Genomic DNA, 103166 nt, shown 5'->3' on the forward strand with positions numbered 1-103166 from the left:
GGCCCCGGTTGCGCTGCTCGCTATCCATGCTGTAGACCTTGCCGTACAACTGGCCGCTGGGCTTGGTCACCTGGAACACGGCCAGCGTCGCCAGCACGACGCCGAAATCGGCCTTCGTCCCCACTTCATATTGCTTGCTCTTGTAGGGCGCAAAGACCTGGCCCGCGTTATCGGCGATGTTCGGGGCGATATCGCCCTTGCTGAGGCCCTCGATATAGTTCGCATACAGCGACACGTGGGGCAGCGGCTTGACGACGATGCCGGCCAGCGGCGTCAAGGCGCCTTGCTTGTAGTGCGTGGTGAGCGCGCCGCTGATGGCGTGGTAGTTTTTCGATTCGACCAGCTGGCGGCGCACGCCCAGGGTCAGCTGCACGCGCTGGTCCAGCATGTCCAGCGTATCGGCCACGGCCAGGCTGGAGAGGGTCGACGCGGACAGTTTCGGCACGCGGGCCGGTGCGGCAATGCCGGGGTCGGGCACGGCCACGGGATGGTAGATGTTTGAGGTGATGAGCTTGCCTGAATTGCTCACGCTGCCAAACTCGTCGCGGTAGACATTGCCCATCACGACCAGCGCATGCTCGACGCCGCCCGTGCGAAAGCGCGTGCGCACGCCCGTGTCGCCGCTGGCGCGCCGCACGCGGAATTTCCAGTTCATGGGCGTGACCGTCATGTCGCCGGCCGCGCTGGTGATCGTCGGCGTCTGGTCCGAATAGCGCGACACGTCGGAGCGCGTGCCGCCCAGATCGGCGAACACGGTCACTTTATCGTTCACATCGTATTCGATCTTGCCCAAGGTGGCCAGGTCGTTGGACTTCCACCAGCCCCACGACTGGGCGATGTTGCGCCGGCCGTCCGGCGCCTCGGGCACGGGCAGGCGCGCGGCCACGAGGAAAGGGCGCGTGGGCGCGTCGATCCACTGGTATTGCTCGATCACGTCGAGCGAGGCGCGCAGCCGCTGGCCCTGGTAGTCGAGGGCGACGGCCGCCACTTCCGCGCGCGAAGTCTGGTGGTCGAGCGGCGTATGGCCCTGGCGGTGCAAGCCATTGAAGCGGATGCCGAAACGCCGCTCTTCACCGAAACGGCGGCTGACGTCGATGGCCGCGCCAGCCTGCGAGCCCGAGCCGTAATCGAGCGTCAAACGCGTCAAGTCGCGCGGCAGCGAGCGTTTCGGCACGGCATTGACGACGCCGCCCACGCCACCATTCGGCGACATCCCGTACAGCAAGGCGGCCGGCCCCTTGAGCACCTCGACGCTTTGCAGGTATTCCGTAAACAAATGGTAATTGGGCGACACGCCATACACGCCGTCGAACGCCACTTCACTCAGATTGCCCTCGTTGAGGGGAAAACCGCGGATGAAAAACGAATCCGTGACGCCGCCGATCTGGCCCGTGAAGCGGGTGGACGGATCGCCGCCCAGCACCTCGGCCAGAGTCAGCGCCTGCTGGTCCAGCATGCGCTGGCTCGTGTAACTGTTGACGCTGAACGGCGTATCGAGCAAGTCTTTTTCCCCCAGCAAGCCAGCCCGCGCGCTCTTGGCAATCTGCCCGCCGGCATCCGCTTCGGCTTGACCGCTGACGACCACGGTGGCGAGCGGGTTGGGCGCGCTGGACGTTGCTTGCGCGTAGACGGAGGGTGGCACGCTGGCAATGAGCAGGCCGGCGAGAATCAGACGGGCGGCGAGGGGATGATGGGCTGGGAATGGGGTAGGGCGTGAGGATGGCATCGATGGGATGGGCGCAAGGTTATAAGAAGAAAAACTGTGCGCACTATACTATAAATGAGAATCATTACGTTCTATATTTGCTGGCATGAGGTGCTCTGAATGCTGGTCGAGAAGCCGATTCGGCTTCGCTTTGCAAGGATCAGCAATTTCCGTTTGATCTGCCGGCGTCTCCCTTCATGGGGGCATAGGCAGTGTGCCTCGTCTCGGTGCCGCCATAATAGGTGTGGCGGATTGGGCTGGTTCATCGGAGAGCCGACCTGCAGACGCGCGACAAAGTCTGGAAGGCATTTTGTCGAAACATGAAACTGTCCATGCCCGGTTGGCGATATATATCCCGTTCAATACACCACGGATGGATTAGTTCAGCCACACCAGCTTAATGGCTGCAGCCATACATAAGAACACTATGCACCATAGGACAATCGGCCCTGATGCACCCTTAAATTTGAATCCTAAGCCTTCAAATTCGATCGGACCGGATGTGTTCTCAAGAACCATCACTAGACACAGTGCAGCCAACGGTAGCCCAATTGTCGCTGGAATTTGTTCCAGTGCCTTCGAGTAGAGTGCCTGATCAGTCAGCATTGTGACGGCCCCACCGAGTACGAAGGTACCGGCGAAGAATATGCCACCGAGAAGCGCAGCCCACTGAGCAACACGTTGTATTGTTGAGCCCATATTCTTGCCTCATCTTTATCTGTTGGTGTCACGCCTCTGTCAATGCAGCAGGCCAGTCCGTCTGTCCAAATTAGAATTTATCCACATAGCCTTGACCCGTGCTGATTTCCACCAAAAAAAAGCTGATGTGGCGGCCCCCGTCCCGACCATTTTTACAATGGTCATATTGGAGTCCAGCTTGCTGTTCTTCTAGGCCAAGTCACGTCCGCGCCCCCACACCGTTTCGGCTTTGGTGTGGCCGGGGCACACAAGATTGAGGTGATTTTAGCACGTGAGTGTATTTCGATACCTAGGTAGAAATTTCAATTTTCTTGACTGATTTTTGAAAGTTTGTTTGCTTTTCCGCAAGACTGAGCATACAGTGGTAACGCTGATATTTTTCGACTTCGCATTAAGCTATTTCCGTTTAACAACCTCTTGATCTATTAACTTTCTATATATTATGACCAATCAGTCTAATGAAATAAATTCAGAAAATGGGGCTGCAATACTGGGCGCCTTATCATTGACAGTTGTGAAAAAATGGAACGATAAAGACCAAGAAAAGGTTAATCGCTTCATTGAGGAGTGGGTTCGTATGCTGCATGACGAGCTTCGTGAAAAAGAAGCTACAATTTTGGAAATAATGGCAAGAATTGATTTGCACGACGAAAGAATTTCAAATCGAGTAGAAAGTCGAGAATATCAAAGCTTGGTCAGAAAAACTTTCCGGGAGTGGGCCGGTGCTGAAAGTGAGGCCAAGAGAGTTTGGATACGTAACATTTTATCAAATTCAGCAACATCAGCCCAGGCTAGTGACGACGTTGTTCGGTTATTTATCGATTGGATCGGATCTTATTCAGAATTACACTTTGAAGTTATTGCAAACATTTACCGTTCCGGAGGTCGAGGTACATCACGGGGGGCAATTTGGACTTCACTTGGCAGACCCAATGTGCGTGAAGACTCCGCAGATGCCGATCTCTATAAATTACTTTTCCGAGATTTGACGACTGGTGGAATTATGCGCCAGCATAGAGAAACGGATTACAACGGGAATTTCTTGGCAAAGCAACCAGTTAAACGTAGCCCCGCTGGAAGTACTAAAACATTAATGTCGGCATTCGATATGTCTGAACTGTACGAACTTACCGAGCTTGGCTCACAATTTGTCCACTATGCGATGTCTGAACTTCCTTTGAAGGTTGAGTATCGTTATAACCCAGATGATGATAATTAAAATGGAATGATATATGATTTTTGTCTCTCACAACTATAACGATAAAGCAATTGTTGAACGATTTGCCGTGGCGCTTAGTGAATCTTTCGGCCAAGAGAAAGTTTTTTATGATTCCTGGTCAATTCAACCAGGAGACGGAATTATTGACAGAATGAATTCCGGATTGTCGAGCTGTAAATTTTTCCTTTTCTTCGTTACTAAACATAGCCTAAACAGCAAGATGGTTCAATTAGAATGGCAGAATGCCCTTATGGCTAAGGCAAAGAACGGAATTAAATTCATACCTATCAGAGTTGACAATAGTGAAATGCCTATTCTGCTTATGCAGAGTTTATATATTGATTTGTATAGTGCTGGAATTGACGCCTCAATTCGTCAAGCAGTTGATGTGATATCGGGGAAGAGCACCTACTCTCCAATTGAATTATTTTCGAATTTGCATTCACATGCAACTCAATCTAATGGTTTGTGCATATTGAATATTGAGGCAAAAAGTTTTATGGAGCCAATATCCAGTTTTCTTCTTGTTTTCAATAATAATATTGATGAATTTGAATTCGATATTCCAGATGAGTGCGCCTATAATTCCAGTGAGTCGTACTCCATAAAGATTGACGAACAGACGTCTGGTCAGGCTAAAGCACTTGGGCTTGATCGTGCCATTGTTCCTGGGCATTCATTAAATATAACAATAAAAATTCCTATTGATGTAGTAATGGACTTACGTTCTATTTTGCATGAGAGAACAAAGGGGAGTTGGGCGCCTATTCCACTTACTTGGAATTAGTATCTTTGGTTGCAATATTTTTATAAATTAAATCTGTGCACGCAGCAACAATTAAACGGAACATCAGGAAATTAATTATGGCAAAAATTTTTGTTTCATACAGCCGAAAAGATAGGTCGTACGTTGAGCAGATTGTTGACCAGTTAAAACTCAATGGTCACGAAATTGTTGTTGATGTTGATTCTATTTCTGCTGGTCAAAATTGGCAACAGACGCTGGCAGAAGGGCTGAAAATTTCAGATGTGTTTATTGCTTTCATTTCATCAAATTCAGTTACATCGCAGAACGTATTAATTGAAATAGGTGCAGCAAGAGCTTATGCGAGCGAATCAGATAGAATGTTAGTTATTCCAATTGTAATTGATGAGGTTCAAGTTCCGCCCGCTATTCAAAGTTTGCTTTATATTGGCGCATTAGAATTTAATATTGCAGAGGTAGTGGGGAAAGTAGAAGAGGCAATTGCTAGGTTTGTGGGTAGGAAGGCGGCTGAGGAGGAGAAGAAAGTAGCTTTATCACAGCGCATGGAGAAAAATGCTGCTGAGTATATTAACGAAGCTATGATTTTGCTAGAACGATTAGAAAAGAGGAATAGATATATAGGTTTTGTTTGGTACGTAGCAGGTTTCTTATCTCTTATTGCTGGTATTTTTTTTGGAATAATAAGTGTGATTGGTGCCAACTCTACTAATGATAGGGCGTGGCCCGACCTTTTGTTCCTTGGATTAAAGGGGTTAGTGATCGTTGGTCTGCTTGGTGCTTGTTCAAAATACGCCTTCAGTCTTGGACGATCGTATGTCAGCGAGTCTCTTAAAAGTGCGGATCGGATACATGCGATTTCCTTTGGACGATTTTTCCTTAGAGTTTACGGAGAGAATGCAAGCTGGCCTGAGGTAAAAGAAGTTTTTCAACACTGGAACATTGATAGAGGGACAAACCTCAATAGTCCCTCTGTGGCTGATTTCGATCCAAAATTCCTTGAGGCTGTAGTGGAGGTGGCGAAGGCAGTGAGTATTCGTGGGCCTGAGAAGAGCTGAAGTTAGCAGAACACTTGAGAAGCAGACCATTGATTTTTCCGGTTTCTCAAGTACTAACTTAGGGTAGAACACAGCAACTATTAGTATCGTCCACTTCCGTCCATCATTTGACATAATATAAATTATGCGAAGTTATGGATGGTTTCGTCAAATCCCTCATTTTGCAACTTGTACAATCGCAAATGCGATTTCAGCCTTCTACGCACCGCTGTGGCGCTATGGCTTTTTGCACGGTTCCTTCGCGCCTCACTACACCGCCCAGCTCGAACACAGCGCGTACGTTCCCCGATCTTTGGTATTGGCTGTTCCAGTTCGCTTCCGGATGCTGCTTTGCGTCGCGCTTCGCAAATCGTCCAGCACGCCCGTCGGCCTGTCCACGCATGCCACTACGGCTGCGGCTCCCAAACAAACACGGTTGCGCGGCGTGCTCTGGCGTATTCGGCTGGCGATGTGGCCAGGCTGCCTGCGCCGGTAATTTCAATGCTCCAGCGTTTCGCCGGCGCATGCGTGGCCAGGCATAGCGCTGCCGATGCGGCGCGTTGCAGGCTGAGCGCGTTGTTGGCGGCCGGCGTGCCGCGCTCGTCGGCGGCGCCGGCAATCTGCACGCGTTGGGCGTTCGGGGACGCTTTTGTCACGTTCGCGGCGAGCCGTGCGCAGTCTTCTTGCCTGGGTGTCGAACTGCCCGTCGCGAAGCTGATTTCGGCTGCCAACGTCCATTTTCCGGTGCCGCCGGCGACGACGCGCGGGCCGCGCTCGTTCTGGCGTTTGATCTCCTGGGCAAGGTCGGCCACGGCGGCGGACAGGCGATTGACGGTCTGCGGGTCTGGCGGGATGAACACCGGGTCTGTCGGCGGCGTCGTGATGTGCCCGCATTTGATGGTCGCCGGACCCATGCAATCTTGCCGCAAGTCCCCTGCCGCCACCTTGGCGTCCATCACGTCGTCGCGCCGGGCGCCGTTGGCGACGGCGGCGTCGAGAACCGGTGCGGCGCTGCCCGGTTTGCCCACGGCCTTGAACATCGCGTTCAAGACGCTGGCTTTTTGTTCCAGCGCCGTTTGATAGGTGTCATAGTCGATCGAACCGCTCCAGAAGCCGACGCAAGCCGAATAGCCTTCCTGGACCTTCTCCCTGACCAGTGGCGCAAACGCAACGGGTTTGATGGAATAGGAACCGGCCAGATAGATGCCGGTCTTGCCTAGCGGTACCTCGAGCAGTGTCTTGCAGCCATCTTCAAACGCGGCGCGCAAGCCCTGGCACATGTTTTCTGCCAACGGATGCACGGCCGGTTCGATGCCGCAGCGGCCCTCGTGCTGGAAACCCGCATACAGCGCGAGGGCCGCCGGGATGATTACCTCCAGATAGGGACTCATTATTTGGTGACCGGGCCGGCGGCCACGGCGCTGTCGCCGCCGGACACCGTGCATGTGACGGCCGGCGCATTCTTGCTGGCGTCGCGGGCGTTGACCAGGCGCTGGCCGCCCGCCTCGTAAATCTGCTCGAGCATCAGGCGCAGCGCCTGGGCTTCGTCATACTTTCCCATGCCCAGACCGATGACAATCGCGCGCGTCTGGTCGAGCGCTGGCCGGATGGCGACGGAAAAATCGTCCCTGGTCAAACACACCTTGGCAGCCGAACTTACTGTTTTCGTTCCGCTTGCCGAGCTTCCTTTTTTCCACTCCACATCCACTTCCTTGATGTGCAGGAAATCATAGTAAGGAATCGCAGCAACAAGCACGACGGAATCAATCTCATGGCGCTTGTTTGAAAAGCTGGCGTTGACGGCCGCTTTGTGCGCCTTTTTTTGCTCGGACAAGCGCGCCAGCTGCTGCTCGTACTGCGCCGCATCGTAGGCGGGCCAGGCATTGATGCCTTTGGAAATCTCCTCCATATATCGCTCATGTACCTGCGTCATGGCCGCCTGGTCAGGCCGCGCGACAACTTCTTCCAGGATGCACAGACGCTGCGCGAACAGGGTTTTGACAAGGGCTTCGTCACCGACGCCCGTTGAACTCCACTTGGACGTGATGGGGTTCATTTCCTTGCCCTCGATGACAGGCTTGAGCTGGAACGCCAGCCGGCCGTCCTTTCCCGTGAGGCCAGGACAACTGCCTTGCGCGTCGCCGACCAGCTTTTTTTGCTGGGGAGTCAACTCGGGAGTCAAACTTGCACAACCGGCAAGCATGGCGCTTGCGGCGATGGCACAAAGCCACAAGATCAGCGGGCGCAGTGTTTTCATTCTTATCCCCTGTGTTGAGGCAATAACAATATGCGCTACGATACGCCGAAGATGAGCGTGGAAATACGTTTATTGTCACAATGAAAATCTACAACAATTGTCACCGTGCCCCGGGCAGACGCTGACCCAGCCGCTTTGCATGGCGTCCACCTCCCTTCCCCGCCCTGCTCCCGGCGCCATTCCTGGCACCATACCAGCGCGCCGGAAAACAGTCACTGGTATGGCCTGCATCGCCGGTCTACTGGGGAAAGGTGGCAACTGGTATTGTGATCTTGCGCAAAGAATAAAACCAGTTGACTACCACCTGCAATGCTTGCACTCTGAAAAATCGGACGGTGTCCAGCCGGCCGGCAAAAAAATACACAAGGAGACGCAATGAACCGGACAGTCATGAATACCCTCATCATTACCCTCTTCGGGGGAACGTTGGCAGCCTGCGGCGGAGGCAGCGAAGGATCCAGCGCAGGCGCCAGCCAGCTGCTGGCCGGCGCCACGCAAGCGGTCGCCTGCTACGCGCCGTGGAACAGCGGCACGGCCTACAACGGTGGCGGCCAGGCCAGCTACAACAACGTCAATTACACGGCCAACTGGTGGACGCAAGGCAATAACCCGTCGACCAGCAGCGGCGGCGCCGGCAGCGGCCAGCCCTGGACCGCAGTGGGAGACTGCGGTACGCCGACACCGACTCCTACGCCAACTCCGACACCAACGCCTACCCCAACACCTACGCCGACTCCCACCCCGACACCGACGCCAACTCCGACACCTACTCCAACACCGACGCCTACCCCCACGGGCCTGGCGAAACACGCGCTGATCGGCTACTGGCACAACTTCACCAACCCCAGCGGCGCCACCTACCCGATCAGCCAGGTCAGCGACGATTGGGACGTGATCGTCGTGTCGTTCGGCGACAACGCGGGCGGCGGCAATGTCAGCCTGACCATCGATCCGGGCGCCGGCACGGAAGCGCAATTCATCGCCGACGTGGCCGCCAAACGTGCCAAGGGCAAGAAAGTCATCCTGTCGCTGGGCGGGCAAAATGGTTCCGTTTCCGTCGGCAACACGGCCGAAGCGACGAATTTCACCAACAGCCTGTACGCCATCATCACCAAATATGGTTTCGACGGCATCGACCTGGACCTGGAAAACGGTGTGGCGCAAGGCGCGGCCATCCAGACCTATCTGCCGATCGCCGTGAAAAACCTGAAAGCCAAGGTCGGCAGCAGCTTTTACCTGTCGATGGCGCCGGAATGGGTGTATGTGGAAGGGGGCTACACGAGCTATGGCAGCATCTGGGGCGCCTATATTCCCATCATCAACGCCCTGCGCTCGGAGCTGACGGTGCTGCACCCGCAGTACTACAACAATGGCGATATCTATACGCCGTACGCCACGGGGCCCATCAAGGCCGGCTCGGCCGACCAGCTGGTGGCCACGGCGCGCATGCTGATCGAAGGTTTCAATTACGGCAGCAATACCTTTGCCGGCCTGCGTCCGGACCAGGTGGGCTTCGGCGTGCCGTCAGGGCGCAGCTCGGCCGGCTCGGGTTTCACGACGAATGCCGACGTCAGCAACGCCCTCAATTGCCTGACGCGCCTGCTCAACTGCGGCACCATCAAGCCGCTGCAGGCGTATCCGGACTTCCGTGGCGTGATGACGTGGTCGATCAACTGGGACCGCCACGATAACTATAATTTCTCCGTGCCGACGAAGACCGTGCTGAAGACCTTGCCGTAAGGGAGCAAACAGGCCGGACGAGCACTGCCCTCCTCCGGCCTGCATACTATATAGATAGGCGTGCTTACGCTACGGACGGGTACACGATACGGTCCGGGTCGGCAATCAGGCGGTCCAACACGCGGTCGCGCCAGCTTGGCTTGCCGTCATGCGCAAGCACATGGCGGGCATAGGCGCAAAAGCGGGCAGCGTCGAGATGCCCGGCGCGAGGAATACCGCCAAAACGACGGTCCAGCACAAAGAACCGCAGACGCCAGCTGATGTCCGTCGCGCCGGCCACATCGGTTCTTTGCCTGTCTTCACGCGTGACGGCCACGGAAATGAGCTGCGCATGGCGTTGCTGCAGCTGGCAGAACAGGCGCCAGGCCTGCATGTCCGGCTCATAGTGGCAGGTCGACACGCCGCGCACCAGCGGATAGCGCCCGGTGCGGCGCGCAATGCGGTCGCAGGCGAACTTCGCCAGCACCGTGCGGTGATTGCCGCCGCCGTCCGTGTACCAATCGTGGCCATCGATGGAACTGAGCACGATGCCATTGTCGAGTTCGCCGTTGAAATAGTAATCCGGGTTGCGTTCATACTGGGCAAAAACGGCGCGCATCTTGCCCGGTTTGTATTGCGGTGCCAGCGCGGCGTCGCGCCACGACTGGCCCGCATAGTGGTCCGACTGGCCGACGACGCTGCGCATGTCCATGAGAGCGTTGCTCCGCAGGCACTCGCGCACGACGAAATCATCGAGATTGGCGCCGTGTTGCGCAGGAAAAACGTCGCGCCACTCGGCAATCACTTGCTGCGACCAGGGCTGTGGCGTGGTCAGTACATCGTCAAAAAGGGTGGGCATGCTGTTCTCCAGAAACGCCAGCACATGCTGGTTTACCGTATAGGCAGCAAATGCGTGTTTTTGGACGGGATCAGGCAGATATCATTCAATTTCATATTTCGATAGTCTGTAGCTATTGATCCGTTTGAAATATTTTGCTTCCTTTTGTAAATGAGAATCGTTACTATCTAAATCAAGGATAAGCGAATTCAACAGAAAGGAGCCTCCCTTGTTCACAGCCATCAAAACATTCAGCCAGGTTTGCACGCATATGTCGATCGCCTTCGGCCTCGCCTATTTGCTCACGGGCTCCCTGGCGCTCGGTGGCTTGGCAGCAATCATCGAACCGGTCATCAACGTAGCACTGCTGCCGTGGCATGAAAAAGCCTGGCATGCGATCCGCCGCCGCTACGCCGCCAGCCGCCTGGGCTTTGCCGCACTGGCCGGTGAAAAGCTCAGCCAGACGGCCCTGCACATGAGCGTGGCTTTCGGCGTCATGTACTGGGCCACCGGTTCCCTGGCCTTCGGCGGCTTGCTGGCCGTGGTCGAGCCGATCTGCAACGTGATCGTCCTGCCCTTCCACGACCGGCTGTGGGAAAAAGCCCGCTTTCGCCTGGAAAGCCGCAGCGCGGCGCCATTGGCGACGCTGCCCACCTGATATTTTTCACCCAAGAACAAGGACTGGGGCCGGACCCGGCGGGTCCGCCCCCGGCTTCTTGCCGCAGGCCAAAGCCGATATGGCGGCCGGTTTCAGCCGCCTTCATGGCGTGCTGGCACCTTGCCCGCCCACACGGGAGGCCTTTTTTGCCCCCACGGCGCCGCCCGCTCCAGCTGTCCCGCCAGGCGCAGCAAGATTCCATCGTTCGCATAACCGGCCATGAACTGCATGCCGATCGGCAAACCGTCATTCGACATGCCGAGCGGCACGGACATGGCTGGCAAGCCCGCCACGTTCGCCAGCGGCGTGTACGGCGAATGCTCGAACAGGCGCGCTGTCCAGCCAACACCGTCAAGTTTTTCCTCCTTTTCGCCATAGCGGCCCAGCTGCCATGGCACATCCGGCATGGTGGGCGTCAGCAGCACGTCGTACTGGCCGAACAAGGCGCCGGCCTGGCGCGTGACCGTGTTGCGCACGTCGAGGGCGGCCACGAAGTCGACGGCCGACACCGTTTGGCCATGACGATAGCAGGCAAGGGTCGCCGCTTCCAAGGTGTCGAGCGACACGCCGCGTCCGCTCTCTTGCGCCAGGGCGTCTATCCATGGCACCAGGTTGGCGCACCAGATGCTGGCGTTCGCCTGCACGAACGCTTCCCACGACACGCCCAACGCGGGCGACACTTCTTCCACGTGGTGGCCCAGGCTTTCCAGCAGGCGCACGCTCGTGTCCAGCGCGGCATCGATGGCCGGCACGGGATGGGCGCCATTGCAGGCGGCGCGCTGCACGGCGATGCGCAGCTTGCCCGGCGACACGCTCACTTGCGACAGCCAGCTGTGGCCGGGCGCAGCCGTTACATATGGCTCGCCCGGCAGCACACCCTGCACGCAATCAAGCAAGGCGGCGCTGTCGCGCACGGTGCGGCTCACGCCCAGCTGCACGCCCAGGCCGCTGAAGATTTCGTCCATGGCGGGGCCGTTCGAGACTCTGCCCCGGCTCGGCTTCAAGCCGAACAGCCCCGTCGACGCGGCAGGCACGCGGATGGATCCGGCCGCATCCGTCGCATGGGCCAGCGGCACGATGCCGGCCGCGACGGCCGCCGCCGCGCCGCCGCTGGAACCGCCCGCACTCAATGCCACGTTCCAGGGATTGCGCGTGGCGCCGTAGAGCACGGGTTCGGTGGTGGTGGCAAAGGCCATTTCCGGCGTGCTCGTGCGGCCAAAGGTGATTAGCCCCGCCTGGCGGAACTGCGTCATCAGGTGGGAATCCAGCGCGGCGATGTGGCCGGCGCCCAGGCGGCTGCCCGCTTCGCTGCGCTTGCCTGCCATGGTGACGGCCACATCCTTGATCAAAAATGGCACGCCGGCGAACGGCGCCGTGTGGTCGATGTGTGTGAAATCGGCTGGCCACAACTCGACCACGGCGTTGATGTGCGGGTTGACGGCGGCGCAGGCGCGCACGGCCGCATCGTGCAATTCAGCCGCAGAGACGGCGCCATCGCGCACTAGCTGGGACAGCCCCAAACCATCAAAGCTCGTATATTCATGGATTTGCATCGGTTAGTTCCTGTAAAAGATGAAGAGTGAGAATCACAGGAACTACTGTAGGGCTTGCGCTATCATAGTGGAAATGAATAGTTAATATACAAGGTATAGCCATGAACAATCTGCATAAGTTGGATTTGCACAAGCTGGACTTGAACCTGCTGCTGACCCTGAATGCCTTGCTGATCGAGCGCAACGTGACGCGGGCAGCCGCGCGGCTGCACTTGAGCCAGCCATCCGTCAGCGTGCAGCTGGGCAAGTTGCGCGCCGCTTTCGACGATCCGCTGCTCTTGCCCGGTCCGCGCGGCATGCTGCCCACGGCGCGCGCGCTGACCCTGTTTGCACCATTGCAAGCCGTGCTGGCGCAGCTGGAGCAAGTCTTGCAGCCGGAACAGGCGTTCGACCCGGCCACGGCCGAGGTGCGCTGGAACCTGGCGGCGGCCGACGCCACCGAATATGCGATCCTGCTGCCCATGCTGCCCGCCTTGCGCGCGCAGGCGCCGTTGTCGCGCATGGCCGTGTTCGAGGCCGTGCCGGCGCGCATGGCGCAAGACCTGGAAAATGGCCAGGTCGACCTGGGCTTTCTGGCGCAGGAAGAAGCGCCACCCGGCTTGCGCCACCGCACCTTGTTTACCGAACACTACGTGCTGGCGGGCCGCCGCGACCATCCGTTGTTGCAGGCACAGCCCGACCTCGACCGGTTTTGCGCGCTCGAATTCATCGTCGTCTCGCCCAACGGCGGCGGTTTCCGCAGCAATGTGGATACGGCACTGGAATTGCTGGGCCGGACGCGCAAGGTGGTGCTGTCCGTGCCGCATTTCCTCATCGTCCCGCCCTTGCTGGCGGCGTCCGACATGGTGGCCCTGCTGCCGTCGCGCCTGCTGAAAAACGCGCTGGGCGGCCTGCGCACGTGGGAGCCGCCCGTCAGCCTGCCCGATTACGAGATGGCCATGGTCTGGCATGAGCGCATGCACCTGGACCCGGCGCACCGCTGGTTGCGCGAACGCATCATGGCCTTCTGAACCCTAGGCCGCCTTCGGTTTGAGCATGCCTTCCACGATGCCCAGCACGGTCTGGCGCGGCAGCAAGCGCGGCAGCCACGCCAGCAGCCGGTTCGGCCGACCCGCCACATGGCTGCTGCGGCCCTGGTCCAGCGCACGCAGCGCTTCATCGACGACGGCTTGCGGATCCATGCGCTTGCCCACGGCCGCTTCGGGCGCGGCCACGACGTCGAAGAAAGCCGTCTCCGTAGCGCCCGGGCACAGGGCCAGTACGCGCACGCCGCGGCTGCGGTTTTCCGCCCACAGCGCTTCCGAGAACGACAGCACGAAAGCCTTGCTGGCGCCATACACGGCCATGTAGGGATCGGGCTGCAGCGCAGCCGTGGAGGCCACGTTGATGATGGCGCCACGCCCTTTGGTCAGCATGTGCGGCAAGGCGGAGTGCGTCATTTCCATGAGCGCCGTGCAATTGACGGTCACTTCAGCCGCCTGGCGCGCCAGGTCGATGCTTTCGAAGCGGCCATGCGTGGCGAATCCCGCGTTATTGATCAGTACGTCGGGCGCCATGCCCAGCGACCAGGCTTGCGCATAAGCTTGTGCAGCGGCACCGGGCTGGCTCAGGTCGGCCACCAGCGCATGGGCGCGGATGCCGTGGCGCTGGGAAAGTTCCTTCGCCAAGTTATCGAGCACGGCGCCGGAACGGGCCAGCAACAGCAAATGGGCGCCGCGCGCGGCCAGGGTTTCCGCAAATACACGGCCGATGCCGGACGAGGCGCCCGTGATCAGCACGGTCTGGTTGGTATAGTTGAAAGCGGTCATGGCAGTGGTGTGGAGTAGATGAAGTTTTCAATGTAAACTGTAGACTTTAGTCCACGGTCAAGCGTGGAATGCAAAAAATGCACATGGCTGCGTTGCATAGGCTTGCCCTGCACATTTTTCGCGTCCCGCAAATTAGTAGAAAGTCAAAAAACCATGCGTATCGGAGAAATCACCCGCCTGACGGGCGTCAGCAAGGACACGGTGCGCTTTTACGAGCGCCAGGGGCTGCTGGATGAAGCCCCGCAGCCGGGCCTGACGAATAACTACAAGGAATATTCGGCCCAAGCCTTGCGGCGCATCGAGCTGATCGGCCACGCCAAGGCGCTGGGTTTCACCCTGAAGGAAATCGCCGACGTGATTGCCGTCTGGCAGGAAAACGCGCTCGATGCGCAGACCAAACGAGCTATGCTGGAAACGAAAATTGCCCAGATCGACGACAAGGCACGCTCGATGGCCGTGCTGCGCGCGGGCCTCGTCGATGCGCTGGCCAAGGTGGAGACGGGCTGCAACGATGTGGCGCCAGTGGAATACAAGAATAAATACAAGGACAATCAATGAGCAACTATTACACGCGCTACCGCCACCTGGCGATCGAGGACGCCAAGCCTGCCCCCACAGCGCGGCAGATCGCCACCATCGAGACCTTGCTGGAAGCGCCCTTGCCGTCGGCCTTCCTGGCGTTCTTGAAAGTGGCCAACGGCGCCTGTTTTGACTACACCTGTGATGTGCCGGACGGCAATGGCGGCGTGGAAAAAATGGGCTTCAATACCTTCTTCAGCGCCGATGAAGGCGATTTCTGCGATGAAACACTGGTCGGCGAAATCCGCGCCGCGCGCAAGCACACAGACATGCCCGTGCGCATCCTGCCGTTCGCCCGCGATGGCGGCAATTCCATGGTCTACCTGGACCTGACGGAGGAAGGCGGCGGCCGCGTGCTGGCCTATGTGCAGGAATTGCCGGACTGGACTGGCAAGCGCGCCCACGGCCTGATGGAACTGGCGCCCTCGTTCGACGCCTGGCTGGACAGCCTGTACATCGACCGCGACACGGTGCTCGATGAACTCGAACACAGCGTTTCGGAACCATCACACCTGGACGCGATGGCAGAATGGCTCGATATCGGCATGCCGGCCTGGCGCCGCGATGCGGGCATCACCGCTTTGTTTGCTCTGAAACAAGTCGAATTGTGCGCTAACGAACAGGACTAGTCCTACGGACATAATCGCGACTGTCCTATGGGTGTGCGCAGGCTGCTGGCTTAACATTGTCATCAGCTTGTAGAAAAAACCACACCAGAAAGGATTTGCCATGCCTATCCCTACCACCAGTTCCCGTACCCCCTCCCTGAAAAGCGTGGCCATCGGCGCCGCCGTGGCCTTATTGAGCGGCATCGCCATCAACAGCATCGCCGCTGCCGCACCGGGCGCGTACGACAAGCAATTCCTCAGCAAGGCCGCAGACGCGGGCAGCACGGAAATTGCCGCAAGCAAAGTAGCGCAAAGCAAGAGCTCCAATGCGGAAGTGAAGAAATTCGCCGATGCCATGGTCACGGACCACACGAAAGTCGCTGACGAGCTGAAACAACTGGCCAGCAGCAAGCAAATCGAGGTCAGCGACCAGCCCGGCAAGAAACACCAGGCGCAGATTGACAAGCTGAGCCGCCTGGAAGGTGCGCAGTTCGACAAGGAATATGCGGCCACCATCGGCGTGGCGGCGCACAAGGACGCGGTGAAACTGTTTACGGATGCCAGCCAAAAGGCCAGCGATCCCGAGATCAAGGCCTTTGCCGCGAAGACCTTGCCAGCGTTGCAACATCACCTGGAAATGGCGAATACATTGCATGCGGCCGTGGGCAAATAGCCAAGTTGACGGCAATTAGCGGGGACATGCTTGCTGTACGTGCCGTACGGCAAGCATGTCTGCTCTTGACATACAATGCGGCAACTTCGTTTTCGGCCATGCCATGACCTCATGCAGCTACTCAAGAAAACCGGCCTGATCGCCGCCACCTTCCTGCTCATCTTCCTGCTGGCAGGCTGGCTTTTCATCAAAGTCAGCGCGGCGCGCAATGCCACCGTGTATGCACAGCAGTGGAACAACCAGGGCACGTGCGTGATCAAGACCTATGTGCCGCACTATGGCAGCGGCGTACCGCAGAACATCGTGCGTGCGCTGAGCACATCCACCTTCTTCCGCGTCTACCACAAGGATGGCACCTTGTTGGAAAGCACGGAATGGGTGCTCGACATGCATGAAGACGGCATCCTCGACCATGCACGCTGGGGCGAGAACCAGACCCGCGCCATCTACCCGACCGACCTCGGTGACGAAGGCTGGACCTTGCCTGTATGCGCGTGAACGGTCGATGAGCACGCAAAGACCAAAGGGCCTGCGCAGCCCCTGGGTCGACGTGCCATATGAGCCCACGCTTTACCATTTCCTCGGTCCCTTCGACGTGTATGACCGTGAACACACCCTGGGCGCGGAGCTCGCCACCTGGAACATGAACGACCCGGTCCAGCGCGCGGCGCTGATACGGCGCGACATCACGTCCCAATACAAGGAACTCAGCTACCGCCACCGCCATGCGCTGGTGGCCGTGCTGGCGCAGGCGTTGCAAGACCCCGCTTTCGATTTCCAGGCCATCCTCGAGCACGACCCCGAGAGCACATACGCCCTGCCCGCCTTGTGGGATGAAATGGACGATCCGCGTGCCTTTTTCGCCGACATTTACCGGCTGGTGCAGCAGGGCTGGCACGACGACCTGGCGCGCGCTGCGGCGGAAGACCCGGCCAGCTGGTAGCGCGGCGCGGCCGCCACACTATCGATACGATAGCTTCCAGCCGTTTTTTCCCTCTGTGAACGCGATTGCGGCCATCTGCACGCGACGTTGCAAAAACGCCCCACTCAAAAAAATACTGTTGCACCAGCGCATGTCTGCTGGCATCGCGCTACTATGAAACGTCGGCACTTCGATAGGCGCCGCCTCACCGCACCGGTTCCCCGCCGGCTTCCCCCTGCCGCAATGTGAAGGAGATTCTCATGCCCAAGTTCACCCCTGCCATTTGCCTGTCGGCCATGCTTGCCGCCGCGATGCTGCCCGGTATCGCCAGCGCTGCCGAAGGCGGCGCCACGCGCGCCGATGCCGAAGCGATGGTCAAGAAAGGCGTGGCCTATATCAAGAGCGCCGGCGACGCCAAGGCGTATGGCGAGATCACGGCCAAGTCACCCCAATTCATCCTGCACGACCTGTACCTGGTCGTCTATAAACTCGACGGCACGGTCGCCGCGCATGGCGCCAACCCGAAAATGGTCGGCAAGAACTTGATCGAGCTGAAGGATATCGACGGCAAGGCCTTCGTCAAGGAACGAGTCGACCTGGCCAAGAGCAAGGGGACGTTCTGGCAGGAATACAAATTCACGAACCCGGAAACCAAGAAGATCGAGCCAAAGGTGATGTACTGCGAGAAACTGGCCGATTCCGTCGTCTGCGGCGGCATCTACCTGTAGCCGGCCGCCGCGCGGCCAGCGCCGGGATGGCATGCCGATCTCTCGACGAAGCTTTCAACGAATTTCTCAACGAACTTTTCAACGCTACGGGCCTCAATGAAAATCGCACAGAAGATGTTGATCGTCCCGGTGGTCGCGCTGGCTTGCCTGCTGGCCATGGGTGCCTTGTCCTACTTCGCCATGCAGCAGAATGAGCAGCGCATGCATGAACTGAAAGACGTCACTCTGACGGCCGAACGGCTTGCTAACCAGCAAGCTATTGCCTTGGGCCAGGTACATGCCGACGTGTACGCGAAGATCGCCATCGCGGCCAGCCTGTCCGAAGAGCAGTTCAAGCAATTCGGCGCGCAAACGGATGGCCAGCTGAACGCCATCGCGCAAGGCTTGAAGGAACTGCAGAAATTCTCGGGCGCCGCCACGGAAGCGGGCCAGGCCTTGCCCGGTGTCGAGCGCTACCGTGCCAGTGTGGCGCAGGCGCTGGACTTGGCGTCCATGGACCCGAATACGGGCGTGGCCGCGATGCAAAATGCCGCCGGACACTACCAGCAAGTGCGCGGGCAGCTGCGCCAGGTACTGCTCAACCTCGACCAGCGCACGGTTGTGGCCTTGCAGGAAACAAAAAATGCGGGCCAACGCGCCGGCTGGCTATCGCTGGGCACCATGGCTGTCGGCTTTGCCTTGCTGGCCCTGATCGCCACATGGGTGGCGCGCTCCGTGGTAGGGCCCATCGATGACGCCTGCCGCGCGGCCGAAAGTCTGGCCGCCGGCGACCTGACCACGCGCATCGAAGCCCGGGGCGACGACGAGGTGGGCAAGCTGACCCGGGCCCTGGCCACCGTACTGAAGAACTGGAACAATTTATTGGGCGATATACGCCAGGCGGGCTCTACCATCACGGTGGAAGCCAGTGAAATCGCGCTGGGCAATGCGGACTTGTCGGCCCGTACCGAGTCGCAAGCCCATTCCTTGCAAGAAACGGCGTCGTCCATGCATGCCTTGACGGATACCGTGCGCGAGAATGCCAGCCATGCGCATCAGGCCAACCAGATGGTGCTGTCGACGTCGAATGTGGCGCTCGAGGGCGGGCGCGTCGTGGGCCAGGTGGTCGAGACGATGGGTTCGATCAAGGCCAGTTCAGGGCGCATCGTCGACATCATCGCCGTCATCGACGGCATCGCGTTCCAGACAAATATCCTCGCGCTGAACGCGGCCGTGGAAGCGGCGCGCGCGGGCGAACAGGGGCGCGGCTTTGCCGTCGTCGCCACCGAGGTGCGGGGCCTGGCGCAGCGTTCGGCCACGGCGGCACGCGAAATCAAGCAGCTGATCGAGGATTCCGTGGCCAGGATAGAAACGGGCAGCGAGCTGGCCGACAGCGCCGGGCGCACCATGGGAGATATCGTCGCCTCCGTCCAGCAGGTGACGGAAATCATGAACGACATCACGGCGGCCAGCCAGCGCCAGAGCAAGGGCATCGAGGAAGTCAACAATGCCATCACGGAAATGGACGAATTGACCCAGCGCAATGCCGCCCTCGTCGAACAATCGGCCGCCGCCGCGCAAAGCATGCAAGACCAGGCGCATGACTTGCTGCGCGTGGTTGACGCCTTCCGCCTGGGCGATGGCGGCCCGCCGTTACTGCCCCGTCAGTAACGTTGCGGCATGGCAGCCTTGGCGCAGGCCAGCATTTTCCTGCCCGCCTCGGCCAGCGCGGGGTCCAGGTCCGTCTGCAAGGCGCTGCCCCGGCTGTTCTGATCCTCGTAACTGCCCAGCATGGCCGCATACAGCGAGGCCTGGTCCTGCTTGCGCCAGGTGGCGCTAGGCAAATTGCCGGGGGTGACAGGTATGCCAGCGCTGAAGTAGCCATACAGGCCGCCCACCTGTTTCTTGTGCAACCATTCCATCAATTGCACGATGCGGTACTGTTCCAGCAAGCTCAATTCGCTGACATTGACGCTCGACAAGGTGTAATACATTTCCAATCGGGCCATCCAGTTGCCTTTTTCGCCGGCCGCCACCAGCGCATCCCAGGCGGGGCCGGCGCGCACCTTGCGCACATCGCCCGGCAATGCCATCCACGCTTCAACAAAGGCCTGGTCCGGCACGGGGCCATAGTCAGCGGGCGCGCGGCAGACGAACTGGCGCGCATCGGCCCCGCCATCCTTGAGCGCGTTGCTAATCTGCCCGGCCACCTTGTCGCCGATGCCCAGCAGGCGCTTGCCATAGCTTTCCAGGGTCCAGTTCGAAGGCAAGCGTCCCAGCCAAGCCAGATCATCGTCGTTGGCGCGGGCCTGCACCGCATAAGCGGCGATCCTGGCCTGCATCTTGACTTCTTTCTGCTGCTCCGCCAGCTTGCGCGCCTCTTGCTCTTCGTCATAGCGGCTCGTGGTCTTGGCCAGTTGCATGCATTGCTGGAAGGCGTCCAGCACCCCCTGCCAGCATGCGGCGGGCACCTTCAACTGCCAGCGCATGCTGACGGTTTTCAGAATATACGTGTCTTCGCCCTCCTCCCCTTTGACATAGGCGCGGCCGTCGGCCTTCGTCACGCCTTTGGTCAGCTGCTTGCCGCCAGCCGTGCTCCACGTATACGGGTCATCGTCCTGCGGCACGCCGGGCGCGGCGTACAGGGTCAGGTAGTGGCCGGCTGCCGCAGGCGTATCGGCGGCATGGCTGAGCGGCGACAGCAGGGATAAAGCCAGTAAAGTTCTTCCAGGTGTCAGTTTCAGCATGCAGCAATCGTCAATGAAGTTCGGTATGGCAGGCGCAGTCGTGGCCGCTGGCTGCTTCGGACAGGTTTTGCAGGATTGCGCAGTCTTGCGACGGCTGCGGCTGGTCGCACTGGTGGCGCAGGGTCACCAGTTGCTGCTGCAATATCTGCAAATTCGCCATTTGCTCGGCAATGCGCAAGATATGGTGGTCGAGCAATTCATTGACGCTCTGGCACCCTTCTGCCGGATTATTCTTGAACTCCAGCAAGGCGCGGATATCGGTCAAGCCGATCTGCAGGGAGCGGCAATGGCGGATGAATTGCAGCCGTTCCTGGTGTTCTTCGCGGTATTCGCGGTAGCCGGCGCTGTTGCGGCCAGGTTCCTGCAGCAAGCCCGCCTTTTCATAATAACGCACGGTTTCCACGTCACAATCCGTCCGTTTGGCCAGTTCTCCGATACGCATGGCATCTCCTTTCATTCTTTCGCGCAAATTGCGCTTGACCCTGTAGCGGCTACAGGGTTTCTAATGGAAGCATACACGAAACCGGAAGGACGATGCGATGCCACACGATAGCCACGATCACGACCACACCCATGCGCACGAACATGAGCACAAGCACGACCATCAGCATGAGCACAAGCATGACCACAAGCATGACCATGCGCCCAAGGCGGTCAGCTGCTGTTCCAGCCAGCATGCGTGCTCGTCCACGCCTGCCGCCCCGTCTGGCCCGGCCCTGCCCAGCGCAGCCATCGCCGGCGCGAACACGGCCAAATACCGCATCGCCAATATGGATTGCCCCACGGAAGAACGGCTGATCCGCAACAAGCTGAGCAATATGGCCGGCGTCGTGGGCCTCGATTTCAACCTGATGAACCGCGTGCTCGACGTGCACCACACGCTGCCCTCGCTGGCCACGGTGGAAGCGGCCCTGCACGGCATCGGCATGCAGGCCATTCCGATGGAAGCGGACGCCACCGTCGCGCGGGATCCGAACGAAGGCAGCCTGAGCGGCCTGCAAAAAGGCTTGCTGGTCGTCTCCGGCCTGGCTGCCGCGGCCGCCGAAGCGCTGGCCTGGACCACGCATGAAGACAGTTCGCCCCTCGTCATCGCCCTGGCCCTGCTGTCGATCGCCACGGGCGGCTGGCCGACTCTGAAAAAGGGCTGGATTGCCCTGAAAACATTCACCCTGAACATCAATTTCCTGATGAGCCTGGCGGTTTTCGGCGCCGTCGCCATTGGCCAGTGGCCGGAAGCGGCCATGGTCATCTTCCTGTTCGCCATCGCCGAACTGATCGAAGGCCTGTCCCTGAACCGCGCGCGCAACGCCGTGCACAGCCTGATGCAGCTGGCGCCCGACACGGCGACAGTGGCCGACGCCAGCGGCGCCTGGCAGCAAGTATCCGTCGCCACGGTGGCCATCGGCGCCTTGATGCGCGTCAAGCCGGGCGAACGCATCGCGCTCGATGGCGTGGTGGCCAGCGGCGAATCGTCCGTCAACCAGGCGCCGATCACCGGTGAAAGCATGCCCGTGGACAAGGCCGTGGGCGACGTCGTGTATGCGGGCACCATCAATGAACGCGGCTTGCTCGACGTCACGGTGACAGCCAACAGCGGCAACAGCACGCTGGCGAAAATCGTCAAGGTGATCGAGGAAACCCAGGGCAAACAGGCGCCCACGCAGCGCTTCGTCGACAATTTCGCCCGTTACTACACGCCGGCCGTCGTCGTTTTTGCCATCCTCGTGGCCGTGCTGCCGCCACTGCTGCTGGGCCAGCCATTCATGGCCTGGGTCTACAAAGCGCTGGTGATGCTGGTGATCGCCTGCCCGTGCGCACTCGTCATCTCCACGCCAGTGACCGTCGTCAGCGGCCTGACGGCGGCCGCGCGGCGCGGCATCCTGGTCAAAGGCGGGCAATTCCTGGAAACGGGCTACCGGATCAAGGCCATCGCCGTCGACAAGACAGGTACCTTGACCATGGGCAAACCGGCTGTCACGGACGTGGTGGCGCTTGATGGCGGCAGCCGCGACACTATCCTGCTGCTGGCTGCCAGCCTCGATGCCAACTCGGCCCACCCCCTGGCCGCCGCCATCGTCAAGGCCGGTCCGCCCGCCGGCAGCCACTTGCCCGTGACCCAGTTTGCCGCCCTGCATGGACGCGGCGTGCAAGGCACGATCGCTGGCCAGACGTATTACCTGGGCAATGCGCGCCTGATGACGGAATTGAAGATCCTGACGCCGGCACTGCAAGCCATCCTGGCGGGGCTGGAACAGCAGGCGTACACGGCCATGGTGCTGGCCACCTACGCCGGCGCGCTGGGTGTGATCGCCGTGGCCGACGTGCTGCGCCCGACGGCGGCGTCCGCCATCGCCAGATTGAATGCGCTGGGCGTCACCACCGTCATGCTGACGGGAGACAATGCGCTGACGGCGCAGCGCATCGGCGCCGAAGTCGGTGTCAGCCTGGTCAAGGCGGAATTGCTGCCGGAAAACAAACTTGATGAGATCAAGGCCTTGCAGCAGCAGTTCGGCGTGGTCGCCATGCTCGGTGACGGCGTCAACGACGCCCCGGCCCTGGCGCAGGCCGACATCGGCTTTGCCATGGGCGCGGCCGGCAGCGACACGGCCATCGAAACGGCGGACGTGGCCCTGATGGATGATGAACTGGGTAAATTGCCTGAATTCATCAGCCTGAGCCAGCGCACACGCAGCATCCTCGTGCAAAACATCAGCTTTGCCATCGGCATCAAGGCTGTATTCTTCGGCCTGGCCCTGGCCAGCATGGCGACCCTCTGGATGGCCGTGTTCGCCGACGTGGGCGCCAGTCTGCTCGTGGTGGCGAACGGCCTGCGCTTGCTGCGCAAGAGCCAGCAAGCATAGTCCCTAGCAGAAATATTTCCATCTGGACAATTGCTGTAAAAAACGCTACTTTGGCGCTTGATCTCCACCGCCGCCAAAGTAGCCGATGACCTTCCTGCCCCGCCTGACCCTGCTGTCTACCTTGCTTGCCAGCACCTGCCTGCATGCCGAACCCCTGGTTTTCACGCCCTGCTCCGATACGGCCGCTCCCGGCAGCCTGTGCTCGGGCTTGAACGTGCCCGGCAGCTACGATGCCCAGGGTCGTGCCATCGGCGACGCGGATGCCATGCACGTCTTCGTGCGCAAATTTGCTGCCGATGTGCCTGCCGGCAAGCCGGCCAAAGGCACTCTGTGGCTGGTGGCGGGCGGTCCCGGCGAATCGGGCGCCGCGTTCTACAGCTTGCTGCCCACCTTGCGCCGCAGCTTTCCCGGCTTTGAATTCCTGATTCCCGACCACCGGGGCACGGGCCATTCTTCGCGCCTGTGCAAGGTGGAGGAATCCGAACAAAGTCCCGGCGGCCGCGCCTTGGCAGGCGCCGAATGGGGCAGCTGTTTTGCCGGCATCAACCTCGTGCCGGAATATGCGGGCCAGTTTTCCATCACGATGGCGGCGCGCGACTTGAAAGCCCTGATCGAAGGCGAACAGGGCAAGAAGAAGCCGCCCGTGTATGTATACAGTGTGTCGTATGGCACGCAGCTGGTCTTGCGCACCTTGCAGCTGGGGCCGCTGCCCGTCCAGGGCGTCATCCTCGACTCCTTGGTGCCGCCGCAAACGGATGCGCGCTGGGACTTGAGCCAGCGCTCGCACGTGGTCAACACGGTCGGCATGCAGGTACTGGCCCGCTGCGATGCGGATGCGGCTTGTCACGCGGCATTGGGCGAGCCGGCTGCCACCTTGTACCGCCGCGTGCTGGACAAGGCGCAAGCGGACCCGGCCCTGCTGGCGACCATTCCCGGCAAGAACCTGAAAAACTTCCTTGGCGGCATGCTTGACGTGCCTGCCGCGCGCGCTCGCATCCCGTATCTGCTGCAAGACCTGGACCGGGGCGGCGAAGCGGAACTGGCGTCCGTGCGCGCCACGTTGGCGGACGCGGCGGCCAGCCTGGGCAGCTATCCCCAGTCGCCGCTGTCGATTCCGCTGGTCAATATCATCAGCAATTCGGAAAACAATCTGCAGCCGTCGTTGCGGCCCGGCTGGACGGCCGCGGACATCGCCCGAGACGAGGCGGATTTGCTGTTTACCGGTCCCCTGCCCCGCATCCTGCTGGGCGGCGGCTTGCCCACCTACCCGCGCGACGCTTATTTCGGCGTCTTGCCGGAGAAAATGCCGCCAACTTTGGTACTGCAGGGATCGCTGGACCCTAAGACGCCATACGCGGGCGCGCAGGCGCAAGTGCGGGCTTTGACGCAGAGCAAGGCTGGCAAGGTGGCCCTGTCCACCGTGCACAACGCCCCGCATTTCATTTTATGGACGGCGCCCGCCTGCTTTAAACAGGCCAGCACCCGTTTTATTGCCGGCAAACCGGCGCACGATTGCACGCTGTAGTTCCACCAACTAGTTTGAAGAGGACGATATGCGCATCACAGGCCTGGCATTGCTGCTGTTATCTTGTTACGGCGTGGCGCAAGCGGCACCGCTCGCCTCCCCGTCCATCTGCGCCTCGCCCGCACAGCCGATCCGCGAACAAGGCTATGTGCCCATCAATGGCATCGAGCAATGGATCACGGTCACAGGCGCCGCCTGCGGCAATCCCGTGATCCTGTTCATCCATGGCGGTCCCGGCAATGCGCTCAGTCCGTATGCGGACGCCATCTACGCCGGCTGGGAGCGCCACTACACCCTGGTGCAATGGGACCAGCGCGGCGCCGGCATGACGTATGCGAAACAGCGGCCCGCGGAAGACGTGCCCTTGACGGTGGAACAGATGCGCGACGACGGCATCGCCGTGGCCCGCTATATTGAACAGCATCTGGGCCGGCAGAAGGTCATTTTGATGGGCAGTTCCTGGGGATCGATACTGGGTGTGCACATGGCCAAGGCGCGCCCCGACCTGTTCCACGCGTATATCGGCACGGCGCAGGTGGTCAATGCGCGGGACAATGAGACAGGCATGTATCGCGAAGTGATGGTGCTGGCGCAAGCGGCCGGCGATACCACCACGGTGGACAAGCTGACGGCGCTCGGTGCGCCGCCATGGCGCGATCCGCGCAACTTCGGCATCTTGCGCCGCTTCGACCGCAAATATGAAGGATTGGCAACTGATCCGCCGCCCAGGCACTGGTGGCAGCCGGCGCCGTTCTATGCCACGCCGCAAGCGCTGGCCGATGCCGAGGCGGCAGACGACTATTCGTACATCCAGTTCATCGGCCTGCGCGGCGACGGCATGTTCGCCAAGGTCGACCTGCCCGCGCTGGGCACGCGCTTTGACTTGCCCGTGTTTTTCATCATGGGCGAAGCGGACTTGCTGACCTCGCCCGCTATCGCGCGTACCTACTTCGACAGCATCACGGCGCCGGCCAAGGATTTTACCTTGGTGAAACGCGCCGGACACGACCCCAACCAGGCCGTGCTCAACGCCCAATGGACGGTCTTGCGCGACAAGGTGGCGCCGCTGCTGCAGTAAGCAAGCCTTCAGTGGCGTGCGCGGCGATGCAGTTCCGCCTGCTGCGCGGCGTGCAGCGCCTGGATGAATGCGGCATCCCCCCCGGCACAGGTGCTGGCCGTGCAGCCGCCCAGGTCCTCGGCAATGCGAAAACCTTCGCCCAGGCTGCTGGCATTGCCGCGGCCGCCATGCCCGCGCGCTGCGCTGCGCAGTACCTGGCGCGAGGACGAATAGCTGCCGCCCCGCGTGATGAAATAGTCACCTTCCGCCTCGCAACCGCTGCGCCAGGCCGCCCCGTCGACGGGCGCACCCCGGTAGTCGGGATGCTGGCAATCGGCCACCCATTCCGCCACGTTGCCCATCATGTCGTGCAAGCCGTAGCCGTTGGGCGCATACATGCCCACGACGGCCGTGTACTCGGTGCCGTCATCGCAATCGGTGACCAGCATATCGAGGCCGTGATCGCGCTGCGCAGCCGCCTTGAAACGCCGGTCCTTCATGTTGGCGTACTTGCATAATTGTTCAGGCGCATCTCCGGACGAGTATTTCGTGCGGGTGCCGGCGCGCGCCGCGTATTCCCATTCCGCCTCGCTGGGCAGGCGGAATGGGCGCCCCGTTTCCCGCGCCAGCCATTGCACATAGGCCGCGGCATCGTCCCAGCTCACGCACATGACGGGGTGATAGTCCGTTGGCGCATGCGCAGGGGCGTCCCAGCCCGACGCCTTGAGCGCGATGCCGTCAGTGCGGTCGAATTCCCAGCATTCGCCAGCCGCCCGATAGCCGCTGGCGGCAACGAATTGCCGGAACTGCGCCACCGTCGTCTCGTATTTTGCAAGTCGGAATGCGGCCACGCGCACCTCGTGGGGCGGCCCCTCGGCCGGATTATGGCTGCCGTCACCGATACGCGGCTCCGTGCTGCCCATGGTAAACACGCCGGCGGGAATACTGGCCATGGGCGGGAGGAAGGGGGCGGCAGCTGCCTGGGCGCTGCAAAAGATGGCGCAGGCAACGATAAGTATGCTGTGCTTCATGTGGCTCCTGTAATCGGTGGGTGAGAACACAGATTGACAGCCGGGCCAGCGGATGGCCGCACGCATGCGACGAATCGACAATGGGGCCGATGAATGGCAAGCCATGTTCTGGCCAATCAGGCAACGGGCCGCTACACTATGCCCATGATCAGAAAAACGACTTTGCTACAGGGCTGGCGTTCACTTTGGGAACTGCGCCCCCGGCACGATGTGTCCACCCTGACCCGCCTGCTGGTCGTTTCCCTGATCGGTGTCGCCCTGGCATTGGTCCTGATGACCATCGTCGCCATCTTCGGCCGGGTCGACCGGCCGCTCTGGTGGTGGGCATCACTGCTGCCGAACATCGGCATCTGCCTGTGCATCGTGCATACCCTGTTTGGCGTGCTGCGCCTGGCCGGGCGCTGCCTGCCGGCGCCGCTGGTCGAGCGCATGTCGAACGTGCGCGACCTGCGCGCCGGCATGGTGCTGGGCGCGCTGTCCCTGGCGGCCATCATCCTGGGCATGAGCATCGGCTTTACCATCGTGCCAATACTGGTCGGTTTCAAGCTGTGGGGCATGTTCGTCTCGCTGCCCGCCGCGCTGACCAAGTTTGCCGTGTTCATCCTGTTTGTGATGGCGGCTAACTGGGCCTGGTGGCATTCGCGCCTGCGCCAGCAGCAGCTGCAAAGCGAGGTGACGGATGCGCGCCTGCGCTTGCTGCAGGGACAGATCGAGTCGCACCTGTTGTTCAATACCTTGGCCAACATCCAGAGCCTGATGGACTACGACCCGCCGCGCGCGAAACGCATGCTGGAAACGTTTTCCGGCTACCTGCGCGCCAGCCTGTCGCAGCTGCGCCAGGGCGACAGCACGCTGGAAGCGGAACTCGACATGGCGAGCCAGTATCTGTGCTTGATGCAGATCCGCATGGAGGAGCGCCTGCGTTTCCGCATCGACGCCAGCGCGCAAGCGCGCCTGGCCAGCCTGCCCACGCTGATGCTGCAGCCGCTGGTCGAGAACGCCGTCCAGCACGGACTGGCGCCCAAGCTGGACGGCGGCAGCGTCGTCGTGCATGCCGAGGTACGCGCGGGCCGCCTGGAAATCCGCGTGCTTGACGATGGCGTGGGCTTGACGGCCCCAGGCAAGCCACCGCGTCCGGGCAGCGGCATGGCGCTGGCCAATCTGCGCTCGCGCCTGCAGGCTCAGTTCGGCGCCGCCGCCAGGCTGAGCCTGCGTGAGCGCGAGAGCGGGCCTGGCGTCGAAGCCGTGCTGGAGCTGCCGTACCTGGGTGCCGGCTCCACAGTGCCGGCGGTCGCATGACGCGCGCCCTGATCGCGGACGATGAACCGCACCTGGCGCTCTACCTGCGCGACCAGCTGCTGGCCCTGTGGCCGGACTTGCAGATCATCCACATGGCGCGCAACGGCGTCGAGGCCGCTACCTGCATCGCCGAGCTGGAACCCGATATCGCCTTTCTCGATATCCAGATGCCGGGACTGACCGGGCTGGAGGTAGCACAAGGTATCGAAGGCCCAACCCGCGTGGTATTCGTCACCGCCTACGACGAATTTGCCCTGCAAGCCTTCGACCACGCGGCGCTCGATTACGTATTGAAACCCGTCACCACCGAACGGCTGGCTCGCACCGTGGCGCGCCTGCGTGCGACGCCGGTCTTGCCCCACGCCGGTGCGGCCATGGCGCAGACGCTGCGGCAACTGACGGCCGCACCCGGCCAGGCCCGCCCCCGGCTGCGCTACATACTTGCGTCCCGTGGCGAGCGCACGCACCACCTCGACGTGGCAAAGGTGCGCTTTTTCCATGCCGACGACAAGTACACGGTTGTCGCCAGCGTGGATGGTGAATTCCTGATCCGCACGCCCATCACGGAACTGGCGGCCCAGCTTGATCCTGAGCTATTCTGGCAAGTCCACCGCTCCACCCTGGTCAACCTGGCCTGGCTGGAAGGCACGCGCCGCGACGACGCCAGCCGTCTGTTCCTGCGCATGCGCGACCACGCTGGCGAGCTGCCCGTGAGCCGCGCCTTCGTCCACCTGTTCCGGGCCATGTAGCTTCGGCCACCAAGTAGCGCTGACGTCGCCGGAGGTCGTCCTGGCGTCGATCCGGCAAGTCTTGCCATCAGGCAACTACGGGGCCGAGGAGCGAAAATGCAATTGGCCCACCGTTTGCGCGGCGAGCCAGTATCCAGTTCAATATTGTCGGGGCGAAGGCCCCGTCCATCAAACCGCCCGGCGCGCCCGCAGGTGCAGGTGGCGGATGGTGGCAGCAGCCGCCATCAGGATGGCCGAAGCCGTGGCCAGCACGACAATAAATGCCTTGTCGAAGGCCGAGCGGGCCAGGTCCGACACTTGCAAGCCCAGTTCGGCCGGCAATTGCTCGGCAGCGAGCAGCGCCGCATCGAGGGTGTCATGGGCATTCGGCAACAGGCCCGCGCTTTCCGGGATCACCAGGGTGGCGCTGTAGACGGCCGACATAATCGTGCCCAGCACGGTCACGCCGATCACGGCGCCCAACTCATACGACACTTCCTCGATCGACGCGGCCATGCCCGCTTGCTGCGGGGCCACGTTCAGCATCACGGCGCTGGACGCGGCCGTCATGACGGCGCCCAGGCCCAGGCCCAGGATCACCAGGCTGGCCACTTGTGCCGAGACGGCGGCGTCATGCAGCACCAGATACGATGCCATGCCGATACCGGACAGCAGCAGCGAACCCCACAACACCTTGGCCTTGTCGGCGCGCGGCAGCATGAAACCCGTCAGCGGGCCCGCAAACACGGACGCCAGCGGCAGCGGCAACAGCAGCAGACCCGCTTCCAGCGGCGACAATTCCCGCACCAGCTGCATGTGCTGGCTCAGCGCCAGTTCCATGCCGATCAGCGCGGCGGACGCCACCATGGCGGCGGCCACGGCGCTGGAAAACGGCAGTTCGCGGAACAGGGCGAAGTCGATCAGCGGCTTGGCTTGCCGTTTCTGGCGGCGCACGAATTTCAGCATGAAGAAGGCGCCCACGGCGAAAGCAAAGGCAGCCAGCGCATACGACGGCTGCGACTTGCCCAGCTCCTTGATCGCATACACGCCACCAAGCAGACCCATCATGATTTGCAGCGAGCCGGCCAGATCCCACGGTTTGTCGCGGTTACCGGCCCGTTTCGGCAGGACCACGGCAGCCAGCACCAGGGTCAGCAGCACGATGGGCACGTTGATCAGGAAGACGGAACCCCACCAGTAATGTTCCATCAGGAAACCGCCGAGCACGGGGCCGAACGCGGCGCCACCCGAGGCAATCGCCGCCCACACGCCGATGGCGAACGAGCGCTCGCGGTTATCCGTAAAGGTCAGGCGGATGATGGACAAGGTGGCCGGCATCATCAGCGCGGCGCCGATGGCCAGCAGCACGCGGGCAAAGATCAGCCATTCCGGCGCGGGCGAAAATGCGGCGCACAGCGAGGCGATGCCGAACACGGCCAGGCCGGCAAGGAAAACGGGTTTGTGGCTCAGACGGTCACCGAGGGTGCCGAGGCCGGGCAACAAACCGGAGACGACCAGCGCGTAGACGTTGATGATCCACAGTTTTTGCGAGGAAGAGGCCTGCAAGTCGCGCGTCAGCGCGGGCAAGGCGGTGTAGAGCACGGTCATGTCGACCACGATGAGGAACAAGGCGCTGGAGACGATGGCCAGCGTCAGCCATTTTTTCATTGGATGCATAAACAACTCATGGATTTTAGTGTAACTTTTAACAACTATCGGTATGGATAAAGCGGGTGCTGCGCAAATATTTACGTTCCAGGCTGCCACGGGCCTGGGCTGGTCGGGGGCGGCGGGCGTCAGCCACGGTCGCCATCCTTGTCATCCACGCCGGAGGTCACCGCGTCGAGTTCGCGCAGCATGACGACGGACACTTGCTTGAAGCCGCGGCCTTGGAAGAACTTTTGCGCCGTCAGGTTGTGCGCGCCGCATTCGAGGAACAGCCGGGCGATGCCGTGGCTGTGCAGCTCGTCGGCGACCCACTCCACCAGCTGGCTGCCGATGCCGCTGCCGCGCACGGAAGGCAGCAAGACCAGGTCATCGAGCGCGGCGAACGATTTCGAGGCGCGCTGGCGCGTGTCGATGGAAACGAGAGCCATGCCGACGATGGCCTCGCCCGACATGGCGACAGCCAGCAGGGTCGAATCGCCATGCGCCCAGTCATGCGACAGGGCGGCGCGGATTTCGCCACGGATCACCTCAGGCAAGTCCGCGCGCCAGTTGCCGGGCGCGTCGGCGCGTTCGCCCTGCAGCTCCGAATGGGAGATATAGTCGGCGCTGACGTTGTCGAGGTAGAGCTTGCACAAGGTATCTTCGGCGGTGGCGTCGTGGCACCAGCTGAAGCTGATGGCGGGTGAATTGGCTTGAGCGTTTTTCATGGCGGATCTCGTGTTGTTGAAAATGTAAAGACATTTTATGTCGCCCCTGAATGGCATTCAAGTTAAAATCCATCTGTAAAACAGATAGGTTGATGCCATGCAATGGACTTTGGAACAAATGCGCTACTTTGAAGCGGCCGTCGCGGCTGGCTCTTTCTCGGGCGCGGCGCGCCGGCTGGGCCGCGCCCAATCGGTGGTCAGCACCTCGATCGGGCTGCTGGAAGCGGAATTTGGCGTGGAACTGTTTGACCGCTCGCGCCGCAGCGCCGTGCTGACGGAAGCGGGCAAAGTCATGCACCTGGAAGCGTGCGAACTGCTGCGCCAGGCCGAGCGATTGCAGCTGCGCGCGCAACTGCTGAGCGCCGCTCCCGAAGCCCAGCTGACCCTGGCCCTGGACGAAGCCCTGCCCTACCTGGCCATCGGCACCCTGGTCAAGGAACTGGCGGCGCGCTACCCGGCCCTGGAACTCGTGATGCTCAACGCCACGGCGTCGGAAGTGGCGCAATACGTGGAACAGCAGCAAGCCGACGTGGCCTTCCACTTCGACCGGGGCCCGATCTCGCCCGTGCTGGAACAGCAGCACATCGGCAGCGTGGCGCAAGGCGTGTTCGTGGCAAAAGGCCATGCCATGGCCCACGGCCAGGAGGTGAGCCGCAACGAGCTGACCCGCTACCGCCAGCTGATCATGGATTCCGAGCTCAACCGCGAACACGCGTTCAGCCCCGCCGTCTGGTTTTCCGACAGCTTCTACAGTATTGCCGAGATGGTCGCGGACGGGCTGGGCTGGGCGATTCTCCCCTTGAACATCGCCAATTACGACAATTACAAGGGGTATCTACAGGAAGTGCCCTGCCCTGCGCTGGCCTTGTCGCGGCTGCCGGTGCGTCGGCTGTCGATACATGGGAAGAAACTGAGCGAGACGAGTTTGTGGCTGACGGACAGGCTGGCGGAGTTGTTGGCGGATGGGCCGCGGGGGTGAATGTATGTAAGTCAATGTGGAAACGCTTGGGTTTTTAACGCTCAATAGAAGCCAGCTCCTGATAGCTGATCCGGTACGACAAGGAACCTGAGTTAAAGGCCGAGGTATGACACAATGATTTGAACTTGAATGATTGAAAACGGCCGCATTAAATGACCAGGAAAAAATGACTATTAACACCAAACTGAAAAAACTCGAAGATAAAGCCATGGCCAAAGGCGAGTATGCGGTCGCCGCAGCCGCAGCCCATCTGTTACAAGATATAGTCTGCGTGGACAAGCAGATTAACCTGGTTGGGGCGATGCACGAAGTTGGCTACCTGCAAAATTCGTTTTCTCCATACCGGAAAGAATTCAGAGCTGATGAATCGGCATGGATAGAACGCTGTTTAAGCAGACTTGTCACTGCTGACCATGACTATTGGGCGCTTGCATCGCTTCTGGGCTGCAATGGTCCAACGACCGTCAGCATCGCCATTGGCCTGGGTTTCAAATCCGCCGCAACAAGGCTCTACGAACGTTTTGACAAACCCAAGGTCCATGTCAATACTTTATATTTGACAGCCAATGGAAAAGTGCTGCATCCAGTACTGGAAATCGGCTATGACACAGCTGAAATGAAAAATGTCGACGTGGGAAGAGCGCGGGCGCTTAGTTTGGAAAATGCACAATGGCAACCAGGTGATTGTTTGGGCGTAGGCGCACTGTCACTTTCCATGCAGGCCAAACTTCCGCATGGCGCATGGAGGTCGGTATGGACGGCTTTTGAAACATGGGATGCATAATGACATGATGAAATGCAAGACATTCAATGCATGGCTGGAAATGGCGCAAGATGATGAAGTGCTCATTGATCCCGACGATATCAATCACGAAGCGATAAACAATATGTGGAGCTTTTCGCCCACGGACGAGGAAACGCCGCAGATCCATGCGGCCGATATCGTTGAATTCATCAGAGAGTTGATCGCGGCGCGCAGCAGCGCGCTCGTTGGCGAGGAGATGCTGTTCTATTGCTGGCACGATGCGCAATGCCGGCAGTTGCGCTTCAGCCTGGTGTCGCGCTCGCATGGGCGGTTGCCGTTTCGCTGCGAGTTGCACGAAACGCAGGATCTGGCGCTGATCGCCGATCGCGTGGTGAACGGGGACTGGCGCAACGAACATTATATGCAGGCCCCGTCGGAGGATGGCGATGAGCAGGAGCAAGTGCCGTTCGTCCTGCCCGTGTTCGTGGCGCCTGTGCCCCAGGAATCAGCACGCCAGGAAGCGCGCGGGCCGGCAAGCCTCCAGGGCTGACCTTGGCTTGCCAGTGACGATTTCCTCGCTGGCAAGCTGCCCCACGATGGCCGCCAGCACGACGCCCGGATGCATGGCGCACACGTACACGCCACCCACCTGCGGCAAGTAGCCGATGATGGGCACGCCGTCAAAGGGCATGGGACGCAGGCCGATGCAGGCGAATGCCGGCGCGATGGCGTCGGCTCCTTCCAGTTCATCGCGGATCGCGCTGGCCGTGCGCTGCGCCATGGCGGCGGGCTGGTTTTCCGGCGCCTCGTCCACATAGTCTTCCGCAGCCAGCATGGTGCCATCTTCTTCTTGCCGCACCTCCATTGCATGGCTGGAAATAATGCCGCGCACCAGGCCGAGTGGCGCCTGGTAGCGCAGGAAAATCGCGGGCGAGGCGTGGATGGGCAGACTGGCGCCCAGTTGCTCGGCCAGTTTGGCGGTGCCTGTGCCTGCCGCCAGCACGACCACGTCTGCTTCGATGAGCCCCGCGGCCGTTTCCACGCCCGTCACCTTTGCGTCCCGGACGGCAAAGCTCAGCACGGGCGTGTGCGTGCGGATGGTCGCACCTAACGCCCTGGCCGCTGCCAGCATGGCGTGTGTGGCGGCAACGGCGTCGAGCGCGCCCTGCCCCGGTTCGTACAGCGCCTGTTCCGGCGGCTGCCGCAGATGCGGTTCAAGCTGGACGATGCGCGAGCGGTCCAGCAATATGGATACGGGCGACACCCGCCCATCCTGCGTGCCATACGACAAGGCGCCATGCCAGCGCACTTTCAATCCGGGCACCTGCGTTTCCAGCTGGCGCCAGGCCGCGATGGCGCCACCGCGCAGGGCCGCAATGGGGTCGGGCCCGGCGCAGGACGTGTTAATCCACGCAAACGAGGTGCCCGTCACGCCGGAAGCGATGTCGCCCGCCTCGACCACGGTGACTTTTTCACCCTTGCTGGCCAGGTGGTAGGCGAGCGACGCGCCGACGATACCGGCGCCAATGACGACGATGCGTTTTGGGTCATCATGATTCATATCTGGCAACTTTGCTCATTTATCACAGGGCAGAGTCTACCCCAGCCGCCCGCAAATCCAGCGCATAGGCATGGCCATCGACGACCTTGCCTGCCACGATCGCAATATCGGGCACGGCCATTCCCTGCACGAAACCGCAGCGTTCCAGCACGCGGATCGAGGCCGCATTGCCATCGATGGCGTAGGCGCACAGGCTGGCCAGCCGCCATTCGTCTTGCGCCAAGTCGATCAGATAACGCAGTGCGGCCGTGGCCAGGCCCTTGCCAGCTTGCTGTTCGCCGATGCGGTAGCCGACTTCGGCCGTTCGGGCCTGCTTGTCGATATCCTTGAGATTGGCGCGGCCGATCAGCTCGCCGCGCTCGTCCACGATGACGCAGGGGTGCATGCGGCCCTGTGCGTGCTCGTCCAGGAATTGCGCGACGTGCGCCTGGATGCCGTCAGCGCTGTAAAAATCGTCCGGGCGCCGGTCGATATGGCGCTCGAACCAGGCCCGGTTGGCGAGTTCGAAGGCCAGCAAGGGCGCGGCGTCATCAAGGCGCAGGGTGCGTATCGTGTGTGTACTCATGGGGACTCCTGCAAAGGCATGAGTCTAGTGAAGCGCCACGCGGCCCGTCAATCTTGATTCCACGAATCAATATACAGATACAATCGCCGCCATGAAAAACGACTTATCCGCCCTCGACGCGGCGCACCTGCTGGGCGTCAGCCTGCCCACCCTGTATTCCTACGTGAGCCGGGGCTTGCTGGCTTCCGTCAGCAATGGAGATTCGCGCCGCAAGCGCTATCCGCAGGAAGACGTGCTGCGCCTGGCGGCCCGCAAGAATGACGCCAAGCGCGGCGGTCAGACAGCCGTGGCAGCCATGCACTGGGGCTTGCCCGTGCTGGAGACGCAGATTTCTCACATTCTCGATGGACGGCTGTTGTATCGGGGCTGCGCTGCGACATCGCTGGCGCGGAACGCGACCTTGGAAGCGGCCGCCAGCTTGCTGTGGGACGACGGGGCGGGCGACTATTTCCAGCAAGATGCGCCGGCCCTGCCACAGGGGCTGGCCAGCGTGCCCGATGCGGCGCCGCTGGCGCGCGCCATGCTGGCCATGGCCATGCTGTCGTCCCTGCCTGCGCCTGCGGACATGCTGCAGTCCGGCCCCGCCTTGATGCGCATCCTGGCCGCCGCCCTGCTGCAGACGGCGCCGTCCGCCTTGCCGCTGCACCAGCAGCTGGCCCAGGCGTGGCAGGCCGACACGGACCAGACTGAATTGCTGCGCGCCGCCCTCGTGCTGCTGGCCGACCATGAGTTGAATGCGTCGACCTTTGCCGTGCGCTGCGTCGCCTCAACGGGTGCCAGCCTGCCCGCCGCGCTGGGCGCCGGGCTGGCGGCCTTGTCCGGCGAAAGACACGGGGGCGGCAGTGCGGCGGCCAGGTGCATGTTGACGCAGGCGCTGGCCGCGCCGGACGCCAGGGACGCCATCGGCGCATTCTACAAGACCATCGCGCCGGAATTCGCCGGCTTTGGCCACCCGCTGTATCCGCAAGGCGACCCGCGTGCCGCGTATCTGCTGGATCGCCTGTCGGCGCTGTCGCACAAGTCCCCCCAGCTGGGCGCCATCCAGTCCTTCTGCGCCACGGCGGGCGAACTGCTCGATGCGCGTCCGAATGCCGACCTGGCGCTGGCGGCCATGGAGCTGGCGTTCGGCTGGCCCGAGGGCGCAGCATTGAGCGTGTTTGCGCTGGCCCGCTCGGCTGGCTGGATCGCGCATGCCAACGAGCAAGCCACCAGCGCGGCCTTGATACGTCCCCGCGCACGCTATATCGGGCGCCACCAGCGCGACTGACAATAGACGCTTGATTTATTACGCATACGTAGTAGTATACTTCGCATGCGTACCAATACCCCCCCTACCTCAGACACCCCCGATGCCGTAGCCTGCCCGCTGGGCGAGCGTTCGCCGCGGCTGTTCAATCTGCTCAACCTGGCGCGCCAGAATCTGTTTCGTTCGGCCGATGCCGTCTTCACCAGCGAACTGGGTTTTTCCGGCACGCAAGTGGTCGCCCTGTTTGCCCTGAAGGGCGAGGAAGGCTGCCAATTGAAGGACCTGGGGCGGGCACTGCAGCTGAAAAACTCGGCCGTCACGGGGCTGGTGGCGCGCATGGAAGAAAACGGCCTGATCGTGCGCGGCCAGTCGGCGCTCGATGCGCGCGCCGGCACCTTGCACATGTCGCCCAGGGGCGGCGAAGTGCTGGCCGCCGCCCTGCCCCTGCTCGACAGCCTGAATGAACAACTGAAGCAAGGTTTCAGCGAGGAAGAACTGGCCGTCGTCGCCCGCTTCCTGCTGCACGCCTCGCGCCTGCGTTTTGCGCAGGACGTCTGACCCATCCCCACATCACCACCACAGGAGTTACCCATGCACCCGAACGACATGACCGGCTTGCAACTGATGCAAGCTTTCGCGCAAGGCCTGTTTCCCCGGCCCGGCATTTCCAAGACCATGCCCATGGATGCGCATACTGTCGAGCATGGCCGTGTCATCTTCACGGCGACGGCAAATGAAACGCACACCAATCCCATGGGCGGCGTGCACGGCGGTTTCGCGGCCACCGTGCTCGACACCGTCACGGGTTGCGCCACGCACACGGTCTTGCCGGCCGGCGAAAGCTACGGCACGACGGACCTGAACATCAAGATGTGCCGCCCCCTGCCCTTCAACGTGACGGTCTACGCGGAAGGCAAAGTGATCAATGCAGGACGCAACCTGGTCATTTCCGAAGGCACGATCCGCGACGAGGCCGGTAAGGTGTACGCGCACGCGACGGCCACCTGCATGATCATCCGCCCCCGGGAACAAGCGGCCGTATGATACGGCCCGGCACCATTGAGGAAGCCTGGCACGTACTGCAGGCGATACCCGAGTTCGACCAGCGGCGCAGCCTGGCGCAGTTGCAGGAGCGGCTGCCCGCAGATGCGCTGATGCTGATCGCGGAAGCGGACGGCCAGCCCGTCGGCTTCAAGCTGGGCTATGCCGCAGAGGATGGCTCCCTGTATAGCTGGCTCGGCGGCGTGCTGCCCGCGCATCGCAAGACGGGCCTGGCGCAGCGCCTGCTGGAAGTCCAGGAAACCTGGGCCAGCGCACACGGTTTTGCGGCGGTCACGGTGAAATCGATGAACCGCTATCCCGCCATGCTGCGCTTGCTGATCCGCAATGGATACCAGATCAGGCTGGTGGAGCACTTTGGCGACACGGCCAGGGAGCGCATTCATTTCATCAAGCCGCTGCCTTGAGTGCCTCACAAAGCTGTATCCATATCTCTTACTTGCCAAAGAAGTAACAATGCCATACACTCAACCATGCTGTGTCCCTGAATCGACAGCATGAGATGTTATATCGCAGGCGCGTTAGCTCGTCGTTTTGTAATGTAGAACACGTTGGGTCTAAAAAAATGAAACTACCCGTTCAGCTTGAAAAACTGCATCAAGTCGCTGATGCCGCCGCAATTCAGTTTGAAACTTCCGCCGATATGGTCTTCGAGCCTTGTGGCCTTATCCTGGAAACGCCTCAAATGGAACAGCAATACTGGTGCACCCCTGCTAACGTCGTTACCTTTGCAAGCACAGGCGGGGACGGTGTCCATTACAGTTATCTCAAAGACTTTGTATCCGCTAACGGAACTTTACCGATCGTAATGACTCTGCCAAGCGCGGACGAAAACAACGTAGTGATCGCCGAGTCCTTTGAGGAATTCTTTAATTTGGGCTACTACGTCGGCTGGTACTCCCTGGAGCAGTTGGTATATCAAGAGGAAGAAGCAATCGGTTACTTTACAGAACCCGACGAAGAACACCATGACGATGCGGAGTCTCGTCTCGAATACATGCGGGAGGCTTTGCAGATGCGTCCTGTTACGCCGCAGATGGCGCGGCTCGCCAAGCTCCGCGAGCAATATTTCGATCTTCTGCTGATCCCGGAGTTGCCGGAGTAATCGCAGCCAGTCATTCAGCCGGACGCGCTGGCGCGCACCCTCAGCCCGCCGCCTTCCTCTTCCCCTTCAACAAACTTCCCGCCGCATTCTCCTCGAAGCGCCCCGCCTCTTCTATATAGCCATGCACGGTGCCGTCGTGGCGCCAGCCGCCCTGGCGCTTGATGGCCTGGAAATCGGCGCCGGCCCGGTGCGCGCTGGTGGCCATGCCGCGGCGCAGGCTGTGGCTCGATAGTTCCGGCACGTAGTCGAGCGCCGCCAGCCTGGCGCAAGCTTCCAAGATCGTATTGATGCTGCTCGCGTGCAGTCCCTTCGCGCCCACGTGTCCCCACTGGTTCACCGTGCGCAAGAGCGGCCCCGTGCGGATGTGCGCCGCGGCCAGCCACGTGCGCAAGGCCGTGGCCGGGCAGCAGATGCCGTCGCCGAACGGAATCGCCTTGACGATGCCCTCCCCCAGTTGGTCCGTTTTCGAGCGGGGCAAGGTGATCACCATGCCCTGCGGCTCCCAGCGCACGTCTTCCACGGTCAATCCCACCAGTTCGCTGCGGCGGAAACCGCCAAAAAATCCCAGCTGCAGCAAGGCGCTGTCGCGCAAGGCCTTGTTGGTGCCCAGCGCGGCCAGCTTGGCGACGATCGCTTCCAGATCCTCCAGCGGCAGGGCCTTGGCCTTCTTTTTTGGCTTGCCGTGCAGGCGGGCGATGCCGGCCAGGGTCTTGCGCACGGTGGGCGTGGACGCGGGGTCGGCAAAGCCCTGGTACACATGCCATTGCGACAGGGCCGTCAGGCGCAGGGCCAGGGTACGGGCGTTCAGGCTGTCCGCATGGGCCAGCAGGTAGCGGATGACGGTGGACTCGTCGGCGGGCAGCGCCCCGCCCCAAGTCTGGAAGTGGCGAATGGCGGAACGGTAGGTGCGGCGCGTGTTATCGGACGTGGCGGCGGCGAGAAACGCCTGGTGGCGCGCGGCCAGCTCGGCATCGACCAGGGCGCCGTGTAATGGGGCAGGAGCGATAGCGGTGCTTTTGGACGCGGCAATACGTCGTTTCGAGAGGGGCAAATCGGGCATGGCGGCGGCGAAATCGCGGTTTTGTACTGGGAGATACGCAGAATAGCATGCAAAGCCCCCCATAACACGCGATAAGCGATCTTATCGTGACTTATATTTTTTCCAAAATCGCGAAAATTTATATCGTAATATTATTCAATATTACGTATCATGTAATACGTTACTAAATTTCGCTCATAGGTGGTTTTATGGCCCGCACCGGCATTTTGTACTCTGATATTATGAAAGCAGCCCAAATCGTCGCTGCCGATGGGCGCAATCCCACGGTCGACAGCGTGCGCGAAGCGCTGGGCAGCACGGGCAGCAAGAGCACCATCGCTCCCCTGCTAAAACGCTGGAAGGAAGAGTTCCAGGGCGCGGGCGCCGTGAAAACGGAAGCGGGCTTGCCGGCCGAACTGATGGAAGCGATGCGCGGCGTCTATGAGAAGCAGCAGCGCGACGTGGCGCAGCAGCTGGAAACGGGCATGCAACAGAACCGCGCGGAGCTCGACGCGGCGCTGGAAAAGCTGAAGAAGACGGAAACGGAGCGGTTGAAACTGACGGAGGCGCGCGCCGCCCTCACCCAGGAATTGCGCGCCACCCAGCACGCGCTGGCGCAACTGAAGGAAGAGCACCATTTTCGCGCCGTCACCCTGGCCACCCTGCACAGCGACAATGCTGGCCTGAAGCAGCGCCTGGCCGACCGGGGCGAGGAAATTGCGGCCCTGAACCGCCAGCTGGCGCAAGTGCGCTCGCAGTTCGACCATTACCAGGAAGCGGCGGCCGCGCAGCGCAGCGAGGAAAGGGCCCAGGCGCAGCAACGCGAGAGCCGCCTGGAGCAGGAGAACGCCCAGCTGCAGCAGCGCCTGCAAGGCCAGCAAGCGACCTTGGTGCAGCAAGACATGCGGCTGGCACAGCTGCAGGCGGAGCACACGCGCCTGGCTGATGACGCGGCCGCCGAACGCGCAGCGCTGGCCACCGTGCGTCCCGAGCGCGACCAGTTCGAATTTCAGTACTTGCAGGCGGCCGCGTCAGCCGACGCCCTGCTGGCCAAGCTCGATACAGCCTTGCTGGCGCTGAACGACGCCAAGGTGGCGCTGGCGACGCAAGACCGGCAGCTCGACATGCTGGCGGAAAATGCGCAGGCGTCGCAACTGAAGGCGGAAAGCCTGGCGCAGGAACGCGACGGCTTGCTGCGCGAGAATGCCGGCATGGCGGCGCGCCTGGCCCTGTTTTCGGATAGCAAGGAGAAGCGCGATGTTTGAACCTGTCTATATGGCTGCCTTGCGCGCCTCGCTGAATCTGACGTTTTATTGCCGGTAGCGCACCCGTATCCATGCGCCGATGGCGTCCACGCCGCTGTCTGCCGCATCTTCGACCCAGCCCGCGCGCGCATAAAAGCGCCGCGCGCCCGTATTGCTCAGCTGCGTTTTCAGGCTCAGGCGGGGACCGAAGCATGCCACGACGGCCGCCAGCAGTTGCCCGCCGATGCCCGAGCCGCTGCGCGCCGGGTGCACATACAGGTGGTGCAGGAAATAGTCGGGGGCATCGCCCGTGTACACGGCGGCAAAACCGGTGACGATGCCGCCGCGTTCGGCAACGAGGATGGCTTCGCCCTGCGTCGCCGCCTTGAAAGTAGCGCTGCCGGCGACAGGGCCGAAGGCGTCGCGCCCTGCCAGGGCCAGGATGGCGGTGCAGGACTGCGCGTCCGCGCTGGAGAAAGGACGAATCAGGCACATGGCTGGCGCGCTATCCGTTGCTTACAGGCGGCGATTCAGCACGCTGTCGATATCGTGGGTTTTCAGTTCCACCTGGACTGTGCCGTCCCGCAACCAGTAGCCGTCACCTCCCTGCCGCAGTGCCGCCAGATCGAGCATGCCCAGGGCTGGCGGGATGGTGCTGGCGAGCAAGGCCGCCACATCGTCCCATTCCCCATAAAACAGTTTCAGATACCAGCCGTCGTCGTGGGCAAAGGCGAGAAAGCGGCCCTGCAGGGCGGGCAGCGGCGCCAATGCGGCACGGTGATCGAGCATCTTAGCCACGGCAGCATCCTTGGACGCGGGTGGCTTGCCCTGCCAATCGGCCCAGGCATGGCTGCCCCACGCGTACATGTCTTCGAGCGCCAGGGCTGGCAGTTGTTGCGGCGCCAAGATATGAAAGGCGGCAGGCTTTTTGATTGTGCCGGCGCTGCCCTTGCGCAGCACGATGCCGTCCGCTTCGCCGAGGGCAGCAATACAATCCTTGAATTCGATGCCGGAAGCGACCAGCATGCGCTCGGCCGGGTCGTGCCAGAGGTACAGATAATGTCTCAAGTAGAAGTCCGTTTTGGTTTTGGCGCCGTATTTGCGGCCACGGCGGCGCGTATCAGCGCCTTGAACGCCGCGGCATCGAGATGCTCGCCTTCGTGGATATCGATGGCCCGGCGCGTGTTGCCATCCAGGCTGGCATTGAACAGGCCAGCCGGATCGGGCAAGGCGGCGCCCTTGGCGAAGGTGAGTTTCACGGCCGATTTGTAGGTTTCGCCCGTGCAGATCATGCCCGCGTGCGACCAGACGGGCACGCCGCGCCATTTGACTTCCTCGACCACGTCCGGGTCCGCCTGGCGGATCAGCGTCCGCACATTGGCCAGGATTTTGCCGCGCCAGTCCGCCAGCGAGGCGATCTTCGCGTCGATCCGGCTGGCGGCGGGCTCGGCGTTTTCGGCGTCATTATCGGGCGCCGTGCCCGGTACTGTTTTTTTCATGGCTGACATTTCCTTCCCTGCCCGCTTGCCTTACTGCGCAGGATCGGCCATGCAGCTGGCAAGCGAGGCAATCAATTGTGCGCGCAGCGCCTGGTATTGCGCATCCGTCGCAAAGTCGAGCGGATCGGCCGGCTGGTTCAGTATGTAGGCGGTGGCGACCGTGCCGCTGGCGGCGTGCAGCAGTGTATACAAACTGATGATGCCTTGCGCTTGCGCGATACTGGCGTTATTCAATCCTAGCACTTCCACGCCATCGCGCGTGTCCGTTTCCAGCGGCAGTTGCTGCGGCAGCTTGCCCCTGGCGGCCATTTCCCGCATCTGCGCCACGATGGTCTCGCGGTCGGCCGCGAACTGGCCTTCGGCGCTGCGTTCGATCTTCAGATTCACGAAAGGCAAGCTGCTCTTGCGGAACAGCATCAGCCGATAGCCATCGGCCGTCGATATCTGCCTATCCCCCGCCGCCATCTTGACGATGCGCGTGGTCGCACCGGCTGGCAGCCGGTCCTGCGTCCTGAACTGGAACTGGCTGCGGTTGATGCATTGCGCCAAGGGCGCCAAAGGATCGGCCGTGCGGTCTTGCGCGTGGACGCCCAGTGTCGCAAGCAATACGGGAATGGCAAGCAAATGGCGGTGGTTCATGAGAGGCGTCAGTCATCGAGTCAAGGTGCGGCGAGCATAACCGTCTATATTGCCAGAAGGCAAATGTTTAGTTGCCATCCTCTAAATACCCATGGGATAGCTTCTTAATATGAACTTCACCTGGCCCACGTAGCATTCATGTTGGCAAGGCTCTCATTGTGCAGCGCCTGCCCTTTACCGGCAGAACCATGAATGACATCGCGTTAACCCTGCGCCACGGCGCCGCCGTGCCGCACCCGGCCAGCGGCCACCGCCTGAAAGCGGCGCTGGGCGCCCTCTTCTTTCCCCGCCAGCGCTCGCGCTGGCACGCTTTCCTGGGCAGCATGCCGGGCCTGCACTCGCTGGCGCAGCTGCATCCTTGCCTGCGCTTCAAGATTTACCGTCCTTACGCCTCGCGCCTGCTCGGTTGCGCGGATCGCCTGGCCTTGCTGGAAGGACATTACCGTTTCCTGTGGCAAGCGGGCGCGCGCGCCCTGGTCGAACGGGCCGCGCACGCGCCCGTGGTGCTGGCCGCATTCCAAGGCAAGGACGCGGCGCTGTACCGCTTGCAGCTGACGGCCATCCACGACAGCTACCGCGAAGGCGAACTGTGCCTGCGCCTGACGCGCGACGGCCAGCCCCTGTACCTGGCCAGCTTTTTGTTCGTGCCGCGGGCCGATGGCGTCTCGCTGCAGCTGGGCGCGCTGCAAGGCTTGCGCTCGGAAGCGGGCAAGCTGGCCGTCAAGGAAGCCACGCGGGCGCTGCATGGTTGCCGTCCGAAAAACCTGATGGTGACGGCCTTGCGTGATTTCGGCGACTTTTTTGCCTGCAATAACCTGTTCTTGATCAGCAATGACAACCGCATCGCCCTGAATGCGCGGCGCCGGCGCCATATCGCCGCCGACTACGACCTGGCGTGGCAAGAGTTGCACGCCTTGCGTATGCGCGACGGCAATTATCACTTGCCCTGCGCGCCCTACCGTGCGCCAGACCTGGCCGGTGTGCCATCGAAAAAGCGCGCCGATGCGCGGCGGCGCGGCGAATTGCTGCAAGACATGGCCGACGGCATGCGCGCGCAGCTGGCGGATTTTCTGGAAGCGCCAACGGCTGACAATTGAGCAGGCACAAGCATTGCCAAGCCGATAAGCATGTCATAAAACTCAGGCAACCTTCATGTTGGCGCCGTATCCTTCACTTGACATGCCAGATACCCTATCGAGGCGCTGGCGTGCATCCGGCCCACCCAGGACAAGGTTCCCATGACACCCGCTTTTACTTTCCTTCCCCTTTGCCTGCTCGGCAGCGCCGCGCTGGCCGCCCCCGTACTGGACGATGCCGTGCGCCAGCGCGCCGAGGAACTCACGCGCACGGGCATGCACGCGAGCATCGTCATCGCCATCATCGATGGCAAGGAGAGCGCCGTGTACGGCTTTGGCAGCGTACATGCCGGCAAGAACATCAAGCCCGGCGCCGATACTGTCTACCAGATCGGTTCCGTCACCAAGACCATGACGGGCTTGCTACTGGCCGACGCCGTCGTTCAAAACAAGGTCAAACTCGATGAGCCGGTCGCAGCATTATTGCCCGGCTATGCGGTGCCTGCATTCGAGGGCAAGACGATCAGCCTGCTCGACCTGGCCACGCACTACTCCTCACTGCCGCGCCTGCCCGACAACTTCGCGCCCAAGGACCCGGCCAATCCGTATGCCGACTACACGGAAGCCAAACAGCGGCAGTTTCTCGCCGCCTATCATCTGCCGTATGCGCCGGGCACGAAACTTGAATACTCCAATATCGGCTACGCCGTGCTGGGCACGGCCCTGGCGGCACAGGCCGGTACCAGCTTTGAAGCGCAGCTGCAAAAGCGCATCGCCGTGCCGCTGGGCATGCGTTCCACCTCGAACAAGCCCACGCACGGCATGCTGGCGCGCCTGGCGCCCGGCCATTTGCTGTCGGGCGAACCGACGCCGGCTTGGGATATGAACGTGGTGGCGCCGGCCGGCGGCGTGTATTCGAGCGCGCGTGACATGATTTCCTACTTGCAAGCGTATATGTTCAAGCCGCTGCGCCCGTACGCGCTGGCGATCCAGCCGCAGCGTCCGCTGGCGCCCGACAGCGGCTCGAAAATCGGCCTGGCCTGGCTGCTGGAACAGCAACAGGGGCAAACCTACGCCTGGCACAACGGCCAGACGGGCGGCTACGCCAGCTATGCGGCGTTCACGACGGACGGCAAGCGGGGCGTGATAGTGCTGACCAACACGGTGCGCGAGGTCGATGCGCTGGGCTTGTCCGCCTTGCTGCCCGGCACACCGTTGCCGCCGCTGAAAAAGCCGCAGGCCGCCATCGAGCTGCCGCGCACAGCATTGGCCGAGTACGTGGGCGAGTATCCGCTGGGCGCGGAATTCACGTTGACGGTGACCTTGGGCAAGAACGGCCTGGAAGCGGCCGGCACGGGCGTTGGGTCAGCCCCCTTGTTTGCCAGCGCCAAGGACCAGTTTTTCTTCCGCGCCATCGAGGCGGAACTGGCATTTACACGCGATGCGGCGGGCAAGATCGCCAGCGCCGTGCTCAAGCAAGGTGGACAGGACGTCGTCTTGCCGCGCAAGCCGTAAAAATCAAGCTGCCGGGTCCTGCATGAATTGCTCGACCCGGGCGACAAACGCCGCCTTGCTGCGTGTGCGAAACTCGCCGAGGAAGGCGTCGCTGCCCTGGACAATCTTGCCGTGGCGGTCGTATGCCACCTTGCCCATCTCCAGCACGAATTCGCCCTGCGGATCGTCCTCCGGTTCAAAATGCGAATTGAAGCAGTAGCCGGTGTCGCGGCAGCTGCCCCATAGCAACAATGCGCTGCTGAACCATTCCATGGTATCGGGGCCAGGCTCCACTTCGAACAGGGTGTTGACGGTGATATGCCAGCCGCCGGGGACGCGCAGCGGCTGCAAGGGATAGGGAAAGCGTGGCTGTTTCATGTGGACGACGGGGCGCGGCGCGCCCGGTAAAAATTGAGGAATTCCGCGGCCGGCAACGCTTTCGCAAACAGCCAGCCCTGGCCGAATTCTACCTTGCGTTCCAGCAGATAATCAGCTTGCTGCTGCGTTTCGATGCCTTCGGCCACGATCAACATGTTCAGGGTGCGGGCCATGGCGATGATGTGCGGCGTGACGCTGCTGGTGGCCGCGTCCGTGCCGATCGTGTCGACGAAGGATTTGTCGATTTTCAAGGCGTCGAGTGGCAGATTTTGCAGGCTCGACAGGCTGGAATAACCGGTGCCGAAGTCGTCGATGGCCACGGCATGGCCCCGTGCCCGGGCCTTTTCGATGGTGGCGCGGGCCGCTTCCACGTTGATGAAGCCCCGCTCCGTTGCTTCCAGCCAGATCTGCTGCGCCTCGATGCCGGTGCCGGCCAGCGCGCGTTCCAGCACGTCGAGCACCCGGCCCGTTTCAATGTCACTGGCGCACAGGTTGATGGCGATGTGCAGCTCGCGGTCGGCCAGCAGCGCGGCGCGCATGTCGGCGATCACGCAAGCGATGACCTGGTCCGTGATGGGCAGTATCAGTTCGGCCTCCTCGGCCACGGGGATGAACAGGTCGGGGCGTATCATGCTGCCGTCGGGGCGGCGCCAGCGTATCAGCGCCTCGGCGCCCACGCACACGCCCGTGTCGAGCGCGATGATCGGTTGATAGTGGACAAAGAATTCACGCCGCTCGACGGCCGTTTCCAGTTCGCCGCGCAGCGACAGCCGGCGGCGCGACAGCCACACGACGATGCCGACGATGAAGGCGGCCATCAACAGGCCCAGCGGCAAGAGCAGCAACTGTTCGCGGCGCAGCCTTTCGCTGAGCTTGCTGCGTGGCTCGATCATGACGGCCGTCAAGCCATCGCGGTACAGCATCGCATGGATGCTGTCCTCGTGCGCCAGCGTGTCCGCCGCCCCTTTGCCCGCGAGCAGTGTCTTGACCAAGGCCGGGTCCGGATGGTGCAAGGTGTCGAGCACACCGCCCTTGCCGATGGCCACGGCCATCTGGATGTCGTTGTCGACGATGACGTCGGAAAAGCGCACGGGATCGATCAACACCTTATAGGCGCGGTAGGACAAGCCCACCATGCGCTTGCCGCCGCTGACGACGGGGCGCAGGTTGAAATCGAGGCCCATACCATTGTCGAGGGTAAAGTCCGCGGGCGTGACGGCGATGCGCGCTTCCTCCATGCCGTTCGACGTGCATTTGAGCAAGCCGTTTTCGACATAGCCGATATCGTCGATGCTGCGCGTGGTGATGGTGATGCGGCGCAACTGCTGGACATGCGCTTCCGAACACGGCGCCAGGTCCAGCGCATCGGCGCTGCGCAGGGCCATGCTGGCCGAGGCGATCGACCGGTGGGCGCGCTCGAGCGCATAGCCTGCCAGCAGGCGCAGGCGTTCCTGCTCGCCCTGCTCGGCGCGCACGGACGACAAATAGAAGGCCAGGCTCAGGGGGGCGGCCACGCCGATGACTGCCACCAGCACACTGGTAATGATGATCCGTTTTCTGCGCATGTGATTACCTGCGGTAGTTATATGATTGCTATGTATTGCTCGATGGCATCATATTACAAGTGCAGGCCGTGCACGCGGATATTGCTGAACAGTTACATCTTTTCCAGCGGTCGCGCCAGCACGAACACGAGCACCGCCACGACTGCTGCCAGTCCGCCCGCCAGGTACAGCACGCTGGCAAAGCCGTCGATGAAGGCGTGGCGCGCCGCTTCCCGCGCCACGGCCTGCATCGCGGGCGGCAGCTGGCCGAAAGCGTCGGCCGCGTTGCCGGCGACGATGCGTCCTATCATTTCGGGCGAGGCCTTCAAGCCGTGCAGCCACGCCAATTTGTCGAACGAAGCTGCCGTGCGCATGGCCAGCACGGCGCCCAGGGCGCCCACGGCCAGCACGATGCCGACAAAGCGCGTCGTCGTGCTGATGCCCGAGCCCATGCCCGTGCGCTCGCGCGGGATGCAGGCAAGGATGGCTTTTTGCGTGGTGCCGTTGAGCAATCCCGCTCCCGCGCCCGTGACGATCATGCCCGCCGCCACCCAGCCGTACTGCAGGCTGTCGGCGGCCAGCGCCGTGGCCAAGTTGCCGACAGCGACGATCAGCAAGCCCGTCACCAGAATGCCGCGGTCGTCCAGATGGCGCATGGCGCGCGGCGCCAGGCGGGACAGCACCACCATGGCGACGGCAAACGGCAGCATGGCGCAGCCGGCCAGCACGGCGGAAAAGCCGAAGGCGTTCTGCAGGTACAGCGGCAGGAAGGTCATCATCACTTGCGCGGCGATCGCATAACCGAACATGCCCAGCACGGCGCCGACGAACACGCGCCGGCCAAACAGCGACAGATCGACCATGGGCGCGCGCTGGCGCCGTTCCACCCGCACGAACACGGCCAGCAGCGCCGCGCCGGCCACAAAACGCAGCACGGTGGCGCGGCTGGCCCAGCCCGCCACGCTGGCGTCGATCAAGCCCCAGATGATGGCGAACAGGCCGGCGGAGAATAATGCCGCGCCGAGCGGGTCGAAACTGGCGTTGGACGCATCCTTCGATTCATCCACGTGCTTGCCTACGAGCCACATCAACATGGCGACGACGGGCAGGTTCAGGTAGAAAATCCAGCGCCAGTTGATGGCGCTCGTGATCAGGCCGCCCAGCAAGGGCGCTACCGTCATGGCCACGCCCATGGCCCCGCCCCATACGGACCAGGCGCGCGCCCGCTCCTTTTCCGCATGGAACGTGTGGCCGATGACGGCCAGCGCGGACGTCAGCAACAGCGCGGCGCCGAGCCCCTTGACGGCGCGCGCCACGTTGAGCATGAACGGCGTCCACGCCAAGCCGCACAGCAGGGACGCCAGCGCGAATAAGGCCAAGCCAAACAGCATCACCCTGCGGCGGCCCAGGCGGTCGGCGATGCTGCCGGCCGGCAGCAGGAACGAGGCGAACGCCAGCATGTAGGCGCTGACCACCCATTCCACGTCGACGAAGCTGGCGTTGAGCGAACGGGCGATCGACGGCAGGGAGACGGCCACGACGTTGGTATCGAGCATGATCAGCGCGCAGACGCCCGAGCACGTATATAAAGTCCAGTTGGTATTCTTCATGCCCCGATTGTAAGCACGCTTGTATTATTTCCTGTTATAAGGCAGTCGCCTTATAATTTACCCATGGTGAATACAGATAAAGAGATGGAACTGCGGCATTTCCGCTGCGTGCTGGCCGTCGCGCACAGCCTGCACTTCGCGCGGGCCGCCGCGGAACTCGGTATTTCTCCGCCCGCGCTGACCAAGCAGGTGCAGGAAACGGAGCAGCTGCTGGGCACGCGCTTGTTCCAGCGCAGCAAGCGCGCCGTGTCCCTGACGGCCGCCGGAGAATTGTTTGTCATCGAGGCCACGCGCGCGCTGGGGCAACTGGCGCAGGCGCAGGAAGTGGCACGGCGCGCCGGGCGGGGCGAACTGGGGCGACTGGAAATCGGCTACGTGGCGTCGGCCGCCTATTCCGGCGTGCTGCAGGACCAGTTTTCCCGCTTTCGCGCCAGCCACCCCGGTATCCACATCGGCGCGCGCGAGTATGCAATGGATACCCTGCCCGGCTTGCTGGACCAGGGCCGGGTGGACCTGGCCTTCGTACGCCCGCCCCTGCACTTGCCGGACGGACTGGACAGCGTGGTCTTGCTGCGCGACCGCTTCGTGCTCGCCGTGCTGGCGGACAGCCCGCTGGCTTTGTTGGATGTGGCGGCGCCGGCCGCGCTGGCGCAGCAGTCCTTCATCGTGCCGGAACAGGAATTGGGCACATTGGAGGTGAGCCGGCGCGGCGGCTTTGTGGCGCAGGTGGTGTCGCGTCCGGGCAGCCTGGTGGCCGTGCTGACGGAAGTGTCGCTGGGCGTCGGTTGCGCCATCGTGCCCCATTCCGTGATGGCCAGCGTGCAATTGCCGGGCGTGGTATTTCGCGAGCTGGCAGGGCCGCAGATCAGCTCGGAAATCGCCGTGGCCTTCCGCCGCCACGAACAGGCGCCCGCCGCGCGCGCCTTCATTGCCCAGCTGCGCGCAGTAGCGCTGTAACGCTGGCTTAAGCTCAACTATTCTTCAACACGGCCACGGCGTAGGTGCAGGCGGTGGCAGTTTCATTCTTGAAAACGCAGTCGGCGGGCGGACCCAGTTCCAGGCAATCGCCCTCGTCCAGCACGTGGCGCGTCTCTCCTTCAATGAACACGAGGCTGCCGCTGAGCGACCAGATGAGTTGTCGCCGCGACACATAGGCGGCGGCCGGCATGGCCACCACGGCGCCCGGCGGCAAGGTAATATGCACGAGGTCGAGCGGCATGTCGGACGCGGGCGACACGTGCCGCCGCACATAGCCGCTTTGCGGGTCGACCCACACGGGCTGCTCGGCCTGACGCAGCAAGCGCCCGGCCCGCATCTCGGCGCGCGCGATCAGCTCGGACATGCTCAAGTCGAAGGCGCCCGACAGCCGCGCCAGCAAGGTGGCCGTGGGGCTGCAATCACCCCGCTCCACCTTGTGCACCATCGCGCGCGACACGCCAGAGCGGGCCGCCAGGTCCGTCAGCGACCAGCCCAGGTTTTCCCGCTCGAGGCGCACCCTGGCGCCGATGCGCTGATTCAATTCGTCTGGTTTAGTGGACATGTATCGGCTTCCATTCGGATTTTATTGGACAAGCGGTCGACGGCAATCTATGATTTGTCTATTATAGTAGACGCTTGACGAGGAGAGCAACATGCAGATACGCGATGCCCATGCGGGCGATATCGAGGCCATACTGGCCATCTACAACGATGCCGTCAGCAATACCCTGGCCATCTGGAATGAACGCACGGTCGACGCGGCCAACCGCGCCGCCTGGCTGGCTGACCGCCAGCGGGCCAGCTACCCCGTGCTGGTCGCCATCGATGCGGAAGGAACTGTCGCTGGCTACGCCTCGTTCGGCGACTGGCGCCCGTTCGAGGGTTTCCTGCATACGGTCGAGCATTCCGTGTACGTGCGCGCTGATCGCCGGGGCGCCGGCGTCGGCAAGGCCTTGATGGTGGAATTGATCGCGCGGGCGCGCGGCCTGGGCAAGCACGTGATGGTGGCGGGCATCGAAGCGGGCAATGCCGGCTCGATCGCCCTGCACAAGCAGCTGGGCTTCGAGGAAGTGGGATTGATGCGCCAGGTGGGCACCAAGTTCGGCGCCTGGCTGGACCTGGCATTCCTGCAGCTGCAGCTCGATACGCGCAGCGATCCGGACGGCATCGCGCCGCCCGGCCAAGGGTAAAACAGACGTCAGAGATCGCGCATCAGAGATCGATCTCCGGCGGTGGACGGCGCAGCGCCATATGTTCCCACACGGCCACCAGTACCAGCACGCAGCTGGTGATGCAGGCCAGGGTCAAGGGTGAATACAGACGGCCGTAGGCCATCGGGATCAGCGCCAGGATGATCAGAATGCCCAGCAGATGCGACAGCGGCGGCGCGGCGCGCTCACTGCTGACCCATTTGAACAGCGCATTGCCCAGCAGATACAGGATCGGGCCGCCCAGCAAGGCGCTGATGCCGGCAAAGCTCGCTTCGTCCGGATGCACGAGGGCCAGCTCATCGGCCACGGCGCTGACGATCACGCCGCCCACGATCAGCACGTGAATATAGGTGTAGGCCTTGCGGGCGATGCGGCCCGGGTCTTTCGAGTGGGCGATGCGGTGGTGGCCCGCCTCGGCGCCCGTATCGAAATAAATCCACCACATGGCGATGCTGCCGACCAGGGCCGACAGGAAGCCCAGCCAATTGGCGGCCGTCCATTCCAGGCCCGCGAACGTGGCGCCCGTCACCAGCAACGATTCACCGAGGGCGATGATGACGAACAGGCCGCAGCGTTCGGCCATGTGGCTGCCGTCGACGTCCCAGTCGGCCGTCGTCGAGCGGCCCAGGCCCGGCAGGCCGAACTGCATCCAGGGCCCGGCCAGGTCGATCGCCAGTGCCAGCATCCACCAGAAGATGCGCTGTTCGGGCGACGCGATGCCGCCGGCGATCCAGAAGATGCCGGACAGCACGGCCCACAGGGCGATGCGCTGGAAATTGCGGCGGCGCGACAGCGCTTCATGGCGCACGGCCCACCAGGCAAACAGGGGCCGGCCCACCTGCATGGCCACGTAGGCGCCCGCAAAGGCGAGGCCCCGCGTGCCGAACGCTTCGGGGATCGAGGCCGACATGATCAGGCCGCCCAGCATCAGCGCGAACAGGCTGATGCGCACGGGAATGCGTTCGGGGTCGAGCCAGTTGGTGATCCACGACGTGAAGATCCACACCCACCAGACGGCCATCAGCAGCAGACCCGTCTGCAGCCAGCCCATGGCGCTCAGGTGGGCCAGCAAGCCGTGCGACAGTTGCGTGACGGCAAACACGAACACGAGGTCGAAGAACAGCTCGATCATGCCCACCTTGCCGCTGTCCAGCCCGCCGCGCGTGCGCAACAGCGATTTTCTTAATTCCATAGCTACTCTTTCATTCATGCTTGATTAAAACGGTTGATCCTGGACTTTATGGCTTTACTTGTGTCAGCAAGGGCAAGCCGGCGAAGTGCGCGGCCAGGTTATCGACGACCAGTTGCCCCATCGCGTGCCGCGTTTCCACGGTCAGGCTGCCCACGTGCGGCGTCAGCACGACATTCGGCAAGGCGCGCAAGGCGGTCGGTACGCGTGGTTCGTCGGCAAACACGTCGAGGCCGGCCGCCCCGAGATGGCCATCCTGCAAGGCGGCGATCAGCGCGTCTTCATCGATCAGGGCGCCACGGGCGATATTGATCAGGGTGCCTTGCGGGCCGAGCGCGTCGAGAATGGTGCGGTCGATGATCTTGCGCGTGGCGGGCGTGCCCGGCGCGCAAACGATCAGATAATCGCTTTCCTGCGCCAGGGCCAGCAGCGATTCCGCGCGCGGCACGGTAGTATCGGCAATGGCGCGCGGCTGGAAGTAGCGGACGTGGACGCCGAAAGCGGCCAGGCGCAGCGCGATGGCCTGGCCGATCTGGCCGAAACCGAAGATGCCGGCCGTCTTGCCGCGCAGGCTAGATGCGGGGGCGATGGCGTCGCGGCGCTCCCAGCCGCCGTCGCGCACGAAACGGTCGAGCGCCACGATGTGCCGCGCGCTGGCCAGCAGCAAGGCCAGCGCCACGTCGGCCACGTCGTCCGTCAGCACGTTCGGCGTGGTGGTGACGGCGATGCCCCGTTCGCGCGCCACGTCGAGCGCCACGCCATCGAGACCCACGCCATTGACGGCGACAATTTCCAGATTCGGCAGCAAGCCCATGTCGGTGGCGTTCAAGCCCAGCGCGCCCGTCGTGACGACGGCGCGGATAAGCGGCGCGCGCTCGGCCAGCCAGGCGTGGCGCTCGTCCGCCGGCACTTGCCAGGCGTGATGACAGGTGTATTGCTGTTCCAGCTGCGCGTTGACGGCAGCCGAAGGGCTGGGGGCGAGGATGAGGAGGTCGGGTGGCATGGGCGTCCGGGTCGGTGTCGGCAGGATTTGCAGACGCAACTTAGCATATTTGATGCCATGGCGGGGGTGACTACCCTATTACCGCCCCTAAAACCCTGCCCGGCGCACGGTCTTTTCCCGCGTGGGGCTACCCCCATCCAATCGTAGGTCGGCTTAGCCCAACAGGCGTAAGCCGACAAGCGCCGCCACGCAGCATGTCAGATTACGCTGCGATAATCTGACCTACAGCTAATCTGACCTGCACAACCCTCAAACCGCCTCAACCCGGGCAAGGCACTCTTTTCACCTTGCCACCCGTCTTGAACGGGTCGGCGCCCGCGCCCGGGTTCGCATCGAGCCCGAAGCACGTGGCGCCGCCGGCGCTGACGACGCGCGTGGCGGGACGGCCGTCGGCCGTCAGGTATTCCTCCACGCGGATGACGGGGCCGCCGCGCCAGGCGGAGGCGATCAGCTTCTGGAAGGTACTGTCGCTCTTGAGTTCGGCAGTGGCCAGCCACGGCTTGTCTTGCCTGGTTTCGCCGCGCAGGGCCTTGTCGGCGGCGCCTGCGGCCAGCCGGGCGCGCGTGCGCAAGTCTCCGGCGGACGGTACCGTGGCGGGTGCGGCAGGCGATTCCTCGGCGGGAACGATGATGATTTCTGCTGCCACGGCGGGCGGCGCGGCAATTTGGGACGGTACTGTAGCCCGCGCGCGCGGCATGGGAGCCGGCATCGGCAGCGGCAAGGCCAGCGGTGGCGCCTGCGGCGCTGGCCGGGGCGGCAGCAAGGTCATGAAGGCCACTTCCGTGTATTGCTTCAGTTGCCGCGCCGGCAGCAGCAGGAAATACAGGCCCAGCGCATGCATGGCCAGGATCAGCGCGACGGCCGCGCCTTTCAGGCTCAAGCCCCGCCGTATGCGCAGGCGCATGGAAGCGGACGGTAGATGGCGGAGCAATGGCATGCGGATTCCTGTGGGCGCCGGGCGCGATGGCCCATTCTAGCGAAACCTGACCAGAGGCATTAATAAATCCACAAGGTATCGTCCGATGCGCCTTTTTGCGCCAGATTCCGGCACCCTCACTTGCCGCGTGTTGTACAAATGGCGACTTTTTGATCGCTTTCTCACACTTTTCCACGCTATGCGCCGCGCTGGAATATAATGATAATCATTCTCATTAATATCCAAACAACACCATGCGCTCCTTCCACCTCGTCCCTACCCCGTTCGCCCTGGCCGCCTTCCTGCTGGCCAGCGCCGCCGCCCACGCCCAGAACACGCCGGCAGACAACGGCGCGCAAACCATGCCGACCGTTGTCGTCAATGCCTCGGCCGATGCGTCGGCGGAAGGCTTGTCGAAGGCGTATGCGGGCGGCCAGGTGGCGCGCGGCGGGCGCATGGGCATCCTCGGGTCCGTGGACATGATGGACTCGCCATTCGGCAGCACCAGTTATACCCAGCAATTCATTGCCGACCAGCAGGCGCGCAGCGTGGGCGACTTGCTGCAAAGCGATGCGGCCGTGCGCATGTCGCGCGGCTATGGCAATTTCCAGGAAGTGTATGTGATCCGCGGTTTCGCCCTCGATTCGGACGACGTGGCCTACAACGGCCTGTATGGCGTGTTACCGCGTCAATATGTATCGCCGGAATTGCTCGAGCGCGTGGAAGTGTTCCGTGGCGCCAGCGCTTTCCTCAACGGCGCGGCGCCGGGCGGCAGCGGCATCGGCGGCGCCATCAACCTGATGCCCAAGCGCGCCGGCAACACGCCGTTGACGGAATTGACCGTGGGCGTGGAATCGGGCGGCCACGCCTATGCGGCCATCGACGTGGCGCGCCGCTTTGGCGAAAACAAGGAATTCGGCGTGCGCTTGAATGCCGCCAAGCGCCAGGGCGAGACCAGCATCAAGCGCGAAGACCACGACGTGGGCATGTTTTCCGTCGGTCTCGATTATCGCGGCCGCGGCTACCGCCTGTCGGCCGATGCCGGCTACCAGAATTTCGATCTGACGGCGCCTCGTCCTTCCGTCAACACGGGCAGCCTGACGGCCTTGCCGGGCGCGCCCGATGCGTCGAAGAACTTTGCCCAGCCGTGGAGCTATTCGAAGGAACACGACGTGTTCGGCACGGCGCGCGCCGAAGTCGACCTGGCCAAGGATGTCGTGGCCTGGGCCGCGTTCGGCAGCCGTTCGACGAAGGAATCGAACAGCCTGGCCCAACCGACGTTGAGCTCGCTCAATGGCGATGCCAGCGTGTACCGCTTCGACAATGCGCGCAAGCAGGAAATCCGCACGGGCGAACTGGGCGTCCGCGGCAAGCTCACGACGGGCGCCGTCCAGCACACCCTGGTGGCCAGCTGGTCCGGCCACTGGAACGAGGCGAAGAATGCGTATGCGATCAGCGACTACGCGGGCTTGCCGACGAATATCTACCGTCCGCTGGACGTGGCCATGCCGCCCACCCTGGCCGCGAACTCGGGCGGCGTGATGAGCGACCCGCGCCTGACGCAAAAAACCATCCTCAGCAGCTACGCCGTGGCCGATACCATGGCCTTCCTCGACGACCGGCTGCTGCTGACCGTGGGCCTGCGCCGCCAGCAGATCCGCGACGCGGCATATGCTTACGGCACGGCCGTCCAGTATTCCAGCTATGACAAGAGCGCCACGACGCCCGTGGCCGGCATCGTCTACAAAGCCAGCAAGAACGTGTCGCTGTACGCCAACTACATCGAGGCGCTGGTCAAGGGTCCCGTTGCCAGCGGCACCTACTTTGATGGCAAGAATGACGTGCCACTGAGCAACAAGGGCGAAGTCTTCTCGCCCTACAAGTCGAAGCAGAAGGAAATCGGCGTCAAGTATGACGGCGGCAGGCTGGGCATGAGCGCCGCCCTGTTTTCCACGGCCAAGCCTTTGCCTGCCGTGGTCGGTTCACGTGCCACCCTCTCGGGCGAACAGCGCAACCAGGGCCTGGAACTGTCCATCTTCGGCACGCCGATGGCGGGCGTGCGCCTGCTGGGAGGCCTGACCTGGCTTGATACGGAACAGCGCAAGACGGACAAGCCGGCCAACAATGGAAAGCATGCCATCGGCGCGCCAAAAACACAGCTCAGCGTGGGCGGCGAATGGGACCTGCCCGGTGCGCCCGGCTTAAGCCTGAATGCCCGCACTGTCTACACGTCGACGCAATATGCGGACCTGGCCAACAGCAAGCAACTGCCATCGTGGACCCGCGTCGACATCGGTGCACGCTACCTGACGCAGGTAGCCGGGCATGACGTGACCTTGCGCGCGCGCATCGACAACGTGGCCGACCGCAGCTACTGGGCCTCGGCCGTCTCCTCGTTCGACGCCGGCAGCCTGGTGCTGGCCGCGCCGCGCACCTTCGTCGTGTCGGGCAGCGTGGCGTTTTAAATAGCTGGCAGCCCATGCCGTCACGAAAGCTGCCTTCGGGCAGCTTTTTTTTCGCGTGTACGCCTGTGCCGCAAGCCCCGCTTCGGCGACAATGCCCGCATGAAACGACTCCCTGCCCTGCTGCTATTGCTCTGCCTGTCCCTGCCGGCCGCCGCCCAGAAGCAAGCGGCCTGCCCGTATGCCGTCTGGAAAAGCGGCTTCAAGGGCGATGCGCGGGCGCAAGCCACGTGCTTGCTGCGCCCCGTCAAGTTGTATGCGCGCCTGGGCGAGAGCGCGCCGCTGCCCGAGTTTCTTGCCGCCCGCATCGGCCAGCGCACGGGCATCGCGCCAACCAGGCTGCGTGCCTGGCTGGCGCAGCAATCGATCAGCGAAGCGGACCTGGGCGGCGCCGTCGATGCACCGCTGTCGCGCGCCGTGGGCCGGCTGGCCGCGCCCATGGCCCGCTATTTCGTCATCCACGACACCAGCTACCCGAATTTCCTGCTGGAGCCCATTCCCGGCCACATCAACGACGCCAGCTGGGATTTCAACGATTTCAATTTACGTAACCCCGCGCTGGGCGGCGGTCCGAAAGGCCATGTGTACGTGAACCGCCTGGGCGGCTCCCTGGCCGTGCGCGACTTCGGCACGGCCAGCTACGCCAGCAAACTGGAGAAGGACAAGCCGTCGCTGACGGGTCTGTTCCTGCATGTGGAACTGGTGCAGCCGCGCAACTCCGTACCTGGCGGCGGCAAGGGCAACGACGGGCTGGCGCCCGATCCCGGTTTTACGCCTGCGCAATACGAGCGCCTGGCCCTGCTGTACATCGTCGCCAGCGTGCGCAAGGGCACGTGGCTGATCCCCGCCTTCCACGCCGTGCTCGATACGGGCTATGCGAATGGCCATGACGATCCGCAGAACTTTTCGCTGGAGCAATGGGATACAACCCTCGGTCATTTGAGCGCCGTCATGACCGGCGCCGACGCGCCGAATTGAACACCACCCGCACGCCGATTTGGAGGATACTTTAGCTCCCGCCGTTGCACCGCGTGGATGCCGAGCTGTCGATGGAGAGCTGCGATGACCTATGCCTCTGACCAGAAAATGCATGTACTGGACATGCCCGCGCGTACGCGGCGCATCTTCAGCATGCGCGATGCCGTGCTGACGCAATGGGAACACGAGGTGCGCGCCAAGGTACGCGGCGCCGACGCCTTGCTGACACCCATATTGATCAACACCCTGCCCGCCTTCTTCGACAACCTGGCCGAAGCGCTGACGCCAGGCTATCCGCGCGACGATGCCACCAGCAACACCAACGCGCCGGCCGTGCACGGCAACGAACGGGCGCGCATGACCAGCTATGGCCCGGAACAGGTGATCCAGGAATACCAGATCTTCCGCGACTGTTTCGCCGATGCGGCCCTCGACGCGGGCGTGCCGCTGCGGCGCCGCGACTGGAAGGTGATCAATGCCTCGATCGATACGGGCATCCGCGAAGCCATCCTGGAATTTACGGCCATGCATGAAAGCTTCCAGCGGCGCATCGCCGCCGGCCTGTCGCACGACATGCGCAATCCCCTCTCCGTCATGCTCAACAGCGCCCAGCTGCTGCAGCGGCGCGCGCAGCAGTTCGACGTGCCGGCCCTGGCGTCGAAAATCATCGAACACGGCAAGCGCCTCGACGACATGATCCAGGAATTGCTCGATACGCTCAGCTACCACCGGGGGCAAAAGCTGCCGCTGGTCTTGCATCGTTTCGATATCCTGCCGCTGGCGCAGCAGGTGGCCGACAGCGTGAATACGGGCCATCCGGGCAAGTGCCAGGTCACGGGCGCGTCCGTCACCGGCTGGTGGTGCGAAAATTCGCTGCGCCGCGCCCTGGAAAACCTGGTCGGCAACGCCCTCAAGTATGGCGACGACGGCCCCATCCATATCCACATCAACACCCTGCGCGAACGCATGATACTCACCGTGCACAACACGGGCAGCACTATCGCCCCGGAGCAGACCGAGCGCATCTTCGAATACCTGCGCCGCGAACACCAGGGCAGCGCGCCCGGCTGGGGCATCGGCCTGCCCTTCGTGCAAAACGTGGCGGAAAGCCACGGCGGCAGCGCGCTGGTCGACAGCGCGCCGGAAACGGGCACCACGTTTACCATCGACCTGCCCATCGATTGCCGGCCCTTCGTCACGCCGGACGCTTGAGCTCGCCGCCAACTGCCCCAACACCGGCATTTTCCGCGCAGTAACGCACCAATACGGTGCGGATGACGGTTTTACGCCACAAAAATGGTCATTTTTTACATACTTTCGGGTGCGCGGCACTGGCACGATTTCTGCTGAGCTATAGTCAGACACGGCTCAAGGGAAATCACAACATGGCAAATTTTTTCAATGAAATGACTGCAAATGAAGTGGGTACGGACAGCAAGGTACGTGAACACTATCGTGAATTCAGCAACTGGCTGGAGCAGCAATCCCCCGAGACCATCGCCCGCAAGCGGGCCGAAGCCGACCTGACGTTCCGCCGGGTCGGCATCACGTTCGCCGTCTACGGCGACGATGCCGGCACGGAACGCCTGATTCCGTTCGACACCATCCCGCGCATCATTCCCGCCGCCGAATGGGCACAGATGCAGACGGGCCTGGTGCAGCGCGTGCAAGCCTTGAACATGTTCATCCATGATATTTATCATGAGCAAAACATCATCAAGGCGGGCATCATTCCTGCCGAGCAAATCTACAAGAATGCCCAGTACCGCCCGGAAATGCAGGGTATTTCCGTCGCCTCCGACATTTACGCCCACATCGCCGGCGTCGACATCGTGCGGGCCGGACAGGGCGAATTCTATGTGCTGGAAGACAACCTGCGCGTGCCCTCCGGCGTGTCCTACATGCTGGAGGACCGCAAGATGATGATGCGGCTGTTCCCGGAACTGTTCGCGCGCAACCGCATCGCGCCCGTCGACCATTACCCGGACATGCTGCTCGACAACTTGCGCTCGGTCGCGCCGATGGGCGTCGATGACCCCACGGTCGTCGTCATGACGCCGGGCATGTACAACTCCGCCTACTTCGAACACGCGTTCCTGGCCCAGCAAATGGGCGTGGAACTGGTGGAAGGCAAGGATTTGTTTGTCAACGACAACTCTGTGTACATGCGCACCACGCGCGGCCCCAAGCGAGTCGACGTGATCTACCGCCGCGTGGACGACGATTTCCTCGACCCGCTGGCTTTCCGCTCCGATTCCTCGCTGGGAGTGCCGGGCCTGCTGTCCGTGTACCGCGCCGGCCGGGTGACCCTGGCCAACGCGATCGGCACGGGCGTGGCCGACGACAAGTCGATCTACCCGTTCGTGCCCGACATGATCAAGTTTTACCTGTCGCAGGAACCGATACTCAACAACGTGCCCACGTACCAGTGCCGCAAGAGCGCCGACTTGTCCTACGTGCTGGCGAACCTGGCGCAACTCGTCGTCAAGGAAGTGCATGGCGCGGGCGGCTACGGCATGCTGGTGGGGCCGGCTTCGAGCGCCGCGCAGATCGAGGACTTCCGCCAGCGCCTGCTGGCCAATCCGGGCGGCTACATCGCCCAGCCGACACTGGCCCTGTCCGCCTGCCCCACGTATGTCGAGGCCGGCATCGCGCCGCGCCATATCGATTTGCGCCCGTTCGTGCTGTCCGGCAAGACGATTTCCATGGTGCCCGGCGGCCTGACCCGCGTCGCGCTCGGTGAAGGTTCGCTCGTGGTCAACTCCTCGCAAGGGGGCGGCACCAAGGATACCTGGGTACTGGAAGCCACATCCGCTTTTGCAGGAGAGAAAACATGCTGAGCCGCACCGCCGATCATTTGTTCTGGATGGCCCGCTACACGGAGCGGGCGGAAAACACGGCGCGCATGCTCGACGTTAACATGCAGACGTCGATGCTGCCCCAGTCCGAACAGGACGCGGAGCAAGGCTGGCGCGCCACCCTGGGTATTTCCGAGCTGCAAAGCGCGTACGACCACAAATATGGCCGTTTTCATACGCGCGACGTGCTCGACTTCATGGTGCGCGACCCGAACAACCCGTCGTCCATCCTTGCCTGTCTGACGGGGGCGCGCGAAAACGCCCGCGCCGTGCGGGGGACTTTGACGACGGAAGTGTGGGAAATCCAGAACGCCACCTGGCTCGACATGCAGAAGCGTTTGAAAAGCAATCTGCTGGAAACGGACCCCAGCCAGTTCTTCGAGTGGGTCAAGTACCGTTCGCACCTGTCGCGCGGCGTGACCCTGGGCACCATGCTCAAGGATGAGGCCATCCATTTCATTCGCCTCGGCACTTTCCTCGAGCGGGCCGACAACACGGCGCGCATCCTCGACGTGAAGTTCCACGGCGCGCGCGATACGTCGAAAGACATCACCCAGCGCGACTTCTACTACTGGGCGGCCCTGCTGCGCTCCGTGTCCGGCTTCGAGATCTACCGCAAGGTCTACCGCGATGTGATCACCCCGGCACGGGTGGCGGAATTGCTGATGCTGCGCGGCGACATGCCCAGATCCTTACTTGCCTGCATGGATGACGTGGTGGAAAACCTCAAGCACGTCCGCAACGATGTGTCGGCCGATACGGAACGGTTTGCGGGCAAATTGCACGCGGAACTGAAATTCGGCCATATCGACGACATCATGAAGGCGGGCTTGCACCTGACTTTGACGGAGTTTCTGGAAAACATCTATGACCTGGGCAACCGGGTCAGCCGCGACTTCCTCGTTCCCTTGGCGGCCTGATGCAGCTCACCATCCGCCACGAAACCCATTACGCCTACAGTGCGCCGCTGGCCTACACCATCCAGCAGCTGCACCTGACGCCGCGTATCGAGCCGCAGCAGCGGGCCCTGTCCTGGCAAATCACGACGCCGGGCCAGTGCCACGCCTACACGGATGCCTACGGCAACTTGTCGCACATGCTGACGATTAACGGTAGCCATCACTCCCTGAGCCTAGTGGCGCATGGCGTGGTGGAAACCATCTACCCGCACAAGGGACGGCTGAACCTGATCGACACCTTGTCGCCCTTGCTGTTTACCATGCCGACGCCGCTGACGCAGGCCGATCCCGCCATTCTCGACCTGGCGGCCGCCAGCCTGCCGGACCGGAGCGTGACGGCGGGCACGAACCATCTGCTGCGCCTGGCCGAGCACATCGTCGGCAAGGTCGCGTATGAAAGCGGCGCCACCATGGTCACCACCACGGCCGGCGACGCGCTGGCCCTGGGACGCGGCGTATGCCAGGATCACGCCCACCTGTTCCTGGCCTGCTGCCACGCCTGGGGCATCCCGGCCCGCTATGTGTCCGGCTATATCGATCCGGGCACGACGGGCCATGCGGCCAGCCATGCCTGGGTCGACGCGTGGGCCGAAGACACGGATTTCGCGGGCTGGGTCAGCATCGACGTCACGCATGCGCGGCTGATGACGGATGCGTATTGCCGCCTGGCCATCGGGCGCGACTACGATTCGGCGGCTCCCGTGCGCGGCGTGCGCCAGGGGGGCGGCACGGAAACCTTAAGAGTCGATGTGCAGATCGTGCCCGTGTAAACAGGCCGGAATGAGGCTGGCCGGGCCTTGCCAGCGGTATGCCGGGCCCGGCTGGTGTAAAATGCTTCCCCTTTTGATTTGATTTACGACGATGACTTATTGCATAGGCATGCGCCTGAACGAAGGCCTGGTCTTCCTGTCCGACTCCCGCACCAACGCCGGCGTGGATCAGGTGGGCACCTTCCGCAAGATGAGCGTGTTCGAGAACCCGGGCGACCGCATGCTGGTCCTGATGACGGCCGGCAATTTGTCGATCTCGCAGGCGATCCGCCAGATCGTTTCCGAACACGTCGATGCGGATGGCCGCAGCATCTGGAATGTGGCCAGCATGTACGATGCGGCCCGTATCGTGGGCGAAGCCGTGCGCACCGTGCACTTGCGCGAAGCGAAGGCCTTGGCCGATTGCGGCATCGATTTCAACGTCAGCATCATTCTGGGCGGCCAGATCGGCGCCGAGCGCTGCCGGCTGTTCCAGGTGTATTCAGCCGGCAATTTCATCGAATCGCACGATGAAAACACGTATTTCCAGATCGGCGAAGCCAAGTATGGCAAGCCCATCATCGACCGCGTCGTCAACCCGTTCACGCGCCTGGACGAGGCGGCCAAGTGCGCGCTGATCTCCATGGATTCGACCCTGCGTTCGAACATTTCCGTCGGCTTGCCGCTCGACCTGCTCGTCTACGAGACAGGCAGCCTGGCCGTCACGCGCTTTGTCACCATTGATGAAAAGAACCAGTATTTCCGCATGATCCGCGACACCTGGGGCGAACAATTGAAACAGGTGTTCGAAGGCATCGTCGATCCCGTGTGGAACGCGGCGCCGGAGACGACGACGAACGTGCTGTCGTCCGCCAACATGCACAGCAAGCCCGTGCGCGTGGCCATCCCCGAGCACGTGAGCCGCGGGGGCCTGACCGTGGCGCCGCTGCAATCGTTGGCGCAGCAGTTCAGCGACGACAAGCAGCATTGATCTGCCGCGCACCGCCTGCGCGCGGTGCTGGACAAGTCGCTTTTCGCGTGCTTTTATGGCAATATGGGTTGATATTTAATCCAGATTAACCTGAAAGGCAGGTAGCGCATGGACTTGATCACTTCCGCCGTCGTGGCGGCCATCGGGCATGGCGCGCCCGGCCATGCGCCCGAAGCCGTCGCCAGCCACTATGAGCGGCTCAAGCAGGCCATCGCCAAGTTCGACAGCGCCGCCGCCATCCTGGCCGCCATCGCCGCGCTGGAAGCCGAGCCTGCCAATACCCAGCTGCAACTGGCCCTGTCCGCCGCCCTGTCCAGCGCCAAAGTGCCGGACGACATGGAAACCCTGTTTGCCGCGCAAGGCTTGCTCGACGCGGTGCAGCGGCCTTTGCCCCAGGCACCCGACGTGGAAGCCGCGCCCGCCCCGGCCGATAAAAGCGCCGTCGTGTCGAATTATGCGGTAGTCAAAGTATATTTCGCCACGGACCGGCAGCGCGACGTGGGCAAGCCGCCGGCCCAGCGCTTCAGCGGCGAACGCAACATTCTGGGAGGCAATGGCCCGCTCAGCTATGGCAGCTGCGACATCAGCATCCCCCGCGACCACCGCATGGGCCAGCTGGAATCGCCGTCGCTGTGGCGCCTGGAATTTCGCGACGACCCGGCCAAGCACGTGGTGGTGCTGTCCGCCGAGGTGCAGGACCGCGACAACTTCTTTGCCGCACTCAAAACCCAGATCCGCGCCTCGGCCGATAAAAGCGCCTTTCTCTTCGTGCACGGCTACAACGTGAGTTTCGAGGATGCGGCGCGGCGCACGGGACAGATGGCCTACGACCTCGGTTTCGACGGCGCGCCCGTGTTCTACAGCTGGCCGTCGCGCGGCGGCGTGGCCGGCTACACCATCGATGAAAACAATATCGAATGGAGCACGCCCCACATGACGGCCTTCCTGGCCGACTTTCTCGCCAGCACGGACGCGGCGCAAGTGTATCTGGTCGGCCACAGCATGGGCAGCCGTGGCCTGGCGCGCGCCGTGGCCGACTTGCTGGCCGCGCAGCCGCAGCTGGCGCAAAAGATCACGGAAATCATCCTGTCCGCACCCGATATCGACGCGGCCATCTTCAAGCACGACATCGCGCCGAAACTGGCCGGCGCGCGCAACCCCGTCACCTTGTACGCCTCATCGCAAGACCTGGCCCTGGCCGCCTCGAAAGCCGTGCACGGCTACGCGCGCGCGGGCGACAGCGGCGCCGGCATGCTGATCGTGGCGGGCGTGGAAACCATCGACGCCAGCGGGGTCGACACGAGTTTCATGAAACACACGTATTTCGCGGAAAAGCGCTCCGCCCTGTCCGACATGTTTTATCTGATACGCAACCATGCGCGCGCCGACCAGCGCTTTCTCGACCCCGTCGACACGGCGGCCGGCCGCTATTGGACGTTCAAACCGTGACGCCGTTCCATCCGGTGCGGCACGCATGCTAAGATACGGCCCAGAGGGTGGCAACGGGCACGGCGATGACGCCGCCAGCCGATCCCCCGCAAGCAGGCCTATCATGTTGACATCATCTTCTACACCGCAAGCCGAATCGCTGATCCGCAACACCAACGCCCGCGTCACCAAGACGCGCGTGAAGGTGCTCGACTTTTTAATGGCGCAAAGCCGTTCGCTGACCCACCATGAAATCCAGCAGGCGCTGTCGCAGGACAGCGATATCGATTCCGTCACCCTGTACCGGGTGCTGGAATGGCTGACGGAAAATGAACTCGTGCACCGCATCGCGGGCGCCGACCAGGTGTGGCGCTTCAGCGCGGGCGCCGGCCATCAGGCGCACGAGCACGCGCATTTCCAGTGCACCAAATGCGCGAACGTCACCTGCTTCAACGAAGTCAAGCTGCCGCCGCCCGTGCTCTTGCCGGAAGGCTTCAGCGGCGGCGAAGTCGATTACCTGATCAAGGGCCTGTGCCCGCGCTGCAAATAGCGGTATCACTTCAGCAGCAAGGCCAGGTGATGCTCGTCATAGAACAGCTCACCGACGCGCATCGAGCGCGGCTCCGTGCCATACGCGATAAATCCCAGCGATTCATACAGCCGCAAGGCGGCATTGTTTTCCGCATTCACGCTCAAGTGCACTTGCATGATGGTAGGGTCCGTCTCGGCCTGTTCGATGCAGGCGTTGACAAGCCGCCGCGCCACGCCCTTGCCCCGCTGCGTCACGTCGACAAACACGCCCCACAGCAAGGCCTTGTGCGACAACTGGCGCATCCTTTCGCGCTGCAATCCGGCAAAACCGACGAGACGTTCGCCATCGAAGGCACCAAAACCGCGCTGAAAGGCGCCGCCGGCAATGCGCTGCGCATGTTCTTCCGGCGTGCGCGCCAGCTCGTCCTCGCGCGATGAAGAAAACGAGCTGGGCGAATCGAGGATGGCGCGCAGGCGCAGCGCGCAAAAGGCGGTGGTGTCGGCTGGCGTCAGCAGGCGGATGACGATATCGGGTGCGGGCATGGTGGAATCCGGCAGTTTTTTCCCATTATACCCACGCCTCCAGCTCAGGCACGCACGCGGCGCAAACCCAGCAAAGTCCAGCCGTACAGGGTGGCCATCAGCAGCACCATGGCCGCTCCCAGGGCCGCCGTCCAGCTTTCCGGCAGCGACCACTCGGAGTCAAGCTTGCCGGCCGCCATGTATCCAGCCATCGCCATGCAGATGGCGACGATGGGCCAGCCCAGGCGGCGGCGGAAGGCGCGCACGATGTCTGCCTGGCCCGTGCGCATGACTTTCGCCGTGACCCAGCCATCGAAGGTATCGGTCACGCCCATGCCCACGGCGAACACCGTGCCTGTGAGCAAGGCCGGCTGCATGCCGCCCAGCGCGACGGCCGCGTAACCCCAGGCGGCCGCCTGCAGGGCCGTGTCGAACACGAGCGCGAACAGCATGCCGACGAGGATGGCGGCGAGCGGTCCCGAAGCGCCCCGCAGCGCCCGCGGCAGCAGCCGGCCGCGCACCTCGGCCAGTTGCTCGCCGGCCAGCAAGCTGCGCGCATTCATGCCGGCGATGAGCAATAGCAAGGCAATGGGCAGCCATTCCAGCCAGCCGAATACTGCCTCCGACGGTGTAAATTGCTGCGACGCGACGGCGGCGACAGCGACGATGGCCAGCACGGTGACGCCATGGCCCAGCGCAAACAGCGCGCCCATCCACGGCGCCCAGCGCGGCGCTGCGGCCTGGCTGCGCAAGGTCAAGCCATCGACGGCGGCCAGGTGATCGGGTTCCAGCCCATGCCGCATGCCGAGCAGGAAAATCAGCGCCAGGGCGGGCAAGCCCGCTTCCACGCTCATGCCGCCACCTCGCTTACGCTGGCCGTCACGCAACGGTCCAGGCCGCGTATCAGCATATCCTGCGGCAAGTCGTGGCCAATAAAGATGATCTTGCTGGCGCGCGTCTCGCCGTCGCGCCACGGCGCGCCCAGCTCCGAGCCCATCAGCATGTGCACGCCCTGGAACACGGCGCGGCAATCCAGGTCGGCAACATACAAAATCCCCTTGTAGCGCATCAGCTGGGTGCCGAACAGCTGTACCACAGCATCGAGAAAATTTTCCACCTGCAGCAGATCGAGGGGCTGGGACTGATGATAGACGAATGATTGCACGCCGTCGCCATGGCGGTGTCCCAGTTCTCCCAGGAAATCCGGCTCCAGCTCGACGATGGCGTTCAAGTTGAAACCGCGAATATTCAGGATGTCGCGCAGCGGCACATTGCCAAAGCGCACTTTCTGTATGCTGGCGCGGCCATTGATGGCGACCAGGCGCTGGCGCAACGCGGCCAGCTCGTCCTTGCTGACCAGGTCCGTCTTCGACAACAGGATGCGGTCGGCAAAGCCCACCTGCTCCTGCGCTTCCTTGTGCGCCGTCAATTGCTGCTGCGCGTGGCGCGCATCGACCACCGTCAGGATGGCGTCGAGCATGTAGTACTCGCTGACGGAGGGCTCCGCAAAGAAAGTTTGCGCCACGGGTCCGGGCGCGGCCAGGCCCGTCGTTTCGATGATCACGTGGTCGAAGGCAATAATTCCTGCCGCGCGCCTGGCCTGCAGTTCACCGAGGATGCGGATCAGGTCGCCGCGTACGCTGCAGCAGATGCAGCCATTGTTCATTTCCACGATCTGCTCGTCGCTATCTTGCACCAGCAAGCCATGGTCGATGCTTTCGGCGGCGAATTCGTTTTCGATCACGGCGATGCGCACGCCGTGATCGCCCTGCAATATGCGCTTGAGCAAGGTGGTTTTCCCGCTGCCGAGAAAACCCGTGATGATGGTAACGGGGATCAGTTCTGTCATATTGCTTTCCTGTCGGTGGTTAATCTTCGAGTTCTTCCATGCGCTGCCATTGCGGGAACGGGTCGGCCAGCTTGCGCCAGGCGGCCATGCCCTGGCGCGTTTCCGTGTAGTTGAGTTGACATTTCTTCAAGTCCGCCTCGATGGCGGCCTGGTCCATGTCCTGGCCGATGAAGACGAGTTCCTGGTAGCGGTCACCATATGTCTCGTTCCAGCCCGCTTTAACTTCCGCCAGCGAGGCCGCATCCGTTGGCCAGCGTTCCTTCGGCACGGACGCCCACCACAGGCCAACGGGTTCGATATTCATCAGCTTGCCCGCGCCGGACAGGCTGGCTACCCATTCGGGGCGGCTGGCCAGCCAGAAATATCCCTTGCTGCGCACCACGCCCTTGATCGGCTGGGCAATGTAGTCGTGCAGGCGCTGCGCGTGGAACGGCTCTTTCGCGCGATACACAAAACTGCTGATGCCATAGGTGTCCGTTTCCGGCGTGTGGATGCCGGCCAGCTCCTGCGCCCAGCCCGGCATGCTGGCCGCCTGCTCCAGGTTGAACAGATTCGTGCCCAGGATGGCGTCGAGCGGCACGACGGACTGGTTGGTTTCGATGATGCGCGCGCCGGGATTCAACGCCTTGATGACGGCCAGCACGCGCAGGCGCTCGGCCGCATCGACCATGTCGACCTTGTTGAGGACGATGACATTGGCAAACTCGATCTGTTCCGTCAGCAAGTTGGCCAGCTGGCGGTCGTCGCCCTCGCCCGCCGTCTCGCCCCGCTGCTCCAGGCTGTCTTCGCTATGGAAATCGTTGAGCAGGTTGGCGCAGTCGACCACGGTGACCATGCAGTCGATATGCGCCACGTCGTTCAGGCTGTCGCCGTGCTCGTCCTCGAAGTCGAAGGTGGCGGCGACGGGCATCGGTTCGCCCACGCCCGTCGATTCGATCAGCAAATAATCGAAGCGGTCTTCCGCAGCCAGGCGCCGCACTTCCAGCAACAGATCGTCGCGCAAGGTGCAGCAGATGCAGCCGTTCGACATTTCCACGAGTTTTTCTTCCGTGCGCGACAAAGCCGCGCCGGCCGCTTCGGCACTGTCTTTCACGAGCGAGGCATCGATATTGACTTCGCTCATGTCATTGACGATGACGGCCACGCGCTTGCCTTCGCGGTTGCGCAGTATGTGGTTGAGCAAGGTGGTCTTGCCGGCGCCGAGAAAGCCGGACAGGACGGTGACGGGGAGTTTGCGCTGGGCCATGGGTATCTTTCGGATGAGCAATTAAGGAGGCAATGGACCTTGGATTTTAAATGCAAGTCTATTGCGTTTGAATTATAATGCAGCTCAGTTGCATTTGTGCGCCAATCTTTGCCTGCCTGACTTCCGAAAGAATTCCATGCTCCACCTCGCCTCTTTGACCTATGGCTATGACCATGCCAGCCCCGTGCTCGATATCGACGCCTTTCACTTGCCCGCCGGGCAGCACGCACTGCTGCTGGGGCCGTCCGGCTCCGGCAAATCGACTTTGTTGCATTTGCTGGCGGGTATCCTGGCGCCCCAGGCTGGCCGCCTTGAAGTGGCGGGCCGGTCCCTGCCAGGCCTCACGCCGCGCCAGCGCGACAGCTGGCGCGGGCGCACCATCGGCTTGCTGCCCCAGCAACTGGCGCTGGTGCCCAGCTTGAACGTGCTCGACAATGTCTTGCTGCCCGCCTACGCCAGTGGCCAGCGCGCCGATCCGGTCCGTGCGGCCAGCTTGCTGGACCAGTTGGGCCTGGCCAACAAGCTCGATACCTACCCATATGCTTTGAGCGGCGGCGAACGCCAGCGGGCCGCCATCGCGCGCGCCGTCGTCATGCGCCCGCGGCTGATCCTGGCCGACGAGCCGACGGACAACCTCGACGACGACGCCTGTGCCGCCGTCGTGCACCTGATGGCCAGCCAGGCTGCGCAAGTTGGCGCCTCGCTGGTGATTGCCAGCCACGACGCCAGGGTGCTGGCCGCCATGCCCGACGCGCTCGTGCTGCGCCTGCCCCGCTCCAGCTCCAGAGTGGCGGCATGAACGCGGCCACCCTGGCCTGGCGCGCCCTGCGCCACAAGCCGCTGGCGTCCAGCTTGAATCTGCTGCTGGTAGCCATCGGCATCGCCATGATGACGTTCATTCTCGGCGTATCCAGCCAGCTGGAAGAGCACGCCGAACGCGATGCCCAGGGCATCGACCTCGTGGTGGGCGCCAAGGGCTCGCCCTTGCAACTGATCCTGTCGTCCGTGTATCACGCCGATATTCCAACCGGTAACATCCCCGACAGCGCGCTGGCGGCGCTGGCCGCTCAGCCGCTGGTGCAATCCGCGATCCCGCTCGCGCTGGGCGACAATTTCCACGGTGTGCGCATCGTCGGCAGCACCACGGCGCTGCTCGACCATTACGGCGCGCAGCTGGCGCAAGGAAAGTTGTTCGCGCAACCGATGCAAGCCGTGTTCGGCGCCCAGGCGGCCCGTGACACGGGCGCCACCCTCGGCGCCCGCTTTGCCGGCTCGCACGGTCTGGCGGCCGGCGGCGAAGTGCACGAGCACGCGCCCTACACGGTGACGGGCATTTTGGCGCCCACGGGCACGGTGCTCGACCGACTGATCGTCACGCCCGTCGCTTCCGTGTGGCAAGTGCATGAAACGGACCCCGACGAATCAGCGGCAACTGCGCCCCATCGCGAATTGACGGCCGTGCTGGTGCAATACGCGTCGCCCCTGGCCGCCATCAGCCTGCCGCGCTGGGTCAATGGCCAGCCGCGCCTGCAGGCGGCCCAGCCCGCTTTCGAGGCGGCACGGCTGTTCAATCTGCTGGGCGTGGGCATCGATGTGTTGCGGGCGATAGCCGCCGGCGTGCTGCTGGTGGCGGCCCTGTCGCTGTTTGTGGCCCTGTATGGAGTTCTGGAAGAGCGCAAGACAGACCTGGCCATCCTGCGCACCCTGGGCGCCTCGCCCGCCAAACTGCTGCGTTTGCTGCTGGCGCAAGGCTTGCTGCTGTCATTGACGGGCGCGGCGCTGGGCTGGCTGCTGGGCCATGCCGGTGTTGGCGTGCTGGAATCGATGCAGCAACTGAATCTGCAAGCGTGGCGCATCGCGCCCGGCGAAGCGTGGCTGCCGGTCATTGCCGTGGCGGTGGGCTTGCTGGCCGCCGCCCTGCCCGCCATTCGCGCCTACCGCACCGATATCGCCGCCACCCTGGCGCGTCCCTGAAAGGAAAAAACATGTTGAACATCATGATCTTGAGCATTGGATTGCTGCTGGCCGGCTCTGCCTGCGCCGCGCCCGCCGACGAACCACCGTCGTTTTTCGCTCCGTTGACGGACTTGCCCGGCGTGGTCTCGTGGAAACTGCTGGGCAAGGCCACCACGGTCAAGGCGAAAAAAGGCCGCATGGTGCCGAAATACACGCCGGAAATCAGCGCGCTCGACAATACGGACGTGAAAGTGCAAGGCTTCATGATGCCCTTGGAACCGGGGCAAAAGCAGAAACACTTCTTGCTGACCGTCACCTCGGCCAGTTGCCCCTTTTGTCTGCCGGCCGGCCCGGAAGGCGTGGTGGAGATCAAGAGCAGGACTCCCGTGAAATTCAGCTATGCACCGTTCATCGTGCAGGGCAAGCTGAAAGTACTGGCCAGCGATCCCATGGGCCTGTATTACCGCGTGACGGACGCGGCCGTGGTGCCGCAATGACGCGCTGGCCGGCGCTATTGCTGTTGCTGGCCGGCTATGCGGCTGCCGCGCCGCTATCCTTCGACTTGGCCCGGCTCGATGGCGATGGCCAGCTAAAACTCAGCCAGTTCCAGAACCAGCCAGTGGTGCTGAACTTCTGGGCCAGCAACTGCCTGCCCTGCATCCGGGAGTTGCCGATATTGCATGCCCACGCCGCCAGCCAGCCCGGCTTGCCCTTCATCGGCATCGCGATCGACACGCGGGCGGCCGCGCAAGCGTTCCTGCGGCAGCACCGGGCCAGCTATCCCCAAGCCCTGGCTTCACCCGCTTTGCTTCCCATCTTTGGCAATAAAATCAAGGGCTTGCCGTATACAGTGATCCTGACTTCTCAACATCGGATCTGCACGCGGCGCCTGGGGCCCGTCGATGCAGCCTGGCTGGCCAAGGCCGTGGCCGCCTGCGCGTAAGCCTGTATCCATGCGGCTTGCACGGCTGTCATCGCCGCGTCACATGGCGGCGTTACAGTCGCGTCCTTTGAATCTCTGCGAGGGCGGTAATGAAAACAAATAGGGTCATGCTGGCGGCGCTGGCAAGTGCGGGTCTCGTTGCTTGCAACGGCAGTTCAAACACGGCGCCGGCCATTCCCGAGGGCACGACGGTCACCGTGGCATTGCTGGAAACCACCGATATCCACTCGAACGTGTTGAGCTATAACTACTATGCGCTGGCCGAAGACACGAGCCTGGGCCTGGAACGCACGTCGACCCTGATCCAGGCGGCGCGCGCGGAAAATCCGAACAATGTGCTGCTCGACGACGGCGACGTCATCCAGGGCACCTTGCTGGCCGACCTGCAGGCCGTGGCCGCACCCGTGCCCTGCTCCGGCACGCTGGCCGTGCACAAGGCCATGAACGCGCTGAAATACGACGCGGGCGGCATGGGCAACCATGAGTTCAACTATGGTTTGCCATACCTGAGCCAGATCACCAACACGGATTTCGGCATTCCCGGCGTGGCCAAGCCGACGGGCACGTGCGGTGCGCCCGCCTTCCCTTCCGTGCTGAGCAATGTCGTCGGCGTGGCCAGCGGCAAGCCCATCTTCCAACCCTACACAGTGCTGCCGCGCGATTTCACCGCCACGGCGCCCGATGGCAGCAAGCTGAGCGTGAAAATCAATGTGGGCGTGCTGAGCTTTGTACCGCCGCAAATCCTCGAATGGGATCAGAAAGTGCTCGCTGGCAAGGTCAGCGTGACGGGCGTGCAGGAAGCGGCGAAACAGTACGTGCCGGAATTGCGCAGCAAGGGCGCCGACCTCGTCGTGGCCCTGTCGCATGGCGGCCTGGACACGAGCGCCTACAGCCCGAAGATGGAAAACGGCAGCTATCATTTGACCACCACGGGCATCGATGCGCTGATGATCGGCCATTCGCACCTGATCTTCCCGAAAGGTAAAGAGACGGGCGCGGCCGCGCTGGACGCCTCGTTTGCCGCCTTCCCCGCCAGCGCCAAGATCGACGCCGTCAACGGCTTTGTGAACGGCGTGCCAACCGTCATGGCGCAAAGCTGGGGCCGCCGCCTGGGCATCATCAAGCTGACGATGGTGTATCAAAGCGGCAAGTGGGTAGTGCAGCCGGCCAAGACGACGGTGGAATCGCGCGGCTTCAAGTACACGGATGGCACGACCCTCGTGAAAGCCGATCCGGCCATCGCGCCTCTCGTTGCCACCGAGCACGCGGCCACCATCGCCTACGCCAAGCAGCCGCTGGGCATCAGCACGGATTTCGAGATGTCGGCCTATTTTGCGCTGGTGGGCGACGTGAGCGCCATCCAGCTGGTGAACCAGGCGCAGCTCGACTATGTGAAAAATTTCCTTGCCACCAGCACGGACGCCACCTTGGCCAGCTACAAGAATATCCCCGTCATTTCGTGCAGCGCGCCGTTCAAGGCGGGCCGCAACGGGCCGTCCGACTTCACGGACGTGGCCGCGGGCGCGACGCCGGCCGCACCGGTCGGCTTGCAAGTGCGCAATCCGGGCGACTTGTATTTGTACAGCAATAACAACCTGCAAGCCGTCAAAATCAAGGGCTCGGACTTGAAAGCGTGGCTGGAAACGTCGGCCAAGCAATTTGCCCAGATCGACCCCGCCAGCAGCGCCGAGCAGGATCTGGTGCCGTCGTATGGCACGATCTATAACTATGACGTGTTCTACGCGGAAAACAATGCGCTGACGTACCAGATCGACGTGACGAAAAAACCAGGCAGCCGCATCGTCAACCTCACGTACAAGGGCGCGCCCGTGGCCGACGGCGATGATTTCATCGTCGCCACCAACGACTACCGCGCCGGTGGCGGCGGCGCCGTGCCCGGCATCGATGGCAGCAAGACCATCATCAAGTCGCCCGATGCGAACCAGGCCGTGGTCAGCAACTACCTGGCGTCGCTGAGCACCAAGGGCGGCAAGGTGACTCTGGCGGCCAATGGCAGCGCGCGCAGCTGGAGCTTCGTCAAGACGGCCACGGCCGGTCCCGTGATCCTGCGCTCGGCGCCGGGTCATTTGGCATTGGCGCAAGGCAGCGGCATCACCAACGTGGCGGCCGAAGGCGGACTCGACGCCAGCGGTTTCGCCAAGTACCGCATCGACCTGAGCAAATAAGGTCCATGGCCGGAACCGCGGCGGTTCCGGCTTGTCTTGATGAAAGCTGATCCAGATGAAACATCCACTCTCCCTGCCCGCCGTCGTGCTGGCAACGCTCTTGACCGCCTGCCAGTCGTCGCCACCGCCCACGGCGGCCGAAATCGAAGCCGTCGCTATGCATGCGCGCCAGGCGGGCGACCACCAGGCCGAGCGCAAGGTACGCAGCTGGGCCGCCAAGGACATGCCCGTCGCCGAACGCGAACTGGCGCTGATTTACCAGCCCCGTCCCGAACGCCGCGCCGAAGCCTTGAGCCTGTTCGAACAGGCGGCCCGCGCGGGCGACACGGAAGCGGCCTTCGAGCTGGGCCAGATGCTGCGCGCGGCCACGCCCGGCCAAGCCTGGCTATGGTACCGGCAAGCGGCACAGCAAGGCCATGCGAAGGCGGCCCTGATGCTGGGCTTGCTGGCGGCGAATGGCGAAGGCGTGCCCAAAGATCAAAGCGAGGCGGCGCGCTGGCTGGCAAAGGCGAGCGAGCTGGGCAATCCGCACGCCATGTTTTTGCTCTACAACGCCTACCGCGAAGGCCGCGGCGTGCCGCGCGACCCGGCCAAGGGCCATGCGCTGCTGGAAGAAGCGGCCCACCACGAATACCCGCCCGCCATCCAGGAACTGGCCATGACGGTGCAAGCCGACGACGCCCTGCGCGCCGGCCACCTGATGAAGGAGGCGACGGAGCACCGGCATAACAACTGGAACAAGTTTTAAAAACTGGGCAAAAGGCCAGTGGCGTGATCAAAGCCTGCCTTTATATACTTGCAACTTGCAAGCGTGCGGGAGCGGCAGCTACTCAGCGCTTATGATGCAAGGACGCCGCCTGAGCTTGCTCGGGCGGCGCGGCAAGCCATCCCGCATAAAAAAGTTTACACTGGTTTGCATTTTAGAAATTTTACTCTGGACCAGCCCCGGTGAGTGTTCATTCAACCCAGCCAGTGTTTGAGTAGCGCCGGTGCGTCCATTGCTCTGCCTAGCCATGAAAGAAAGAGTCCAATGAAAAAGCTGACCACCGCCTTTGGCGCGCCTGTTCCCGACAACCAGAACATCCAGACGGCCGGCCCGCGCGGCCCCGCCCTGCTGCAAGATGTGTGGTTCCTGGAAAAGCTGGCCCACTTCGACCGCGAAGTCATCCCCGAGCGCCGCATGCATGCCAAGGGTTCCGGCGCGTACGGCACGTTTACCGTCACGCACGACATCACGCGCTACACGCGGGCGAAAATCTTCGGCGAAGTGGGCAAGAAAACGCCGATGTTCGCGCGCTTTTCCACGGTGGCCGGCGAACGGGGCGCGGCGGACGCGGAACGCGATATCCGCGGCTTTGCCCTGAAGTTCTACACGGAAGAAGGCAACTGGGACCTGGTCGGCAACAACACGCCCGTCTTCTTCATGCGCGACCCATTGAAATTTCCCGATCTGAATCACGCCATCAAGCGCGACCCGCGCACCGGCTTGCGCAGTGCCAACAGCAACTGGGATTTCTGGACCTCGCTGCCTGAAGCTCTGCACCAGGTCACGGTGGTGATGAGCGACCGTGGCTTGCCGCGCAGCTTCCGCCACATGCATGGCTTCGGCAGCCACACTTTCAGCTTCCTGAATGCGCAAAACGAGCGTTTCTGGGTCAAGTTCACCTTGAAAACCCAGCAAGGGATTCAAAACCTGACGGACGCGGAAGCCGAAGAACTGGTCGGCAAGGACCGCGAAAGCTCGCACCGCGACCTGTACGAAAGCATCGAAAACAAGGATTTCCCCCGCTGGACCCTGTACGTGCAGATCATGCCGGAAAAAGAGGCAGGCACGTATCACCTCAACCCGTTCGACCTGTCGAAAGTGTGGCCGCATGGCGACTATCCGCTGATCGAAGTAGGCGTGCTGGAACTGAACCGCAATGCCGACAACCACTTTGCCGAAGTGGAACAGGCGGCCTTCAACCCGGCCAACGTGGTGCCCGGCATCAGCTTTTCGCCGGACAAGATGCTGCAAGGCCGGCTGTTCTCGTATGGCGACGCGCAGCGCTACCGCCTTGGCGTCAATCACAGCCATATCCCTGTCAACGCGCCGAAATGCCCGTTCCACAGCTACCACCGCGACGGCCAGATGCGCGTCGACGGCAACATGGGCGGCACCCTGGGCTATGAACCGAACAGCGAGCAGGAATGGGCCGAGCAGCCCGATTTCCGCGAGCCGCCATTGAGCATCGAAGGCGCGGCCGACCATTGGAACCACCGCGTTGACGAGGATTACTATTCGCAGCCGCGCGCCCTGTTCCGCCTGATGACCGCGGCGCAGCAGCAAGCCTTGTTCGACAACACGGCGCGCGCCATCTCGGGCGCGTCGGAGCAAGTCAAGCAACGCCACATCGGCAACTGCACCCTGTGCGACCCCGCCTATGGCGCGGGCGTGGCCGAAGCGATCGGCCGCCTGAGCAAATAAGGCAGGCTGCAAGACTGCATGGAAGGCCTGGCAACAGGTCTTCTATCGCAACGCTCCGCCGCGGCAAGGTGCCCAGGCCCGCTTGCTGCCTACCAGCGCTGGATATCGATCTGGCCCGTGATGCTCGTTTCCACCGGATAACCCTCGACCTGAGACGGCACGCTCCGCTTGACGGACGAGTCGCGCAGATACACGACGAGCGCTTCCTTGCCCACGGCCGTCTGTCCCACGCTGACACCTTCCACGCCGTCGATGGCCATCAGCGCCCGCTCGTTGCGCCGCTTCGCCGCTTCCAGCCGGCCCTGGGGCGCGGCAGGAGCATATTGCCCCATGCCCTGTCCAGGCGTCTCATCCGGCAAATACGGCATGGCGGCGTCCTCGAAAACGCCATACGGCGATTGTGCGAATTTACTGTTTGACATGACCCACCCTCCTGATGCCTTCCATGATACACCCGGCCATCGTGCGCCGCAGCGCCGTTCGCCGGGCACATGGCTGCGGCCCCTCATACCATCATCATCGTGCAAAAAACAGCGTTATACAAGGACGAGGCGGCGCGACACCGGCGCCGCGCCGTCTCCTCGAGGGTTCAAGTATACAAATTGATGTCGAGCGCCACCACCACCCGCCGCATCTGGTTGGCAAAGGTGATGTTATTGCCGCCGGCAAACAGCAAGCCCACGGGATTGCGCTGCTGGTTCCAGGTCCAGATGGACGAGCCGGAATCGCCGCCCGCGCTGAACGCCCCGCTCACGCCCGTGATGGCGATCTGGTCCTGGAACAGCGCGATCCTGCCGCCACCGTAATTGACGTTGATGGTGGCGCCCAGGCCCGTGATGCGGCCTTGCGTCAATTGCGTCGTGCGGCCGGACTTGCCGACCATCATGCCCAGCGCGGGCGCCACCAGCGCATTGCTGATGCGGAAGTACGCGGGCACGCCGCCGCTCAGGTAGACCAGTTCGGGACGCACCCTGTCTGGCCAGGCCCAGCCGGTGGCGCAATCGACGAAATTGACGCCGCCGCTGAAATTGATGGGCACGAAACGCTCGAGCACGGCCACCTGGTCTTGCGGACAGCGGCCGCCGTCGATGGGGCCAGGCTGCACGATGCAGTCGTTGAAGACGCCGCCGTTGGAATTGGCCAGCACGTGATTGTTGCTAAGGATCATCAAGCGGCTGTTGCGCGGCGCGCTGCGCCCCACGGCCAGGCAGCCGATGGTGCCGGCCGTGATGCGGAAATGCCCGACCGACACGCCGCCCGGCGCGGGGCGCAAGCGGAAACGGTGCGGCTGCGCATCGATCACGCCCGTGACGACGATGTTGACGGGCACCCTGTCGCTGGACACGGCGCGCACGCCCATGGCACCCACGATGGCGGCCTTGGCGCGGTCGACGGAAGTGGGCTCGGCCACGTACAGGGTCAGGGCCGGCAAGCCCGGCTCGCCGGACGAGCTGTCGCTGGCACCCTCGCCCAGGCCGATGGACACGCCCTGGATATTGCCGCCGTCGCTGAAGGCATCGGCCGCGCGCACGCCGGCCGCCTGGGAGATGGACTGGCGCATGCCGTCTTCGATGCTGCGCTTGATTTCCAACAATTCCATGCTGACACCGCTCAAGGCGTCGGGCATGTCCGAGACGGACGCGCTCTCAATCGTATTGTCGTCTTCGCCGGGGGCGGCAAATTGGCCGACGGCCTCTTCATCGTCCGCGCTTTGCCCCCTGCCGCTGCCGCCAGGCGGGGCGCTGAAACCATTTTCGTTGCCGATCATCATGCTCTCCTCGTGGGTCGTTCCGAAACACCAGTGTGGGCTGGCCGCGCGGGCCGGTATTGATCTGGGTTGAACCGCGCCGACACATGGCGGCCCTGTCCCAGCGGGGGCAGCGAGGATAAAAATAGTTCCCTCGTCAAGGTTGAGCGAGATCAGGCGTGCGGGCAGAGGCAGCGCCGTATACTTGGTTGGCAGGCTGGAATTGGGTCTGCTCCACGGCAGCAACGGTATGGATGGGGGAACAATGACGAGCCCTGGTATGACACGCCAATCCGACGACGCGCCTGCGGACCAACATGCCGGTTTTATGCACGGCATGGCGGCCTGGGCGGAAAAACACCGCATCAGTCCATGGCGCGGCAGTTTTGCCGACTTCATCGAGCAGATCCTGCCCGGCCGCGCGGCTCTGCTGACGCGCAGCGCGCACCAGTACCTGTGGGACATGATGCGCTGGAACGGCCAGACGGATGATGCCGGACGTTTCCGCTGCCGCCTGTTCGACGACGAGCTGTTCGGCATCGACGAGGCGATCGACCGCGTCGCCGCCTACTTCAAGGCGGCCGCCGCCGGCTCCGAAGTGGGCCGGCGCATGCTGCTGTTGCTGGGTCCGCCGTCGGGCGGCAAGTCGACCATGGTGATCCTGCTCAAGCGGGGGCTGGAAGAATACAGCCACAGCAGCGAAGGCGCGCTGTACGGCATCGCCGGCTGTCCCGTGCACGAATCGCCGCTGCACCTGGTGCCGCACAGCATGCGCGCCGACTTTCGCGCCAGCTATGATGCCGAGCTGCACGGCGAACTGTGTCCCCATTGCCGCGCCCTCCTGGAAGAACAGTACGCGGGCGACTTCCTGCGCATGCCCGTCGAGCGCATCCACCTGTCCGAGGCGGGCCGCTGCGGCATCGGCACGTATGCGCCGCACGATCCCACCACGGCCGACCTGGCCGACCTCGTCGGCTCCGTCGACCTGTCGAAAGTGGCGCAGTACGGCGACGAAGGCGATCCGCGCGCCTGGTCGTGGTCCGGCGCCGTGTATGCGGCCAGCCGCGGCATGCTGGAAATGATCGAGATCCTCAAGGTCAAGCGGGAATTCCTCTACCTGCTGCTGACCCTGACGCAGGAAAAGAATGTCAAGGTGTCGCGCTTTCCCCTGATTTACCTCGACGAAACCATCCTCGCGCACACGAATCTGGCCGAATTTCGCAAATTCCTGCAAGAAAGCGAAAACGAGGCCTTGCTCGACCGCATGGTCATCGTGCAAGTGCCGTACACGCTCAATTACCGCGAAGAAGCGCGCATTTACCGCAAGCTGATCCAGGCGGCCGCGCCCGCCTTCCGCGACGTGCACCTCGATCCGCACGTGCTGCATGCGGCGGCCGTGTTTGCCATCCTCAGCCGCTTGCCCGAGGGCGACGACAAGGAAGCCGAACTGGTCAAGAAACTGCGCGTGTATGCCGACGAAGACGTCGACGACTTGCAGCATGCCGACATCCGCCGCGTGCGCGAGCGCGACAAGTCGCCCGACGAAGGCCTGTCGGGCGTCTCGCCCCGTTTCGTCATCAATGCCCTGTCGCACGCCATCATTTCCGCCCAGCGCAACAGCCTGTCCACCATGGACGTGCTGCTGGCCCTGAAAGATGGCATCGAAAGCGATGCGCGCATCGAACCGCGGCGCAAGCGCAAGTGGGTCGATTACCTGGTGCTCACACGCAAGGATTTCTATAACCGCTGGGTCAAGGCCGACGTGCACAAGGCCCTGTTCGTGTCGTTCGAGCAGGAAGCGCAAGACTTGCTGAACAAATATCTCGATGAAGTCGAAGCCATGCTCGACAACCGCCAGATCCGCGACCCCATCACCAGCGAAGAACGCCGTCCCGACGAGCGCTTCCTGCGCGCCGTGGAAGAGAAAATCCACATCAGCGACTCGGGCAAGCAATCGTTCCGCCAAGAAGTGGTACGCAAGGCCATGAGCGCCTTCAAGCGGGGCGAGGCGTTTGGCCTGGGCAGCCATGCGCAATTGCACGACGCCATCCAGCAATATCTGTTCGAGCAGCGGCGCGACGTGCTGCGCCTCGTGGGTTCGGCCAAGCGGCCCGATGACGACGTGCGGGCCAGGATCTCCGCCGTCGAACAGCGCCTGGTCGACGAATATGGCTATGACGCCCATAGCGCGCGCGAAGCGCTCAACTACGTGACCACCTTGCTGGCGCAGGAATAACCATGTCCGCCACGACCTCGCCAGGCAGCGCCAAGCACGATAGTCCAGTGGGATCGTCCGCGCCTGCCCTGGCCCGCCCCTGGTACGGGCTGTTCTCGCGTGGCGCGCGCGACTGGCTCCGCCACAACCAGAAAGTGCGCGACGCCGTGCAGGCGTACTTGCCCGAACTGATCGCCACGCCTGACCTGATCGGCGGGCCGCAGCAGCGCACGGTGCAAGTACCCATGCACCTGCTCGAACATGCGCGTTTCCGCCTGGCGCCCGCGCGCAACAGCGTGGGCGCGGGCCAGGGTGGCGGCCAGCCCGGCGATATCCTGCGCGCAGCCCGTCCCGCCACCACGGGCGAGGCCGGAACGCAAGGCGAAGGCGGCGATGGCGAGGGAGCCGTGCGCCTGCTGCTCGAGTTTGCCATTGACGATATACTCGACTGGCTATGGGACGCTTTCGAGCTGCCGCACCTGAAACCGCGCCACCTGGGCGCTATCGACGACGTACGGCTCGTGCGTAGCGGCCTGGACCGACATGGCGCCCGTTCGCGGCTGGACCGGCGGCGCACCGTCAAGGAAGCGATCAAGCGGCGCGCCCTGCAAGCGCAACCCGTGCCTTTCACCAATGACGACTTGCGCTACCGCCAGGTACTGCAACAGCCACGGCCCAGCACGAATGCCGTCGTGTTTTTCGTGCTGGACGTATCGGCCAGCATGGCGCAGGCCGAGCGCAAGCTGGCCAAATCCTTCTTTTTCTTTGCCTTGCAGGGCTTGCGCCGCAGATATGCGCGCGTGGAAGCGCGCTTTATCGCGCATACAACGCGGGCCTGGGAATTTTCCGAAGCCGAGTTCTTCCAGGTCAATGGCATGGGCGGCACCATGGCGTCCACCGCCTTTCGCCTGAGCCGCGAATTGCTGCAGGAACACTACGCGCCGGGACGCTACAACGCCTACCTGTTCTATGCATCCGATGGCGAGAATTTTAGCGAAGACCGGGGAGCGGCCAGCCTGGCCCTCGGTGAACTGGCCGCCTTGCTCAACTATATGGGCTATGTGGAAACCGTGCCCGGCGTGCCGCGCAGCCTGGAAACGGAAATGCACAGCTTGTTTGCCGAGCAGGAACGGCGCGGCTTGCCCTTGCATAGCAGCATTCTCAGCAGGAATGACGATATCTGGGCGGCCATCCGCACTTTTTTCCAGCACGAGGCGGCCGATACGGAGGAAACGGCATGACGCCTGACACAGCCAACCTGGATGGCTACGCGGCGCGCATCGAAGCGCTGGCGCGGGAACTGGGACTGGAGTTTGCGCCGGTCGAGTTCGAGCTGGTACCGGACAGCTTCATGGCCGAGATCGCCATCTATGGCTTGCCCGTGCGCATGCGCCACTGGTCGTTCGGCGTGCGCTACATCCACCAGCTCGTGCATCAAAAGATGGGCAACTCGCATATGTTCGAAGTCATGTTTCCCGGCGATCCTTGCCATGCCTACATGGCCGAGCACAATTCCGTGGCCGAAAACACCCTCGTCACGGCCCATGTGCTGGGCCACGCCGACTTCGCCAGCCGCAATGCCCTGTTCCTGCGTTTCGGCGCCATGGCGGGCCAGCACATCCTGGAACAAAGCGCGGCGCGGGCGCAGCGTCTCGAAATGGCGCTGCAGCGGCACGGACAGGAGCAGGTGGAAGCCGTGCTCGACGCGGCACTGGCGCTGGAGCAGCACGTGGACATCCATGCCGAGCTGCACCGCCCGCCCTATGGCGCGCTATCCGGGCCAGCCGGTGTCGCTGGCACGCAAGACAGGGCTGGCGCAGACGATCGTTTTGCGGATCCTTTTGCGCGGCGTTACCAGCGCTTGCCCGGTGAAGCAGCGGCGCTGGCGGCGCACGAGGCGGCGCGGGCACGGCTGGCGCAGCGCCCGCTCGTACCGCCGCAGCCCGAATACGATTTACTCTGGTTCATTGCGCAATATGGGCCGGAATTGGCTAACTGGGAACGCGACATTTTCCTGGCCGTGCGCGAAGAGTCGTTTTACTTTTATCCCGTGTACGCCTGCCAAATCATGAACGAAGGCTGGGCCTCTTACTGGCATGCGCGGCTGCTGCGCGAAGCCGACTTCCTGCCGCCGGCCCTGTACCTGTCCGCCATCAAGTCGCACTCGGACGTGGTGCGCCCTTACGCGGGCGAGCACCAGCAGGCGCTGGCCGTCAACCCCTATCACCTGGGTTTTTGCATGTGGGAACACATCATCGAGCGCCAAGGACTGGCGCGGGCGCGCCAGATTTGCCGCGACGACGACGACTGCAGTTTTATTCGCAACTATCTGGATGGGGAACTGGCTGACCGCCTGGGCCTGTTCGTGCACGAAAGCCACCGCGATGGCGAGACGCGAATGGCCAGCCGCGATTTGCTGGCCATCCGCGAAGCCATCCTGGCACCCAAATACAACTATGGCGCGCCATGCATCGCCGCCACCCTGCTCAACGACGACGGCAGCCTGGTACTGCGCCACGATCACCAGCGCGACGGGCGCGGCCTCGACCTGGAGCGGGCGGAACAGGTGCTGGCCTACATCGCCCGCGTCTGGCGCCGTCCCGTCACCTTGCATACGTCCGATTTCCGCGGTACACCCCGGGTTCTGCGCAGCAAGATCGATGGCGTACCGGAACCTCCCGCGTCGCCTGCGTCAACAATGCCGGCAGCGCCGCCTGCGCAACACTGAACACTGAACGCTGAACGGCAGGCGGTCTGGCGGATATTGGAGTGTACCCGGCAGACTTGTAGCACACGCTTGGCAAGCTTGCCATTCAAGCCCGTTCAGCCTGCTCCACATACCAAGCAATGGTCTGCCGCAAGCCTTGCGCCAGGTTGTGCGTGGGGACATAGCCGAGCAGGCGGGCCGCCTTGGCGATGTCCGCCTGCGAATGGCGCACGTCGCCGGCGCGAAATTCGCCATAGTGCGGCGCCAGCGGCACGTGCTGCGGGCGGGCCGCAAGCAGCATTTGCTGCATGGCGGCGTGCAGCTGCGTCAGGCTGGTGCGGGCGTTGACGGCCACGTTGTAGACCTGGTTGACGGCTGCCGGGTCGGTGCCGGTGGCGGCAAGGATATTGGCTTGCACGGCATTGTGCACGAAGCAGAAGTCGCGGCTGGTGGCGCCGTCGCCATGGATGTGCACGGCCTGCTTGTCCAGCATGGCGGCGATCCAGCGGGGAATGACGGCCGCATAAGCGCCCAGCGGATCCTGGCGCGGACCGAAGACATTGAAATAGCGCAGCCCCACCGTCTGCATGGCGTAGCAGCGCGCGTACACTTGCGCATACAACTCGTTGACATATTTGCTCAAGGCATACGGCGACAGCGGCGCGCCGATGTGCTGTTCCACTTTCGGCAGGGCTGGATGGTCGCCATACGTGGCGCTCGAGGCCGCATATACGAAGCGCCGCACGCCCGCGTCGCGCGCGGCGGCCAGCATGTTCAGGAAGCCGCTGACATTGACGGCGTGGCACAGCAGCGGGTCTTCCAGCGAACGCGAGACGGAACCGAGCGCCGCCTGGTGCAGCACAAAATCGACGGCGGCGACGGGGCCGCCCGCACCGGCACGGCCGCGCTCGGCCAAGCTGCCGCTGCTGACGCCGCCGCCAGCGGTCGTATCTGTACCTGCGTCTGCCTCACCATCACCACTGCAGGTGGCCTGCACCGGTGCAGGCGCGCCGCACGCGCGCGCGCATGCCTGCGGGTCGCGGATATCGCCTTCGATGAAGGTGAAGCGCTGCCACGCCTGCTCGCCCACGCTGGCGCGCACCTGTTCCAGGTTGTGGCGGTGGCCCGTCATGAAGTTGTCGAGGCCGCGCACTTCCTGTCCCAGCTTCAGCAAGGTTTCCAGCAGGTGCGAACCGATGAAGCCGGCCACGCCCGTCACCAGCCAGCGCCGAGGTTCCTTGCTCAGTTGTTCGCAGGCTTGCGCATAGGCGCCGGCAGCAGGATCGCCAGCGGAGGCGCTTCGCGCCGCGTTTGCGGCCCGATCAAAGGTGTCGGCCGCCATCACAGCCGCCACACATGCAGGCCGCCGTCTTCCAACGGACGGGGGTCGAAATGCGATTTGATATCGATGAAACAGCCGTTTTCCAGCACCTTGGCCTGGAAATCGGCCAGCGGACGGGCCAGCAAGGCCTGGTGCGAGACGGCGCTGATGATGGCCTCGGCCTGCGGCAGCTGTTCCCAGCTTTCCAGCAATAAACCGTATTCTTCCAGCGCTTCGCGGCCATCGGCGACGGGGTCGTGCACGTGCACCTGCACGCCGTACGATTGCAGTTCGTGGATCATGTCGACCACTTTCGAGTTGCGCAGGTCCGGGCAATTTTCCTTGAAGGTCAGGCCCAGCACGTTCACGTGCGAGCCTTTCAATTTGAAGCCGGCCCGCACCATTTCCTTGATGGTCTTTTCCGCCACGAACTTGGCCATGCCGTCGTTGATGCGGCGCCCGGCCAGGATCACGTGCGGGTGGTAGCCCAGCATTTCCGCCTTGTGCGTCAAATAGTATGGGTCGACGCCGATGCAGTGGCCGCCCACCAGGCCGGGCCGGAACGGCAGGAAATTCCATTTCGTGCCCGCCGCCTGCAGCACTTCCAGGGTGTCGATGCCGATGCGGTCGAAGATGATGGCCAGTTCGTTCATCAGCGCGATGTTCAGGTCGCGCTGCGTGTTTTCGATCACCTTGGCCGCCTCGGCCACCTTGATGCTCGACGCCCGGTGCACGCCAGCCTCGACCACGCCTTCGTACAGGGCGGCCACTTGGTCCAGGGTGGCGTCGTCGTCGCCCGAGACCACCTTGCGGATGCTGTGCAGGGTATGGTCCTTGTCGCCGGGGTTGATGCGCTCGGGTGAAAAACCCACATGAAAGTCTTCCTTCCAGCGCAGGCCCGAATGCTGTTCGAGGATGGGGATGCAGATTTCCTCGGTGGCGCCCGGATACACGGTGGACTCGTAGATGACGATGGCGCCGCGCCGCATGTGCCGTCCGACGGCCGCGCTGGCGCCGGCCAGGGCCGAGAAATCGGGATTGTGCGCGCTGTCGACGGGCGTGGGCACGGCCACGACGATGAAATCGGCCAGTTCCAGCTCGGCCGGATCGCAGCCGACGCTCAGCCATTGCGCCGCGCGCAGCTGTTCCGTGCTCACTTCACCGGTCGGGTCGACATGGCTGCGGTAGCTTTCCACCTTGCGTGCCGACAAGTCAAAGCCGATCGTGCGCTGGCGCATGCCAAACGCCACGGCCAACTGCAAGCCCACATAGCCGAGCCCCACCACGGCCACCACGCCGCCCTTGCCAATCACCTTGCTATTCGCGTTGCTATCCACCTTGCTATCCATATGCATGTGCTCCGAATGGTTGCGGCACGAGCATCGCCGTCCGGGAAATTCTACGGTTGCCAATCGGGCCATTCTTGAGCGGGAACAAGAAACACGGGCCGGCGGCCAGCATGCGCGCGGACAATCAGCGGCTTGTTGAGCGCAATCAAGGAGTCCGGCGGCCATCTTTTTAAGCTAGGCCATGCCCATCGCCCATCGCGAATCGGCTAATCGTCCACGCACGCCGCTACCGGAGATTTCCATGGCCTTTACCCTGCCCCGCCCTTTCCCTGGCCTGCCGGCCGTTGCGCTGTGCTGTACTTTGCTGCTGCCCCTGCTGACGGCTTGCCACGGCACGCAGAGCAGCGAAAGCCTGCTGGCCGACGCACAGCAGTACCGCCAGAAAGGCGAAGCGCGGGCCGCCATCATCCAGTTGAAGAACCTGCTGCAAAAGGAGCCGGACAACGCGGCTGCCCGCTTGCTGCTGGGCAGCATCTATATCGACACGGGCGAAGCGCTGTCTGCCGAGAAGGAATTGCGCAAGGCAAAGTCGCTGGGCCTGGCGCAGCAGCAAGTGATGCCTCTGCTGGGCAAGGCCTGGCTGATGCTGGGCCAGTTCGACAAGGTACTGGCCGAGATCGCCGACGATGCGGCGCAGCCCGCCAGCGTGCTGGCCCTGCGCGGCGATGCCTTGCTGGCCCTGGGCCGCCAGGACGAGGCGCACGCCCTGTACTCGCGCCTGCTCGAAGCCCATCCCGACCAGGTCGAGGCATTGCTGGGCCTGGCGCGCCTGTCGGCGCTCGACCACCAGGTGCCGGCGGCCGAGCTGCTGCTGGCGCAAGCCTTGAAAAACGCGCCCGCCAACCTCGACGCCTTGCGCCTGCAGGGCGACCTGCTGCGCCTGCAAGGCAAGAACGCGGCGGCGCGGCTCGCCTACATGCAGATCCTCAAGATCAAACCGGACAATACCCAGGCGCACATCGACCTGGCCAACCTCGATATCGTGGAAAACCGCTACGCGGAAGCGTCGGCCCAGCTGGCCACGGCGCGCAAGACAGCGCCCAACAGCCTCGGTTTGCTGCAAGCCCAGGCGCTGCTCGATTTTCGCCAGGGCAAGCACAAGGCGGCCCTGCAAGCCTTGCAGCTGGTGCTCAAGGCGGCGCCCGACCACATGCCGTCCATCCTGCTGGCCGGGGCCGTGCAGCTGGCGCTCGGCTCGCCACCGCAGGCGGAAAACTATTTGCGGCGCTTCCTGGCCGTGTATCCCAGGCATCTGTATGCCGTCAAGATGATGGCGTCGATCGAATTAATGCGTGGCAAGACCGACGCCGCCATCGATTTGCTGCAACCGATGCTGGCCGCCTTCCCGGAAGACGTGGAATTGCTGTCGCTGGCCGGCGAAGCCCACTTGCGCGCGCGCCGCTACGACAAGGCGACCGCGTATTTCGAACAGGCCAGTACTTTGGCGCCGGACACGGCCAAGCTGCATGCGGCCCTGGGCATCAGCCGCCTGGGCATGGGAGAGAACAGCCGCGCCATCAATGAACTGGAACGCGCCAGCATGCTCGACAAGAGCACGCCGCAAGCGGGCACCATGCTGGTGATGACCTTGCTGCGCAACAAGCAGAACGACAAGGCGCTGGCCAGCGTCAAGATGATGGAAGAGCAGCAGAAAGGCACGAATCCTTTGCTGCTGAACCTGAAAGGCGGCGTCTACCTGGCCTTGCGCGATTTACCGGCCGCGCGCGCCAGTTTCGAGCAAGCGCTGAGCATGGACCCCGTCTACCTGCCCGCCTTGAACAACCTGGCGCAGATCGACCTGGCCGAGAAAAAGCCGGAGCAGGCAAAACAGCGCTTCGAGAAGGCGCTGGCGAAAGCGCCGAAAAATGCCGACCTGTGCGCGGCGCTGGCCAAGCTGGCCGCGTCGCAGGGCAAGACGGAAGAGGCGCGGCGCTGGCTCGAGCGGGGCCACCGCGACAATCCCGATGCCGTCGCGCCAGCCCTGCTGCTCAGTAACTTCTACCTGAAGACGGGCGCGCCCGACAAGGCGCTGGAACTGGCGCGCACCTTGCAAACGGGCCATCCGGGCGACGCCGATGCGCTGGCCTTGCGCGCCCAGGTGGAATACAGCGCCGGCCTGGCGCCGGCAGCGCTCGACAGCTACAACAAGCTGGCCAGCATACAGACCACGTCCGCGCCCTTGCAGATGCGCATCGCCAGCCTGCATCTGGCGCTGGGCGACCACCAGAATGCGCTGCAAGCCGTCAAGCGGGCGCAAGTGATTGACCCGACCCTGCTCGAAGCGCGCGTCGTCGAAGTGGCACTGCTGCTGAACCTGAACCGCCAGCGCGAGGCGCTGGCCGTGGCGCGGCAAGTGCAGGAACAGCAGCCGAAGCTGGCGGCTGGCTACAAGCTCGAGGGCGACGTGCTGATGGAGCAAAAGCTGCCGCAGCAAGCCGTCAAGCTGTACCAGCACGCCTTCGGCATCAGCCCCATCGGCCCGTTGCAGGTGCAGCTGTACCGCGCCTTGCAGGCTTCCGGGCAAGAGCGCGAAGCCGATGCGCGCATGGTCACCTGGCTGAAGGAGCATCCGGAAGACTTGCCGACGCGCACCTACCTGGCGGGCACCCGGCTGGCGGCCAAGCAATACCGCGCCGCCATCGAGCACTTCCAGTATGTCGTCGCCAAGGACACGGATAACGTGGTGGCGCTGAACGACCTGGCGTGGGCGTATCAGCAGGAAAAAGATCCGCGCGCGCAGGCCACGGCCGAGCAGGCGCTCAAGCTGTCGCCCGGCAATCCCGCCGTGCTCGACACCCTGGGCTGGATCGTGCTGCAGCAAGGCGACGTCAAGCGCGCCACAGCCCTGCTGCGCAAGGCGGCGGAACTGGCGCCGAAGTCGCCCGAAGTGCAGTACCACCTGGGCGCTGCCCTGGCGAAATCGGGCGACAAGGGCGGCGCGCGCAAGCAGCTGGAACAACTGCTTGCCGCCAACAAGGACTTTCCACAGCGGGCCGAGGCGCAGGCCTTGCTGACCCAGCTGTAAGCCATGGCTGTGCACGCTGCCATGCCCGGCCTGGCAGCGCGGCCGCTGGCCCTGCTGGCGGGCGCGGCCTGCATGCTGGCCTTGCGCCACTATCCGCTGGGCCACGGCTGGCCCGGCCTGCTGTTTGCCGCCCTGCTGCCCGCATATTTCCTGCTGCTGTGCTGGCGTCCCGCCTGCTGGCTGTTCTGCGTGCCCGCCCTGCTGCCCGTGCTGGACCTGGCGCCGTGGACGGGCTGGTTCTTCCTCGAAGAAATCGACGTGCTACTGTTGCTGACCGTGGCCTGCGGCTATTGGCGCCTGGGCGGACCGGGCCACCCGGCAGCGGCGCGGCTTTCTCCGGCCGCCCGCGCCTGTTTGCTGCTGTGCAGCCTGGCCTGGCTGGCGGCGCTGCTGCGCGGCGTCCTGCCGCTGGCGCCGCTCGACCTGAATGCCTGGGATAACTACCTGAGTCCCTACAACAGTTTGCGGCTGGGCAAGGCATGGGCCTGGAGCATGCTGCTGTTGCCGCTGCTGCTGCGCGACGCGGACCCTGCCACCTTGCGCCGCTACGCGCTGCCGGGCATGCTGGCCGGACTGGCCATGGTGTCGCTGTTCGCGCTATGGGAACGGACCGTGTTTCCCGGCCTGTCGAACCTGTCGAGCGACTACCGCATCACGGCGCCGTTTTCCGCCATGCATACGGGTGGCGCCGCGCTGGACGGCTACCTGGCCCTGAGCCTGCCGTTTGCCGCGCTGTGGCTGGCGCGCGCCAGCAGCCGCTGGCAGGCGGTGCTGGCCATGCTGCTGCTGGCCCTGGCCCTGCACGCGGCATTCATGACTTTTTCACGGGGCTTGTACGCGGCCCTGGCCGCGGCCATGCTGCTGGGATTCTGGCAAACCCTGCGGACGGCGCCCGGCGCGGCGCGGCGCGTCCCTTCACAGTCGCCCAGGCGCGGCGTGTTGCTGAGGCTGCTGCTGGCCGGCCTGGGCACCGTCCTGCTCGTGTACATGTTCAGCCTGGCCGGCTACCGGGGCTTGCTGGCCGCCGTCGTCGTGCTCGCGGCCAGCTTCGTGCTGGCCGCGCGGCCCTTGCCGTGGCGCCTGGCGCCTGCCAGCGTGCTGTGCGCGCTGTGCCTGCAAGGCTTGCTGGCCGCCATGCTGCTGGTGGGCGCGCTGTGGCCCGGTAGTGCCGGAGGCAAGGCTGGCAAGGGATCCGCCAGGCTGGGACTGGCGATGATGGCGTGGACCATGCTGGCGTGCAATCTTGCCTGGATAGGCTGGCATTGGGCGGGACCGCAGGCCCTGCTGCCGGCTGGCCTGGTCGTGCTGCTGGCCATGCTGATGCTGTGCAACGGACGCCTGCGTCCGCCGCTGTGGCGGCTGGACCGGGCCAGCCTCAGCATCGCGGGCGCGGCCGGCATCCTGCTGCTGCTGGCCATACCCGTGTCGGCCAGCTATTACGCCACAGAACGTTTCGCCACCACGGCCTTCGACATGCAAGGCCGCTTGCGCCATTGGCGGCAGGCGCTGGCCATGCAGCCGTCCGACTGGGGCGACCGCCTGTTCGGCATGGGTAGCGGCAGCTTTCCCGCCACGTATTACTGGCACAATCCCCAGCGCGAGGTGCCAGCCAGCATCGCGTATGCGGACGAAGAGGGAAACCGGTATGTGCGCCTGGCCAGTCCCGGCTACAGCGCCGGCTATGGCGAGCTGCTGCGGCTGCTGCAGCGCCTGCCCGTGCAGCCCGCCACGCGCTACACTTTGGCGCTCGACGTGCGACGCACGGGACCCATGCCCGTGCTGCTGGTGCGCCTGTGCCAGCGGCAATTGCTGTACGCACAAGGCTGCGTGAACGTTCCGCTGCGCCTGCGCCCGCCGCCGCCTGGCAACCCGCTGGAGGGATGGCAGCACTATGAAGTGCCGTTCGATAGCGCCTGGCTGGGCGCCGGTGCCTGGCTGCTGCGTCCGCCCGTGCAGCTGGAACTGGCGGCCAGCGGCACGGCCACCTCGTCGGTGCTCGAAGTCGACAATCTGAGCTTGCGCGCGCCGGGCGGCGAGGAACTGATCGCCAACGGGGGCTTTACGCAAACCAACAATTACTGGTTTTTCAGCAGCGACCACCACCACTTGCCATGGCATATCAAGAGCATGGCCTTGCATTTACTGATAGAAACGGGCTGGTGCGGCGCCCTGTCCATGCTGGCCCTGCTGGTTCTGGCCGGCCAACGCCTGCTGCGCCAGGCCGCGCGCGGCGATGCAGGCGCGCTGGCCTGCGCCGCCGCCCTGCTGGGTTTTCTCGTCGTCGGCCTGTTCGACAGCCTGCTCGACGTGCCGCGCATCGCCCTGCTGTGCTACCTGATGCTGCTGTGCGCGCTGCTGCAGCCCGTGCCACCTCCTCACGTTGAAAGTGCGCCGCCATGAAAGCCCTGCCGTTTACATGCTTGTCCGCCCTCGTGTTTTGCCTGGCCTTGGCCAGCGCGCCGTGCCGCGCCGATGCGCCGCTGGCGCAAACCATCGCGCGCATCAAACCATCGATCGTCGGCGTGGGCAACCTGCAAAAAACGCGCACGCCGCCGATGAATTTCATCGGCACGGGTTTCGTGACCGGTGACGGCCTGAGCGTGCTCACTTGCGCCCATGTGATCCAGAAACTGCTCGACACCAATCCGAACGAGGTCATCGGCATACTCACGGGCCAGGGCGACGTAACGCAATTTCGACCCGCCAAGGTCCAGGCGCTGGACACGGAACACGACCTGGCCTTGTTGCGCCTGTCGGGCGCGCCCCTGCCCGCCCTGGCGCTGGGCGACGCGGCCACGGTGCGCGAAGGCCAGGCCATGGCCTTTACGGGATTTCCGCTGGGTACCTTGCTCGGGCTGCGCCACGTGACGCACCGCGCCACCGTGTCATCGCTGACACCGGTGGTCATGCCCAGCGAAAACGCCCAGCGCCTCGACGTCCGGCGCCTGGCGCAGCTGCAAAAGGCGCCGTACACCGTGTTCCAGCTGGACGCGACGGCGTATCCGGGCAGCAGCGGCAGTCCCTTGTTCGATCCCGAGACCGGTCTCGTCTACGGCATCGTCAACATGGTGTACGTCAAGGGCCTCAAAGAGGCCGCCATCAGCGCGCCCAGCGGCATCACGTACGCGATTCCGGGCAGCCACATGCAGGCGATCTTGCTGAAGAATAAATGAATCGTCAGTTGCGCCCCTGCCTCAGCCGGCCGGTAATACCGGGCTCATCCCATGTCGGAAAAAAAAAGGGGTAAAACGACCGTTCACCCCCATGCTGTTCCATCAGGCCACCGAATTTACGGATCTGGGCCCCCATGTAATCGAGGTCCAGCCGTAGCAGCACGGCCGGCGCCCCCACGCGCGTGCACTCGCGCTCGCCGCCGAAGTCCTGGAAACCCAGCATGCGCTTGTAAAACACCACATGGCGCGGGTTGACTTCGATCACGTAATCCGTAAAGCCGTGAATATTGTGAGCATAGATATAAGAAATATGAATCAGCGCCGCAAACACGCGCTTGCTCACGCCCTTGTCGATGGCCAGGCGCGACGGTTCGCACAGGCGCCGGCCCTGCGCGCGCAGGACGTCGAGCTTGTCGCGGAAGTTTTCATCGGCGGGCAAGCCCGTCTCGTCGTTATCGAGGCACAAGGTCATGGTGCCGACGGTGGTGCCGGCCGTTTCCGCAAACAGCGTGATTTTATTCAGCGCATGCGCCGTGCAAGGATCGACGGCATAGCCGCGCCAGCCGTACATCTTGCGGATCAGCAAACTGGCCGCTTCGCGCCGGCCACGCGAATTGGCCATGCGGATATGAAAGCGCTGCAGGTCGAGCTCATGCTCCATGGCCGGGTCGATCTGCCCCTCGCCCACCACCAGATCACTGAAGTTGCCTGGCGTGTCGAAGGAAATTATGGGTTCATCTTCAAAGCTCATCTTGTCCTCACGTTCATCGGCAGCCGTCGAGACGGACTGAAGCCAATGCCTTGTGACAAGAGAAAAACTGGAGAAGTTCCCAGCAATAGCTAAAAAAACAGAAGAAATTTGCCTTTGGATAGCAAAATAACACGATGAAATTTGTCTATAAGTACAAAATGGCAAATATAATTGCTGTTTTGATATTGACGAGCTTGCTGTTAAAAAAAGCTTTCCGGTATCAATAACACATCGCCCGGCCGCATCATGACGTTGGCGGAAATATCGCCTTCCTTCAGCAAATCGTCGAGCCGCACCCGCAGCTGCTGCTGGTTGCCTTCGCGCACGCGGATGATGCTGGCCTTGTTGCCGGCCGCGAAATCGGTGATGCCGCCCACCGCGATGAGCACGTCCATCAGCGACATGCCCAGCCGGTACGGCAGCGCCTGCGGCTTGGCCGCCTCGCCGATGACGCGGATCTGCTCGCCATACGGCCCCGAGAAGTTGGTGACGATGACCGTCACCACGGGCTGCTGGATGAACTTGCTCAAGGCTTGCTCGATGTCGCGCGCCAGCTGGGTCGATGTCTTGCCGCTGGCGGGCAAATCCTCGACCAGCGGCGTGGTGATCTTGCCGTCCGGCCGCACGGCCACCGTCAGCGACACTTCCGGATTGCGCCAGACGATGATGTTGACGGAGTCGCCCGGGCCGATCAGGTAATCGTGCATGGGGGCGCTGTCGTCGGACGGCGCCAGCGGATGGCGCGTGCGGCAGGCGCCCAGCAGGCTGGCGGCGCCCGCCAGGACCAGCGTGTTGCAGACAAATGCACGGCGAAATGGATTCATGCGGAGCCTCTTCGAGTCGATGCGCGTCCATGGCCGGCCCCGCAGAACCAGCCTGGGCCGCGAACTTCCTATGATTATTAAAACCCGGCAAGTGAACCTTGAGGCGTATCAAGAAGCAATCATCTTGGGAAATCTTGCTCCACAGCCGCCCTATACTTTGCTTACTCAACAAGCAAGTATTTCTTGCAAGACGCCGTCGTTGTCCGCGCCGCCAACCCATCTACCGGGCAGCACCGTTACCTGAAGGAAGCGACATGGAAGAATTGATACAGCAACTGCTTTCCGGCTTGAAAGGCATCTGGAAGTACCGTTGGCATGCGGTGCTGGTGGCGTGGCTGGTGGCCATCGGTGGCTTCATCAAGGTGATCACCCTGCCCGACGATTACCAGACGTCGGCGCGCGTGTTTGTCGATACGCAAACCATCCTCAAGCCGCTGATGGCCGGCATGACCAGCGTGCCGAACACGGAACAGCAGGTGGCCATCATGAGCCGCACCCTGCTCAGCCGCCCGAATGTGGAGCGCGTCATGCGCATGGTCGACCTCGACCTGGACTCGAAGACCGTGCGCGAGCACGAAGCCCAGCTGGACAACTTGATGAGCCGCATCAAGATCACTGGCACCAACGCGTATGACATCTACACCATCAGCTACAGCGGGCGCGACCCCAAGCTCGTGCGCGACGTCGTGCAAAGCCTGCTGACCATCTTTGTCGAAGGCAGTTTCCAGGGAAAGAAAGGCGATTCCCAGAAGGCGGTGCAGTTCATCGACGAGCAGATCAAGAATTACGAGGACAAGCTGAGCGCGGCGGAAAACCTGGTGAAGGAATTCAAGATCCGCAACAACCTGCTGCTGCCGCGCCAGGGCATCGACTATGGCAGCCAGCTGCTGATGTCGTCCGATAGCCTGAACAATGCCAAACTGGAACTGGTCGAGGCGGAACAGGCACGCAAGGCCATCCAGAGCCAGATCGAGGGCGACGAGCCCGTGCTCGACCTGGAGCCAAGCGCGTCGGCCATCACGAATCCCGAGCTCGACGAGCGCATCGCCTCGATCAACAAGAACCTCGACAGCCTGCGCATGCAATTTACCGAACTGCATCCCGACATCATCGCCTCGAAGCGCCTGGTGGCCCAGCTGGAAGAACGCAAGATCGAGGAAAACAAGCTGAAAGCGGCGTCCGGCGACCCGGGCAAGAACTACAGCCCCATGCTGCAGCAGCTGAAGGTGGCGCTGACGGATGCGGACGCCAAGGTGGCCGCCATCCGCGCCCGCGTGCAGGAATACAGCGCGCGCAACGAGCGCCTGCTGGCGCAAAGCAATGCCGTGCCCGAGGTGGAATCGCAGCTGGCGCAGCTCAACCGCGACTACATCATCAACAAGGAGAACTATGAAAAGCTGATCGGCCGGCGCGAAGCGGCCAAGCTGTCGGGCGAACTCAGTTCCACCACCGACATGATGGCCTTCAAGATCATCGACCCGCCCACGGTGCAATATGCGCCCGTCGGCCCGAACCGCCCGCTGCTGTTCAGCGCGGCGCTGGGCGCGGCCCTGGTGGCCGGCGTCGCCACGGCATTGCTCATCAGCCAGGTGCGCCCCACCTTCCTCAGCCCCTCCGAACTGCGCGATGCCACAGGCTTGAACGTGCTGGGCACGGTATCGATGAACTGGACGCCGCTGCAGCAGGTACGCCGCCGCCGCGCCCGCTATGGCTTCGGCGCCTGCCTGGGCAGCCTGTTCGTCCTGTACGGCGGGGTCATGACGGCCGCGCTGCTGAAATTCTAGATCCAAGGGAGCGACGATGAGCAGCAAGGACAGCGGCAAGCACGAACCCACGATCCTCGGCGTGGCCGAGGCCAGCGTGCCTTATACGGTGAACGGTACGGATGGCGCGGACGCAAGCCGGTCGCCCCGTTACCGGCCCCTGAACCTGGCCCGGCTGGCCGAGCAAGGCATGCTCACGCACGATGGCGGGCGCAGCGCCGTGGCCGAGGATTTCCGCATCATCAAGCGCCCGCTGCTGCGCCAGGCGCGCGCCAGCGGCAGCGACGCCATCCGCCACGGCAACCTGATCGTCGTCACCAGCGCCATGCCGGGCGAAGGCAAGACCTACTGCGCCGTCAACCTGGCCATGAGCATCGCCATGGAACTCGATATCACGGTACTGCTGGTCGATGCCGACGTGGCGCGCCCGTCCGTGCTGAAAGTGCTGGGCCTGCCGCCGGAGCCGGGGCTGATGGACGTGCTGCTGGACCCGCAACTGGCCATGGCCGACGTGATCCTGAAAACCAACGTGGCCAATCTGAGCCTCCTGCCCGCCGGGCGCAGCAACAAGCACGCGACGGAATTGCTGGCCAGCCGCGCCATGAGCCGCTTGCTGGCCGAGATCGCCAGCCGCTATGGCGACCGCATCGTCGTCTTCGATTCGCCGCCCCTGCTGATCACCAGCGAAGCGCACGCGCTGGTGGGGCAGATGGGGCAAGTGGTGATGGTGGTCGAAGCGGAAACGACGACTCAGCACGCCGTCAAGGAGGCGCTGCGCCAGATCGAGTCGTGCGAACACATTCATTTGATCTACAACAAGACCAAATCGTTCCCCGGCAACGACTACTACGGCTATGGCCATTACGATTAGCCGCCGGGGCTCGCTACCGCTGCTGCCCTTGCTGTCGCTGCTGCTGCCCGTGCCGGCCAGTGCCATCGACTGGCTGGCAAAACCGTCGCTGCGCCTGCGCGAAAGCTATACGGACAATGCCTTGCGCGCACCGCCCGGCAAGGCGCAATCGGACTTCATCACGGAAATCGCGCCCGCCATCGCCCTCATCGGCACGGGACCGCGCCTGCGCGTCCACCTCGATTACAGCTGGCACAAATACCTGTCCGGACAGCGGGCCGATACCGATAACCACGAACTCCAGGCCTCGGCCGACGCCGAGCTGGTGAAGGACTGGTTCTTCATCGATGCCAACGCCAGCGTAAGCCGGCGCAACATCTCGCCGTTCGGCCCCCAATTGATCGACGACCTGCCCGACACGGACAATGCCAGCACCGTGCGCACCACCGGCATCAGCCCCTATCTGCGCCACCGTTTCCGCGGCCTGGCCACGGCCGAGCTGCGCTATACGCGCAACACGGTCGACAGCGGCGGCGACTTGCTGTCCGTGCACAGCGATGAAATGGAATTGCTGCTCAGCGGCGAGCCGCGCGGCACCGGCTGGACCTGGAACGCCAGCCACGACGTACGCCGCACGCAGGACAGCAAGCTGGCGCCCGTGCGCATGCAGCGCAGCAGCGTGGGCCTGCGCTATCCGTTCAGCAGCAAATGGTCGGCCACGGCCAGCGGCGGCATGGAAAAGGAAGGTTATATCTCGGCCAGCGGCAAGGCGCCCGAGGGCCGCTTCTGGTCGCTGGGCGGCGTGTGGACGCCGTCGCCGCGCACCAGCGTCGCCTTCAGCACGGGCAAGCACTTCTTTGGCACCACCTACAGCCTGGACGCCACGTTCCTGCAGCGCCATACCAACTGGCAACTGAACTACAGCGAAAACATCACCACCATGCCCACGCAATTTTCGCGCCTGGGCAACCGCGACGCGGGCCAATTGCTCGATCAATTGTGGCGCGGCATCTTTCCCAATGCGCGCGACCGGCGCCTGCGCATCGATGCCTTCCTGCGCTACGCCAACAGCCTGGGGCCGGAACGGGGCGCCATCAATTACTTCAGCCACCGCTATTTCCTGCAAAAGCAGCTGAAGCTGACGATGGCGCGCGCCACGGCGAAAAGCACGATGATCGCCGGCATCACGGCCGTCGACCGCACGGCGCAAACGGCCAGCGGCATCGACAGCGGCCTGCTGCCCGGCGTGGAATTCGGCAGCGAAGACCGCACGCGCCAGATCAGCGGCAATGTGGGCTGGAGCTGGCAAGCCAGTTCGCGCACCAGTGTGAATGTCAATGCCGGCTACGCCAGCGTGCGCTCGCTGAGCGTGCCCCGGCGCGACAACAACATCACCTTGACGGCCGGCTACACGCGCATCCTGCAGCCGAACATGACGGCCAGCATCGACGTGCGGCACACGCGGCACGCCAGCAACCGCGGCGGCGACTACCGCGAAAACGGCGTCAGCGCCACGCTCACCATGCAATTCTAAGGAGCCCGCATGTCCGATCCCTCTCTTGCGTCCGCCGTGCCGGCGCACCTGCTGTGCGTGGTGGCCGCGCGCCCCAACCTGATGAAGATGGCGCCCATCCTGGCCGCCCTGGCCCGCCAGGCGCCCGCCGTGCGCGTGACCTTGCTGCATACGGGCCAGCATTACGACACGGCCATGAATGGCCAGCTGTTTGCGGACCTGGATCTGCGCCCGCCCGACATCTGCCTCGACGTGGGCTCGGGCAACCACGCGCAGCAGACGGCCGAGATCATGCGCCGCTTCGACGCCGTGCTCGATGCGCATCCGCCGCTGGCGCCCGATGGCGTGCTGGTGGTGGGCGACGTCAATTCCACCTTGGCTTGCGCACTGGTGGCGGCCAAGCGCGGCATGCCCGTGATCCACGTCGAGGCGGGCTTGCGCAGCGGCGACCGGCGCATGCCCGAGGAAATCAACCGCGTGCTGACGGACCAGTTATCCAGCCTGCTGCTGACCAGCGAGGAAGGCGCGCGCGCCAACCTGCTGCGCGAAGGCATCGCCCCCGAACGCATCCATTTCACGGGCAACGTCATGATCGACAGCCTGCGGCAGCAACTGCCGCGCGCCGTGCCGCCGGCCGCCACCCTGCGCGCCCACGGCCACGCCTGCCCGCCCGCGTATGGCCTGTTGACCCTGCACCGGCCATCGAACGTGGATGCGCCGGCGCAACTGGAAGCGCTGCTGCAGGCGCTGGGGCAATTGTCGCAGCAACTGCCGCTGCTGTTTCCCATCCACCCGCGCACCCTGGCCGGCTTGCGCCTGGCGGGCCTGGAGCCGCTGCTGGCGCGCCATGCCATCGTCCGCCTGCCGCCGCTGGGCTATTTGGAAATGCTGGGCCTGATGCAGGACGCGCGCCTGGTGCTGACGGATTCGGGCGGCGTGCAGGAAGAAAGCACGGCCCTGGGCGTGCCCTGTCTGACCCTGCGCGACAATACGGAGCGGCCCGTCACCGTGAGCGATGGCACGAATACCCTGGCCGGCACGGACCCGGCCGCCATCCTGGCGCTGGCGCGGGGCATCCTGGACACGGGCGGCAAGCAGGGCCGCATTCCGCCATTGTGGGATGGCCACGCGGCTACGCGCATCGCCGCCGTCATCGCGCCCTGGCTGGCGGCGCGCCGGGGCACGCCGTGACGCCGCCGGTGATATTGCGCAACGCGCTCACCATCGACGTGGAAGATTACTTCCAGGTGTCCGCCTTCGCGCCGCACATCGCCCGCGCCGACTGGCCCCGCCAGGAATGCCGGGTCGAGGCGAATATCGAGCGCATCCTGCTGCTGCTCGACAGCCGGCGCATCCACGCCACCTTCTTTACCCTGGGCTGGATCGCCGAGCGCTATCCGGCCATGCTGCGCCGCGTGGCCGACGCCGGGCACGAAGTGGCCAGCCACGGCTATGCGCACCTGCGCGCCAGCGACCAGTCGGCCGCGCAATTCGCCGACGACGTGCGTCGCAGCAAGAGCATCCTCGAGCAATTGACGGGGCTGGCCGTGCACGGCTACCGGGCGCCAAGCTTTTCCATCGGCGCGGCCAACCTGTGGGCTTTCGACGTGCTGCAGGAAGCGGGCTACCGCTACAGTTCCAGCATCTACCCGATCCGCCACGACCACTACGGCATGCCCGATGCTCCCCGCTTCGCCTGGCGGCCACGTGGCCCGCACGGCGTGCTGGAATTGCCCGTCAGCACCGTGCGCCTGCGCGGGCGCAACTTGCCGGCCGGCGGCGGAGGCTATTTCAGATTGATGCCGTATGCACTGTCGCGCTGGCTTTTGCGACGCATCAATTCGCGCGACGGGCAAGCTGGCATATTCTATTTTCATCCCTGGGAACTCGATCCCGGCCAGCCGCGTCCGCCGGGCCTCAGCGCCAGGACGCGTTTTCGCCACTACCTGAACCTGGGGCGCATGGAAGCACGGCTGGGGCGTTTGACGGGCGACTTCGCCTGGGACCGCATGGACCGTATTTTTCTGGAAAGCACATGATGCACGAGGCCAGCCTTGCTCCCGACCCGGCACCATCGAGCGCCGCCATCGCCGTGCGGTCCCTGCAGGGGCACGAGCATGCGCGCTGGGACGCCTTTGTCGACACGTGCCCGGAAGCGACCTTCTTTCACCGGGCCGGCTGGCAAACTATCATGGAGCAAGGTTTCAAACACGACAGCCATTTCCTGTACGCGGAACAGGACGGGCGCATCGCCGGCGTGCTGCCGCTGGCCCACCTGCGCAGCCGTTTGTTCGGATCCGCCCTCGTCTCGCTGCCCTTTTGCGTGTACGGCGGCGTCGCCGGCGGCAGTTCTTCCGTGCGCCAGGCCCTCGACAGCGCCGCGCTGGCACTGGCCCGGCGTCTCGGCGTGGGCCACCTGGAATACCGCTGGCGCGAAGTGCCGGAGGAAACCTTGGATGCCTCCTGGCTGCGGAAACCCCTGTACGCGACCTTCCGCCGTCCCTTGCTTCCCGACGCGGAACAGAATCTGCTGGCGATTCCCCGCAAGCAGCGCGCCGTCGTGCGCAAGGCCATGGCGGCCGGCCTGCACAGCGCGATCGACTACGACATCAGCCGTTTCTACCCGATCTATGCGGCCAGCGTGCACCGGCTGGGCACGCCCGTCTTCGCGCGCCGCCATTTTGCCCTGCTGCGTACGGTGTTTGCTGACGCCTGCGACATCCTCACCGTCTACCACGGCCAGCAGGCGCAAGCGAGCGTGCTGCTGTTCTATTTCCGCGATGAAGTGCTGCCGTATTACGGCGGCGGCAGCGTGCTGGCGCGCAGCACGGGCGCCAACGATTTCATGTACTGGGAAGCGATGCGCCGCGCCTGCGCGCGCGGCTACCGCCTGTTCGATTTCGGCCGCAGCAAGCTGGGGACCGGGGCATACGACTTCAAGAAGAACTGGGGCTTTACGCCGCAGCCGCTGCCATATGCCTACAAACTCGTGCGCGCCAAGGCCTTGCCGGAAGTCAATCCCCTGAATCCGAAATACGCGCTGTTCATCCGCGCCTGGCGCCGCCTGCCGCTGCCGTTGGCCAACCTGCTGGGGCCGCACATCGTGCGGCAACTGGGCTAAGCAAAGGACCCACCATGCGCGAACTGCTCTTCCTCGCCCACCGCCTGCCGTATCCGCCCAACAAGGGCGACAAGATACGCTCGTGGCACATGCTGCAATATCTGAGCCGGCATTTCCGCGTGCACCTGGGCTGCTTCATCGACGATGACGACGACTGGCAACACACGAAAACCGTGGCCGCCCTGTGCGCCAGCACGCGCTTCATCGACTTGCGGCGCGGCCCAGCCCGCTGGCGCGCCATGCAGGCGCTGCTGTCGCGCCAGGCCATGAGCGTGCACTATTACCGTGATGCGCGCCTGCTGCAATGGGTCGACGGCTTGCTGTCCGGCGGCAAGGTGCGCCATGCGCTGGCGTTTTCCGGGCCCATGGCGCAATACATCGACGGCAGCGCGGGCCGCGCCCTGCACCGTGTAATCGATTTCGTCGACGTCGATTCCGACAAATGGCGCCAGTACGGCGACAGCAAGCCCTGGCCCATGTCGCAGCTGTACCGGCGCGAAGCGCAGCTGCTGCTGCAGTACGAGCGCCATATCGCCCAGCAGTTCACGGCCGCCAGCTTCGTCTCGCCGGCGGAAGCGGCCCTGTTCCGCCAGTGCGCACCGATGGCGCGGCGCAAGACGGGCTACTTCAACAACGGCGTCGACACGGCGTATTTCACGCCCATGCCGGCCCAGCCTGGCGTGTATCCGGCGGGCGTGCAGGCGCTGGTGTTTACGGGTGCCATGGATTACTGGCCGAACGTCGACGCCGTGCAATGGTTCGTGCGCCACGTCTGGCCCGCCCTGCGGCGCCAGTTTCCCCAGCTGCAGTTCTATATCGTCGGCAGCGCACCCGTGCCCGCCGTCACGGCGCTGGCGCGGGTGGCCGGCGTGGTGGTGACGGGCAAGGTGCCCGATATCCGGCCCTACCTGGCTGGCGCGGCGCTGGCCGTGGCGCCCCTGCGCATTGCCCGCGGCGTGCAAAACAAGGTGCTCGAAGCGATGGCGATGGGCAAGATCGTGCTGGCCACGCCGCAGGCGCTCGAAGGCATCGTCGCCCAGCCGGGCCTGGAACTGCTGCTGGCGCGCGATGACGCCGAATTCATCCACCATGCGGCGCGCGTGCTGCGCAATGCGCAAAGTGGCGCGGCCGAAGGGAGCGGCGCGGCCATCGGCGCGGCGGCGCGCCAGCTGGTCTTGCAGGACTACGACTGGGAGCGCAATCTGCGCGGCCTTGGCGCCATGCTGGGCCTGCCAGCCGAGGCCAATTCCGAGGCTGCCTCCAGCGGCGCCGCCTCGCCTTTGCAGCCCATGCGGGAGCCATCCACATGAGCTTGCAGCTCGACCAGCTGGCCCGCTTGCCGGATGCGGCCGTCCTGCCGCACGGTCATCCGCGGCGCCAGGCCGCGCTGGCGGCGCTGCTGCTGTCGCTGGCCGCCGTCGTGCTGCTGTACCACGCCACTTTCTGGTCGATGGTGGAACTGTGGGCCCGCTCGCAAACGTTCGCGCACGGTTTCCTGATCGTGCCCATCAGTTGCTGGCTGGCCTGGCGCCAGCGCGCCCGCCTGGCCGCGCTGGCGCCCCGGCCGTCGCGCCAGGGCTTGCTGCTGCTGGGCGTGCTGGGCCTGACATGGCTGCTGGCCGACGCCGCCAACGTGCCCGTGGTGGAACAATATGCGGCCACGGCCATGCTGCCCGCCTGCGTGCTGGCCATCCTTGGCTGGCCGGCCGTGCGCCTGCTGGCCTTTCCGCTGGCGTATCTGTTCCTCGCCGTACCGTTTGGCGAAGTCTTCATCGAGCCCCTGATCGACTTCACGGCCGCTTTCACGGTGACCGCGCTGCAATGGTCGGGGGTGCCCGTGTTTCGCGATGGCAGCAATTTTTCTCTGCCCACCGGCAACTGGTCGGTGGTGGAAGCGTGCAGCGGCTTGCGCTATCTGATCGCCGCGCTGGCCCTGGGCGCCCTGTTCGCCCATGTGAACTGCCACAGCACGCGGCGGCGCGTGGCCGTCATGGCCGCCGCCCTGCTCGTGCCCATCCTCGCCAACGGCGTGCGCGCCTACCTGATCGTGATGCTGGGCCACCTGAGCGACATGCGCCTGGCCGTCGGTGTCGACCACCTGATCTATGGCTGGCTGTTCTTCGGCCTGGTGGCGCTGCTGCTGTTCTGGCTGGCCGCGCGCTGGCGCGAATTGCCGCCGCCACGCGCCGTACCGTCAGCCCTGCCCGTGCGCCTGAGCGCCGGCGCGGCCAGCC

The 103166-nt window shown here is 63.3% G+C and carries 95 protein-coding genes and 1 pseudogene (1 of these 96 only partly in view); 61 read left to right on the forward strand and 35 right to left on the reverse strand.

The window, feature by feature from the left end:
• On the reverse strand, positions 1-1726 hold the 5' portion of the coding sequence (locus KO538_RS16975; protein ID WP_219329055.1) for a TonB-dependent siderophore receptor. 434 nt of this gene lie to the left of the window's left edge; the window shows 1726 of its 2160 coding nt (coding positions 1-1726); its start codon is at positions 1724-1726; the stop codon falls past the left edge of the window.
• A gap of 1120 nt (positions 1727-2846) precedes the next feature.
• On the opposite strand from KO538_RS16975, the gene KO538_RS16980 reads away from it, so the two are divergent.
• From KO538_RS16980 to KO538_RS16990, 3 genes are all read left to right on the forward strand, one after another.
• On the forward strand, positions 2847-3623 hold the full coding sequence (locus KO538_RS16980; RefSeq protein WP_219329056.1) for a hypothetical protein: 777 nt from the start codon (positions 2847-2849) through the stop codon (positions 3621-3623).
• 13 nt (positions 3624-3636) lie between these two features.
• The gene (locus tag KO538_RS16985; protein ID WP_219329057.1) at positions 3637-4410 is read left to right on the forward strand and encodes a toll/interleukin-1 receptor domain-containing protein; all 774 of its coding nucleotides are present in this window, start codon (positions 3637-3639) and stop codon (positions 4408-4410) included.
• Positions 4411-4487: 77 nt separating this feature from the next.
• Positions 4488-5444 (forward strand): toll/interleukin-1 receptor domain-containing protein, encoded by a 957-nt coding sequence (locus KO538_RS16990; RefSeq protein ID WP_219329058.1) that lies wholly within the window; start codon positions 4488-4490, stop codon positions 5442-5444.
• Positions 5445-5830: 386 nt separating this feature from the next.
• Here KO538_RS16990 and KO538_RS16995 read toward each other — a convergent pair whose 3' ends face one another.
• Together KO538_RS16995 and KO538_RS17000 are read right to left on the reverse strand one after the other, a co-directional pair.
• Positions 5831-6814, reverse strand: coding sequence for an OmpA family protein (locus tag KO538_RS16995; protein WP_219329059.1), 984 nt, complete (start codon positions 6812-6814; stop codon positions 5831-5833).
• Positions 6814-7680: a hypothetical protein gene (locus tag KO538_RS17000; protein WP_219329060.1), complete on the reverse strand. Its 867-nt coding sequence runs from the start codon at positions 7678-7680 to the stop codon at positions 6814-6816. The genes KO538_RS16995 and KO538_RS17000 overlap by 1 nt, the downstream gene beginning before the upstream one ends.
• 390 nt (positions 7681-8070) lie before the next feature.
• On the opposite strand from KO538_RS17000, the gene KO538_RS17005 reads away from it, so the two are divergent.
• Complete coding sequence (locus tag KO538_RS17005) at positions 8071-9420, forward strand: chitinase (RefSeq protein ID WP_257620415.1); 1350 nt, start codon at positions 8071-8073, stop codon at positions 9418-9420.
• 64 nt (positions 9421-9484) lie between these two features.
• Here KO538_RS17005 and KO538_RS17010 read toward each other — a convergent pair whose 3' ends face one another.
• Positions 9485-10258 carry a hypothetical protein gene (locus KO538_RS17010; protein ID WP_219329061.1) on the reverse strand — a complete coding sequence of 258 codons (774 nt, stop codon included), beginning with the start codon at positions 10256-10258 and terminating at the stop codon, positions 9485-9487.
• Positions 10259-10466: 208 nt separating this feature from the next.
• On the opposite strand from KO538_RS17010, the gene KO538_RS17015 reads away from it, so the two are divergent.
• Positions 10467-10895, forward strand: a complete 429-nt coding sequence (locus tag KO538_RS17015) for a DUF2061 domain-containing protein (protein ID WP_219329062.1) — start codon at positions 10467-10469, stop codon at positions 10893-10895.
• Between the two features lie 92 nt (positions 10896-10987).
• On the opposite strand, the gene KO538_RS17020 is transcribed toward KO538_RS17015, so the two are convergent.
• Positions 10988-12448 (reverse strand): amidase, encoded by a 1461-nt coding sequence (locus KO538_RS17020; protein ID WP_219329063.1) that lies wholly within the window; start codon positions 12446-12448, stop codon positions 10988-10990.
• A gap of 101 nt (positions 12449-12549) precedes the next feature.
• Here KO538_RS17020 and KO538_RS17025 point away from each other — a divergent pair, with 101 nt between their 5' ends.
• Positions 12550-13458, forward strand: coding sequence for a LysR family transcriptional regulator (locus KO538_RS17025; RefSeq protein WP_219329064.1), 909 nt, complete (start codon positions 12550-12552; stop codon positions 13456-13458).
• A gap of 3 nt (positions 13459-13461) precedes the next feature.
• On the opposite strand, the gene KO538_RS17030 is transcribed toward KO538_RS17025, so the two are convergent.
• Positions 13462-14256 carry an SDR family oxidoreductase gene (locus tag KO538_RS17030; protein ID WP_219329065.1) on the reverse strand — a complete coding sequence of 265 codons (795 nt, stop codon included), beginning with the start codon at positions 14254-14256 and terminating at the stop codon, positions 13462-13464.
• 153 nt (positions 14257-14409) lie between these two features.
• On the opposite strand from KO538_RS17030, the gene KO538_RS17035 reads away from it, so the two are divergent.
• The 7 genes from KO538_RS17035 to KO538_RS17065 all read left to right on the forward strand — a co-directional run bounded on the left by KO538_RS17035 (position 14410) and on the right by KO538_RS17065 (position 19416).
• Positions 14410-14814, forward strand: coding sequence for a MerR family transcriptional regulator (locus KO538_RS17035; RefSeq protein WP_051990904.1), 405 nt, complete (start codon positions 14410-14412; stop codon positions 14812-14814).
• Complete coding sequence (locus tag KO538_RS17040) at positions 14811-15464, forward strand: SMI1/KNR4 family protein (RefSeq protein ID WP_219329066.1); 654 nt, start codon at positions 14811-14813, stop codon at positions 15462-15464. Before KO538_RS17035 ends, KO538_RS17040 begins: the two co-directional genes overlap by 4 nt.
• A gap of 100 nt (positions 15465-15564) precedes the next feature.
• Positions 15565-16116 (forward strand): DUF4142 domain-containing protein, encoded by a 552-nt coding sequence (locus KO538_RS17045; RefSeq protein WP_034748240.1) that lies wholly within the window; start codon positions 15565-15567, stop codon positions 16114-16116.
• Positions 16117-16227: 111 nt separating this feature from the next.
• Positions 16228-16614 carry a hypothetical protein gene (locus KO538_RS17050; protein ID WP_219329067.1) on the forward strand — a complete coding sequence of 129 codons (387 nt, stop codon included), beginning with the start codon at positions 16228-16230 and terminating at the stop codon, positions 16612-16614.
• 7 nt (positions 16615-16621) lie between these two features.
• Positions 16622-17059 carry a hypothetical protein gene (locus KO538_RS17055; RefSeq protein ID WP_219329068.1) on the forward strand — a complete coding sequence of 146 codons (438 nt, stop codon included), beginning with the start codon at positions 16622-16624 and terminating at the stop codon, positions 17057-17059.
• 239 nt (positions 17060-17298) lie between these two features.
• On the forward strand, positions 17299-17766 hold the full coding sequence (locus KO538_RS17060) for a cache domain-containing protein (protein WP_034748249.1): 468 nt from the start codon (positions 17299-17301) through the stop codon (positions 17764-17766).
• A 96-nt stretch (positions 17767-17862) separates the two neighbouring features.
• Complete coding sequence (locus KO538_RS17065) at positions 17863-19416, forward strand: methyl-accepting chemotaxis protein (protein WP_257620416.1); 1554 nt, start codon at positions 17863-17865, stop codon at positions 19414-19416.
• Here KO538_RS17065 and KO538_RS17070 read toward each other — a convergent pair.
• Positions 19410-20492 (reverse strand): hypothetical protein, encoded by a 1083-nt coding sequence (locus KO538_RS17070; protein ID WP_219329069.1) that lies wholly within the window; start codon positions 20490-20492, stop codon positions 19410-19412. The genes KO538_RS17065 and KO538_RS17070 overlap by 7 nt on opposite strands.
• 10 nt (positions 20493-20502) lie before the next feature.
• On the reverse strand, positions 20503-20934 hold the full coding sequence (gene cadR, locus KO538_RS17075; RefSeq protein WP_034748257.1) for a Cd(II)/Pb(II)-responsive transcriptional regulator: 432 nt from the start codon (positions 20932-20934) through the stop codon (positions 20503-20505).
• Positions 20935-21031: 97 nt separating this feature from the next.
• On the opposite strand from cadR, the gene KO538_RS17080 reads away from it, so the two are divergent.
• The 3 genes from KO538_RS17080 to KO538_RS17090 all read left to right on the forward strand — a co-directional run bounded on the left by KO538_RS17080 (position 21032) and on the right by KO538_RS17090 (position 25956).
• Positions 21032-23353 carry a heavy metal translocating P-type ATPase gene (locus KO538_RS17080; protein WP_219329070.1) on the forward strand — a complete coding sequence of 774 codons (2322 nt, stop codon included), beginning with the start codon at positions 21032-21034 and terminating at the stop codon, positions 23351-23353.
• Positions 23354-23438: 85 nt separating this feature from the next.
• Complete coding sequence (locus tag KO538_RS17085) at positions 23439-24878, forward strand: alpha/beta fold hydrolase (RefSeq protein WP_219329071.1); 1440 nt, start codon at positions 23439-23441, stop codon at positions 24876-24878.
• A gap of 28 nt (positions 24879-24906) precedes the next feature.
• Entirely contained in the window at positions 24907-25956 is a 1050-nt protein-coding gene (locus tag KO538_RS17090) for an alpha/beta fold hydrolase (RefSeq protein WP_219329072.1), read from the forward strand.
• A gap of 8 nt (positions 25957-25964) precedes the next feature.
• Here the strand turns inward: KO538_RS17090 and KO538_RS17095 are convergent, their stop codons facing one another.
• Positions 25965-26966: a formylglycine-generating enzyme family protein gene (locus tag KO538_RS17095; protein ID WP_219329073.1), complete on the reverse strand. Its 1002-nt coding sequence runs from the start codon at positions 26964-26966 to the stop codon at positions 25965-25967.
• Positions 26967-27176: 210 nt separating this feature from the next.
• On the opposite strand from KO538_RS17095, the gene KO538_RS17100 reads away from it, so the two are divergent.
• Together KO538_RS17100 and KO538_RS17105 are read left to right on the forward strand one after the other, a co-directional pair.
• On the forward strand, positions 27177-28265 hold the full coding sequence (locus KO538_RS17100) for a histidine kinase (protein WP_219329074.1): 1089 nt from the start codon (positions 27177-27179) through the stop codon (positions 28263-28265).
• Positions 28262-29014, forward strand: a complete 753-nt coding sequence (locus KO538_RS17105; protein WP_219329075.1) for a LytTR family DNA-binding domain-containing protein — start codon at positions 28262-28264, stop codon at positions 29012-29014. Before KO538_RS17100 ends, KO538_RS17105 begins: the two co-directional genes overlap by 4 nt.
• Positions 29015-29182: 168 nt before the next feature.
• On the opposite strand, the gene KO538_RS17110 is transcribed toward KO538_RS17105, so the two are convergent.
• Positions 29183-30661: an MFS transporter gene (locus KO538_RS17110; RefSeq protein WP_307788901.1), complete on the reverse strand. Its 1479-nt coding sequence runs from the start codon at positions 30659-30661 to the stop codon at positions 29183-29185.
• A gap of 128 nt (positions 30662-30789) precedes the next feature.
• Positions 30790-31368 (reverse strand): GNAT family N-acetyltransferase, encoded by a 579-nt coding sequence (locus tag KO538_RS17115; RefSeq protein WP_034748266.1) that lies wholly within the window; start codon positions 31366-31368, stop codon positions 30790-30792.
• 97 nt (positions 31369-31465) lie between these two features.
• On the opposite strand from KO538_RS17115, the gene KO538_RS17120 reads away from it, so the two are divergent.
• The 3 genes from KO538_RS17120 (at position 31466) to KO538_RS17130 (ending at position 33642) form a co-directional block, all read left to right on the forward strand.
• On the forward strand, positions 31466-32347 hold the full coding sequence (locus tag KO538_RS17120) for a LysR family transcriptional regulator (protein WP_034748268.1): 882 nt from the start codon (positions 31466-31468) through the stop codon (positions 32345-32347).
• A 166-nt stretch (positions 32348-32513) separates the two neighbouring features.
• Complete coding sequence (locus tag KO538_RS17125) at positions 32514-33131, forward strand: hypothetical protein (protein WP_139143294.1); 618 nt, start codon at positions 32514-32516, stop codon at positions 33129-33131.
• Between the two features lie 4 nt (positions 33132-33135).
• Complete coding sequence (locus KO538_RS17130; protein ID WP_257620417.1) at positions 33136-33642, forward strand: hypothetical protein; 507 nt, start codon at positions 33136-33138, stop codon at positions 33640-33642.
• Here the strand turns inward: KO538_RS17130 and KO538_RS17135 are convergent.
• Positions 33598-34653, reverse strand: coding sequence for an FAD-binding oxidoreductase (locus tag KO538_RS17135; protein ID WP_219329077.1), 1056 nt, complete (start codon positions 34651-34653; stop codon positions 33598-33600). The genes KO538_RS17130 and KO538_RS17135 overlap by 45 nt on opposite strands.
• Positions 34654-34675: 22 nt before the next feature.
• Positions 34676-35218 carry a GNAT family N-acetyltransferase gene (locus KO538_RS17140; protein ID WP_219329078.1) on the reverse strand — a complete coding sequence of 181 codons (543 nt, stop codon included), beginning with the start codon at positions 35216-35218 and terminating at the stop codon, positions 34676-34678.
• A 91-nt stretch (positions 35219-35309) separates the two neighbouring features.
• Here KO538_RS17140 and KO538_RS17145 point away from each other — a divergent pair, with 91 nt between their 5' ends.
• The 5 genes from KO538_RS17145 to KO538_RS17165 all read left to right on the forward strand — a co-directional run bounded on the left by KO538_RS17145 (position 35310) and on the right by KO538_RS17165 (position 38628).
• The gene (locus tag KO538_RS17145) at positions 35310-36485 is read left to right on the forward strand and encodes a citrate synthase family protein (RefSeq protein ID WP_219329079.1); all 1176 of its coding nucleotides are present in this window, start codon (positions 35310-35312) and stop codon (positions 36483-36485) included.
• A gap of 45 nt (positions 36486-36530) precedes the next feature.
• A complete protein-coding gene (locus KO538_RS17150; RefSeq protein ID WP_219329080.1) occupies positions 36531-37022 on the forward strand; it encodes a MarR family winged helix-turn-helix transcriptional regulator in 492 nt (163 codons plus the stop codon).
• Between the two features lie 33 nt (positions 37023-37055).
• Complete coding sequence (locus KO538_RS17155; RefSeq protein WP_219329081.1) at positions 37056-37508, forward strand: PaaI family thioesterase; 453 nt, start codon at positions 37056-37058, stop codon at positions 37506-37508.
• The gene (locus KO538_RS17160; protein WP_219329082.1) at positions 37505-37930 is read left to right on the forward strand and encodes a GNAT family N-acetyltransferase; all 426 of its coding nucleotides are present in this window, start codon (positions 37505-37507) and stop codon (positions 37928-37930) included. Before KO538_RS17155 ends, KO538_RS17160 begins: the two co-directional genes overlap by 4 nt.
• 158 nt (positions 37931-38088) lie before the next feature.
• Positions 38089-38628, forward strand: a complete 540-nt coding sequence (locus KO538_RS17165) for a hypothetical protein (protein WP_219329083.1) — start codon at positions 38089-38091, stop codon at positions 38626-38628.
• A gap of 40 nt (positions 38629-38668) precedes the next feature.
• On the opposite strand, the gene KO538_RS17170 is transcribed toward KO538_RS17165, so the two are convergent.
• Positions 38669-39688, reverse strand: coding sequence for a tyrosine-type recombinase/integrase (locus tag KO538_RS17170; protein WP_219329084.1), 1020 nt, complete (start codon positions 39686-39688; stop codon positions 38669-38671).
• A 221-nt stretch (positions 39689-39909) separates the two neighbouring features.
• Here KO538_RS17170 and KO538_RS17175 point away from each other — a divergent pair, with 221 nt between their 5' ends.
• Complete coding sequence (locus KO538_RS17175; protein ID WP_257620418.1) at positions 39910-40932, forward strand: DNA-binding protein; 1023 nt, start codon at positions 39910-39912, stop codon at positions 40930-40932.
• Positions 40933-40977: 45 nt separating this feature from the next.
• On the opposite strand, the gene KO538_RS17180 is transcribed toward KO538_RS17175, so the two are convergent.
• The 4 genes from KO538_RS17180 to KO538_RS17195 are packed head-to-tail and all read right to left on the reverse strand — an operon-like array spanning position 40978 to position 43049.
• Complete coding sequence (locus KO538_RS17180) at positions 40978-41406, reverse strand: GNAT family N-acetyltransferase (protein ID WP_219329086.1); 429 nt, start codon at positions 41404-41406, stop codon at positions 40978-40980.
• 21 nt (positions 41407-41427) lie between these two features.
• Complete coding sequence (locus KO538_RS17185; protein ID WP_219329087.1) at positions 41428-41979, reverse strand: hypothetical protein; 552 nt, start codon at positions 41977-41979, stop codon at positions 41428-41430.
• Positions 41976-42410, reverse strand: a complete 435-nt coding sequence (locus tag KO538_RS17190; protein WP_219329088.1) for a DUF1801 domain-containing protein — start codon at positions 42408-42410, stop codon at positions 41976-41978. The genes KO538_RS17185 and KO538_RS17190 overlap by 4 nt, the downstream gene beginning before the upstream one ends.
• Positions 42411-42440: 30 nt before the next feature.
• Complete coding sequence (locus KO538_RS17195; RefSeq protein ID WP_219329089.1) at positions 42441-43049, reverse strand: hypothetical protein; 609 nt, start codon at positions 43047-43049, stop codon at positions 42441-42443.
• Positions 43050-43237: 188 nt separating this feature from the next.
• On the opposite strand from KO538_RS17195, the gene KO538_RS17200 reads away from it, so the two are divergent.
• Positions 43238-44146: a DUF535 family protein gene (locus KO538_RS17200; protein WP_072453637.1), complete on the forward strand. Its 909-nt coding sequence runs from the start codon at positions 43238-43240 to the stop codon at positions 44144-44146.
• A gap of 141 nt (positions 44147-44287) precedes the next feature.
• Positions 44288-45640 carry a serine hydrolase gene (locus tag KO538_RS17205; protein ID WP_219329090.1) on the forward strand — a complete coding sequence of 451 codons (1353 nt, stop codon included), beginning with the start codon at positions 44288-44290 and terminating at the stop codon, positions 45638-45640.
• Positions 45641-45643: 3 nt separating this feature from the next.
• Here the strand turns inward: KO538_RS17205 and KO538_RS17210 are convergent, their stop codons facing one another.
• The 3 genes and pseudogenes from KO538_RS17210 to KO538_RS17220 all read right to left on the reverse strand — a co-directional run.
• A complete protein-coding gene (locus KO538_RS17210) occupies positions 45644-45997 on the reverse strand; it encodes a hypothetical protein (RefSeq protein ID WP_139248270.1) in 354 nt (117 codons plus the stop codon).
• Positions 45994-47562, reverse strand: a complete 1569-nt coding sequence (locus KO538_RS17215) for an EAL domain-containing protein (protein WP_219329091.1) — start codon at positions 47560-47562, stop codon at positions 45994-45996. The genes KO538_RS17210 and KO538_RS17215 overlap by 4 nt, the downstream gene beginning before the upstream one ends.
• Positions 47563-47654: 92 nt before the next feature.
• Positions 47655-49154: pseudogene (locus tag KO538_RS17220) on the reverse strand (MFS transporter); the annotation flags it as partial.
• Between the two features lie 60 nt (positions 49155-49214).
• Between KO538_RS17220 and KO538_RS17225 the strand changes: the two are divergent.
• A complete protein-coding gene (locus KO538_RS17225; RefSeq protein ID WP_257620419.1) occupies positions 49215-50108 on the forward strand; it encodes a LysR family transcriptional regulator in 894 nt (297 codons plus the stop codon).
• 13 nt (positions 50109-50121) lie between these two features.
• Here the strand turns inward: KO538_RS17225 and KO538_RS17230 are convergent, their stop codons facing one another.
• Positions 50122-50691 (reverse strand): XRE family transcriptional regulator, encoded by a 570-nt coding sequence (locus tag KO538_RS17230; RefSeq protein WP_219329093.1) that lies wholly within the window; start codon positions 50689-50691, stop codon positions 50122-50124.
• A gap of 91 nt (positions 50692-50782) precedes the next feature.
• Here KO538_RS17230 and KO538_RS17235 point away from each other — a divergent pair, with 91 nt between their 5' ends.
• On the forward strand, positions 50783-51319 hold the full coding sequence (locus tag KO538_RS17235; protein ID WP_219329094.1) for a GNAT family N-acetyltransferase: 537 nt from the start codon (positions 50783-50785) through the stop codon (positions 51317-51319).
• A 22-nt stretch (positions 51320-51341) separates the two neighbouring features.
• Here KO538_RS17235 and KO538_RS17240 read toward each other — a convergent pair whose 3' ends face one another.
• The 3 genes from KO538_RS17240 to KO538_RS17250 all read right to left on the reverse strand — a co-directional run bounded on the left by KO538_RS17240 (position 51342) and on the right by KO538_RS17250 (position 54469).
• A complete protein-coding gene (locus KO538_RS17240; RefSeq protein ID WP_219329095.1) occupies positions 51342-52532 on the reverse strand; it encodes a low temperature requirement protein A in 1191 nt (396 codons plus the stop codon).
• Between the two features lie 46 nt (positions 52533-52578).
• Positions 52579-53532 carry a 2-hydroxyacid dehydrogenase gene (locus KO538_RS17245; RefSeq protein WP_219329096.1) on the reverse strand — a complete coding sequence of 318 codons (954 nt, stop codon included), beginning with the start codon at positions 53530-53532 and terminating at the stop codon, positions 52579-52581.
• A 259-nt stretch (positions 53533-53791) separates the two neighbouring features.
• Positions 53792-54469 (reverse strand): hypothetical protein, encoded by a 678-nt coding sequence (locus KO538_RS17250; RefSeq protein ID WP_219329097.1) that lies wholly within the window; start codon positions 54467-54469, stop codon positions 53792-53794.
• A gap of 233 nt (positions 54470-54702) precedes the next feature.
• Here KO538_RS17250 and KO538_RS17255 point away from each other — a divergent pair, with 233 nt between their 5' ends.
• The 9 genes from KO538_RS17255 to KO538_RS17295 all read left to right on the forward strand — a co-directional run bounded on the left by KO538_RS17255 (position 54703) and on the right by KO538_RS17295 (position 65423).
• The gene (locus KO538_RS17255; protein ID WP_219329098.1) at positions 54703-56913 is read left to right on the forward strand and encodes a TonB-dependent siderophore receptor; all 2211 of its coding nucleotides are present in this window, start codon (positions 54703-54705) and stop codon (positions 56911-56913) included.
• A gap of 99 nt (positions 56914-57012) precedes the next feature.
• Positions 57013-57888: a hypothetical protein gene (locus tag KO538_RS17260; RefSeq protein ID WP_219329099.1), complete on the forward strand. Its 876-nt coding sequence runs from the start codon at positions 57013-57015 to the stop codon at positions 57886-57888.
• Between the two features lie 84 nt (positions 57889-57972).
• Positions 57973-59100, forward strand: coding sequence for a sensor histidine kinase KdpD (locus KO538_RS17265; protein ID WP_219329100.1), 1128 nt, complete (start codon positions 57973-57975; stop codon positions 59098-59100).
• 173 nt (positions 59101-59273) lie between these two features.
• Complete coding sequence (locus KO538_RS17270; protein ID WP_046685220.1) at positions 59274-60728, forward strand: circularly permuted type 2 ATP-grasp protein; 1455 nt, start codon at positions 59274-59276, stop codon at positions 60726-60728.
• Complete coding sequence (locus tag KO538_RS17275; protein WP_219329101.1) at positions 60722-61666, forward strand: alpha-E domain-containing protein; 945 nt, start codon at positions 60722-60724, stop codon at positions 61664-61666. The genes KO538_RS17270 and KO538_RS17275 overlap by 7 nt, the downstream gene beginning before the upstream one ends.
• On the forward strand, positions 61666-62475 hold the full coding sequence (locus KO538_RS17280) for a transglutaminase family protein (protein WP_219329102.1): 810 nt from the start codon (positions 61666-61668) through the stop codon (positions 62473-62475). Before KO538_RS17275 ends, KO538_RS17280 begins: the two co-directional genes overlap by 1 nt.
• A 91-nt stretch (positions 62476-62566) precedes the next feature.
• Positions 62567-63445 (forward strand): peptidase, encoded by an 879-nt coding sequence (locus KO538_RS17285; protein WP_034748331.1) that lies wholly within the window; start codon positions 62567-62569, stop codon positions 63443-63445.
• Between the two features lie 108 nt (positions 63446-63553).
• The gene (locus KO538_RS17290) at positions 63554-64894 is read left to right on the forward strand and encodes an alpha/beta hydrolase (RefSeq protein WP_219329103.1); all 1341 of its coding nucleotides are present in this window, start codon (positions 63554-63556) and stop codon (positions 64892-64894) included.
• Between the two features lie 103 nt (positions 64895-64997).
• Complete coding sequence (locus KO538_RS17295; RefSeq protein ID WP_034787417.1) at positions 64998-65423, forward strand: Fur family transcriptional regulator; 426 nt, start codon at positions 64998-65000, stop codon at positions 65421-65423.
• 5 nt (positions 65424-65428) lie between these two features.
• Here KO538_RS17295 and KO538_RS17300 read toward each other — a convergent pair whose 3' ends face one another.
• Genes KO538_RS17300 through zigA form a run of 4 tightly spaced genes read right to left on the reverse strand, consistent with a single transcriptional unit; the run spans position 65429 to position 69021 of the window.
• Positions 65429-65947 (reverse strand): GNAT family N-acetyltransferase, encoded by a 519-nt coding sequence (locus KO538_RS17300; RefSeq protein WP_219329104.1) that lies wholly within the window; start codon positions 65945-65947, stop codon positions 65429-65431.
• A gap of 44 nt (positions 65948-65991) precedes the next feature.
• Positions 65992-66780, reverse strand: coding sequence for a hypothetical protein (locus KO538_RS17305; protein WP_219329105.1), 789 nt, complete (start codon positions 66778-66780; stop codon positions 65992-65994).
• Positions 66777-67775, reverse strand: coding sequence for a GTP-binding protein (locus KO538_RS17310; RefSeq protein ID WP_219329106.1), 999 nt, complete (start codon positions 67773-67775; stop codon positions 66777-66779). Before KO538_RS17310 ends, KO538_RS17305 begins: the two co-directional genes overlap by 4 nt.
• A gap of 19 nt (positions 67776-67794) precedes the next feature.
• Entirely contained in the window at positions 67795-69021 is a 1227-nt protein-coding gene (gene zigA, locus KO538_RS17315) for a zinc metallochaperone GTPase ZigA (protein ID WP_219329107.1), read from the reverse strand.
• 136 nt (positions 69022-69157) lie between these two features.
• Here zigA and KO538_RS17320 point away from each other — a divergent pair, with 136 nt between their 5' ends.
• The 7 genes from KO538_RS17320 (at position 69158) to KO538_RS17350 (ending at position 76573) form a co-directional block, all read left to right on the forward strand.
• Positions 69158-69820, forward strand: coding sequence for an ABC transporter ATP-binding protein (locus KO538_RS17320; protein WP_219329108.1), 663 nt, complete (start codon positions 69158-69160; stop codon positions 69818-69820).
• On the forward strand, positions 69817-70995 hold the full coding sequence (locus tag KO538_RS17325) for an FtsX-like permease family protein (protein ID WP_072453659.1): 1179 nt from the start codon (positions 69817-69819) through the stop codon (positions 70993-70995). Before KO538_RS17320 ends, KO538_RS17325 begins: the two co-directional genes overlap by 4 nt.
• Before the next feature lie 11 nt (positions 70996-71006).
• Positions 71007-71474, forward strand: a complete 468-nt coding sequence (locus tag KO538_RS17330; RefSeq protein ID WP_072453660.1) for a DUF3299 domain-containing protein — start codon at positions 71007-71009, stop codon at positions 71472-71474.
• Positions 71471-71920 carry a TlpA disulfide reductase family protein gene (locus KO538_RS17335; RefSeq protein ID WP_072453661.1) on the forward strand — a complete coding sequence of 150 codons (450 nt, stop codon included), beginning with the start codon at positions 71471-71473 and terminating at the stop codon, positions 71918-71920. The genes KO538_RS17330 and KO538_RS17335 overlap by 4 nt, the downstream gene beginning before the upstream one ends.
• Positions 71921-72009: 89 nt before the next feature.
• Positions 72010-74106, forward strand: a complete 2097-nt coding sequence (locus KO538_RS17340; RefSeq protein ID WP_219329109.1) for a bifunctional 2',3'-cyclic-nucleotide 2'-phosphodiesterase/3'-nucleotidase — start codon at positions 72010-72012, stop codon at positions 74104-74106.
• A gap of 55 nt (positions 74107-74161) precedes the next feature.
• Positions 74162-74854, forward strand: a complete 693-nt coding sequence (locus KO538_RS17345; RefSeq protein WP_219329110.1) for a tetratricopeptide repeat protein — start codon at positions 74162-74164, stop codon at positions 74852-74854.
• A 282-nt stretch (positions 74855-75136) separates the two neighbouring features.
• On the forward strand, positions 75137-76573 hold the full coding sequence (locus tag KO538_RS17350; RefSeq protein WP_034748363.1) for a catalase: 1437 nt from the start codon (positions 75137-75139) through the stop codon (positions 76571-76573).
• Between the two features lie 89 nt (positions 76574-76662).
• Here the strand turns inward: KO538_RS17350 and KO538_RS17355 are convergent, their stop codons facing one another.
• Both KO538_RS17355 and KO538_RS17360 read right to left on the reverse strand, forming a co-directional pair.
• The gene (locus tag KO538_RS17355; RefSeq protein ID WP_219329111.1) at positions 76663-76995 is read right to left on the reverse strand and encodes a hypothetical protein; all 333 of its coding nucleotides are present in this window, start codon (positions 76993-76995) and stop codon (positions 76663-76665) included.
• Between the two features lie 167 nt (positions 76996-77162).
• On the reverse strand, positions 77163-78344 hold the full coding sequence (locus KO538_RS17360) for a S1 family peptidase (protein ID WP_257620420.1): 1182 nt from the start codon (positions 78342-78344) through the stop codon (positions 77163-77165).
• A 256-nt stretch (positions 78345-78600) separates the two neighbouring features.
• Between KO538_RS17360 and KO538_RS17365 the strand changes: the two genes are divergently transcribed.
• Genes KO538_RS17365 through KO538_RS17375 form a run of 3 tightly spaced genes read left to right on the forward strand, consistent with a single transcriptional unit; the run spans position 78601 to position 83263 of the window.
• Positions 78601-80556: a serine protein kinase gene (locus KO538_RS17365; RefSeq protein WP_219329112.1), complete on the forward strand. Its 1956-nt coding sequence runs from the start codon at positions 78601-78603 to the stop codon at positions 80554-80556.
• Positions 80557-80558: 2 nt separating this feature from the next.
• Entirely contained in the window at positions 80559-81776 is a 1218-nt protein-coding gene (locus KO538_RS17370) for a DUF444 family protein (RefSeq protein ID WP_219329113.1), read from the forward strand.
• Entirely contained in the window at positions 81773-83263 is a 1491-nt protein-coding gene (locus KO538_RS17375) for a SpoVR family protein (protein WP_219329114.1), read from the forward strand. Before KO538_RS17370 ends, KO538_RS17375 begins: the two co-directional genes overlap by 4 nt.
• Positions 83264-83348: 85 nt before the next feature.
• Here KO538_RS17375 and KO538_RS17380 read toward each other — a convergent pair whose 3' ends face one another.
• Together KO538_RS17380 and KO538_RS17385 are read right to left on the reverse strand one after the other, a co-directional pair.
• Positions 83349-84584 carry an SDR family oxidoreductase gene (locus KO538_RS17380; protein ID WP_219329115.1) on the reverse strand — a complete coding sequence of 412 codons (1236 nt, stop codon included), beginning with the start codon at positions 84582-84584 and terminating at the stop codon, positions 83349-83351.
• Positions 84584-85912 carry a nucleotide sugar dehydrogenase gene (locus tag KO538_RS17385; protein ID WP_219329142.1) on the reverse strand — a complete coding sequence of 443 codons (1329 nt, stop codon included), beginning with the start codon at positions 85910-85912 and terminating at the stop codon, positions 84584-84586. The genes KO538_RS17380 and KO538_RS17385 overlap by 1 nt, the downstream gene beginning before the upstream one ends.
• A gap of 181 nt (positions 85913-86093) precedes the next feature.
• Here KO538_RS17385 and prsT point away from each other — a divergent pair, with 181 nt between their 5' ends.
• The 3 genes from prsT to KO538_RS17400 are packed head-to-tail and all read left to right on the forward strand — an operon-like array spanning position 86094 to position 92110.
• Positions 86094-88937 (forward strand): XrtA/PEP-CTERM system TPR-repeat protein PrsT, encoded by a 2844-nt coding sequence (gene prsT / locus KO538_RS17390; protein ID WP_257620421.1) that lies wholly within the window; start codon positions 86094-86096, stop codon positions 88935-88937.
• 3 nt (positions 88938-88940) lie between these two features.
• Positions 88941-91337 (forward strand): hypothetical protein, encoded by a 2397-nt coding sequence (locus tag KO538_RS17395; RefSeq protein ID WP_219329116.1) that lies wholly within the window; start codon positions 88941-88943, stop codon positions 91335-91337.
• A complete protein-coding gene (locus KO538_RS17400; RefSeq protein ID WP_219329117.1) occupies positions 91334-92110 on the forward strand; it encodes a serine protease in 777 nt (258 codons plus the stop codon). Before KO538_RS17395 ends, KO538_RS17400 begins: the two co-directional genes overlap by 4 nt.
• A 4-nt stretch (positions 92111-92114) precedes the next feature.
• Here KO538_RS17400 and KO538_RS17405 read toward each other — a convergent pair whose 3' ends face one another.
• A complete protein-coding gene (locus KO538_RS17405) occupies positions 92115-92861 on the reverse strand; it encodes a long-chain N-acyl amino acid synthase (protein WP_219329118.1) in 747 nt (248 codons plus the stop codon).
• 200 nt (positions 92862-93061) lie between these two features.
• Positions 93062-93685 (reverse strand): XrtA/PEP-CTERM system exopolysaccharide export protein, encoded by a 624-nt coding sequence (locus KO538_RS17410; protein ID WP_034748384.1) that lies wholly within the window; start codon positions 93683-93685, stop codon positions 93062-93064.
• Positions 93686-93939: 254 nt separating this feature from the next.
• Between KO538_RS17410 and KO538_RS17415 the strand changes: the two genes are divergently transcribed.
• The 8 genes from KO538_RS17415 to xrtA form a co-directional block, all read left to right on the forward strand.
• Entirely contained in the window at positions 93940-95469 is a 1530-nt protein-coding gene (locus tag KO538_RS17415) for an XrtA system polysaccharide chain length determinant (RefSeq protein WP_034748388.1), read from the forward strand.
• A 16-nt stretch (positions 95470-95485) separates the two neighbouring features.
• On the forward strand, positions 95486-96319 hold the full coding sequence (locus KO538_RS17420) for an XrtA-associated tyrosine autokinase (protein WP_219329119.1): 834 nt from the start codon (positions 95486-95488) through the stop codon (positions 96317-96319).
• Positions 96303-97832: a TIGR03016 family PEP-CTERM system-associated outer membrane protein gene (locus KO538_RS17425; protein WP_219329120.1), complete on the forward strand. Its 1530-nt coding sequence runs from the start codon at positions 96303-96305 to the stop codon at positions 97830-97832. Before KO538_RS17420 ends, KO538_RS17425 begins: the two co-directional genes overlap by 17 nt.
• Positions 97833-97841: 9 nt before the next feature.
• Positions 97842-99002, forward strand: coding sequence for a non-hydrolyzing UDP-N-acetylglucosamine 2-epimerase (wecB, locus tag KO538_RS17430; RefSeq protein ID WP_219329121.1), 1161 nt, complete (start codon positions 97842-97844; stop codon positions 99000-99002).
• Entirely contained in the window at positions 98999-99850 is an 852-nt protein-coding gene (locus KO538_RS17435) for an XrtA system polysaccharide deacetylase (protein WP_219329122.1), read from the forward strand. The genes wecB and KO538_RS17435 overlap by 4 nt, the downstream gene beginning before the upstream one ends.
• Positions 99850-100932, forward strand: a complete 1083-nt coding sequence (locus tag KO538_RS17440) for a FemAB family XrtA/PEP-CTERM system-associated protein (protein ID WP_219329144.1) — start codon at positions 99850-99852, stop codon at positions 100930-100932. Before KO538_RS17435 ends, KO538_RS17440 begins: the two co-directional genes overlap by 1 nt.
• 14 nt (positions 100933-100946) lie before the next feature.
• Entirely contained in the window at positions 100947-102242 is a 1296-nt protein-coding gene (locus KO538_RS17445; protein WP_219329123.1) for a TIGR03087 family PEP-CTERM/XrtA system glycosyltransferase, read from the forward strand.
• On the forward strand, positions 102239-103166 hold a 928-nt coding region (xrtA, locus tag KO538_RS17450; RefSeq protein ID WP_219329124.1), incomplete at its 3' end, for an exosortase A. The genes KO538_RS17445 and xrtA, both read left to right, overlap by 4 nt.

It is taken from the genome of Janthinobacterium sp. NKUCC08_JDC (genome assembly GCF_019345575.1).
Lineage (GTDB): Bacteria > Pseudomonadota > Gammaproteobacteria > Burkholderiales > Burkholderiaceae_D > Janthinobacterium > Janthinobacterium aestuarii.

Coding starts and splice junctions, on each gene's coding strand:
- KO538_RS16980 (WP_219329056.1), top strand. CDS start 2,847: ATGACCAATCAGTCTAATGAAATAAATTCAGAAAATGGGGCTGCAATA.
- KO538_RS16985 (WP_219329057.1), top strand. CDS start 3,637: ATGATTTTTGTCTCTCACAACTATAACGATAAAGCAATTGTTGAACGA.
- KO538_RS16990 (WP_219329058.1), top strand. CDS start 4,488: ATGGCAAAAATTTTTGTTTCATACAGCCGAAAAGATAGGTCGTACGTT.
- KO538_RS16995 (WP_219329059.1), bottom strand. CDS start 6,814: ATGAGTCCCTATCTGGAGGTAATCATCCCGGCGGCCCTCGCGCTGTAT.
- KO538_RS17000 (WP_219329060.1), bottom strand. CDS start 7,680: ATGAAAACACTGCGCCCGCTGATCTTGTGGCTTTGTGCCATCGCCGCA.
- KO538_RS17005 (WP_257620415.1), top strand. CDS start 8,071: ATGAATACCCTCATCATTACCCTCTTCGGGGGAACGTTGGCAGCCTGC.
- KO538_RS17010 (WP_219329061.1), bottom strand. CDS start 10,258: ATGCCCACCCTTTTTGACGATGTACTGACCACGCCACAGCCCTGGTCG.
- KO538_RS17020 (WP_219329063.1), bottom strand. CDS start 12,448: ATGCAAATCCATGAATATACGAGCTTTGATGGTTTGGGGCTGTCCCAG.
- KO538_RS17025 (WP_219329064.1), top strand. CDS start 12,550: ATGAACAATCTGCATAAGTTGGATTTGCACAAGCTGGACTTGAACCTG.
- KO538_RS17030 (WP_219329065.1), bottom strand. CDS start 14,256: ATGACCGCTTTCAACTATACCAACCAGACCGTGCTGATCACGGGCGCC.
- KO538_RS17035 (WP_051990904.1), top strand. CDS start 14,410: ATGCGTATCGGAGAAATCACCCGCCTGACGGGCGTCAGCAAGGACACG.
- KO538_RS17040 (WP_219329066.1), top strand. CDS start 14,811: ATGAGCAACTATTACACGCGCTACCGCCACCTGGCGATCGAGGACGCC.
- KO538_RS17045 (WP_034748240.1), top strand. CDS start 15,565: ATGCCTATCCCTACCACCAGTTCCCGTACCCCCTCCCTGAAAAGCGTG.
- KO538_RS17050 (WP_219329067.1), top strand. CDS start 16,228: ATGCAGCTACTCAAGAAAACCGGCCTGATCGCCGCCACCTTCCTGCTC.
- KO538_RS17055 (WP_219329068.1), top strand. CDS start 16,622: ATGAGCACGCAAAGACCAAAGGGCCTGCGCAGCCCCTGGGTCGACGTG.
- KO538_RS17060 (WP_034748249.1), top strand. CDS start 17,299: ATGCCCAAGTTCACCCCTGCCATTTGCCTGTCGGCCATGCTTGCCGCC.
- KO538_RS17065 (WP_257620416.1), top strand. CDS start 17,863: ATGAAAATCGCACAGAAGATGTTGATCGTCCCGGTGGTCGCGCTGGCT.
- KO538_RS17070 (WP_219329069.1), bottom strand. CDS start 20,492: ATGCTGAAACTGACACCTGGAAGAACTTTACTGGCTTTATCCCTGCTG.
- cadR (WP_034748257.1), bottom strand. CDS start 20,934: ATGCGTATCGGAGAACTGGCCAAACGGACGGATTGTGACGTGGAAACC.
- KO538_RS17080 (WP_219329070.1), top strand. CDS start 21,032: ATGCCACACGATAGCCACGATCACGACCACACCCATGCGCACGAACAT.
- KO538_RS17085 (WP_219329071.1), top strand. CDS start 23,439: ATGACCTTCCTGCCCCGCCTGACCCTGCTGTCTACCTTGCTTGCCAGC.
- KO538_RS17090 (WP_219329072.1), top strand. CDS start 24,907: ATGCGCATCACAGGCCTGGCATTGCTGCTGTTATCTTGTTACGGCGTG.
- KO538_RS17095 (WP_219329073.1), bottom strand. CDS start 26,966: ATGAAGCACAGCATACTTATCGTTGCCTGCGCCATCTTTTGCAGCGCC.
- KO538_RS17105 (WP_219329075.1), top strand. CDS start 28,262: ATGACGCGCGCCCTGATCGCGGACGATGAACCGCACCTGGCGCTCTAC.
- KO538_RS17110 (WP_307788901.1), bottom strand. CDS start 30,661: ATGAAAAAATGGCTGACGCTGGCCATCGTCTCCAGCGCCTTGTTCCTC.
- KO538_RS17115 (WP_034748266.1), bottom strand. CDS start 31,368: ATGAAAAACGCTCAAGCCAATTCACCCGCCATCAGCTTCAGCTGGTGC.
- KO538_RS17120 (WP_034748268.1), top strand. CDS start 31,466: ATGCAATGGACTTTGGAACAAATGCGCTACTTTGAAGCGGCCGTCGCG.
- KO538_RS17125 (WP_139143294.1), top strand. CDS start 32,514: ATGACTATTAACACCAAACTGAAAAAACTCGAAGATAAAGCCATGGCC.
- KO538_RS17130 (WP_257620417.1), top strand. CDS start 33,136: ATGATGAAATGCAAGACATTCAATGCATGGCTGGAAATGGCGCAAGAT.
- KO538_RS17135 (WP_219329077.1), bottom strand. CDS start 34,653: ATGAATCATGATGACCCAAAACGCATCGTCGTCATTGGCGCCGGTATC.
- KO538_RS17140 (WP_219329078.1), bottom strand. CDS start 35,218: ATGAGTACACACACGATACGCACCCTGCGCCTTGATGACGCCGCGCCC.
- KO538_RS17145 (WP_219329079.1), top strand. CDS start 35,310: ATGAAAAACGACTTATCCGCCCTCGACGCGGCGCACCTGCTGGGCGTC.
- KO538_RS17150 (WP_219329080.1), top strand. CDS start 36,531: ATGCGTACCAATACCCCCCCTACCTCAGACACCCCCGATGCCGTAGCC.
- KO538_RS17155 (WP_219329081.1), top strand. CDS start 37,056: ATGCACCCGAACGACATGACCGGCTTGCAACTGATGCAAGCTTTCGCG.
- KO538_RS17160 (WP_219329082.1), top strand. CDS start 37,505: ATGATACGGCCCGGCACCATTGAGGAAGCCTGGCACGTACTGCAGGCG.
- KO538_RS17165 (WP_219329083.1), top strand. CDS start 38,089: ATGAAACTACCCGTTCAGCTTGAAAAACTGCATCAAGTCGCTGATGCC.
- KO538_RS17170 (WP_219329084.1), bottom strand. CDS start 39,688: ATGCCCGATTTGCCCCTCTCGAAACGACGTATTGCCGCGTCCAAAAGC.
- KO538_RS17175 (WP_257620418.1), top strand. CDS start 39,910: ATGAAAGCAGCCCAAATCGTCGCTGCCGATGGGCGCAATCCCACGGTC.
- KO538_RS17180 (WP_219329086.1), bottom strand. CDS start 41,406: ATGTGCCTGATTCGTCCTTTCTCCAGCGCGGACGCGCAGTCCTGCACC.
- KO538_RS17190 (WP_219329088.1), bottom strand. CDS start 42,410: ATGAAAAAAACAGTACCGGGCACGGCGCCCGATAATGACGCCGAAAAC.
- KO538_RS17195 (WP_219329089.1), bottom strand. CDS start 43,049: ATGAACCACCGCCATTTGCTTGCCATTCCCGTATTGCTTGCGACACTG.
- KO538_RS17200 (WP_072453637.1), top strand. CDS start 43,238: ATGAATGACATCGCGTTAACCCTGCGCCACGGCGCCGCCGTGCCGCAC.
- KO538_RS17205 (WP_219329090.1), top strand. CDS start 44,288: ATGACACCCGCTTTTACTTTCCTTCCCCTTTGCCTGCTCGGCAGCGCC.
- KO538_RS17210 (WP_139248270.1), bottom strand. CDS start 45,997: ATGAAACAGCCACGCTTTCCCTATCCCTTGCAGCCGCTGCGCGTCCCC.
- KO538_RS17215 (WP_219329091.1), bottom strand. CDS start 47,562: ATGCGCAGAAAACGGATCATCATTACCAGTGTGCTGGTGGCAGTCATC.
- KO538_RS17225 (WP_257620419.1), top strand. CDS start 49,215: ATGGTGAATACAGATAAAGAGATGGAACTGCGGCATTTCCGCTGCGTG.
- KO538_RS17230 (WP_219329093.1), bottom strand. CDS start 50,691: ATGTCCACTAAACCAGACGAATTGAATCAGCGCATCGGCGCCAGGGTG.
- KO538_RS17235 (WP_219329094.1), top strand. CDS start 50,783: ATGCAGATACGCGATGCCCATGCGGGCGATATCGAGGCCATACTGGCC.
- KO538_RS17240 (WP_219329095.1), bottom strand. CDS start 52,532: ATGGAATTAAGAAAATCGCTGTTGCGCACGCGCGGCGGGCTGGACAGC.
- KO538_RS17245 (WP_219329096.1), bottom strand. CDS start 53,532: ATGCCACCCGACCTCCTCATCCTCGCCCCCAGCCCTTCGGCTGCCGTC.
- KO538_RS17250 (WP_219329097.1), bottom strand. CDS start 54,469: ATGCCATTGCTCCGCCATCTACCGTCCGCTTCCATGCGCCTGCGCATA.
- KO538_RS17255 (WP_219329098.1), top strand. CDS start 54,703: ATGCGCTCCTTCCACCTCGTCCCTACCCCGTTCGCCCTGGCCGCCTTC.
- KO538_RS17260 (WP_219329099.1), top strand. CDS start 57,013: ATGAAACGACTCCCTGCCCTGCTGCTATTGCTCTGCCTGTCCCTGCCG.
- KO538_RS17265 (WP_219329100.1), top strand. CDS start 57,973: ATGACCTATGCCTCTGACCAGAAAATGCATGTACTGGACATGCCCGCG.
- KO538_RS17270 (WP_046685220.1), top strand. CDS start 59,274: ATGGCAAATTTTTTCAATGAAATGACTGCAAATGAAGTGGGTACGGAC.
- KO538_RS17275 (WP_219329101.1), top strand. CDS start 60,722: ATGCTGAGCCGCACCGCCGATCATTTGTTCTGGATGGCCCGCTACACG.
- KO538_RS17280 (WP_219329102.1), top strand. CDS start 61,666: ATGCAGCTCACCATCCGCCACGAAACCCATTACGCCTACAGTGCGCCG.
- KO538_RS17285 (WP_034748331.1), top strand. CDS start 62,567: ATGACTTATTGCATAGGCATGCGCCTGAACGAAGGCCTGGTCTTCCTG.
- KO538_RS17290 (WP_219329103.1), top strand. CDS start 63,554: ATGGACTTGATCACTTCCGCCGTCGTGGCGGCCATCGGGCATGGCGCG.
- KO538_RS17295 (WP_034787417.1), top strand. CDS start 64,998: ATGTTGACATCATCTTCTACACCGCAAGCCGAATCGCTGATCCGCAAC.
- KO538_RS17300 (WP_219329104.1), bottom strand. CDS start 65,947: ATGCCCGCACCCGATATCGTCATCCGCCTGCTGACGCCAGCCGACACC.
- KO538_RS17305 (WP_219329105.1), bottom strand. CDS start 66,780: ATGAGCGTGGAAGCGGGCTTGCCCGCCCTGGCGCTGATTTTCCTGCTC.
- KO538_RS17310 (WP_219329106.1), bottom strand. CDS start 67,775: ATGACAGAACTGATCCCCGTTACCATCATCACGGGTTTTCTCGGCAGC.
- zigA (WP_219329107.1), bottom strand. CDS start 69,021: ATGGCCCAGCGCAAACTCCCCGTCACCGTCCTGTCCGGCTTTCTCGGC.
- KO538_RS17320 (WP_219329108.1), top strand. CDS start 69,158: ATGCTCCACCTCGCCTCTTTGACCTATGGCTATGACCATGCCAGCCCC.
- KO538_RS17325 (WP_072453659.1), top strand. CDS start 69,817: ATGAACGCGGCCACCCTGGCCTGGCGCGCCCTGCGCCACAAGCCGCTG.
- KO538_RS17330 (WP_072453660.1), top strand. CDS start 71,007: ATGTTGAACATCATGATCTTGAGCATTGGATTGCTGCTGGCCGGCTCT.
- KO538_RS17335 (WP_072453661.1), top strand. CDS start 71,471: ATGACGCGCTGGCCGGCGCTATTGCTGTTGCTGGCCGGCTATGCGGCT.
- KO538_RS17340 (WP_219329109.1), top strand. CDS start 72,010: ATGAAAACAAATAGGGTCATGCTGGCGGCGCTGGCAAGTGCGGGTCTC.
- KO538_RS17345 (WP_219329110.1), top strand. CDS start 74,162: ATGAAACATCCACTCTCCCTGCCCGCCGTCGTGCTGGCAACGCTCTTG.
- KO538_RS17350 (WP_034748363.1), top strand. CDS start 75,137: ATGAAAAAGCTGACCACCGCCTTTGGCGCGCCTGTTCCCGACAACCAG.
- KO538_RS17355 (WP_219329111.1), bottom strand. CDS start 76,995: ATGTCAAACAGTAAATTCGCACAATCGCCGTATGGCGTTTTCGAGGAC.
- KO538_RS17360 (WP_257620420.1), bottom strand. CDS start 78,344: ATGATGATCGGCAACGAAAATGGTTTCAGCGCCCCGCCTGGCGGCAGC.
- KO538_RS17365 (WP_219329112.1), top strand. CDS start 78,601: ATGACACGCCAATCCGACGACGCGCCTGCGGACCAACATGCCGGTTTT.
- KO538_RS17370 (WP_219329113.1), top strand. CDS start 80,559: ATGTCCGCCACGACCTCGCCAGGCAGCGCCAAGCACGATAGTCCAGTG.
- KO538_RS17375 (WP_219329114.1), top strand. CDS start 81,773: ATGACGCCTGACACAGCCAACCTGGATGGCTACGCGGCGCGCATCGAA.
- KO538_RS17380 (WP_219329115.1), bottom strand. CDS start 84,584: ATGGCGGCCGACACCTTTGATCGGGCCGCAAACGCGGCGCGAAGCGCC.
- KO538_RS17385 (WP_219329142.1), bottom strand. CDS start 85,912: ATGGATAGCAAGGTGGATAGCAACGCGAATAGCAAGGTGATTGGCAAG.
- prsT (WP_257620421.1), top strand. CDS start 86,094: ATGCCCATCGCCCATCGCGAATCGGCTAATCGTCCACGCACGCCGCTA.
- KO538_RS17395 (WP_219329116.1), top strand. CDS start 88,941: ATGGCTGTGCACGCTGCCATGCCCGGCCTGGCAGCGCGGCCGCTGGCC.
- KO538_RS17400 (WP_219329117.1), top strand. CDS start 91,334: ATGAAAGCCCTGCCGTTTACATGCTTGTCCGCCCTCGTGTTTTGCCTG.
- KO538_RS17405 (WP_219329118.1), bottom strand. CDS start 92,861: ATGAGCTTTGAAGATGAACCCATAATTTCCTTCGACACGCCAGGCAAC.
- KO538_RS17410 (WP_034748384.1), bottom strand. CDS start 93,685: ATGAATCCATTTCGCCGTGCATTTGTCTGCAACACGCTGGTCCTGGCG.
- KO538_RS17415 (WP_034748388.1), top strand. CDS start 93,940: ATGGAAGAATTGATACAGCAACTGCTTTCCGGCTTGAAAGGCATCTGG.
- KO538_RS17420 (WP_219329119.1), top strand. CDS start 95,486: ATGAGCAGCAAGGACAGCGGCAAGCACGAACCCACGATCCTCGGCGTG.
- KO538_RS17425 (WP_219329120.1), top strand. CDS start 96,303: ATGGCCATTACGATTAGCCGCCGGGGCTCGCTACCGCTGCTGCCCTTG.
- wecB (WP_219329121.1), top strand. CDS start 97,842: ATGTCCGATCCCTCTCTTGCGTCCGCCGTGCCGGCGCACCTGCTGTGC.
- KO538_RS17440 (WP_219329144.1), top strand. CDS start 99,850: ATGCACGAGGCCAGCCTTGCTCCCGACCCGGCACCATCGAGCGCCGCC.
- KO538_RS17445 (WP_219329123.1), top strand. CDS start 100,947: ATGCGCGAACTGCTCTTCCTCGCCCACCGCCTGCCGTATCCGCCCAAC.